This window comes from Paraburkholderia sediminicola (assembly GCF_046026675.1).
GTDB classification, from domain to species: Bacteria; Pseudomonadota; Gammaproteobacteria; order Burkholderiales; family Burkholderiaceae; genus Paraburkholderia; species Paraburkholderia sediminicola_F.
This window is the reverse complement of the sequence record NZ_JAQQEY010000001.1, coordinates 2,699,163-2,814,505: the sequence shown is the minus strand read 5'-3', so window position 1 is coordinate 2,814,505 and position 115,343 is coordinate 2,699,163. Positions and strand designations below refer to the sequence as shown.

Below are 115,343 nucleotides of genomic sequence, written 5' to 3'. Positions count from 1 at the left end.
GAGCATTGTGGATGGCGGGTGTCGTTGCGCTCGCGTTTATCAGTGGGCGCAACGTTGCTCGATCGATGGTGCTGGCGTGGGCGCTGGGGTTGGTGCTGCTGATCGATCCTTGGGCGGTCGTGTCGGCGGGATTCTGGCTGTCGTTCTGCGCGGTGGCGGCGATTCTTTTCTCGATGTCGGGCCGGCCCCGTGTGCAGGATCATGAGCAGCGCCGTGACGAAGAGGGTGAAGGCGCTGTGACGCCGACAAGGCTCTCGCGCCTGTGGTCCGGCTTAAACCGCCGCGCTCGCACTTTCGGTGAACGCCTGCGCAGCGCCGCGCACGTGCAGTTCGCTGTGACGGTCGCGCTTGCGCCGCTCACCGTTTACTGGTTCACGCAGATTCCACTGATCGGCCCGCTCGCGAATGCCTTCGCGATTCCGTGGGTGAGTCTGCTGGTGACGCCGGCGGTATTGGCGGGCGTCGCGTTGCCCGCCCCATTCGATGCCCACGCGTTTCGCGCCGCGCACACCTTGCTCGACCTGCTCGCCGCAGGCCTGCAGATGCTGGCCGGTCCGGCATGGACGCTCTGGCGGTTGCCGCAGCCGGACACGTGGACCCTTGCCGCGGCGGCGGTCGGCGTTCTCTGGTGTCTGGCGCCGCGCGGCTGGCCGCTGCGCTGGGCTGCACCGCTGACGTGGCTGCCATTACTGCTGCCGGCGCCGCCCGGACCGCCACACGGCAGCTTCCGTCTGACGGCGCTCGACGTCGGTCAAGGCACCTCGGTGCTGGTCGAAACGGCGCACCATGCGCTGCTGTTCGACGCCGGGCCGGGGCCGGAATCGACGCATGCGGGAGAACGGGTTGTCGTGCCGTTTTTGCAGGCGCATGGCGTCACGACGCTCGATACGCTGCTCATCAGCCACGCCGACTCCGACCACTCGGGCGGCGCGCCGGCTGTGCTGAACGCGATCGAGGTGCGCCAAATGGTGGCGGCATTGGCGCCGGCAAATCCGCTGTGGTCGAACGCGAAGCAACGCGGCTCGGATACATTGCCCTGTGCGGCGGGGCAGCGCTGGCAGTGGGACGGCGTCGAGTTCGCGATGCTCTGGCCCGATGCCGGACCGCTGCAAGGCAAGCCGAATGCACATTGCTGCGTGTTGCGGGTGAGTACGGCGGCTGCTGAGACGAGGCCGCCTGCCACGGTGAGCATGACGCTTGCGCAGGGCCGAGCGGCCACCGGGAGCACGTCGTCAGGAAATGTTAAACCGACGCCATTACGCATGACAGCCTTGCTGACGGCCGACATCGAAGCGCAAGTCGAACGCATCCTGCTCGCGCGCGATCGCGATGCGTTGCGCGCCCAGGTGCTAGTCGTGCCGCATCACGGGAGCAAGACCTCGTCGACCGAGCCGTTCCTCGACTCTATCGACCCGCTCGTCGCGCTATTTCAGGTAGGCTATCGCAACCGATTTCATCATCCCAATGCAGGTGTGTTCGAGCGTTACAAGGCACGGCACATCGAGCTTGCGCGTAGTGATGCAGACGGCGCGGTGCGGGTTGATGTCAGCCCGGATTTCAATCCGGACTTCGGTCCAGGTCCGAATCCGAACGTCGGGCCCGAGGGAAGCCCGGGAGCCCACACCGGAACCGGCCCGGACCTGAACGGCGCCGCACTGACGCTCGAACGCTATCGCGACACGCAACGCCGCTACTGGATGGATCGCTGACCGTACAGATAGAACAAACGCGTCGCTGGGCCTGGAACCTGGATGAAAAACCAGGAGCCAATCCGGCGTGCCAAAACAGAACGGAGATAGTCGCAGTTGAAAAACATCATCCACTTCTCGCACGCGAACGGTTTTCCGGCGTCGACCTACCGGACGATCTTTGCCGAACTCGCCGACGACTATGAACTGCGCTCCATCGAGCGCATCGGTCACGACGCGCGTTATCCCGTCACGCAGGACTGGCCGCATCTGGTCGAGCAACTGCTCGACGACGTCGGCCGGTCGTACGAGCAACCGGTGTGGCTGGTCGGCCATTCGCTGGGCGGCTATCTGTCGCTGATGGCCGCGCTGAAAAAGCCACAGTGGGTGAGGGGCGTGGTGATGCTTGATTCGCCGGTAATCGCGGGCTGGCGCAGCAGCATGCTGCGCGTATCGCAATGGACCGGACTCGACGAGCGCCTGTCGCCCGCGGCCGCCACCCGCACACGCCGCACGCAGTGGGCGAGCCGTGACGAAGCATGGCGGCATTTCCATTCAAAGCCGGCGTTTGCGCGCTGGGACGAGCGCATGCTGTCCGACTACATCGACTTCGGCATCCCGCAGAGCTCGCTCGACGGCGGCCGTTCGCTTGCTTTCGACCGGCGCACCGAGTATCAGATATACAAGACCTTGCCGCATACGCTCGGTCCCCGCCTTGCGCGCGGCGCCCCGGTGCCGGTGGGATTCATCGCCGGCACGCGTTCAAAGGAGGTGCGCCAGGCGGGTCTGGACGCCACGCGCCGTGCGACGGGCGGTCATGTGGAATGGATCGAAGGCAGCCATCTGTATCCGATGGAAAAACCGCTCGAAACCGCGCGCGCGGTGCAGCGGATGCTGCGCGAACTGGAGCGGGGCGCCTGACCGCACACCTCGCCGGGGCAAAAAAACGGTGCATGATCGGCGCATGGCAATTGCCGCCGCCGTAGCATCGGCGCGTACAGATGTCGCTCGGATTTTGCTGGGTTGAGACCCTGCTTTACGGTATAATCCGTTTTTCCCGCGAGCATCCAGCGATGACCAAATATGTTTTCGTCACCGGCGGCGTAGTATCTTCCCTCGGCAAGGGTATTGCCGCCGCTTCCCTCGCCGCGATCCTCGAATCGCGCGGTCTTAAAGTCACCCTCCTCAAGCTCGATCCCTACATCAACGTCGACCCCGGCACGATGAGTCCGTTTCAACACGGCGAAGTGTTCGTGACGGAAGATGGAGCGGAGACTGACCTCGACCTTGGCCACTATGAGCGCTTCATCAGCACGAAGATGCGCAAGGCCAACAACTTCACCACCGGCCAGATTTACGAATCGGTGATCCGCAAGGAACGCCGCGGCGACTATCTTGGCAAGACGGTGCAGGTCATTCCGCATATCACGAACGAAATCCAGGCGTTTATCGAACGCGGCGCGGCTTCCGCGACGTGCGGTGAGCCGGACGTCGCCATCGTCGAAGTGGGCGGCACCGTGGGTGACATCGAATCGCTGCCGTTCCTCGAGGCCGCACGTCAGATGAGCCTGCGCATGGGCCGCAACAGCGCGTGCTTCGTGCACCTCACGCTGGTGCCTTGGGTCGCCACCGCAGGCGAGCTGAAAACCAAGCCTACCCAACACAGCGTGCAGAAGCTGCGCGAAATCGGTATTTCCCCGCACGTGCTGCTGTGCCGCGCCGACCGCCCCATTCCGGACGACGAGCGTGCGAAGATTTCGATGTTCTCGAACGTACCGGAAGACGCGGTGATTTCCGTGTGGGACGCCGACAGCATCTACAAGATCCCGCAGATGCTGCACGATCAGGGTCTGGACGCGATCATCTGCGAAGAGCTCAAGCTCACGCCGAAGCCGGCCGATCTGTCGATGTGGTCCGATCTCGTCGAAAAGCTCGAGCATCCGCAGCACGAAGTTACGATCGGCATGGTCGGCAAGTATGTCGATCTGACCGAATCGTACAAGTCGCTGATCGAAGCATTGCGCCATGCGTCGATGCATACGTCGACCAAGGTCAACATCGAGTACATCGATTCGGAAGAGATCGAGACGCAAGGCGTCGAGAGCCTCAAGCATCTGGATGCGGTGCTCGTGCCGGGTGGCTTCGGCCGTCGCGGCACCGAAGGCAAGATCGCCGCGATCCGCTATGCACGCGAAGCGAAGGTGCCGTATCTCGGCATCTGCCTCGGCATGCAACTGGCCGTGATCGAATTCGCCCGCGACGTGGTCGGCCTGAAAAATGCGAACAGCACCGAGTTCGATCAGGAAACCGAAAACCGCGTGGTCGCACTGATCACCGAGTGGTACGACCGTGAAGGGAAGGTCGAGAAGCGCACCGAAGAATCGGATCTGGGCGGCACGATGCGCCTCGGTTCGCAGCGTTGCCCGATCAAACCCGGCACGATGGCCGAAGAGATTTATGGCAAGGATGTGAACGAACGCCATCGTCACCGTTATGAAGTCAATAACCGCTTCGTGCCCCAGCTCGAAGCCGGTGGCCTTATCATCAGCGCCCGTACCCCGAGTGAAGATCTGCCGGAAATGATGGAATTGCCGCGCAGTATGCACCCGTGGTTCGTCGGCGTGCAGTTCCACCCGGAATTCACGTCCACGCCGCGTGACGGCCATCCGCTGTTCAAGTCGTTCGTCGAAGCGGCGCTCGCGCATCAGCAGCCGCGCGTGGCGACGGAAGTTGGGGAGAAAGCATGAAACTGGGTGATTTCGAAATCGGGCTCGACAAGCCGTTTTTCCTGATCGCGGGCACCTGTGTCGTCGAATCCGAACAGATGACGATCGACACGGCTGGCCGGCTGAAGGAAATCTGCGCGAAGCTGAACATTCCGTTCATCTACAAATCGTCGTACGACAAGGCTAACCGCAGCAGCGGCAAGTCGTTCCGCGGTCTGGGCATGGACGAAGGTTTGCGTATTCTGTCGGAAGTGAAGCGTCAACTCGGTTTGCCGGTGCTGACCGATGTGCACGCCGAGCACGAGATCGAGCAGGTCGCGTCGGTGGTCGACGTCCTGCAAACGCCTGCTTTCCTGTGCCGTCAAACAGATTTCATTCACGCTTGCGCGCGTTCGGGCAAACCGGTCAACATCAAGAAAGGCCAGTTTCTCGCACCGCACGACATGAAGAACGTGATCGACAAGGCGCGTGATGCGGCGCGTGAAGCCGGTCTCTCGGAAGACCGCTTCATGGCGTGCGAACGCGGCGTGTCGTTCGGCTATAACAACCTCGTGTCGGACATGCGATCGCTTGCGATCATGCGCGAAACCAACGCGCCGGTCGTGTTCGACGCCACCCACTCGGTGCAGTTGCCAGGCGGGCAGGGCACGAGCTCGGGCGGTCAGCGCGAATTCGTGCCGGTGCTGGCGCGAGCTGCCGTGGCGACGGGCGTGGCGGGTCTCTTCATGGAAACCCATCCGAAGCCTTCGGAAGCCAAGTCGGACGGCCCGAACGCGGTGCCGTTGCACCGCATGGCCGATCTGCTCGAAACGCTGGTTACGCTCGATCAGGCCGTCAAGCGCGCGCCGTTCCTCGAAAGCGATTTCAACTGATTCAGGCGTTCGCGGGGTGTCGCGATCTGCCGGGCCGCGATCGGCGCGCATAATCGGCCCGGTCGGTTCAGTCGGCACGCGGCGAATGCACACAATGGTCGTCGAAAGCATCGGGGCGCGTAGTGTGCTGGGGAGACCAGCTGTGCCCGGTGCAGTTTCACAGTAAAGAATTCAACGTCATTTCTTGAGGAAACCATGAGTGCTATCGTAGATATCATCGGTCGAGAGATTCTCGATTCGCGAGGCAACCCCACCGTCGAATGCGACGTGCTGCTCGAATCGGGCACGATGGGCCGCGCTGCGGTGCCGTCGGGTGCATCGACGGGCTCGCGCGAAGCGATCGAACTGCGCGACGGCGAAGCCGGCCGTTACGGCGGCAAGGGCGTGCTGAAGGCTGTCGAGCACATCAACACCGAAATCTCCGAAGCGATCATGGGCCTCGACGCTTCCGAGCAGGCCTTTCTCGACAAGACCCTGCTGGAACTCGACGGCACGGACAACAAGTCGCGTCTCGGCGCGAATGCGATGCTGGCTGTGTCGATGGCAGTCGCGAAGGCCGCTGCTGAAGAGGCCGGCCTGCCGCTGTACCGCTACTTCGGTGGCTCGGGTGCGATGCAACTGCCGGTGCCGATGATGAACATCGTCAACGGCGGCGCGCACGCGAACAACAGCCTGGATATCCAGGAATTCATGATCGTGCCGGTCAGCCAGCCGACTTTCCGCGAAGCACTGCGCTGCGGCGCTGAAGTGTTCCACGCGCTGAAGAAGATCCTGAGCGACCGCGGCATGAGCACGGCCGTGGGTGACGAAGGCGGTTTCGCGCCGAACTTCGGCAGCAACGACGAATGCCTGTCGACCATCCTGCAAGCCATCGAAAAGGCTGGCTACCGCGCCGGTGAAGACGTGCTGCTGGCGCTCGATTGCGCAGCGAGCGAGTTCTACCACGACGGCAAGTACCAGTTGGCGGGCGAAGGCCTGCAACTGTCGTCGACGGAATTTGCCGATTACCTCGCGAACCTCGCCGACAAGTTCCCGATCGTTTCGATCGAAGACGGCATGCACGAAAGCGACTGGGCCGGCTGGAAGATCCTGACCGACAAGCTCGGCAAGAAGATCCAACTGGTGGGCGACGATCTGTTCGTTACCAACACGCGCATCCTGAAAGAGGGCATCGAGAAGGGCATCGCCAACTCGATCCTGATCAAGATCAACCAGATCGGTACGCTGACGGAAACCTTCGCGGCTATCGAAATGGCGAAGCGCGCCGGCTACACGGCCGTGATCTCGCACCGCTCGGGTGAAACCGAAGATTCGACGATTGCGGACATCGCGGTCGGCCTGAACGCTGGTCAGATCAAGACGGGTTCGCTGTCGCGTTCGGACCGCATCTCGAAGTACAACCAGTTGCTGCGCATCGAAGAAGACCTCGGTGATATCGCCAGCTACCCGGGCAAGTCGGCGTTCTACAATCTGCGCTAAATGGATTGTTCGCTAGCGCTGACCGATGAACCGGTTATCTTTCGTTTCTGATTGACCCCGCCGCCCTGCGTATAGCGCAGGGCGGCGTGTATTTATTGTGCTTACTTCATGCGGCTTGTCACTGCTGTCCTGATCGTTCTGCTGGCGCTCATCCAGTATCCGCTCTGGTGGGGGCATGGCGGCTGGTTGCGCGTGCACGAGTTGCAGCAGCAACTGGCGCAGCAACTGCAGAAGAACGCCGACTCGAAGCTGCGCAACGAGCGTATCGAGGGCGAAGTCCAGGATTTGCAGAACGGCACCGCGGCGGTGGAAGAGCGGGCGCGTTATGAAATGGGTATGGTGAAGGACAGCGAAGTGTTCGTGCAGTTCGTTGCGCCGAACGCACCGTTGCCGGCTGCAAACACGCCTTCGGTCACCACGTCTACGCGTGGTGTGGTGTCGGCGGCACCGCTGCATATGGTGCCGAATCCGGAGTCGCGTGCGAAGCCGGATCGCAAGCATGGCGGGAAGGTGGCGACAGAGAAGAAGCCCACGCACTGAGTGTATTCGGGCTGGTTGAGCTCACAGACTAACGCGAAAACTGAGCGCAGAAACGAACGAAAATGCGAGCGTAAAAGCGAACGCAAAAGCCGTAGAAAGACGAAAAAAAGCCGCCCGTGAGGCGGCTTTTTTATCGGCGCTGCAATACCGGCATCCCTCTCCATCGCCGTATCGTTGGGCGTGCCCGTTTCGGCTTACCAGCCCCAATACGGTGAGTAGCCTACGCCGACACCCGTACCCCAGCCGTGCCCCCAACCTCCGCCGTAATAACTGCCGTACACGCTGACAGGCGGCGAGTAATAACGTGAGTACGCCTGAGCCGCGTTCTCGGCGGCAATGGCCTGATTCTGATCGGAGAGCACCTGACGGTCGATCGCATCATAGCGCTCGCGTTCTTCCGGCGTGAGCGGCCGGGCGGTGCTGACCATGCCCGACTGGTCGGCCGGCAGACGGCTATAAATCGGCGATGGTCCCGGTGGGTCCATCACGCAGCCCGTAAGTGCAGCGCTGCCGGCGATGACTGCCAGCACGGTGAACGAGCGCATGCAATGCTTTAGCGAAGTAGAGATGTTCATTTTTGATCTCCATCGGTCGGATGCCTAAGCAAAACATGCGCAACGCGCACCGCTCGGGATCCAACACAACGATCGACGATAATGCGCCGCCCAAGCCCCAAAAAAAAGCAGCTGGCGACGCATCATTTTACTGCCGTAACGCAGCCTGTAACGCGCCGCCGCTGGCCGCTTCAGTGCCGCTGGTCGGCCGCCGGGGTCACGCCTTGTGAGAGCGCATTCGCGACAAAAAGTTGCGCCACATCGACCGGATCGAATTCGTACCGTTGATTACAGAATTCGCAATGAATCTCGACGTGACCGCGCTCTTCGATCACGCCGTCCACTTCCTCGCGGCCCAGCATCTTCAGCATGGCGCCGACTTTTTCGCGCGAACAGCTGCATTCGAAGCGCGTCGTGGCCGGTTCGAAATGCTGCACGTTCTCCTGCCAGAACAGACGGCGGAAAATCGTTGCCGGTTCTTCTTTCAGCAGCTCGTCTTGCGACATCGTGCCGCCGAGCGTGCAGACGCGCTCCCACGTGTCCGCATCCAGATCGCCCGGATGCGGGACGATGCCCCCGTCGCCCGGCAGCTTTTGCAGCAGCATGCCAACGGCGCGCTCGGTGTTCGCCGCGAGCCACAGGCGCGTGTCGAGCTGCTCCGAGTGATGCATGTAGTGCTCGAGCACTTCGGACATCGACTTGAGCGGGCCGTCCACACCCGAAAGCGGCACGATACTTTGATACGGTTGCTGGCCGGGCTGCTTGTCGCGCGGGTCGAGCGTGATCACGCACCGGCCGTGGCCGCTTGCGTTGACCAGTTCGATCATCGAGGTGCTGTCGTCGATCGTATTGCCCGCTTCGCCGGAGAGCTTGGCGGTGGCGCGCATCGACAGGTCGGAGCTGCACTGCACCACCAGCATCTTGGCCGGTCCGTCGCCGAAAATCTGCATGACGAGCGTGCCGTCGAACTTGAGGTTCGCCGAAAGCAGCGCGCACGCGGCCATCATTTCGCCCAGAATCGTCCGGACGGGCGCCGGATAGTCCCGGCGCGTCAGCACTTCCTGCCACGTATTGCGTAGCGAAACGATCTCGCCGCGCACCGGCGCCGCGCTGAACATGAATTTTTGCAACTGGTCGCTCACAACTTTTCCTCGGTCGAATGACGCAGCCTGATGCTGCGCCGTGCGCGCCGCGCGCCCGGCTGACTAGCCGATGCGCACGAGCTGCGCCTTGAAATATTCGCGCCGCTCGGCATAACTTGCCGTGCCGCGCTGCATATTGGCGATATCCGTCTCGGTCAGTTCGCGCACCACTTTGGCGGGCGCGCCGAGAATCAGTGAATTATCGGGAAACACTTTGCCTTCAGTGACGATGGCGCCCGCTCCGACCAGACAGTTGCGGCCGATTACCGCTCCATTCAAGACGACGGCCTGAATTCCGATCAAAGAGCCTTCCTTGATCGTGCAGCCGTGCAGCATGACCTGGTGGCCGATCGTCACATTCGGCTCGATCGTTAGCGGGAAGCCCGGGTCGGTGTGCAATACCGCGTTTTCCTGGACGTTGCTGCCGGCACCAAGGGTGATCGGCTCGTTGTCGCCGCGAAGCGTCGCGCCGAACCAGACGCTTGAATTTTCCCCGAGCGTCACGTTGCCGATAATGTTCGCCGAATCCGCGACGAACACGCTTTCATGGATGGTCGGGGCTGCTTCGCCAAGCTTGTAAATTGTCACGCTGTCTCCTCTTGATCGGTCGCTACACGCTGTGCGGGCGGCCCGGGGCTGCGAAACCGGTTACGAAATGGGGCAGCTAAATGGGGCAGCTAAAGCCAAAACGCCAGAAAAGCGCCCGAAAAAGCCCTGATGAACCGGGTTGTCCTGCCGGCCCCGCGCCATAGGCGCGCGAGATGGTCGAATCGAGTATTGTAAACGGTTGTGTGCTTGGGCCGCTCGGGCGGTGTCGTAAGCCGTCCGGCGCCCAGCTTCGGCGACCGTCGCGCCTTCGGTCCCGCCTGCTGTCGTTCCCTTTGCCAACCTGGTTGCCATGATTTCCGCTGCTCCGTCTGTTCCGCCAGCTCTGCCGATGTCGACGAATCCTGAGCATTGCCCAAATCGCGCAAACTGCGCTCGCAGTGCGGCGTTGGCCGCATTGCGCGAAGTCGACCCGGCAACCAAGGCAGCCGCGGCTCGCGCGTTATACGCAGCGGTGCTCGAAGGCAGCCTCGCATGCTTCGCTGATCTGGAACTCACCGAGCCGACCGACCTGCCGGGCCGTCCTGCACGTCCCGAACTGGTCGATCCGCGCAAACTGAAGCGCCGCAGCATGCAATCGCCTGAAGGGCGAGCCGTCTTGCTGCACGCGCTCGCGCACATCGAATTCAACGCCATCAACCTCGCGCTCGACGCCGTCTGGCGCTTTGCTGGCATGCCCGCCGCGTTCTACACCGACTGGCTCAAAGTCGCCGCCGAAGAGGCCCATCACTTCTCGCTGCTGGTCGCGCGGCTTGCGGAATTCGGCCACGCCTACGGCGATTTTCCCGCACACGACGGCCTCTGGGACATGTGCGAGCGCACCCGTGCCGACGTGCTGGCGCGCATGGCGCTGGTGCCGCGCACCCTTGAAGCGCGCGGCCTCGACGCTTCGCCGCCGATCCGCGCCCGTCTGCAGCAGGCGGGAGACCATGCGTCCGCAGCGATTCTCGACGTGATCCTGCGCGATGAAATCGGTCATGTGCTGATCGGCAACCGCTGGTTCCGCCATCTGTGCGACGAGGGCGGCCTCGATCCGCACGCCACCTACACGCGCCTTGCCGACCAGTATCACGCACCGAAATTACGCGGTCCGTTCAATTTCGAAGCGCGTCGCGACGCCGGTTTCGACGAGGCCGAACTGGCCGCACTGGTCGCCCTGGCTGGCCTCGACGCTGAGCAGTCGGCCCCGCCGGCCACCCAGGCATCGGGTAACTGAAGCCTTTTTCCATAGCCTGACGCCACGCATCGTCCGGCTATCTCGTTATAATCGAACGACCATTCTTTTTTCGGGCGCGCCGTTCATGAATACATCCAGGTCTGAATTCGTCGCCGTGCGCGGCATCCGTCTGCACGTGCGGCGCTGGGGCAATCCGGATGCGCCGATGCTCTTCATGCTGCACGGCTGGATGGACGTGGCGGCGTCGTTCCAGTTCGTCGTTGACGCGCTGGGCGGCGACTGGCAGGTGATTGCTCCCGATATGCGCGGCTTCGGGCTGTCGGACTGGCCGGTCGCCGAACGCGGCGGCGGCAACTACTGGATCCAGGATTACCTCGGCGACCTGGACGCGTTGCTTGACCACTATGCGCCGACCGGCGAAGTCAATCTGGTCGGCCACAGCATGGGCGCGAATATCGTCTGCCTCTATGCGGGCGTGCGGCCGGAGCGGGTGCGGCGCGTGGTCGATCTGGAAGGCTTCGGTCTCGCGCCGTCGCACTCGGCGCAAGCGCCCAAGCGCCTGCGCAACTGGCTCGACGAGTTGCGCGATCCGCCCCAGTTGAAGCGCTACGCGTCGCTGGATGACGTCGCCGGCCGTCTGATCAAGACCAACCCGCGCCTCATTCCGCCGCGCGCGGAGTTCCTCGCGCAGCATTGGTCCAGGCCGGACGGAGAAGGGCGCTTCATGCTGCTCGCCGATCCGGCGCACAAACTGCGTGGGCCGACGCTGTACCGCCTCGACGAAGTGATGGCCGTCTGGCGCAAGGTCACGGCGAAAGTGCTGCACGTCGAGGCCGCCAACTCGCCCACGCTCGCACAGATTGCCGGTGAGATTCCGCTCGACGAGTTCAAGGCGCGCTTCCAGGCTTTTCCGAACTGGCGCGAGAAGATCATCGACGAAGCGGGGCATATGGTGCATCACGACCAGCCCGAGCAGGTAGCCGCGCTGATCGAGGGCTTCTGCGCCTGAACCTTGCAAAAGGGTTTCGGCGCGCGGGCCACTATCGCGAGATAGCGCTGCGGCCATTTACTGCGTTGCAGTAAAATGAGTGCGGAACCTTCTCAAGACAAAGATGAACGCCGACCTCCACTGTCACTCCACCGTTTCCGACGGCCAATTCGCGCCGGCCGATGTTGCGCGCCGCGCACACGCGGGCGGCGTGACCCTGTGGGCGCTGACCGACCACGACGAACTGGGTGGCCAGCACGAAGCGCGCAGCGCCGCTGAGGCGCTCGGCATGGGCTACCTGAGCGGCGTCGAAATTTCGGTCACGTGGGCGTCGCGTACGGTGCACATCGTCGGGCTCGGCATCGATCCGACCAGTTCGATCCTGATCGACGGCCTCGCGCGAACCCGCAACGGCCGCGCCGCGCGCGCCGAAGCGATTGGCGAGCAGTTGGCCACGCTCGGCATCCCCGACGCCTACCAAGGCGCGCTCAAATACGTTTCGAACCCGGACATGATTTCGCGCACGCACTTCGCGCGCTTCATGGTCGAAAACGGCTACGCCAGCTCGACCCAGGACGTGTTTACCCGCTATCTCGGCGACGGTAAGCCGGGCTACGTGTCGCATCGCTGGGCGAAACTGGCGGACGCGGTTGGCTGGATTCAGGCCGCCGGCGGCGAGGCGATCATCGCGCACCCGGGGCGCTATGCCTACTCGCCGGTCGAATTCGACGCATTCTTCGCCGAATTCATCGACCTCGGCGGTAAAGCGATCGAAGTGGTGACTGGCAGCCACACGCCGGATCAGTACCGCGAATATGCGGACGTCGCGCGCCGCTTCGGCTTCGAAGCCTCACGCGGTTCCGACTTCCATGCACCCGGCGAAGGCCGTGTCGATCTCGGCACGCTGCCGCCGCTGCCTTCCGATCTCAAGCCCGTCTGGGAACGCTGGCTGTGATCGCGCGCCGTGCCGCGGCGGCACGATATGCGCGACTGTCTTCGTCCGAGGGGCCTGCTTTCGCCCGATCTTCCGCCTGGCTTTCCGTCTGCTTTTTCGTCCGTAGCCACGTCGTCACCCGCAGCCATCGTTAGTCAAAATGTCCCAATACTTTCGGCTTCATCCGGATAACCCGCAGCCGCGCCTCGTCAAACAGGCCGTACAGATCATCAATGACGGCGGCGTCGTCGCGTTGCCGACGGATTCGAGCTACGCGCTCGCCTGCCACCTCGACGACAAGGACGCGGTTGAGCGCCTGCGGCGCATTCGCGGACTCGACGAGAAGGCCTTGTTGTCGCTGCTGGTGCGCGATCTTTCGGAGTTGTCGAACTTCGCGATGGTCGACAACCGCCAGTACCGCCTGATCAAATCGGTCACGCCGGGCCCCTACGTCTTTGTGTTGCAGGCCACCAAAGAAGTGCCGCGCCGCCTGTCGCACCCGTCGCGCAAGACCATCGGTCTGCGGGTGCCGGAGCACGCGATCACGCTCGCCATACTTGAAGAACTCGGCCAGCCGCTGCTCGGCTCCACACTAATCATGCCGGGCGAAACCCAGCCGCTGAACGACCCGGAAGAAATCCGCGAACGGCTCGAGAAACAGCTGGACCTGGTGATCGACGGCGGCCCGTGTGTGTGTGAACCGTCCACCGTGATCGATCTGACCGGCGCCGAGCCGGTGCTGGTGCGGCCAGGGCGCGGTTCTCTCGCGCCCTTCGGTCTCGAAGAGACGGCATGAGTGAAAGCGGACAGACGCACGCAATCGCGTTGTTACAATAGCGAGTTATGGATTCTTCCCTGATACAGACCATTGCGGTTTACGCGTTGCCGGTGATTTTCGCGATCACGCTGCATGAAGCCGCGCATGGCTACGTCGCGCGCTGGCTCGGCGACAACACCGCGTATGTGCTCGGCCGCGTCTCCGTCAATCCGATGCGGCACATCGATCCGCTCGGCACGATCGCGATTCCCTTGCTGTTGTACTTCGCTACCAGCGGCGCGTTCATGTTCGGTTACGCCAAGCCTGTGCCGGTCGCCTTCGGCAATCTGCGCAATCCGCGGTGGGGCAGCCTGTGGGTGGCGGCCGCCGGGCCGGCCTGCAATTTCGTGCAGGCGCTGGTGTGGGGCCTGGTCGGCGTCGCACTTGCTGTGGGCGGGATTGACGAGCCTTTCTTCACGCGCATGGCGGCAGCCGGCGTCGGCGTGAATCTCGTGCTCGGCGTGCTCAACCTGTTTCCGCTGCCCCCGCTCGACGGCGGCCGCGTGCTGATGGCGCTGTTGCCTCCGCGGCAATCGATCGCGCTGTCGCGCCTCGAGCCGTACGGATTTTTCATCGTGATGGCGCTCGTCATGACGGGTACGCTCACGCGTTATTGGCTGAGCCCGCTCGTGACGCTCGGCTACGGTGCGATTACCGCAATTCTGACTCCACTTGTTTCGCTTTTCTAAATAACCATGTTCCCAGACCGTATCTTCTCCGGCATGCGGCCCACCGGGTCGCTGCACCTCGGCCACTATCACGGCGTGCTGAAAAACTGGGTGCGGCTGCAGTCCGAATACCCGTGTTTCTTCTGTGTAGTCGACTGGCACGCGCTGACGACGCACTACGAAACGCCCGAAGTGATCGAAAAGAACGTGTGGGACGTGCTGATCGACTGGCTCGCGTCGGGCATCGATCCGGCGCAGGCTACGCTCTTCATCCAGAGCAAGGTGCCCGAACATGCGGAACTGGCGCTGCTGCTCGGCATGAGCACGCCGCTTGGCTGGCTCGAACGTGTGCCGACCTACAAGGAGCAGCAGGAAAAGCTGAAGGACAAGGACCTGTCCACTTACGGTTTCCTCGGTTATCCGGTGCTGATGGCGGCGGACATTCTGCTGTACCGAGGCTCGCTCGTGCCGGTCGGCGAAGACCAGGTGCCGCACGTTGAAATGACGCGTGAAATCGCGCGCCGCTTCAACTATCTGTATGGCCGCGAACCGGGCTTCGAAGAGAAGGCGAATGAAGCGGCGAAGAAGCTGGGCGGCAAGCGCGCCAAGCTTTACCACGAGCTGCGCAACGCCTATCAGCAGGAAGGCGACGACGAAGCGCTCGAGCAGGCGCGGGCAATGTTGCAGGAATCGCAGAGCCTGTCGATGAGTGACCGCGAGCGTCTGTTCGGCTACCTCGAAGGCTCGCGCAAGATCATTCTGGTCGAACCGCAGGCCATGCTGACCGAAGCGTCGCGCATGCCGGGTCTGGACGGCCAGAAGATGTCGAAGTCGTACGGCAACACGATCGGTCTGCGCGAAGACGCGGAAACGATTACGAAGAAAGTCCGCACCATGCCGACCGATCCGGCACGCGTGCGCCGCACCGACCCGGGTGATCCGGACAAGTGCCCGGTGTGGCAACTGCATCAGGTCTACACGGACGAAGCTACGCACGAGTGGGCGCAGAAGGGCTGCCGAAGCGCGGGTATCGGTTGCCTCGAGTGCAAGCAGCCGGTGATCGAAGGCATTCTGCGCGAGCAACAGCCGATGCTCGAGCGCGCGCAGAAGTACATGGACGATCCGTCGCTGTTGCGCGCGATCGTCGCCGACGGCTGCGACAAGGCCCGCAAGTTCGCCACGGAAACGATGCGCGACGTGCGCGAGGCGATGGGCCTGTCGTACAACTGATCGCGGCACTGAAGTGATGAGCACGGCCGTTGTCATGTCGGACGGTTCCTCGCACGGAAACGGCGAACCGTCGCGCTGGGTGCGTCACTGGGCGCATCTGGTCGCGGCGGGCGGCACGGTGCTCGACGTGGCGTCGGGGGCCGGGCGGCATGCGCGGTTCTTTGCATCGCTGGGCCATCCGGTGACCGCGCTCGACCGCGATGCGGCTGCGCTGGATCTGATGCGCGACGATCCGCGCATTACCACGCTTGCGGCCGACATCGAAGGCGCTGCATGGCCCTTGCCTGCCGACGCCAGATTCGCCGCGATCGTGGTCACGAACTACCTGCACCGGCCGCTGTTTCCGCAGCTTTTGCGCTCGCTCGCGCCTGGCGGCGTACTGGTTTACGAGACCTTCGCGCAAGGCAACGAAAGGATCGGCAAACCATCTAACCCGGCGTTTTTGCTTGCACCCGGCGAGCTGCTCGAGGTGGTGCGCGGCCACCTCCGCGTGGTCGCATTTCAAGACGGATTTCTCGCGCAGCCGCGCCCGGCTTACGTCCAGCGGATATGCGCAATTAAGGAGGCGGATCGCTCAGCCGAGCCTGCAGATGCGGCACCCCCGCGTTGTTACGAGCTGGCTGGCTAATCCGCTACAATCGCGGTTTACCTGATCAAATTCATGGCGTTTCATGACTAACGGCAATCAAAGCAGCACTGGCGGCGTTCAGATTCGCGGCAGCATCCCTGCCATCATTACTCCGATGCTCGAAGACGGCGGCCTCGATCTGCCGGCGTTTCGCAAACTGATCGACTGGCATATCGCAGAGGGCACGAACGCGCTGGTCGTGGTCGGCACGAGCGGCGAGTCGGCCACGCTGTCGGTCGAAGAGCACGTGCTGATGGTCAAAACCGCAGTCGAGCACACGGCGGGCCGGATTCCGGTGATCGCGGGCTCGGGCGGCAACTCCACCACTGAAGCTATCGAGCTCACGCAGCAGGCGAAAGACGTCGGCGCGGACGCCACGCTGCAGGTCGTGCCGTACTACAACAAGCCGACCCAGGAAGGCATCTATCGCCACTTCGCGAAGATCGCCGAAACCGTCGATCTGCCGGTGATCCTGTACAACGTGCCGGGCCGCACGGTCGCGGACATGAGCAACGAAACGATTCTGCGTTGCGCGCAGGTGCCGGGCATCATCGGTGTGAAGGAAGCGACCGGCAATATCGTTCGCGCCGCGCACCTGATCAAGTCGGCGCCGGCACATTTCGGCATCTACAGCGGTGACGATCCCACGGCGATCGCGCTGATGCTGCTTGGCGGCCACGGTAATATTTCGGTTACCGCGAACGTCGCGCCGCGCGCAATGAGCGATCTGTGCAAAGCTGCGCTTGCCGCGGACGCTAAGACTGCCCGCGAGATTCATCTGAAGCTCCTGTCGTTGCATAAGAACCTGTTCATCGAGTCGAATCCGATTCCGGCGAAATGGGCGTTGCAGCAACTGGGTCGTGTGCAGGGCGGAATCCGCCTGCCGCTCACGCCGCTCGACGCGCAATACCACGAAGTGGTGCGCGGCGCACTGCGCGAAGCGGGTCTGCTGGGCTAAGCGGGCTCGAACCCGTACTCCCAGCACTGAAGAAAGCCTGCCACCGGCATTCCCTTAACCGACGTCGATCCAGCCCACGTTCCCGGCACACAGAACCAGGCACCGCGTTCCAGCATCACGAAGGACCTCATGAAACGTTCCGCACTTTCCCTCCACGCAACCCGCATGGCGGCGCTGGCGCTTGCCCTGGTAACGCTCGCCGGCTGTGACACGCTGAACGACTGGTTCGCCTCCGACCGCGTCAACTACAAGGGCGCGGGCAGCGCGCCGCCGCTCGCCGTTCCGGGCGATCTGAGCACCGCCCCGACCGACGGGCGCTATGTTGCGCCGCCGGCCAACCTGGCGCTGGGCGGCGCGCAGCAACGCGCGGTCACGGCAGCGGGTAATCCCACCGAAGGCCAGCCGAGTGCGCAGGATCCGCTGGGCATGCACATCGAGCGTGACGGCGATCGTCGCTGGCTGGTTGTCGACGGCCGCACGCCGGAACAACTGTGGCCGCAGCTGCAGGAGTTCTGGCAGGAAAACGGCTTCGCGCTGAAAACCGATGCGCCGGCCACCGGCATCATGACTACCGACTGGGCTGAAAACCGCGCCAATATTCCGGACGACTGGTTCCGTCGCACGGTCGGCAAGGTGATCGACTTCGCTTATTCGTCGGGTACTCGTGACAGCTTCCGCACGCTCGTGTCGCGCGGGCCGGCTGAGACGACGGACATCTCGATCACGCATAGCGCGATGGAAGAAATGCTGACGGGCCAGGACAAGACGTCCTCGCGCTGGGAAGAGCGTCCGCGCGATCCTGCGCTGGAAGCGCTGTTCCTGACCAAGCTGATGCAGAAATTCGGCCTGACCGAAGCACAATCGAAGCAACTCCTGACCGATGCGCGTTCGGCAGCTGCGCCGGCCACGATCGACCAGAGCGCGGGCGCATCGACGCTCGACCTGCAGGAATCGTTCGACCGCGCATGGTTGCGCGTAGGTCTCGCGCTCGACCGCACCAACTTCACCGTCGACAACCGCGACCGCGCGAAAGGCATCTACTACGTGCGTTACGCAGACTCGATGCAGGAGCTGAAGAAGGAAGGGCTCTTCGGCAAGCTGTTCTACAGCGGCAATTCGTCGAAGAAGCCGGGTCAGGAATTCCTCGTCAATGTGCGCTCGAAGGGCGACACCGTGACGCAGGTGGCGGTGCTGGACGCGAACGGGCAGGTGGATAACTCGTCCGACGCACAGCGCATCGTGACGTTGCTGCACGCGCAACTGAACTAAGCGGGCTGTGCGCTTCGCCAGTCTCGGCAGCGGCAGTGAAGGCAATGCCTTGCTGGTGGAAGCGCAAAGCGGCGCGACCACCACGTGCGTTCTGCTCGATTGCGGTTTTTCGGCCAAGGAAGTCGAGCGGCGTCTGACGCGGCTCGGTGCAGGCGTCGAGTGTCTCGACGCCATTCTGATTACCCATGAACACAGCGACCACATTGGCAGCGCGCTGACGCTGGCGCGCAAGTGGTCGATTCCGTTATACATGAGCTGGGGCACCGCCCGCGCGGTGGGCGCCGACGAAGCCGACGTCGACCTGCAGGTGCTGTGGGGCGACGAAGCGGTGGCGATCGGCGACCTCAGCATCCTCCCTTACACCGTTCCTCACGACGCCCGCGAGCCGCTGCAATACGTGCTCTCCAATGGTGCAAGCCGGCTTGGCGTGCTGACCGACGTTGGTACCTCCACGCCGCACATCAGCGCGGTGCTGAGCGGCTGTGACGCGCTGGTGCTCGAATGCAATCACGATGTGCGGATGCTGGCGGGTAGCCGGTATCCCCAATCGCTGAAGGCGCGTATCGGCGGCAATCACGGGCATCTAAACAACGAGGCGGCGGCTGAAATCCTGGCGTCGCTCGATCGCTCGCGCTTGCGCCACCTGGTGGCCGCCCATCTGAGTCAGCAGAACAACACGCCGGAACTGGCGCAGGCCGCCATGGCGGGTGTGCTGGGTGCCGCGCCGACCGAAGTGGTAGTCGCTTCTCAGGATGAAGGCTTCGCCTGGCTGAACTTGTGATCCGGCTCTGATTGCCTGGCATCTGACATAGCCATGGCCCGGCGATTCAACGCTGATATGCCGGCAGTGCAATGAAAAAAGCCCATGACGATTGCTCGCCATGGGCTTTTTTCTTCAAGGCCGGCGTTTCAGGCGCCCGCGCCTTGCGTCAGACTCAGTTGCGGTTGCCGCCGAAGATGCCGAGCAGCGCGAGCAGGTTGACGAACACGTTGTACAGATCCAGGTAGATCGCGAGGGTAGCGGTGATGTAGTTCGTTTCACCGCCGTTCACGACGCGCTGGACGTCGAACAGCATGTAGGCCGAGAAGATCACGATGGCCAGCACCGACACCGTCAGCATTAACGCCGGCAGGTGCAGGAATACGTTAGCGACCGAAGCCAGCAGCAGCACGATGACGCCCATGAACAGCCACTTGCCGAGACCTGAGAAGTCACGCTTGCTGACCGTGGCGATCGTTGCCATGGAGGCGAAGATCACACCAGTGCCACCGAAGGCCAGCATGATCAACGACGGGCCGTTCGAAAACCCGAGCACGAAGCTCAGGATGCGCGACAGCATCAGGCCCATGAAGAACGTGAAGCCCAGCAGCACGAACACGCCGATGGCGCTGTCTTTGGTTTTCTGGATGGCGAACATGAAGCCGAAGGCGATCGCGAAGAACGCCAGCATGCTCATGCCGGGGCTGGTGGCGGCGAACAGCGAGAAACCGGTTGCCACGCCTACCCAGGCGCCGAGCACGGTCGGAATCATGGACAGCGCGAGCAGCCAGTAGGTGTTCCGTAGTACGCGGTTGCGCGTTTCGACCGTGCTGACTGCGCCATTGCGGCCAAAGCTATACGGATGATCGTTCATGGTCTCTCCTTACCTCAGAAGCATGTTGCGTAATGGTTGTGCCGCGGGTTGCGCAGCAGGTGGTGCGTCAGGTAGTGCAGCGCCGGCCGGAATTCTTGCCGCCAGTCGCAGGGTGTCCATCCCTAAGATTGGCGCGGTGGCAGGGAGTTTCAATACCCAGAAAATGTCCACACGACCTACGCTACCAGTATTCAGAAACTCCTGCTTGGAGTCTTTCAATTCTGTAAGGGTTCAATCGCAATCATACACGGGAACATGCTACAATAGCGGATTCATTTGAATCTGTAACCTCTTAATTTTTTGGAGTTTTTATGGCGATCGAGCGCACCCTGTCGATTATCAAGCCGGACGCAGTGGCTAAGAACGTGATCGGTCAGATCTACAGCCGTTTCGAAAACGCTGGCCTGAAGATCGTGGCTTCGCGCATGGTCCACCTGTCGCGCGCTGACGCAGAGAAGTTCTACGCTGTGCACGCTGCACGCCCGTTCTTCAAGGACCTGGTCGACTTCATGATCTCGGGCCCGGTGGTCGTGCAAGCGCTGGAAGGCGAAAACGCGATCCTGAAGCACCGCGACCTGATGGGCGCAACGGACCCGAAGAAGGCAGAAAAGGGCACGATCCGCGCCGACTTCGCTGACAGCATCGACGCTAACGCGGTGCACGGTTCGGACGCCGCTGAAACGGCTGCAGTTGAAATCGCGTTCTTCTTCCCGCAAGTGAACGTCTACTCGCGTTAAGCGGGTTTGGGCAGGCTTGAGCGCGCCTGATCGCGCTTGACCTGTAAGGCGCTATCCGCGCGATTCGTGCGCTGCCGTTGGATTTGTCGCACGAATCCGCACGAACAGCCCGGCAAAGTAGTAAGGTAAAGCAGCAGGAATGGGCGCGAACGGCATTGCGTTCATGCAGCTTGTTGCATGAACGTAGTCTCGCACTGAAATGGCAGGATTCGATATGACGAGCAGTCCCACCGTCAACCTTCTCGACCTCGACGCCCAAGGGCTTGTCGCCTACTGCGACAGTCTGGGCGAGAAGCCGTTTCGCGCCAAGCAATTGCAGCGCTGGATCCACCAGTACAACGCTGCCGACTTCGACGGCATGACCGATCTGGCGAAGTCCTTGCGCGAAAAGCTCAAAGGGCGCGCAACGATCACAATGCCCGGCATCGTCAGCGACAATATTTCGACCGACGGCACACGCAAGTGGCTGATCGACGTCGGCAACAGCAACGCGGTTGAAACCGTATACATTCCCGAAGAAACGCGTGGCACGCTGTGCGTGTCGTCGCAGGCCGGGTGCGCGGTCAACTGCCGTTTCTGTTCGACCGGCAAACAGGGTTTCTCCCGCAATCTCACCACCGGCGAAATCATCGGCCAGCTGCGTATGGCCGAGTTCGCGCTGCGTGCGACGCGCGGCACGGACGGCGGGCGCGCCACGGGCGGTGATGGCAAAGGCGAGCGCGTTGTCACGAACGTGGTGATGATGGGTATGGGCGAGCCGCTGCTCAATTACGACGCGGTGGTGCCCGCCATGCGCCTGATGCTGGACGATAACGCGTACGGCCTGTCGCGCCGCCGCGTCACGCTGTCCACCTCGGGCGTCGTGCCCATGATGGACCGGCTTGGCGCCGATCTGCCGGTGGCGCTCGCGGTATCGCTACATGCACCGAGCGACCCGCTGCGCGACATGCTGGTGCCGCTGAACAAGAAGTATCCGCTGCGCGACTTGATGGCCGCTTGCCAGCGCTATCTGAAAGTCGCGCCGCGCGATTTCATTACGTTCGAATATTGCATGCTCGACGGCGTGAACGACAGCGAAGCGCAAGCGCGCGAATTGCTGGCGGTTACGCGCGACGTGCCGTGCAAGTTCAACCTGATTCCGTTCAATCCGTTCCCTGAGTCGGGCCTCATCCGCTCGAAGCCGGAACAGATCAAGCGGTTTGCACAAGTGTTGATGGACGCGGGCGTCGTCACCACAGTGCGTAAAACACGCGGCGATGATATCGACGCTGCCTGCGGTCAGTTGGCCGGTGCGGTGAAAGACCGCACGCGCCTCGCTGAGCGCACCGGGAAGGCGGCGAAGATTATTGAGGTGCGCGCCGTGTAATCGCGCGAGATAGTGGGGCACGAGCGTTCGGAGGAAAGGGATCCGGGCGCGAAAACCCTCCACGCCATCCGCGATTGAAAAAGAAAGTTTGCAGAAGCGATCGGAAGCGGCACACGAGGCCGCGCATTTTGTTATAAACGGTCTGCGATTCGGACGTGAGGCTTTGGCCCGTTCGGGTTGCACGAGTGAAAAAGAATCGACGCGAAAGGATTTGGGATGAGTGAGCCGCAGCACCCGCAGCCGCAGCCGCAGGACACAGACACAAACAAAGGCCATCCGGCGCCAGTCGCCCGGGCGGTGGTGCAGCCTGTTGTGCAGCCGGGCGCGGCGAGTTTTGATTCCCTGGCGGCAGTTGGCGCGCGCTTGACCCAATTGCGTGAATTGAAGGGCTGGACGATCGAAGACGTGTCGGCGCGCCTGAAGGTCTCCGTCACCAAGCTGCGTGCGCTCGAATCGGGCGACATCAGCCATTTGCCGGACACGACTTTTGCGCTCGGCGTGGTGCGCAGTTACGCGAAGATGCTCGGTGCCGATCCCACGCCGTTCACGCAGGCTTTGCGCCGCGAGAAGGGTGTGCCCGCGCCGGATCTGTCGATGCCGGCTTCGTCGGGCAAGGATTTGCCGCGCGGCCGCGTATCGCTGTCGCTCGGCGGCAGTGGGCAAAAGAGCCGCTCGTGGCTGTGGGGCATTGCAGCGGTGATCGTCGCGGTAATCGCGCTCGGCATGTGGCATACCAATGGCGGTGATTCGTCGGCATGGCTCGCACGATTGAAGGCGAGCGCTAACGGTGCCACGGGTGGCGCGACCGGCGCATCGGGCGCGGTGGCGCAAGGTCAGGCGGCAGGTTCCGAGGCAACCGCGGAAGACGCTGCTTCGGCCCCGGAAACGCAGGCAGCGGTGGATAACGCAGCGTCGGGTACGCCGATGCCCGCGCCGCTGGCGACCGGTGAGGCGCCGTCTCCCGCTCCGGCGGTCACTGCAGCAGCAGTCGCGCCGAAGGCCGGTTCGCAGGTCCAGGCGGTGGCGCAAGGCGCAAGCGCGCCGGTGGTCGCTGCGATAGGCGCATCGGCCGCAGCGGATACGGCGGCGCCGGCTGCGGGTGAGGCGATCATCGCGTTGCGCGTGACGCAGGACAGCTGGTTCAGCGTGCGTGGCAAGGACGGCAAGGAAGTGTTCTCCGGCCTCGTGCACGCAGGCGATACGAAGGAAGTAACGGGCGCGGCCCCTTTCAAGGTCACGGTCGGCAACAGGGCGGGTCTCGAGTCGCTTACGCTCGATGGTCAGCCAGTCGATCCGTCGAAATATTCGGCAGCCAAGGGTAACGTGGCGCGTTTCGCGTTGCCTTGATAGATACGGTATGCGTCGCGGCCAACCGGTTCGCGGCGCTTTTTCAATTCAGGCGCTACGTCTTTTGTGTGGCGCATGCGGCGTAAATGGGTTTTTCGATGCAATCCGAAGCTCAATCCCAATCCAGTAGCAAGATCGTTTCAAACGAGCCGGTGTTCGGTGGCCACGCCGCGCGGCGCAAGTCGCACGCAGTCGATGTGCGTTGGGGCGGTCAGCTTGTCACCATTGGCGGCGATGCGCCCGTGCGCGTCCAGTCGATGACCAACACCGACACCGCGGACGCGATCGGCACGGCGATCCAGATCAAGGACCTGGCGCAAGCCGGTTCGGAGCTGGTGCGTATCACGGTCAACACGCCGGAAGCGGCGGCGGCCGTGCCGGCTGTTCGCGAGCAGCTCGACCGCATGGGCGTGTCGGTGCCGCTGGTCGGCGATTTTCATTACAACGGCCATTTGCTGCTGCGCGATTACCCCGCGTGCGCGGAGTCGTTGTCGAAGTACCGGATCAACCCGGGCAATGTCGGCCACGGCGCGAAGCGCGACACGCAGTTCGCGCAAATGATCGAAGCAGCGGTGAAGTACGACAAGCCGGTGCGGATCGGCGTCAACTGGGGCAGCCTCGATCAGGACCTGCTCGCGAAGATGATGGACGAAAACGCCGCGCGTTCCACGCCGTGGGAAGCGCAGAGCGTGATGTACGAAGCGCTGATCCAGTCGGCGATTGGCTCGGCGGAGCGCGCGGTCGAAATCGGCCTGCCGCGCAACAAGATCATTCTGTCGTGCAAGGTCAGTGGCGTGCAGGATCTGATCGCGGTGTATCGTGAACTTGCGCGCCGTTGCGACTTCGCACTGCATCTCGGTCTGACCGAAGCGGGCATGGGGTCGAAGGGCATTGTGGCGTCGACCGCTGCGTTGTCGGTGTTGCTGCAGCAAGGTATCGGCGACACGATCCGTATCTCGCTGACGCCGGAGCCGGGTGGCCCGCGCACGGGTGAAGTGATCGTCGGTCAGGAAATTCTGCAGACCATGGGCCTGCGTTCGTTCACGCCAATGGTGATCGCGTGCCCGGGTTGCGGCCGCACCACCAGCACGCTGTTCCAGGAACTGGCGTCGCAAATCCAGACCTATCTGCGCACACAGATGCCAGTATGGCGCGATCAGTATCCTGGCGTCGAGAAGATGCACGTCGCGGTAATGGGCTGCATCGTCAACGGTCCGGGCGAATCGAAACAGGCGAATATCGGCATCAGCTTGCCGGGTTCGGGTGAAAATCCGGCTGCGCCGGTGTTCATCGACGGCGAGAAGGTCAAGACGCTGCGCGGCGACAACATCGCGCAAGAATTCCAGCAAATCGTGAGTGACTACGTCGAGCGCCGCTATGGCCGCGCCGAAGCACTCAACTAAATACCGCCGATCGAAGACAGATGACTGAACAGAAGAAAAAGCTCGAAAAGTTGTCCGGTGTGAAGGGCATGAATGACATCCTTCCGCAGGAAGCCGGGCTGTGGGAATTTTTTGAAGCGACCGTCAAGTCGCTGCTGCGCTCGTACGGATACCAGAATATTCGTACGCCGATCATCGAGCATACGCAGTTGTTCAAACGCGGTATCGGTGAGGTGACCGACATCGTCGAGAAAGAGATGTACAGCTTTACCGACGCATTGAACGGCGAAAATCTGACGATGCGCCCGGAAAATACGGCGGCTGTGGTGCGCGCGACGATCGAGCACAACATGCTGTACGACGGTCCGAAGCGTCTGTGGTACATCGGCCCGATGTTCCGTCACGAGCGTCCGCAGCGCGGCCGTTATCGCCAGTTCCATCAGGTCGGTGTGGAAGCGCTGGGCTTTGCCGGTCCGGACGCCGACGCTGAAATCATCATGATGTGCCAGCGTCTGTGGGACGACCTCGGCTTGATGGGCATCAAGCTCGAGCTCAATTCGCTGGGTCTCGTGGAAGAGCGCGCGGCGCATCGCGTCGAGTTGATCGCGTACCTCGAAAAGCACATGGACGTGCTCGACGAAGAGGCGAAGCGCCGTCTGTACACGAACCCGCTGCGCGTGCTCGACACGAAAAATCCGGCCATGCAGGAAGTCGCGCAGAACGCACCCAAGCTGATCGATTTTCTTGGTGAGGAATCGCGCGCGCACTTCGAAGGCCTGCAGCGCATTCTGAAGGCGAACAACATTCCGTTCACGATCAATCCGCGTCTCGTGCGCGGTCTCGATTATTACAATCTGACCGTGTTCGAGTGGGTGACCGACAAGCTTGGCGCGCAAGGCACGGTCGCGGCCGGCGGCCGCTACGATCCGCTGATCGAACAGCTTGGCGGTAAGCCGACGGGCGCATGTGGCTGGGCCATGGGTGTCGAGCGTATCCTCGAGTTGCTGAAAGAAGAGCAGCTCGTGCCGGAAGACGAGGGCTGCGACGTGTACGTGGTCCATCAGGGCGACGCGGCGCGCGAACAGGCCTTTATCATCGCCGAGCGTTTGCGCGATACCGGTCTCGACGTGATTCTGCATTGCAGCGCGGACGGTCAGACGGCGAGCTTCAAGTCGCAGATGAAGCGTGCTGACGCGAGCGGCGCTGCATTCGCGGTGATCCTCGGCGAAGACGAGATCGCCAACGGTACGGTCGGCGTCAAGCCGCTCCGTGATACAAGTTCTAACGGCGGTAAAAACGAGCAACATAACGTGCCCGCCGAAGACTTGACCGAATTTCTAATCAATGCGATGGTTGCAACCGCCGAAGACGGCGACGACTGATCGCGATGTCGTCGAGCCCCTTGGCTCGACACGCACACGTATCAAGAAAGAGGAAATCGCCGGGCGATGAGTTACCACGACGAACAAGAATCGATTGAAAGTCTGAAGGCATGGTGGACGCAGTGGGGCAATGCAACCACGTGGATTGTGCTAGTGGCCCTGGTTGCCGCCGCCAGCTGGAACGGCTGGAATTTCTGGCAACGGCGTCAGGCTGCGGAAGCTGCGGTGCTGTACGACCAGGTGCAGCAGGCCGTGGCATCGGGCGACAAGGCGAAGATCACGCGCGTTGCCACCGATATGGAAGACAAGTTCAGCCGCACCGCGTATGCGCAGATGACCGCGCTGGGCGCCGCCAAGGCGCTGTACGCCGCGGGTGACGAAGCTGCCGCGAAGGCCCAGTTGCAATGGACCATCGATCACGCAAAAGACGACGAGTTCAAGCAGATCGCCAAGCTCCGTCTGGCTTCGCTGCTGCTCGACGACAAGGCTTACGACCAGGGGCTCGCACTGCTCGCCGAACCGCAGTCCGATGCGTTCAAGGGCATTGTGGCGGATGGCCGCGGTGATCTGCTCGCCGCCCAAGGCAAGCGTGACGATGCGCGCGCGGCCTACAAGCTCGCCCTCGACTCGCTGTCGAAAAACGATAGCTCGGCTCGCCAGTTGATTCAGTTCAAGCTGGACGCGCTGGGCGGCTAATCGCCGCGTGCAGCGCGCCGCATGACACGACCAACCGGTCTCCTTTAACTCATTTCCTGAATGCTTCGTCCACCGATGAATCTGCTGAAACGTTACGCTGTGCCCGTTGCCTGTGCGATGACCGTCCTCACCATGGCGGCTTGCTCATCCACGAAAGACGAGCGCCGCGAGCCCACGCCGCTCACCGAGTTCAAACCCGTGCTCGACGTGCAGCAAGCGTGGAAGACGAGTGTCGGCAAGGCGGGTCGTTACCTGTTCTCGCCGGTCGCGGTCGGCAACGCGGTGTACGCGGCGGGCGCGAACGGCTCGGTTGCGAAGATCGACGCGCAAACCGGCAAGGACATCTGGCGCGTCAAGCTGCATGACGATCTGTCGGCCGGTGTCGGCAGCGACGGCACGCTCACGGCGGTCGGCGGCCTGAAGGGCGATGTCTACGTGCTCGGCGCGGACGGCAAACAATTGTGGACCGCCAAGGCGCCCGGCGAAATCATCTCTCCGCCGCTGGTCGGCAACGGCCTCGTGGTGGTGCGCACGGTTGACGGTCAGATCGTCGCGTTCAATGCGCAAACTGGCGAGCAGAAGTGGAATTATCGCAACCGCGCGGTGCCGCTCAACCTGCGCGTTTCCTCGGGCATGACGTTCGCGGGCGACGCGGCGGTGCTGGCTGGCTTCCCGGGCGGCGCGTTCGCCGCGATCAACCTGCAGACCGGCGACAACTACTGGCAGACCCCGGTGTCGTATCCGAAGGGCGTGACGGAAGTGGAGCGCATCAATGATGTGACAGGCCCGCCCACGCTGCTTGGTTCGGAAACTTGCGCGGTGACATTCCAGGGTCAGATTGGCTGCTTCGATGCGAACTCGGGCCGCGCGGTGTGGGAAAAGGCGTTCTCGAGCACGAGCGGTCTCGCGCAGGATGACCGTGCTGTGGTGGCGGCCGACGACTGGTCGGTGGTGTCGGCATTCGACGTCAGCAACGGCGCGACCCTCTGGAAGAACGACAAGCTGAAGAATCGCGAACTCAGCGTCCCGTTCATTCTGGGTCATGCCGCCGTGCTGGGCGACTATCAGGGTTACGTGCACTTCCTGTCGCGCGACGACGGCACGCTCGTGGCCCGTGTGAAGACCGACGGCAGCCCGATTACCGCGGCGCCGGTGCTGGCTGGCGAAACGCTGGTCGTGCTGACGCACGACGGCGACCTGTACGGCTACCGCCCGCGCTGATCGCGCAGGCTATTGGCAGTCAGGCGTCGTCAAGCGTGCAGGCCGGCTTCGCCGGCCGCACGTGTTTTTGTTGTATAGGTGGGCAATTAGAAATATTCCGCCGGACTGGCTGGTCCGGCAAGTCGGATCAGAAACGGCCCATGTGGCCATCGGTGGCTGCTTGCGGCGCCACCTTCGACGGCATCCCGGTCGATACCGCAGAGAATCGTATCGAACCGGCGTGTGAGCCGTTGAGCAAGAAAGACTGAAGCTGGCGGCCCATTGGCGTCGCCCCATACAGCCAAACCCCCGTCCGCCCGGGTGCGCATATTGACAGCACATCCGGGGTTGGCCGAATTCGTGATAATTTTCGTCAAAGGCTGCCGTGTAGCGGCCGCATGGCGTCGCTACGCGGGCCGTCGATTTCGATCCCGCGTTTCACCGTGAACAACATCTGATGAAACCCGTTATTGCCCTGGTTGGGCGCCCCAATGTGGGGAAATCCACGCTATTCAACCGTCTCACGCGTACACGTGATGCGCTGGTTGCCGACCTGCCCGGTCTCACCCGCGATCGCCATTACGGCGAGGGGCGCGCTGGCGACCGGCCCTATCTGGTCGTCGATACCGGCGGCTTCGAGCCGGTCGCGAAAGACGGCATCCTGCACGAGATGGCGCGTCAAACCCGCCAGGCGGTCGAGGAATCGGATGTCGTCGTGTTTATCGTCGACGGTCGCAACGGTCTCGCGCCGCAGGACAAGACGATTGCCGACTACCTGCGCAAGACTGGCCGGCCGATCTTCCTCGTCGTCAACAAGGCGGAGGGGATGAAGTACACCAACGTGGCCGCCGATTTCTACGAACTCGGTCTCGGCGACCCGCGCGCGATTTCCGCCGCGCACGGTGACGGCGTCACCGAAATGATCAATGAGGCGCTGGGTGTCGCGTACGCCGGGCAGCCGGAAGAAAGCGACGAGGAAAAACAGGCGCACGGCGTGAAGATTGCGATCGTCGGCCGGCCGAACGTCGGCAAGTCGACCTTGATCAATGCGCTGGTGGGCGAAGAGCGCGTGATCGCGTTCGACATGCCGGGCACCACGCGCGATTCGATCTACGTCGACTTCGAGCGTCAGGGCAAGCCGTACACGCTGATCGACACGGCTGGTTTGCGCCGCCGCGGCAAGGTGTTCGAAGCGATCGAGAAGTTCTCGGTGGTGAAAACGCTGCAGTCGATTTCGGACGCGAACGTCGTGATCCTGCTGCTTGATGCACAGCAGGATATTTCCGAACAGGACGCGCACATTGCTGGTTTCGTGGTGGAGCAGGGCCGCGCGCTGGTGGTGGGTGTGAACAAATGGGACGGGCTCGATTCGCATGTGCGCGAACGCACTAAGGCAGACATCGAGCGCAAACTAAAATTTCTCGACTTCGCCAAATTCCACTTCATTTCCGCCGCGGAAAAAACCGGAATCGGCCCGCTGATGCGTTCGGTCGACGACGCCTACGCCGCCGCCATGGCCAAGCTGCCGACGCCGAAGTTGACGCGCGCGCTGATCGAGGCAGTGGAATTCCAGCAGCCGCGCCGACGCGGTCCGGTGCGCCCGAAACTGCGTTACGCGCACCAGGGCGGACAGAATCCGCCGATCATCGTGATTCACGGCAATGCGCTCGATGCGATCACCGAAACGTACAAACGCTACCTCGAAAACCGCTTCAGGGAAACTTTCAAGCTGACTGGGACTCCATTGCGCATAGAGTTCAGATCGTCGACGAACCCTTACGCGGATAAAGGCTAAATCCAGGCTGAAACCCGCGTGTGTGTTGGGTTTGGCCGCGAGGCCGGCCCGCTCGCGCAAAAATGAAAATCGGCTATAGTGTAGCGGTTGACGGCGGATCTCTTTTTCTTCGTCGTCAATTCAGTCAACCTGCAAAAAAATACGGAGTTTGCTATGAGCAACAAAGGGCAATTGTTACAAGACCCGTTTTTGAACGCACTGCGTAAAGAGCACGTGCCGGTGTCGATCTACTTGGTCAACGGCATCAAGCTTCAAGGGAACATCGAATCGTTCGACCAGTACGTCGTGTTGCTCCGGAATACGGTCACTCAGATGGTTTACAAGCACGCAATTTCTACGGTCGTGCCTGCCCGTCCAGTGAATTTCCACCCGGATTCCGAACAGTCCTAATCCCCGTCCGCGGCCGGCGTAGCGTCGCCCGTTGGCGATTACTCCCGGCCGCCTTATTTTGATACCCTCTAATTTGATCAATGCAGCGCTTGTCGGCATCGACTTCGGTAAGATCGATTTCGAAGCCAGTCTGGAAGAACTCAGCCTGCTCGCGCAAAGCGCGGGCGCGAATCCCTTAGTCACCCTCACGGGGCGCCGGTCCAGTCCCGATGCCAAGATGTTTGTCGGCAGCGGCAAGGCCGAAGAATTGCGTCTTGCCTGTGAGGCGAACGACATCGAACTCGTCATTTTCAATCACGCTCTGGCACCTGCGCAGCAGCGCAATCTGGAGCAGGCGCTTAACCGCCGCGTGATCGATCGCACCAGCCTCATTCTCGATATTTTTGCGCAACGCGCCCGCAGCCATGAAGGCAAGCTGCAGGTGGAGCTCGCGCAGTTGCAGTATCTATCGACGCGGCTAATCCGCGCATGGACCCACCTTGAGCGCCAGAAAGGCGGTATTGGTTTGCGCGGCCCTGGTGAAACGCAGCTCGAAACCGACCGCCGTTTGATCGGCGAGCGCATCAAGGCGCTGAAGACCAAGCTCGAAAAACTGCGCCGTCAGCACGGCACGCAGCGGCGCGCGCGCAGCCGCAATCAGACGATGTCTGTGTCGCTCGTCGGCTACACGAACGCGGGCAAATCCACGCTCTTCAATGCGCTGACAAAGGCCCAGGCGTACGCCGCCGACCAGCTGTTCGCCACGCTGGATACCACGTCCCGCCGTGTCTATCTCGGCGACGAAGCCGGCCAGGTGGTGGTATCCGACACGGTTGGTTTCATTCGTGAATTGCCTCACCAACTGGTGGCGGCTTTCCGCGCCACGCTCGAGGAAACCATCCACGCCGACCTGCTGCTGCATGTGGTCGACGCGTCGAGCGCCGTGCGCCTCGATCAGATCGATCAGGTGAACGAGGTGTTGCACGCAATTGGTGCGGATACGATCCGTCAGGTGCTGGTGTTCAACAAGATCGACGCCGTGCCAGAGTTGGCGGCCCGTGGCGACGCGGTCGAGCGGGATGAGTATGGTAATATTTCGCGCGTCTTTTTGAGCGCGCGCACGGGACAAGGGCTGGATACATTGCGCGCTGCCATCGCTGAAATCGCTACTGCCGAACCTCTCTCCGATCCGCTGGTCGATCTGTCGGAAGAAGACCGGTCGGCAGCACCGCGCGAGGACCGTAAGGTCTCAGAACTCGGGCACTGACCCGCTCCAATTGCACTGACCCGCTGTCTACTCTGGTGAACGAACACAGGTGAACGATTACAACGAGCGGAGTATCTGGCTGCGCATGCGCGCCATGCTTTCACTGAACGATCCGCGCTGGGGCCGGGGCGACGGCAATGGTAATGGCGAGCGCCAACGACCCAACGAACCCAAGCGGCCGCCGGCCAAGGACGGTGAAGGCCCGCCCGATCTCGACGAGATGTGGCGCGATTTCAACCGCCGTTTGAGCCGGGTGTTCGGCCGCAAGGGCGGCGGTGCGGGTGGTGGCCGTCCGGATAACGGTCGCGGCGCGCGCATTGGCGTGGGCATCGTAATCGGCGTGTTGATTGCGATCTATCTCGGCAGCGGCGTGTTCGTTGTGCAGGATGGCCAGGCCGGCGTCGTGATGCAGTTCGGCAAGTATCGCTACACCGCGGGGCAGGGTGTGCATTGGCGCCTGCCGTATCCGTTCGAAGCGCACGAACTCGTCAACATCGGCCAGATCCGCCAGGTGGAGATCGGCCGTAACAACGTGGTACGTCTCGCTAACGTGAAGGACGCGTCGATGCTCACGCACGACGCCGATATCGTCGACGTGCGCTTTGCCGTGCAGTACCAGGTGAGCAAGCCGACCGATTATCTCTTCCGCAGCGTCGATCCCGATCAGAGCGTGATGCAGGCCGCGCAGGCGGCAGTGCGCAGCATCGTTGGTGCGCGCAGCACCAACGACATCCTCTATCAGGATCGCGAAACAATTCGCCAGCAACTGATGGCGTCGATTCAGCAATCCCTGGATGAATACCAGTCCGGTCTCGCCGTGACCGGTGTGACGATTCAGGGCGTGCAGGTGCCCGACCAGGTGCAGGCCGCTTTCGACGATGCCGCCAAAGTGCGTCAGGACAACGAACGCGCCAAACGCGACGCGCAGGCCTATGCCGCGGAGCTGCTGCCGCGCGCGCAAGCGGATGTGGCGCATCAGGTCGACGAAGCGAAAACGTATAGCGACAAGACGGTGACCCAGGCGCAAGGCGATGCCGAGCGCTTCAAGCAGGTCTACGCGCAGTACTCGAAAGCGCCCGCTGTGATTCGCGAGCGCATGTACCTGGAAACCATGCAGCAGATCTATTCGAATACGACCAAGGTGTTTGTGGACAGCAAGAGCGGCAACAACGTGTTGTATCTGCCGCTCGACAAGCTGGTCGAGCAGACTCGCCAGCGCGTTGCGGACGCTGCTGCAGCCGCTTCCGGCGCTGCCGTTACGTCGGGCGCCGCCGCGCCGCAAGCCGCGAGCAGCGCCACCACACCGGCCGCTGCTGCTTCCGCTCCCGCCGCGGTTGCGACGCCAGCCAGCCAGGCCGCCGCCAGCAGCGACGCACTGCGTTCACGCGACTCCTTCCGCAGCCGTATGCGCGAAGACGACGTTCAATAAGGAGCGCACAACATGAACAAGATCATCGCGCTCGTCGTTGCCGTTGTCATCGTGCTGTTTGCCGCGTCGTCGATGGTATTCGTGGTCGACCAACGGCATATGGCTGTGCTGTCCTCGCATGGCGACACCGCGCCCGAACTGCTCGGCCCGGGCCTGCACGTGAAATTGCCGCCGCCGTTGCAAACGGTCACGGTGGTCGATAACCGCATCCAGTCGCTCGACGCGCCGGATGAAGACCGCTATGTCACGTCGGACAAAACCGACCTGCTGGCCAACCCGGTCATCAAATACCGCGTAACCGATCCGCTAAAGCTGCTCGCCGAAACCCGCGGCGATGTGCAAAGCCTGGCGGATCGCCTCGCGCTGCTGTCGCGCAGCGCGCTCGGCGACGCGTTCGCCAAGGTCACGCTGACCGATGCGCTGGCGAAGCAACAAGCCGTCGCGGACGAAGCGCGCGGCACGATGAGCAAAGCCGCGGCATCGCTGGGCGTTTCGGTGCTCGACGTGCAACTGACGCGCGTCGATTTCCCGGCCACGATGGCCGACTCGGTCTACAAGCGGATGATCGCCGCACGCGAGCAGGCGGCGGCCGACGAACGTGCGAAGGGCACGGCCGAGGCCGACCAGATCAAGGCGGATGCCGTCAGCCAGCAGCAGGCGATTCTTGCGGACGGCTATCGGCAGGCGCAGACCATCAAGGGCGAGGGCGATGCCAAGGCAGCGGAAATCGCGGCCGAGGCATACGGCAGCGATCCGCAGTTCTACCAGTTTTATCAAAGCATGCAGGCGTACAAGAATACCTTCAAGCCAGGCGACGTGATCGTGGTCGACCCGAGCAGCGAGTTCTTCCGCTTCATGCGTAGCCCGACCGGTGGCGCCGCCCCGGACGCTCCCGCGGCACCGCGCAAACACTGATAACCGGAAGGCCGCGGCATCCGCATCGCGGCCCCTTCATTCGCATGGACATAGCCGGCTCGTTACTGCTCGCGATCGCATTGATGCTGATTATCGAAGGGATGTTTCCCTTCGTTTTTCCGAGCGCCTGGCGCGACACGTTCCGTAAAATAGCGGAACGGCCCCCGCATCAGATTCGCGTCGGCGGGCTGGTCGTGATGGTGCTCGGGTTGATCCTGCTGTTTATCGTGACCTGAAGGCGCTGTATAGCGCCACCGCTGCGTGCCGCGTTGCGTTGGCCCCCGTCTGCGCGGCATCAGCGGCGTGGCAACAGCGAGCGTTCAGCGGCGCGGGCCAGGAAGCTGGCTCAAGGGATGCGAAGGGCCGCGAAGGCCGTTCCGATACCCGCGACAGCCGCCAGAATAGAGCCGTCGCCCGCCATTCACACACACTTACCGGCGCACCCAGCCGCCGTGTTCAACGTCGTAGGACTGTATCGATGTCGACCTGGTTACTTCCCGAGAATATCGCCGACGTGCTGCCGTCGGAAGCCCGCAAGATCGAAGAGTTGCGGCGCCATTTACTGGACCGTTTCCGCTCGTACGGCTATGAGATGGTGATGCCGCCGCTGCTCGAGTACATCGAGTCGCTGCTCACCGGCGGCGGGCAGGATCTGAATCTGCGCACGTTCAAGCTCGTCGATCAGATGTCCGGCCGCACGCTCGGTCTGCGCGCCGACATTACGCCGCAGGTTGCGCGTATCGACGCGCACCTGCTGAATCGCCAGGGCGTGACGCGTCTTTGCTATGCCGGCAACGTGGCGCATACGCGTCCGCGCGGCCTGCACGCCACGCGTGAGCAGATCCAGATCGGCGCGGAAATCTACGGTCACGCCGGTCTTGAAGCGGATCTGGAAATCCAGCAGTTGATGCTCGACGCGCTGCGTCTGGCGGGCCTCGCGAAAGTGCGGCTCGATTTGTGTCATGCCGGCGTGCTCGCCGCGCTGATCGAAGCGGAGCCCGCAGCTGCAGAGCTGGGGCAATCTCTCTACGACGCGTTGGCCGGCAAGGACGTGCCGCGCCTCGTCGAGCTGACGGCCAATCTGACACCGGTCACGCGCGACGCATTGCGCTCGCTCCCCACGCTCTACGGCGACGCGTCGGTACTCGACGAAGCCCGTGCACGCTTGCCGAACGCACCGGCTATCGCCCGCGCGCTCGACGATCTCGCATTCCTCGCGAGCCAGGTGGACGGCGCCGAAGTGATGATCGACCTGGCCGATCTGCGCGGCTACGCGTACCACAGTGGTGTGATGTTCTCGGCTTATGTGGACGGCGTGCCGAATGCGGTTGCGCGCGGCGGCCGTTACGACCACGTTGGCCAGGCCTACGGCCGTGCGCGTGCGGCAACCGGCTTCTCGCTCGATCTGCGCGAAGTTGCTCGCATTTCGCCCGTCGAAGCCCGCAGCAGCGCGATTCTCGCGCCGTGGCAGCATGACGACGCGTTGCGCGTGAGCGTCGCCGCACTGCGCGATGCCGGTGAAGTCGTGATCCAGGCGCTACCCGGCCACGAGCACGATCTGGACGAATTCGCCTGCGACCGCGTGTTGGTCGAGCGCAACGGCGCGTGGGTCGTCGAACCCCGTTCCTGAGCGCGAATCGATAGACCGCCTGAGGGGCTCCCAAGGGCATTTCAGAAGGCGTCCAAAGCGTCGCCGGACCCGGCGCGGCCACCCGCCGCGCTATTTTCCCTATACCCAACATAACGTGCATACCGTTGAGCGGAAACGGAAAAATTCGGAAGGTTCCGCGAACATAGGTAGAATACGTTTTTAACCAGCTTACGAAACAACATGTCTGCCAGCGCAGTGAATGTGAACCCCGGGCGCAACGTCGTCGTCGTGGGGACCCAGTGGGGTGATGAAGGCAAGGGCAAGATCGTCGACTGGCTGACGGACCACGCTCAAGGCGTCGTTCGCTTCCAGGGCGGTCACAATGCCGGTCACACGCTTATCATCGGCGGCAAGAAAACCATCTTGCGTCTGATTCCGTCGGGCATCATGCATCCCGGTGTCGCGTGCTACATCGGCAATGGCGTCGTGTTGTCGCCGGAAGCGCTGTTCAAGGAAATTGGCGAGCTCGAAGCCGCCGGGGTCGATGTTCAGAATCGCCTCTTCATTTCCGAAGCCACCACCCTGATCCTGCCGTACCACATTGCCATCGACCAGGGCCGCGAAGCGCGCCGTGGCGCGAGCAAGATCGGCACCACCGGCCGCGGCATCGGCCCGGCCTACGAAGACAAGGTGGCGCGCCGCGGTTTGCGTGTGCAGGACCTGTTCGAGCCGGAAAGTTTCGCCGAACGTCTGCGTGAAAATCTCGACTATCACAACTTCGTGCTGACGCAATACCTGGGCGTCGCAGCAGTCGACTTCCAGCAAACGCTCGACACGATGCTGAGCTATGCAGATCGTCTGAAACCGATGGTGACCGACGTGTCGCGCCGTCTGTACGACGAAAACGCCGCCGGCAACAACCTGCTGTTCGAAGGTGCACAAGGCACGCTGCTCGACATCGACCACGGCACCTATCCGTACGTCACGTCGAGCAACTGCGTGGCCGGTGCGGCTACTGCGGGCGCAGGCGTCGGTCCTCAAAAGCTGAACTACATTCTCGGCATCACCAAGGCGTATTGCACGCGTGTCGGTTCGGGTCCGTTCCCGAGCGAACTGTACGACGCGGATAACGCCGCGCGTCAGGAACCGATCGGCCTGGAACTCGCCAAGGTCGGCAAGGAATTCGGCTCGGTCACCGGTCGTCCGCGCCGCACCGGCTGGCTCGACGCCGCCGCGCTGCGCCGCTCGATCCAGATCAACGGCGTGTCGGGTCTGTGCATGACCAAGCTTGACGTGCTCGACGGCCTCGACGAAGTGAAGCTGTGCGTCGGCTACACGGTCGACGGCAAGAACATCGACCTGCTGCCGCGTGGCGCATCGGAAGTCGCGCGTTGCGTGCCGGTGTACGAAACCTTCGCGGGCTGGAAGGAAAGCACCGTCGGCATCACGGAATGGGACAAGCTGCCGGCCACCGCGCGTGCGTATCTGACGCGTGTGCAGGAAGTCGCGGGCATTCCGATCGACATGGTGTCGACCGGTCCGGATCGCGACGAAACGATTCTGCTTCGTCATCCGTTCAAGGTTTAAGCCATGGTGCAAGGTGTACCCATGATTGCGATGAAAGATCCGCGCAATGACGACAAGAACCTGTGGGTCGGCTGGGACGAGTATCACCGGCTGATCGAACTGCTGGCGTTGCAGGTGCATGAATCGGGCTGGAAGTTCGACAAGATTCTGTGCCTCGCGCGCGGCGGTTTGCGCGTCGGCGACCAGCTCTCGCGTATTTACGATCTGCCGCTGGCGATTCTCGCCACCAGTTCGTATCGTGAGGCGGCAGGCACGGAGCAGGGCGAGCTCGACATCGCGCAATACATCACGATGACGCGCGGCGAGTTGCACGGCAATGTGCTGCTGGTCGACGATCTGGTTGATTCGGGTGTGACGCTGGCACGCGTGCAGCAGCATCTGAAGGAACGCTATCCGGCGATCACCGCGGTGCGCTCGGCGGTGCTCTGGTACAAGGGCTGCTCGAAAGTGAAGCCTGACTACCATGTGCAGTATCTGCCGACCAACCCGTGGATTCACCAGCCGTTCGAGGAATGGGACACGGTTCGTCCGCATAATCTCGGCGCGTGGATCAAACGCGGCATGCAGCAGGACCAGGAGTCGTCGGGCACGTGATGCGCGCTACGACGTCGTGTGTATCGCGTCGTATCCCGTGCAGTGTCTGCAAGACGGAGCCCGATTGGGCTCCGTTTTTTTATGTGCGTTATATGTCCGCCGTATGTCCCGCGAAGGGCACCTCGCAAAACGCGCATGCCGCGCCGACGAAACGTCTGACGCAGCAGACGCGCCTAAATCGCAGTGCTACACTGCGCGGACCATCCACGTGGTGTATCCACAACAAGCCGGGCGGCGCTAGGCGGGCAGTTTAGAATAGCGGTCGTTTTTTCCGCTCAGGGAACGGATTTCCTCGCGTCTATGACAGATAACAATCACGTGCACAAACAGCCTCTGCCTTCCCTCGCGATTGCTGCGATCGGAGTGGTGTTCGGCGATATCGGCACGAGCCCGCTGTACTCGCTGAAGGAAGCTTTCAGCCCGTCACATGGCATTCCGCTGACTGATCAATCAATTCTGGGTGTGATCTCGCTGCTGTTCTGGGCGATCGTGATCGTGGTCGGCATCAAGTACGTCTTGTTCGTGATGCGCGCCGACAACAACGGCGAAGGCGGCGTCCTCGCGCTGATGGCGCTGGCGCTGCGCTCTCTCGACCAGAAGTCGAAAATGGCCGGCCTGTTGATGATGCTCGGCATTTTCGGCGCCTGCATGTTCTATGGTGACGCGGTAATTACGCCCGCCATTTCGGTGATCTCGGCGGTGGAAGGGCTTGAGATCGCGGCGCCCAATCTGTCTCATCTGGTGTTGCCGCTCACGATGGTGATCCTCGTGCTGCTGTTCTGGATTCAGCGGCACGGAACGGCCACGGTCGGCCGCCTGTTCGGCCCGATCATGGTGCTGTGGTTCGTGGTGCTCGCCGCGCTCGGTCTGTGGCACATCCTGCAGTCGCCGAACGTGATCCGCGCACTGAACCCGTACTACGCCTACACCTTTATGGCGGCGCACGTGTTGCAGGCTTACGTGGTGCTTGGTTCGGTCGTGCTGGTGCTGACGGGCGCCGAAGCGCTCTACGCGGACATGGGCCACTTCGGTGCGAAGCCGATCCGCATGGCCTGGTACTTCCTCGTGATGCCTTCGCTGGTGCTGAACTATTTCGGCCAGGGCGCGCTGCTGATGCACGACCCGAAGGCGATCGAAAACCCGTTCTTCCTGCTCGCGCCGGATTGGGCGCTGCTGCCGCTCGTGGTGCTGTCGACGGTGGCGACGGTGATCGCGTCGCAGGCGGTGATTTCCGGCGCGTATTCGTTGACGAGCCAGGCGATCCAGCTCGGCTACGTGCCGCGTATGAAGATCCTGCACACGTCGGAACTGGCGATCGGCCAGATCTATGTGCCGGTGGTGAACTGGATGCTGCTGTTCATCATTCTGTGCATCGTGATCGCGTTCAAGAGCTCGGATAATCTCGCCGCCGCGTACGGTATCGCGGTGACGGCCACCATGGTCATCACTACGGTCCTGGCCTGCGTCGTCATGGTGAATGTGTGGAACTGGAACAAGTTCCTCGTGGCGATGATCATCGGCGTATTCATGGCGGTCGACTTAGGCTTTTTCGGCGCCAATCTGCTCAAGGTCGCGGAAGGTGGCTGGCTGCCGCTCGGCATTGGCGCGCTCCTGTTCTTCCTGTTGATGACCTGGTTCAAGGGCAGGATGATCGTCAAGGAGCGTACGGCGGCTGACGGCATTCCGCTTATGCCGTTCCTGCAAGGCCTGCTCGCACATCCTCCGCATCGTGTGTCGGGTACCGCGATCTATTTGACGGGTAGCGATTCGCTCGTGCCGGTGAGTTTGCTGCACAACCTGAAGCACAACAAGGTGCTGCACGAGCGCACGATTTTCCTGACTTTCGTGACGCTGGATATTCCGTATGTGAATGATGCGGAGCGCGTGACGGTAAAGGATCTCGACGGCGGCTTGTTCCTCGTCAAGGCGGCGTACGGTTTCAACGAAACGCCTGACGTGAAGGCTGTGTTGCTCGAAGTCGGCCGCACGCACGACATGACCTTCGAGTTGATGGATACGTCGTTCTTCCTCGCCCGTGAAACGGTGGTGCCAACGCAATTGCCTGGCATGTCGGTGTGGCGCGAACGTGTGTTCGCGTGGATGCATCAGAACGCCGCCAAGCCGACCGACTTCTTCAGCATTCCGGCCAACCGGGTGGTGGAGTTAGGGACGAAGATCGAGATCTGACGCGACGGATCGAGGTCCGGACGCGCCTTGCATACGAAGGCGCGGCAAGCGATAAGAGATAAAAAGCCCACACAATTGCGTGGGCTTTTTTTCTGCTCAGTCATCGTGGATGTCAGTGCGTGAGCGAATCACACGCTGACAAACCCGCTTACTTCTGTTTGAGCTTGGCGAATGCCGCGGCCATTGCGCCGCCTGTTTCAGGCTCACGCGAGCGCTGTTGCTGCGCGCCGCGGCCACTGCCGCCACCCGAGCGGCTGGAACCGCCACGGTCCTGCTGGGCGTTGCCACCGCTGCGCTGCGCGGCTGCCGCGCCGAACTCGTCGTCCAGACGCATGGTCAGCGCGATACGCTGGCGCTTCACGTCGACTTCCAGCACCTTTACCTTGACAATCTGGCCGGCCTTGACCACTTCGTGCGGGTCTTTGATGAACTTCGTCGACATGGCCGACACGTGCACCAGACCGTCCTGATGCACGCCGATGTCGACGAACGCACCGAAGGCCGCCACGTTCGTCACGACGCCTTCAAGCACCATGCCCGGCATCAGATCGCTGACCTTCTCGACGCCTTCACGGAAGGTGGCGGTCTTGAACTCGGGGCGCGGGTCGCGGCCCGGCTTTTCGAGTTCCAGCAGAATGTCACGCACGGTCGGCAGGCCGAAACGTTCGTCGACGAATTCCGCCGGCGAGAGTCCACGCAGCGCGTCGCGATTGCCGAGCACTTCGCCGACATGCTTGCTGATCTTCGCGAGCATGCGTTCCACAACGGGATACGCTTCCGGGTGAACCGATGAACGGTCGAGCGGGTTCTCGCCGTTGTTGATGCGCAGGAAACCGGCGGCCTGTTCGAAGGTCTTGTCGCCCAGACGCGGCACCTTGCGCAGATGTTCGCGCGACGGGAACGGGCCGTTTGCATCGCGATAGTCGACGATGTTGCGAGCCAGCGTCGCGTTCAGACCCGATACGCGCGCGAGCAACGCGACCGACGCCGTATTGGCATCCACGCCGACCGCGTTCACGCAATCCTCGACCACCGCGTCGAGCGAACGGGCTAGTTCGCGCTGATTCACGTCATGCTGGTATTGGCCGACGCCGATTGCCTTCGGTTCGATCTTCACCAACTCCGCAAGCGGATCCTGCAGACGGCGCGCGATCGACACGGCGCCGCGCAACGACACGTCCATGTCCGGGAATTCCTTCGCCGCGAGTTCGGAGGCCGAGTACACCGACGCACCGGCTTCTGAGACGACGATCTTCTGCAGCTTGAACTCTGGATGACGCGCGATCAGCTCGCTCGCAAGCTTGTCCGTTTCCCGCGACGCCGTGCCGTTGCCAATACTGATCAACTCAGCCTGCGTCTGTGCGCAGATGCGCGCCAGTTTCGCAATCGAGCCATCCCAGTCGCGGCGCGGCTCGTGGGGATAAATCACGTCGGTGGCGAGCACCTTGCCAGTCCGGTCGACCACCGCGACTTTCACGCCGGTGCGCATGCCCGGATCGAGGCCGATCACGGCCTTCGGTCCGGCGGGCGCGGCGAGCAGCAAGTCTTTCAGGTTGCGCGCGAACACGCGAATCGCTTCGTGTTCGGCTTCGTCGCGCAGATTGGTCAGCAGTTCGTTTTCGATATGCGGCTGCACCTTCACGCGCCAGCACCAGCGGCACACGTCGGCGAGCCACTTGTCGCCCGGGCGGTTCTGATTGGCGATGCCGAAGTGGCGAGCGATCAACGCTTCGCCCGGATGCGGCACCTGCGCGTCGAGTTCTTCGCCGAGACCCAGCTTGACCATCAGCACGCCCGCATTGCGGCCGCGGAACAGGGCCAGCGCGCGATGCGACGGGACGGTCCGGATGGTTTCCGCATAATCGTAGTAATCGCGGAATTTTTCTTCTTCCGCGTTTTCCTTGCCCTCGACCACTTTCGACGACACCACGCCCTGGTTGAACAGGTAGTCACGCAGCTTGCCGAGCAGATCCGCGGTTTCGCCGAACTGTTCGGACAGGATGTCGCGCGCGCCGTCGAGCGCTGCCTTGATGTCGGCGACGCCTTTCTCGGCGTCCACGTAGGCGGCGGCTTCGGTTTGCGGGTCGAGCAGGGGATTGGCCAGCAGAGCGTCCGCAAGCGGCTGCAGACCGGCTTCGCGGGCGATCTGCGCGCGCGTGCGGCGCTTCGGCTTATACGGGAGATACAGGTCTTCCAGCACCTGTTTGCTGTCGGCGCCTTCGATCGCGGCGCGCAGTTCGTCGGTGAGCTTGCCCTGTTCGTCGATGCTCGCGATGATCGTGGCGCGCCGGTCTTCCAGCTCGCGCAGGTATAGCAGGCGTTCCTCGAGATTGCGCAGTTGCGTGTCGTCGAGATTGTCGGTCACTTCCTTCCGGTAGCGGGCGATGAACGGAACAGTCGCTCCTTCGTCGAGAAGTTGCACCGCGGCCGCGACCTGGCGCGGCTGGACGGACAGTTCGGCGGCGATGCGCTGTACGATCTTGAGTGCTACGGTTTCCGTCATAAGGTCTTGGTGTTCCTGCTGCTCAATCAAAGGTCGCGCGGTGGCGGCACATGCCAGGCACACGCCGGGCCCACGTCGGGCACGCCGGTGCACGCTGGGCGTGCGCGCTGCGACCAGGTTGCTGGAGCGGGGCATTTTGCCATAAATGCAAAAGGGCTCAACCGCAGGGTGATAGAATTTCGGGCATGTTCCGTTGACCATTTACGACGTTGCCAACCTCCTTGTCCCTCAACCGCCTGGACTCCCGCTTGGTCTCTCGCTTGTCACAATTGCCGCTTTTTCTGACGCCGCGTTTGTCGCGCTCGCCGCTTACATCGCTCACGTCGGCGTTGCGGTTCCTGTTCAGGTCAGCGCTTCCGTCCAGTGGGATGTTTTTCGCTTCGTGCGCGTCGTGCGTCATGGCAGCTTCGCTGGCGGTGTCCGCGCCGGCCGTAGCGCAGTCCGCAGCGCCGCTCGTGGCCGCCAGCAGCCTGGCGCCGGCAGCCTCTTCGGGCGTGCGGGCAGCGAGTGCGGCGGACACAACGAGCACCCTGAACGCCACTGGCGCGGACAATGCCGATAACGCTGTATCGCAGGACAGCGCATTCGACGCGCGGCAGAAAGTCCTCGATCAGCGCACGGAGGAAAACAACTACCGTTACGCGGTCGCCGAACACGATTGCTACAGTAAGTTCTTTGTCAACCACTGCCTGAACGAGGCGCGCGACAGCATGCGTTCGGTGCAGGCCGACATTCGCAAGGAACAGCTCGCGCTCGACGGCGAACAGCGTGTCCAGCACGCCCGCCAGCGTGACGAGCAGGCAGCGCTCAAACGCGCCCAGGACGAAGCCAGCGCACCGCAGCGCGCCGCTGACGACGCGCGTAACGCCCAGGCCTACGAAGACAAGCAGCGCCAGCACCAGCTTGACCAGGCGCAGCGCGCGGCCGAGGCGCCGCAACGCAGCGCCAACGCGCAAGCCTATCAGCAGAAGCAACAACAGCACGCGCTGGATCAGGCGCAGCGCGGCATCAGTCCGTCGCAGGCCGCAGCCAACAGTCAGGCATACGATCAGAAGCAGAGCGACTTCCAGCGCAAGCTCGACGAAGCGCGTCAGCAGGGTGCGCAAAAGGCGCAGGAGCGGGTGGAGAAGCAGCAGACCTTCGAGAAGAAGCAGGCCGATGCGGCGCAGCACAAAGCCGACGTCGAAGCTCGTCAGAAGCAGGCGGCCGAGAAAGCCGAGCAGAAACGTCAGGACCAGTTGAAAGAGCAACAGCAACTTGAAGAACAGCAAAAGCAGCAGCAGGAACAACAGTAGGTGTGCTGTAGCGGGTTCTGGTAGGGTAGTACCAGGCAGTAGTCGCCGTAACGCGTTTTAAGCCGGACAGCAACCTCAGGCATCGGGCTGCATACGCAGCCCGTGCCGCTTACGAGCGGAGGCGAGCATGCGCGATCAACATCACGTCATCACCGCGGACACATTGCGCGACCGTATTCTGCAATTGGAATCGGAGCATAGTGGGCTCGATCGCTTGATTGACCGAATGTCGGAAGAGCCCGGCATCGACGACTTCGAGTTGCAGCGCCTGAAAAAGCGCAAACTCAAAGTCAAGGACACCATCATCTTGCTGCAATTGCAGCTCGAACCGGACGCACGCGCCTGAGTTCGCGCCCTGGCAGGTGCCGGGTCGCGCCGCGCGCGCCGGACTTTGCAGGAAACGCTTGCCTTGAATTCACCGCTTGAAACTTCACCACGCGCCACGGCGGACGACGACGCTCCGGTGGCCGGCACGCCGGAGCCGCGTCCTCCCGCGTCTGCGCTCTCCGCGTCGTTGAATCCACGCCGCGTCGCTGAACTGGACGATATCTTCGCCGACAATGGCCTGCTCGCCCGTCAGATCGACGGCTATCGTTCGCGCGCGTCGCAGATCGAGATGTCGCGCGCCGTCGCGGCGGCTATGGAAGCGTCGGGCCGCGCGATGCCCGAGCCCGCGATGTTCGAGGCGCAAAAGCGTCCGGCGCGGCGTTTGCAATCGCCAGGCGCGGATGCTGCCGCTGTTGCCTCTGAAAACGACGAATCGAATGGTCTCGACGGCAGCGAAAACACGCTGATCGTGGAAGCGGGCACCGGCACCGGCAAGACCTATGCGTATCTCGTGCCGGCCATGTTGTGGGGCGGCAAGGTGATCGTCTCCACCGGCACCAAGCATTTGCAGGATCAGCTCTTTCAGCGCGACATTCCGACCGTGCGCGACGCGCTTGCCGTGCCGGTATCGGTGGCAATGCTCAAGGGCCGCGCGAACTACCTGTGCCATTACTACTTGCAGCGCACTGCGGATAACGGCCGTCTGCCGTCGCGCCAGGAAACCTCGTATCTGCAGGACATCATTCGCTTCGCCAAGATCACGCGCACTGGCGACAAGGCCGAACTCGCGAGCGTGCCGGAAACGGCGGCAGTGTGGTCCATGGTCACGTCCACGCGTGAGAACTGTCTTGGCCAGGAGTGCCCGCATTACAAGGAGTGCTTTGTGATGCAGGCGCGCCGCGAGGCACAGCAGGCCGACATCGTGGTGGTCAATCACCATCTGTTTTTCGCGGACATCATGTTGCGCGATACCGGCATGGCCGAATTGCTGCCTACGGCGAACACCGTCATCTTCGACGAAGCGCATCAACTGCCGGAAACCGCGACGCTGTTTTTCGGCGAGACGCTTTCCACCACGCAATTTCTCGAACTCGCGCGCGATTCCGTGGCGGAGGGCTTGGGTCATGCGCGTGAGTCTGTCGACTGGGTGAAGCTCGGCTCGACACTCGAACGCGCGGCGCGTGACGTGCGGCTCGCTTTCAAGGAAGACTCGGTGCGCTTGTCGATCGGTCAGTTGCCCGACGATCATCCGTTATTCCCCGCGCTCGAAACGCTGGAAGCCGAGCTCGACGCACTGACGTCCGCGTTGTCCGGTCAGGCCGAGCGAGCCGAATCGATCGGGGCATGCCTGCGCCGCGCACGCGAGCTGCAAGGCGTGCTCGCAGGCTGGACCACGCCACCCACCGAGACCGAACGCGCAGCAGCTGACCCCGCCGCGGCGGACGCCAAGGCCGAACGCACCGATCCAAACGAAAAGGTGCGCTGGATCGAAGTCTTCGCGCATACGGTGCAGTTGCACGAAACGCCGCTGTCGGTCGCGCCGATCTTCGCGAAGCAGCGCGCCGGCGTACCGCGCGCGTGGATCTTCACGTCGGCGACATTGTCGGTGCGGGGCGACTTCACGCACTACGCGGCGCAGATGGGCCTGAACGCAAAACGCTCGATGACACTGCCGAGCCCCTTCGACTATCCGACGCAAGGGCTTCTGTACGTGCCGCGCAATTTGCCGCAGCCTTCATCGCCGATGTTCACCGACGCCGTGTTCGACGCGGCATTGCCCGCGATCGAAGCATCGGGCGGTGGCGTATTCATGTTGTGCACGACGTTGCGCGCGGTGGACCGCATCTCGGCCAAATTGCGCGACACCATTGAAGCACGTGGCTGGGACTATCCGCTGCTCGTGCAGGGTGACGCGAGCCGCACCGAGTTGCTCGACCGCTTCCGTGCGTACGGCAATGCGATTCTGGTGGGCAGCCAGAGCTTCTGGGAAGGCGTGGATGTGCGTGGCGATGCGCTCTCGCTGGTCGTGATCGACAAGCTGCCGTTTGCACCACCTGATGACCCGGTGCTGTCGGCACGTCTCGATGCGCTAACGAAGAAGGGATTGAGCCCGTTCGCGGTCCATCAGCTGCCGCAGGCCGTGATTACCCTCAAGCAGGGCGCAGGCCGTCTGATTCGCGCTGAGACCGATCGCGGCGTGCTGATGATCTGCGACACCCGTCTCGTCGACAAACCGTATGGGCGCCGTATATGGCAGAGCCTGCCGCCATTTAAACGCACACGTGAGATCGAAGTCGTGCGCGAATTCTTCGAAGAGAACGCGCCGCCGGCTGAATAGCAGGTGATTAAGTGAATACCGTTGTAAAAAACGGCGCTTAAATGACAAAACGCCACGGATTTGAATCCGTGGCGTTTTGCTTTACTGCTTCAGGAAATCACCTCGATTTCCTGAAGCAGTTTTCGCCCAGAGGCGAACCCTATGCGACAGCTTACTGGCTTGCGCCCGAAGCCGGAGCAGCAGCCGAAGCAGCAGCGCCTGCGTCCGAAGCAGCGGTCGTAGCCGAAGCAGCAGCGTCGCTCGCAGCAGCAGCCGCACCCGATGCAGCAGCAGCCGAATCCGAAGCTGCAGCAGCCGGTGCCGAAGCAGCAGCTGCGTCGCTAGCCGGGGCAGCGGCTTGATCGTTGCTCTTGTTGCATGCAGCCAGTGCCACAGCTGCCAACAGGGATGCTACGAGGAGGGATTTCTTCATGATCACGTCCTTTTATGGTTAAAGGTAAGCAACAGCGCAAAATAATACCGGTAATGTGCTCCAACATCGACCTGGGCCGTTGGTGGAGACGCTCTTTTGACGAGCTAGAATCTTCCCTACGGCTTGGGCGGAAATTATATGCACTTTCGTACTGACAATCCATAAATCCGGGGTCAATACGTTGTCTTTCTCATACAAAATTTCACAGTACGGTATAACAGGCGGGCAGAGTTACGCAAGCTCGCCCACTTGTATCCAGCCCGCACAATACCACTCGTGAAGCAGTGCTGTCACCGACGAATCGTCTGAGAGTGTTACAAAGCGTTTCGCACTCAGACACCGACGGTCAGCGAGGTCAATCAACCACTTTTTGGCCCCATTAAACGGCGTTTCCTCTCCATTTAGGAAGAAAAAACGGCGGTTGTACAACAAATTAGTCTTGCGGTCCAGTCGAATGCCAGCCTTGGATGCCTGACTGATGAAACGGGCTTCATTAAGCGGTCGTTGCGGCGGATCAAACACGACGCTCGGCTTCGGTTCGCTGAGGTACGTGCCAAGGAACGACGCAATGTCCTGCTCACTCCACTTAACGCCAGCAAGGATCGAACCAACCCGTTCTATCAATGCAGCGGGCAGCTCTGCCGGACGGTCTACCGCGGCTTGTTGCGGGTCGCGATAAAGCGCATCGGGCCGCGCGGCGGAGTCGCCGCGTTCAGCCAGATGATAGAGGAACTGCGCGGTCAACTCGCCCGCGGACGGGGCGCGAAAACCGATCGAGCAGGTCATGCATTCGCCTTCGGCGACACCGTCATGCGCGATATGCGGCGGCAGGTACAGCATGTCACCCGGCTCAAGCAGCCATTCCTCTTCCGCCTCGAAATGCTGTAAAACTTTCAACGGCAAACCCGGCTGGAGTGTCAGATTTTTCTGCGCACTGATCCGCCACCGCCGCTTGCCTTTTACTTGCAAAAGAAACACATCGTAGGAATCGAAGTGGGGGCCGACGCCGCCGCCATCGCTCGCATAGGAAATCATCAGGTCGTCCAGACGCGCGTCCGGCACGAAGCGGAAGCGGTCGAGCAAGGCCCGCGCGCGATCGTCGTAAAGATCCACGCCTTGCACGAGCAAGGTCCAGGCGCGCTGCTTGAGCGACGGCAGTTCATCCGGTGCGAACGGGCCGTGCTCCAGTTGCCATTTGTTGCGAAAGTGCGTGATCAGACGCGCTTCGACTTCGTCCTGATCGGCCAGCTCGAAAAACTCCTCGCGCGACAGCGGCGCCTCTACGTTCGGGATCGCCTGGCGGATCAACAGCGGCTTCTTCTGCCAGTACCGGCGCATGAATTGCGACGGTGTCAGATTGCCGAGCAAGGGCGTGGGCGTGTTGGGCGAGGGCGGGAGAATAGGGCGAGCCGGCTTTGAAGCCGGTGAAGAATTCCGTGCCGAAGCTGCATCGGCCGGGTGGTCAGTGGGCCGCTTGGGCATCGTATAATGTGAGTTGTATTCTGGAGAATCGAATGAAAATCGCAAAGAACACCGTCGTGTCGGTCGCTTATAAGCTATCGGATGCGCAGGGCAATCTGATTGAAGAAAGCGACGAGCCGATGGTCTATCTGCACGGCGGCTATGATGGCACGTTCCCCAAGATCGAGGAAGAGCTCGACGGCCACGAGGCCGGCTTCGAGACCCAGATCCAGCTCGAGCCGCAAGACGCGTTCGGCGAGTACGACCCCGATCTCGTGAAGATCGAGCCGCGCGATCGCTTCCCGGAACCGCTCGAAGTCGGCATGCAATTCGAAGGCACGCCGGAAGAAGGCGATGAGGATCTCGATTCGCTCGTCTACGTGGTGACCGACGTGGCGGAAGACAAAGTCGTGCTCGACGGCAACCATCCGCTCGCCGGCATGGCGCTGCGTTTTGCGCTCACCGTCAAGGACGTGCGTCCGGCTACGGAAGACGAAATCCAGCACGAACACGCGCACGGTGCCGACGGCCTCGAAGTCCTCGATGACGATGACGACGAAGCCGAAGACGACAAGTCAGGGCCCACGCTGCACTGAGCTTGCGGGCGTGCCGGGAGCGCCTGAAGGCGCACCCGGTGCGTGCGGCAAAACGGTCGAGGCGGGCGGGCCAGACATGGCGGGCCCATATTCGCCGTTGCCGTCATCTGCCGGTTCGTGTTGCTGTGAGTCGGGTTGCTGCTGCCCAGGTGTCTGCAACAACGGCGGCAACTCGGAAGCGGGGCCTAACGCCGGCACGGCCGGCATCGAAGCGGCCGGCTCTTCGCGCTGCGGCGCTGGCGACGCTGTCGGCATCGGCATTTGCTTCGGCACGTCGCGCACACTCACGCGGAACGGCGGTTTCTTGCCGAGATCCGCTTCAATCTGAATCCACTGGTTAAGACGATCATGCGGCGCAAGCGCGACACGCGTGAGGTTCGTCACCAGCATCCCCTTGTCATTGCGTAGCGGCTGATCGATCACGAAGCCGGCGCTCGCGCGTTCGTCGTCGCAATGAATCACCAGCACCGGTCCGCGAAAAATCTGTGCGAGTTTGACGAGGCTGCGTTTGAATTCCAGAAAGCCGTCGCGACGCGTGTTCCGCGCAAAGCGCAGCCATGCGAAACGGTCGGGCCGTTCGTAGCGCTCCGGATCGGGGTCGCCCTGAATGAACACGACAATCGCGTGCGCGTCGCGGCGTTTCGCATATTCGCCGGCGTGTTCGAGCCAGAACGCATTGGCGATCACGCGATCTTCGAACTCGCCATTGCGGCCGCCCGCGGTCAGATAGTGATTGTTCGGGCTCGGAGCATTCAGACCAACAAACACGGTATCGCCGACTTGCCAGCGCACGTTCTCCCGGAATGGACGAAAACGCGACACTTCGCTCTCGCGCGTCAATGCGATCGGGTTCTGACCCATCGAAGTGGAGTCGGTGAAGAGGGTCTGGCGGAGTTGATCGAGCCGCTCGACCGGATCGAAGCCGCCGGCCTCAGCCGTGCCGCAGTCGGCCCAGTCGTGCTGGCCTGGAATGAAGAAGAGGGCGGGCCGCGACGTTTCGAGCAGCGCGTGGCGCCGTTCGTATAGCGCATCGCGGCAGGCTTCTTTCGCGCCCTTCAGATTACCGTCGTAGACGACGAACGATACGTCGCGGTCGTGGCCGATTGCATCGATCAGACGTTGTGTGGGGGCTTCGTCGGCGGGGCTTTGCATCGTGCTGGCGATGACCGCGAAGGCAAAGCGCGGCGCTTCGGCGTGCGCGAGCGGGGCAGTCACCACGAGCACTACAAGCGACATTAAAGACGCAAGGCTGCCCGTCAGCGTGAGGGCGTTGGTCAGCGCCGCGCAAATTTTGCGCGGGCGCTGCGAGGGCCTGTGTGCGTCAATGATCTGCATCCGGCGCGGCGGCCAGGTCGTGCAGTTCATACAGCAGATCGAGCGCTTCGCGTGGCCGCAGATCGTTGGGATCGATTGCGCGCAGACGCTCGACGAGTGCCTGCATGGCCGGCGACGCCGCTGCTGCTTTCTGCTTGTCACTGGGTTCGTCGTCGGCGTCTTCGACCAGCATGGGCATGGGCGCGGCGAACAGATCGAGTTGCGGAGCGGGTTGCGCCGCCGATTGCTGTTCGAGATGCGCGAGATGCTTGCGGGCCGCGCGAATCACCGCGTTCGGCACACCCGCCAGTTGCGCGACCTGCAAACCATAGCTCTGATTCGCCGGCCCTTCGCTGACCGCATGCAGAAACACGATGCCGTGCCCATGCTCGACAGCCGACAAGTGCACATTGGCCGCGTGTGGAAACTCGGCGGGCAACTGCGTCAACTCGAAGTAGTGGGTGGCGAACAGCGTATGACAGCCGTTGTGCGAGAGCAGGTGCCGCGCGATGGCCCACGCCAGCGCGAGGCCGTCGAACGTCGACGTGCCGCGCCCGATCTCGTCCATCAGCACGAGACTTTGCGGCGTTGCGTCGTTCAGGATCGCTGCAGCTTCGGTCATCTCCACCATGAAGGTCGAGCGGCCGCCGGCCAGATCGTCCGCTGCACCGATTCGCGTGAAAATGCGATCAATCGGACCGAATGCCGCGCGGCGTGCGGGCACATAGCTACCGACGTATGCCAGCAACGCGATCAGCGCGGTCTGCCGCATGAAGGTCGATTTACCGCCCATGTTCGGGCCGGTGATCAGCAACAGTTTGCGCTCGGGTGTGAGCGTGCAGTCGTTAGCGATGAATTGCTCGACCTGCGCCTCGACAACCGGATGCCGGCCCTGTTCGATTTCGATGCCGGTATCCGGCGAAAACGTCGGCGCGACCCAATCGAGCGCGCGGGCGCGTTCAGCGAAGGCAGCCAGCAGATCGAGTTCGGCGAGTGCCGCCGCGACCCGCTGGCAGTCCGGGATAAAAGGCAACAGCGCTTGCAGCAACGCGTCGTAAAGCGAGCGTTCGCGGGCCAGCGCGCGTTCCTGCGCGGACAGCGCCTTGTCTTCGAACGTCTTCAGCTCCGGCGTGATGTAACGTTCGGCGTTTTTCAGCGTCTGACGGCGGCGGTAGTCGTCCGGCACCTTGTCAGTCTGGCCGCGCGTGACTTCGATATAAAAGCCATGCACCTTGTTGTACTCGACACGCAGATTGCCGATGCCGGTGCGCGCGCGTTCGCGCGTTTCGAGGTCGATCAGGAACTGCCCGCAGTTCTCCGAAATATCTCGTAACTCGTCGAGTTCCGCATCGTAACCGCGGGCGATCACGCCGCCGTCGCGCACCATCGCGGCTGGCTCCTGCGCGACCGCACGCCTGAGCAGTTCGACGCACGCTTGCGGCGGTTCCAGCGACGCGTCGATGCGCGCCAGCGAATCCGCATTGGACGAAACCGCCGCGAGTTGCGTGCGCAACTCGGGCAAGGCGATAAACGTATCGCGCAGGCTCGACAGATCGCGGGGCCGTGCCGACAGCAACGCGAGACGCCCGGTGATCCGCTCGATGTCGGAGATCTGCCGCAACGCGCCTCGTAACGAATCGACGCCTGCACCCAGCGGCGCGTCGAGCAATGCGCCGATGGCCTGCTGACGCGCTTGCGCCACAGCGGCCTCGCGCGGCGGATGATGCAGCCAATGACGCAGCAGACGGCTGCCCATCGTCGTGCAGCAGGTGTCGAGCAGTGAACACAGCGTGGGCGATTCGGTGCCGCGCAGTGTTTCCGTGAGTTCAAGATTGCGGCGTGTGGCGGGGTCGAGCCCGATATATTCGGACTCGTACTCGACCTTCAGGCTGCGCACGTGACGCAATTGCTGGCCTTGCGTGGCCGCGGCATACAGCAGCAACGCACCGGCCGCGCCGCATGCCGCGCTCAGCGAATGCGCGCCGAAGCCGTCGAGGCCGGCCACTTCCAGCTGATCGCACAGACGCTGCGTGCCCGAGGTGATATCGAAGTGCCAGACCGGCACGCGGGTGAGGGCGCCGGCGTTGACGGGCGGGGTCCAGCTCGCGGAGTCGGCGGGCGCATCGGCCACCAGAATTTCCGCGGGACGAATCCGTTCGAGCGCGGCAGCCACCTGATCGGGCGCCACTTCGGCGAGGCGCAGTGCGCCGCTCGCCAGATTCAACCACGCGAGCCCGACACTCGTTGCAACGCCGCGGCGGTTATGCCCGACGCACAGCGCCATCAGGTAGACGTCGCTCTTGTCGGACAGGAGGGCGGCGTCCGTCAAGGTGCCCGGCGTGACCACGCGCATCACTTTGCGCTCGACGGGCCCTTTCGACGTAGCCGGGTCGCCGATCTGTTCGCAAATCGCGACGGATTCGCCGAGCTTTACCAGCTTGGCCAGATACTGTTCGACGGCGTGATGCGGCACGCCCGCCATCTTGATCGGATTGCCCGCCGAGGCGCCGCGCTGCGTAAGTGTTAAATCGAGCAGACGCGCGGCCTTTTCCGCGTCTTCGAAAAAGAGCTCGTAGAAGTCGCCCATCCGGTAGAACACCAGCGTGCCCGGATGATCCGCCTTGATGCGGAGATACTGCTGCATCATTGGCGTGTGTTGTGCGACTTCCACGTCGCTCACTCCCTTTCTGGTTGGGGCTGTATCGGGTGTAAGGCTAGTCCTGACAGGGGTTTCAGACAATTCAAAAGCTCGCGATCAGTGTACGTTTTTGTCCAATTTGTGCGGTAAAAAGCTGGACCTTCGGTATAGGTCTCGGTATCGTTTCACTATTGCGGAGCGAAAACGATGACCAAACCTACACCGAAGCGTGCCGGCCCCGGCGCACTTACTCCGGCGATTATCGCCGCTATGACGCCGGGCGTCGAATTGAGCGACCCGGACCACCCCGGTTTGCGGGTGCGCTGCAACGCGTCGTCGCGCGTTTTCTTTTATCGATACCGCGCATCGGACGGTGCGTTGCGGCAAATCAAGCTCGGTGAGTTCGGTGCTATGACCTTGGCTGCAGCGAGAAGTGCGTTGCAAAAGAAAAAATTGGACCGCGAGCAGGGTGTCGACCCGCAGATCGAGAAACGCAAAACGCGGGCTGAAAGCAGGCGGGCTCGGGAAGCGGTGCGGGTATCAAGTTACACCGTGGCCGATCTCGTCGAGCACTACATTGCCGAGGATCTTGGCAAACAAAAGCGGGGCAGCGAGGGCGAACGGATCTTGCGGCGTGAACTGCTGCCGAAACTCGGCGCACGTTCGGCCGCAGCGCTCACGCGGCGCGAGCTGCAGGACGAAGTGATCCGCCCGACGATGGCGCGCGCGCCGCGCGTGGCTACCCAGCTCCTAAGTCGAATCCGTTGTGCCTACGCGCATGGGCTTGAGCAGGGGCGCTTACCTGACGATCATGTCTCGCCGACAATTGGTATCAAGGGCGCCGCCCAGGTGCGTCGTAAGCGCGCGCTGCCGGACGGCGAACTGGCGACGTTTCTGCGCTGGTTGCCGCATAGCCCTTATTCGCAAGCCGTGCGCGACGTGCTGCAATTGTCTCTACTGACGGCCACGCGCAGCGGCGAAATTGTGGCGGCGCGTTGGCGCGACATCGACTTCGAGCGCGCGACATGGCAACAGCATGACAGCAAGACGGGCGAGCCACACCTTGTGATGCTGTCACGTCAGGCGCTCGAACTGTTGCAATACCGGCGCGAGCTGGACAAAGACTTCGTCTTTGCAAGTCCGAAGCGGAAAGGGCACCACATCGCGCAAAAGGCTGTTGGCCTCGCGCAATACACCGCGCGCCAGGCAACAGGCGACACAGCGGCTGCAGATCCGCTCGCAGCAGGATGGACGACACACGACCTACGTCGGAGCGCTGCAACGGGACTAGCCCGTCTGGGGTGCCCGCGCGTTGTACAGGATCGCATCCTGAACCACACAGACGGCTCCATTGCGGCGATCTATGACCGCCACGCGTACGACGGCGAGGCCCGCGAGTGGCTTCAAAAGTGGGCTGATCACCTCGCTGCGTTGACCGTGTCTAGCGTGGCCGCCGCAGTGCAAGCTGCAGTCTGAAGATCGCACGCCAGCGTTAAGGGGTACGCATACTTCTGTATTAAGCGTCGAAACTTGGGCATGTTTTAACCAAACGTGGACAAGCCCATGAAGCGTGATACTAAGCCCCCCGTTGAGCCTGAGTTGATTGGCCTGGCCGATCTGCGCGTCTTGCTCGGTAACTGCTCGCGGCAGTGGATCTATGACCAGCTGCGACGGGACCCTGCATTTCCCCGGCCGCTCAAGCTCAACGCCTTTACGAACGCCTGGCGTGTTCGCGAAATTCATGCGTACCTCGACGCACTGCCGCGCCATGAGCTAACCGGGTTGTCTGGCCCAGATAGCCGCGCTTTCGCAGCGCGAGGCGGTGTCGCATGAGTCCGACCGCCAGCATCCAATCGCTACTCATCAAGACCGAAGCTGCCGCGATTGACGCAGCTCTCGACGACGGCCTGCCCGAAGACGTGCTCGATACGCCGCGAGCGCTTCTGGTGCGCACGATCAAGGCTGTTGATAACTTCCGACTCGGACCATATCCCAGCGGCATTGCGCTGATAGGCGATCTGCAGATGCGCCTCGCTGCGTTGCTCGCACGCGTCGACAAATGCCTGCCCAAGATGTCCGTTGAAACATCTATGACACAGGCGCGGCCGGTTCTCGCTGAGATCGTAGGCGCGGTGCCGCAACTGCTCGAAGACGTGAAGCGGCTTGAGCGCTTTGTTTCACCGCTTGCAATGTGGGATTAAAAGACAATGAACAACGACGACTTCATTCGCGCCGCCCGCACCATGAACGCCGACCATTCTGCAAAGCTCGCGATCGACAAGGCCAAAAAGCCGGCGCCGCGCATCGTGTTCGATATTGTCGAAGACGGGCCTCCCGAAGCGAAGCTTGAGACGCAGGGGGCTATCGTCTGGCTTGAATGCCACGATCTCGATGCGCCGAGTACCTTGCTGGCCGAAGCCGAGCCGGATCTGGTTTGCGAGCCGCTGATCGGATGGCAGTTGCAGCGCATGAAGAAAACAGAGATCGCGACCGGGCGCGTTGAATACTACTTCGACGTTATTGCGATCGGTGCGACGGCCGAGATTCCACACTGGTTCGCGATCGAATACCCGAGCGGCGTCATCGCGTACGGCGATGGCCGGCTGCAATCGGCGCAGGAACGGCTGCGGCTTCTGGCTGCGAAGAAGAGATTCTTCGACGGGATTTAAGAAAAGAAAAAGCCCCGATCCGAACGAACGGAACAGGGCCGAAGCAAAGCTAAAGGATGAGAGAATGCTAAATCAAATAAGTAGTCCTGTCAATCTATGTCTAACGATTGACGCTTCCGCTTACGTGGAATGGATTGCGCCGTTGCGCCAACGCCTGCGCGCGGATATCCACGCCGCGAAAACAGCAGATGGGCCGAAGTGCAGGCGCAAACCGCTCACCGACGCCGCGTTGCTTGCGCACTTTCATGGGGGTGAACCTGTCGGTTTGTACCCGATGGCGGAAGGCAGCGAAACCACGCGGGTTGCGGTGCTCGATTTCGACAGCCACGGGGGCGCAACGCCATGGGTTGCGATGTTCGATACCGCGCAACGCGTCGCGCTCACAGCGGCATCGCGCGGCCTGGTCGCGCACGGGTTCCGGTCGTCGGGCGGTCGTGGCGTCCACCTGATTTTTGTGTGGGATACCCCCCAGCACGCGTACAGCGTGCGCCAGCTCATGTTCGAAGTGCTTGAGTCGAACGACCTGAAGAACGGTGCCAGCGGCGGCATTGCCGCTGGCTTTGTTGAGGTTTTCCCCAAGAACGATTTCTGCGCCGATTGCGGAAATATGTTCGTGCTCCCGCTAGGGGGCAAGTCCCTGCCGCTTGATCTCGACGACCTGGATACGGAGCCGATGCCGCGCGAATGGGCACTGCGTCGCGATTGGGTAGCGTCGGCGCCCGTGCCCGTCCTGGAGCGCCCGGCGCCACGTCCAGTATCAGTCGACGGCCTGACGATGGATCTCGCGCGGGTCAAGGCATATTGCGATCTGATCCCGAACAGCGGCGACGATGAACTGACGTATGAGGACGGGCCGGAGGGTCGAAGCTATTTTGAGTTGATGACGGCAGTGCATCGCGCGACCGATGGGAGCGACGAGGGTTTGGCGATTGCCGCTGATATGTTTGGCCGCGCTGCTATTTTCAAGATGGATAATCTTGAGTACAAATGGGCGTCAATCACCCCGCGCGAAGGCGGCATAAGCGTGCGGACTTTGATCGCGGCCGCTCGGCACTATGCGCCCGAAGCGGTGGCAGCGCTTGAGCTTGTCGAGATCGAGAATGATTTCGACAAGCTGCCGGCAGAGCCGAACCCAAGACCGGTCTACCAGCGGGATAGCAACGGCAAGGTTCTCGCGCTTGTCGGCAACGTGGTGAAGGCTTTGCGGTTCCCTTTTGAGTGCGGCGCGCACATCGCCCGCGACGAGTTCCGCGCTCAGAACATGATCGACGGGCGCGTCGCGACCGACGAAGACATCACCGAACTGCAGATGCGACTCGAAGCGCGCGATTTCCTCAAGCTCGGCAAGGATCTCGTGCGCGACGCTTTCTATAAAGTCGCTTTTGAAAACCAGTACGACTCGGCAATCGAATGGATCGGTGCTCTGCGCTGGGATGGCGTGCCGCGTACCGAGTGCTTCCTGATGGACCGCTTCGGCGCGGACGACACGCCGTATACACGGGCCGTGTCGCGCTATATGTGGACGGCGCTCGCCGGCCGCGCACTCAGCCCCGGCATTCAGGCCGACATGGTGCCCACGCTGGTCGGGCCGCAGGGCATCGGCAAGACCCAAGGTGTGAAGGCGATTGCGCCCGCACCTGAACTGTTCTGTGAGCTTGGCTTTGCCGAGCGCGACGTCGAGGCATCCCGCAAGATGCGTGGCCGGCTGGTGATCGAACTGGGCGAGCTGCGCGGCATGTCGGCGCGTGACGTTGAAGGCGTGAAGGCGTTCATTACCCGGCAGACGGAGCTTTTCCGCGATCTGTACCGCAACAACATGGTCGAGTTTCATCGGCGGCATCTGTTCATCGGCACCACGAACAAGGACCAGTTCTTAAGCGACGACACGGGTGAACGACGTTGGCTCCCTGTGCGAGTCACGAAGTGCGACCCGTCGGCTATCGAACGGGACCGCGATCAGCTTTGGGCTGAAGCGGCCGTTGCTTTCCAACAACACGGCATTGCGTGGCGCGACGCTCAACGTCTCGCCGCAGCCGAGCACGACGAGTTCAAGCTGCAGGACGAGTGGGAACCGACGGTGCTTGCCTGGATGCACGAAGACGAGGGCTTCGGTAGTGGCATGCCATCTGCGCGTGATTTTTTGCGGACTGACGAGGTGCTTATTGGTGCGCTGCGTTTCGAAGCGAAGACCATCCGGCCCGGCGATTCCATGCGAATTGCGGCAATTCTCAAAAAGTACGGATATGAGCGCGCACAAATTCGCATAAATGGGCGCAAGGCGTGGGTGTACGGGCGCTCGCAAGGCGGCGATTTGACTTAATGCCCCCACCGCCCCCACCTTGCCTCCACCTGAAAACTGCGAGGTGGTTCCAGCGGAATCCAGTATGGGCTTGGGTTTCCGAGAGTTGCCCCCACCGCCCCCACCTTTTTTACTTGCTTTAACGCGCGCCATATATAGGGTGTTCCGGGGAAGTTTCCGAAACAGGGGTGCAAGGTGGGGGCGGTGGGTCCAGGCAGTCCTAAACGAACGCGGTTGTTTTTGCGCAACTCAGACACAAAACCGCGAACAACGCTGAAAATCGCAAAAGCGTTTCGCGTGCTTCACGTACACGCGCGGGGGCACGCGAAACGAATCGAAAGGCGGGCGACGACAAGCCGCTTCACGTCAGGCAACGGCTAACACTCATATGCAATCGGCGTTACACCCAATCGCGGCCTAGCCCGCGGCACGTAGTAAGGCGAAACCTACACTGAGGGCTACACCATGCATCTGTTGAACTTCGACGGCGTCGCGGTGCCCGACACAAGCGCCAACCGCGCGTTGTGGCGGATCTGGAACCAACCGGGGATATGGATACATACGCTCAGTCATCTCGAACGCAGCGCGCGGATCAAACGACTGAAGCGCGCGGCGGAAGCCATACGCGAAATTAACCCCCTGCTCGGCGCCACGCTGTCGGATATCGAGTTTCGCGGCGAGTGGTGCAGGCTTGTCAGGTAACACCTGGCTTCAAATGTCACTAGGGGTTACGCCTCGCGGATTCGCCGATGACAATGGGCTCCATGAACACAGGAGTCCAAACCGTGAAGCGAACTACCATCCTCAAGTCACGCATCGGCGAACTGAACGGCGAACTTGATCGCGCGACTGCAGAGCGTACTGCGGCGCTCACCGCGGTGGGCAAAGCACCGAAGGACGAAGCCGCACACGCACGCTTGTCAGCCGCCATCGACGCATGTAAGCAGATCGCGGGCGTAATCGCTTCGATGGAAGAAGCACTCGGCGATGCGGGCGACGCTGACGCGGCCGAAGTTCTAGCATCCCATCGCACCGAGATGATCGCAGCGCGCGACCGCATGCAGAGCGCTGTTGTTGCCCGCGTGCAGTCAGGTGCGAAGGTCGACAAGGCCCTCGAAACACTACGCGCCGCGCTCACGGAGTGGCATCAGTACACCGAAACCGCACGACGAGAACTTAGCCTCGCGAGCGTCGGCGCGGTTGACGCGGATCAGATGCCAGCGAACGTGTACGACAACCGCCTGCTGCAACTGAGCGCGGTCGCTGGACAGCTTGATTCAGCGTGCGATGTGCCGGCCGCGTTCGCGCAGGCGCTTCGACGCGCAGGCGTGTGTGGGCCGCTCGACTCCTACGCAATCGGCCCAGCCGAAGGGCCGATCCCGCTGAACGCTTTTATCGACTTCCACACACAAGCCGCGGGCAGCATGTTGCTCCACCACCCAGGCACGGTTCGCGAAGCCGCGCAACGCGCTGCCGACAGCGTCGTGTGCACGTTGGATAACTGGCACCGAAGCTGCAACGTGATCGACACGCAAGGCGGCAGCGGTGAGTGACATCGACATGCAGGGTATCGCCGACCGCCTGTTCGGTGGCGCCAGCACTCCCGCCGCCTCGACAACCAGCGAGACGCCAGCCGCGGCTACTGACCCCGCTGAAGCCGCACGCGCGACACAGCTTGAACGTGGCGCAGCGATCAACGAGCGCACCGCGGCTGACAAGGCCGACGCCGCACGCAAAGAATCGTTCGAACAGCACGGGCTGTGGAAGGCGCCCGGCGAACTGCCCAAAGCCGAAGTGCCCGACAACATCAAGGCGATGCGTGAAGCTGACGCCGAACGACGTCTGTACACACCTGAAAAAACCTATAGCGGCGTGCAGATCGAAACCGCGATGGAAAACGCGGAAGGCGACCCGGCTCTTAAGGCAGTAGTTGCGCGCGAGACGCGCGAATGGCTTGCAGATATCGGCGCCTCGACAGACGACGCACAGCAGCTCGTCGACGCCGCCAGCCAATTCTCCACCGAACCCGTGTCACCGGAACGCGACGCGGCTAACACCAACGACGCGATCGGCGCATTGAATCGCGAGTTCGGCCAGGACGCCACGCAAGCGTTGAAAGCTGCGCAACAGATGGTGCTGCGCGACCCGCGTCTAGCTCGGTTTCTCGATGAATCTCGTCTCGGCAACGATCCAGCGATCGTCGTCAAGCTCGCCCATCTCGCCCGCTCGCAACGCGCGCGCGGAAAACTGTAAAGGACGCGCGCCCCATGACTGTTTCCAGTACAACGCGCAAAGCGGGACCGTTCGCGGGCAATGGAATCGTCACCGCGTTTCCTTTCGCTTTCAAGATTTTCACGAAGTCGGACATCAAGCTGATTCTCGTCAGCCCGACAGGCGCTTCGACGACGCTCACGCTCGACTCTGACTATTCCGTTGTGCTCAACGTCAATCAGACAAGCACACCGGGGGGCACGATCACGTATCCGATCACCGGGGTGACCCTGCAGACAGGCTATGCGCTAGTCGTACTGGGTGATCTTCCACTCGATCAGGAAACCAACATTACGAACGGCGGCGGCTTTTACCCGCAGACGATCGAGGATATGGTCGACCGCGCGACCATCCAGATCCAGCAGGTTGCCGAAATCGCCGGGCGCGCGATCGTAGTCACCGAAGCCGAAAACACCGCGCCGGTTTTGCCGCCAGCGGCAGCACGTGCCGGCACGATCCTGGGCTTCGACTCGTCTGGAAATGTCACGACACTACCGATTACGTCGTCGATCGGCGCTGGCGATATGCACGTCGACCTGTTCGAAGTCGGCACCGACTTTGCGGCCAACGGTTCGACGTCCGTGTTGAATCTGAGTCGCGCGCCTGGCTCGCTCACGAACATGTGGGTTTTCTTCGACGGCACGTACCAGAGCCGTTCACAGGTGCAGACGCTGAACGGGACGGTGCTGACGTTCAAGTCGGGCATCCCGGCTGGCACACAGGAAGTGGCCGTACACATCGGCACCGTGCTGTCGCTGAACGTGCCGGCCAACGGTTCGGTCGGTCCCGCGCAAATGAATCCGCAGTTTGGGCCGACAAGTGCGCGACCAACGCCGACCTATCCGGGGCAGCACTGGCTCGACACCACGCTTGGCTACGGGGTCGAGGCCAACGCCGCATTGAATGGCTGGCTCAATGCGGCCGGACAAGCACCGACCGGTTCGGCGTTCGACCTTCAGGACGCGATTGTCCACGGCAAGTTGACGCTCAGCGCCCCGCCTATCCTTCCGTACGCCGTGTTCAACCTCACGTCTTACGGCGGTGTCGGCGATGGCGTTACCGCGAACGATGCGGCGCTGACCGCACTGCTCGCCGCGGCTGCGTTGACGTCCGCGACAAGGATCGCAATCAAGATTGGCCCAGGTAAGTGGAAGTTCACGGCGGGCGCCACACTCACAGTGGCGAACACCGTCGGTGCGTCGATCAGCATCGTGGGCGAAGGGCAGGACATCACCGAACTGTATTGGCCGAACGGTGCGGGCGGTCTGATCATCAATTGCCCAACGCCGTACCAGTCGTTCCACATTCGCGACCTGTCGATGACCACCGGGAACATCGGGCTGTCGCAGGCGCTGTCGATCTTCCAGAATTCGACGTTGGTGTCGGGACCGGCGAATACCGCGCCGAGCGACGTGACCCGCGTCACGTTCCGCGGCTCGGACGGCTACGCGGTCAACAGCGGGAATCTCTGGTCGTTTGCTATTCACACGACCCGGCTCTCAAACCTGAATGTCGACTCGTGTCTCTTCACAGGCGCCGCGCCAACGTCTGGCGGTTACTCCACGGCGGGAACCGGTGTTGAGATCGACGGCGCAGCTACCGCGAATTCGTGCGTCTTCAACTTCATCAATTGCACGTTCAACTACCTTGGCACTGGCATCACGGCGCAAGGCGGCGTGCAAGGTGTCACCCTCAATAGCTGCAATTTCACGGGCTGCAACTACGGTTTTACAACACCGGTCGGCACCGCGGGCGGCGATCAGCTGTGCGTGTGGGGCTGCCAGTTCAACTGCGGCACCTACGATATTGTCACCGGTACCCACTTCGATAACACGCTCATTTCGGGATGCCTGTTCATTGCCGACTCGGCGGGCAAAACCTGCGTGTTCCTGCAGAGCTACAACTCGTTCAGCCTGGTCGGCAACGCGTTTGACGGCACATACATGAGCAACCAGATCGGGGTTGTCTGTCAGAACCCCGATGGCGGTATCGGCGGCGTCATCAGCGGGAACGTCTTCACCGGACTGACCATCGCGATTCAACTTACCGCAGCGTCGGTGCGCGTCAACATCCAATCCAACCAGTACACAACCAACACCACGAACGTGCTTAACCAGGGCACTGGGACAGGCACGTTGGCAAACACACTAGGCGGTGGCTCACTATGAAAAAACTACTTCTCTCCCTATCGCTGGCGCTGTACGCGCTGGCTTCTTTTGGCACGACGCTCAACCCTGTCCAGTTGCTGAATCCGCTAGGCTCGACGAGCGGGCAGGCGGTCGTCTCAACCGGGCCGACGACCGCGCCGGCATGGGGCAATGTCACCGCAACGTCGCTCGCCGCGCAGGCCGCGAATACGGTACTGGCGAACGTCACTGGTTCGGCAGCATCACCCACTGCCGTCGCGATGCCGAGCTGCAGCACCGCAAATAGCGCGCTTCAGTACACGAGCGGGACCGGGTTTAACTGCGTCACGAATTCGGCGATTACAACCGGCACGCTCGCGCAGTTCGCCGCAACGACATCGGCGCAGTTGGCTGGAGTGCTATCGGATGAAACGGGTACAGGTAGCGCGGTCTTCGGTACAAACCCGACAATCAGCACACCGACAATCAACGGCATTACCAGCGGCGCCAACGCTGCGGCCGGAGTGGTTGGGCAGTGCATTCAAGGCATTGTCACAGCCGGGTCGCCTGTTTCGCTTACTTCTGGAACAGCGGCGAACGTCATCAGTATTCCGCTTACTGCGGGGGACTGGTTCGTCTACGGATTTACCGGGTTTACAGGAACCGCCACAACGACGGTTCTTTATTACGGCGGCGGGGCTTCGCCTACCAGCGCCACGTTGGCGAATAGCGTTGTAACCCCAGCAGGTAACGCCACTATTTTTGCCACTGCGGGCGGCTTTGGAGTGTCCGTTCCTATGCAGCTTATCAATATCTCCGCAAGCGCTACTTATTACCTGGTGGCGCAAGCATCGTTCGGCGCAAGCACGATGGGCGCTTTCGGAACGATCACCGCTTGCCGCTGGCACTAGGTCAAGATCCGATGACCCAAAGAAACACAAGCGGACGCTTCCTGCCTGGCGTATCGGGCAACCCAGGCGGACGCGCGTCAGGCGTGGCTCGCCGCATCCGCGAGTTGCTGGAAGCTGACGTCGAGCAGTTCGTCGAGACACTCAAGAATCTCGCAATCGCAGGTGACCCGGTTGCGCTCAAGCTCATTTTCGATCGCCTGTATCCGGCGCCGAAAGCAGCCAGCGAAGCAGTTCAACTGCCGGCGCTGTTTCATGCGGACAGTTTCGACGGGAAAGCAAATGCGTTGCTTGACGCGATCGCGCGGGGCGAACTGGTGCCCGATGCGGGCGCACAGCTGCTGTCAGCGTTGGCGGGTGTCCTGCGCGTGCATGAAGTCGACGAACTCGCCCGACGCATCGCCGCGCTCGAAAATCCGATCAACGGTGAGGATCTGCTATGAGCGAACTGATTAAGCGTCTCGAAGTGCTAGAGCGGGCAAAGGCCGCCACCACGATCCACCGACCAACAACCGACGGCGAACGCGTCGCAGCTTTCGGCGTGTATTTCTCGCGTTGCCGTAGTCGCTATCCGCAACTCTTACCAGCGAATGACGAGGGCTGGTGGCCTTTCGAAACAGGTAAGCCGAACACGATTCGCGACGATGCGATCGAAGCACTGGCACGGACCGGCGATCCCGTCGTGCAACTCCTGCTTAATGCTCTTGCACGGAAGAATGCCGCCGAAGGCCGCGATCTGCTGTGACGTCGTGCGCGAACGTAAGCGTAGGTCACACAAACTACTCAAGGAAACATCATGCCCGTAGTTCCGTCACTCGATCCCTCGCAGTCAGTCACGCCGAGCCAGGCGTCGGACTTTCAGGGCTCAACAACCGTTACTGCTGGCTTGCTCGACCAGGGCTCGCAGCAAATCAGCCAGGCCGGCGACGCGCTCGGTCAGACTTCGGATGCGATGTCGCAGATCGCGATAGATGCACAAAGCCGGATCACCCAGACTCGGGTCGACGACGCGAACAATCAGGTGCAGGCTGCAGCGTATGCGCTGAAATACGACCCTCAGAATGGGTACGTCAACAAAACAGGCCTAGCGGCTATGTCTCCGGACGCCAACGGCGTAATGCCAGCTGATGCAGCAGTTGCCAAACTGAACGACACAGCTCAATCGATTCGCGCGACGCTTCAACCCGAGCAGCAACGAATGTTCGACATGAACTACGGTGAGTTCGCGACGCGGTTTGCGGGCGAGGCGCTTGCGCACGAAGGCCAGCAGACGAGGCAGTATTCGCTGGACACAAACAACAGCACCATAAAGCTCGCCCAGGACGCAGCAGCGCAGGATTTCGCCAACGCAGATCTGTTGAACGCACATATCGCGGCAGCTGGCAGCGCGGCATACAAGAATGCCCAAGTGCAGGGGCTCGGCGGCCCCACACTAGACCAGACGGTGAAAGCCGCTGAATCAGACACGATCATCGCGGCGTATCAAGCCGCGGTTGCAAAGGGCGATTTCACCAACGCAACTGCGATCCAGTCGAAATACGGCGCGTTCCTCACCGCCGACCACGCAGTCGCAGTCGACAAGACCCAGGCCGTGATCAACGATCAGACTATCGGCGCCGCCGTTGCGCGCTCGGCGTTGTTGCCGACGGCAGTTGCGGCCACGCCGGCTGGGCAGGCTTTCGGCGCAAACGTGCGGGTCGAGTCAGGCGGCAAACAGTTGAACGCTGACGGCACGCCGGTCACGTCGTCGAAAGGTGCAATCGGTGTCGCGCAAGTGACGCCCGACACCGGCCCTGAGGCTGCGGTCGCTGCGGGCGTACCGTGGGATCCGGTTGCGTTCCGCACGAACGCCGCTTACAACCGCCTGCTCGGACAAGCCTACTGGGCGAAGCAGCTGGCAGCAAACAACGGTGATATGCAGAAGGCCGACGCCGCGTACAACGGTGGCCCCGGCGCGCTCGATGCGGCAATCGCAAAGGCGCAGGCCGCAGGCGCTCCGAACACCTGGCTGCAGTACATGTCGCCTGAAACGCAAGCCTATGTACAAAAGGTCGCCGCGGCGCGGCAGTCGGGCGCGGTATCGACCCCGACGAAAGCTGACGTTTATGCCGCGATCGACACCGATCCCCGCATCGTTACGCCTGGACAGCGCGCGGTCGCGTACGCAGCCGCCGACAGGCAATTCGATGCTCAGCAGGAAGCGATCAAGCAACGGTACACCCAAGCACTGGCGAGCGCGCAGGCGTCGATTCTGCAAGCCAAGGGCGACCTAACGCAGGTGCCCGCGACGATGCTGGCGTCGGTGAATCCAAAGGACGTGCCCGATTTGCTCAGCTATGCGGGCAAGATCCGCGAAGGCGGCACGACCACGAACCCGGCGCTGTATCAGGATGTCGTTACGAACCTGCCGAAATACGCGGCGATGTCGGATGCGCAGTGGTATTCGACAGCTCAGCCGAATCTCTCAGCTGACGACTTCAAGACGCTTACGAAGCAGCGGGCGGATGTGATCAACGATACCGGTTCGAATGCGCCGGGTAGCTTGAACCTCAGCGCCATCAATGACGTGGTGTCGCAGCGGCTTACTTCGATGGGGATCAACCCTAGTCCGAAGATGGCAGGCTATAAGCTTGGCGACATAGCCCACACGGCAGGCTACGACGTTGACCTTGGAACGCGCGTTGCCGCGATCCGGCAGTTCATTAATGACGGCATCCTCGATGCGCAGAAACAGGCCGGTCGGAAGTTCACTGAAGGAGAGATTGCAACCTTCGTTGACGGGCAGTTCGCGCGCTCGGTGACGCTGCACAATAGCCTAAGTTTTGGGCTTTTCTCGATCGATCGTGGAACGCAAACCTACAACATGCTGACCACAGACAATCGTGAAGTTCCCGACGATGTTTGGAAAAAGTTGCGGGACGATTTTTGGGCGAATGGTGTGTCAGATCCGACGTACGGGCAAATGATGGGAGCGTTCTGGCACTACAAAAACGCCCAGGAACGAGCTGCGGGTAAGCCGTAATCGTCTAGCGCGACCGCTCGAAGGCGGTGCCTGACAAAGTTAGGAATCGCCTAACATATTGATTTAAAAGAAAAATATCTTGTTATGCGCTGCATTGTCGGCTATGCTTCAAGCCATCGATGACACAACATCGATCGGGTTTAGCAGCCCGAACACATGCGGCGGACTACCGCCGATGGCGGTATTTTTTCGTCTGTGTCTGTGCGCCTTCAATGGGCGGCGATGGTGGGGAGGCTTCGGCCTGCTGGGTTCCGTATGTCCCAGTCTGCTAACCCCATCGTCTGCCGCTCACCCCGTTTAGCAGCGGGCGCGGCGCTAACTACATACGGAGTTCGTCATGCAAGATCAATTCGTGTTTCCGCTCACGGCCGCTAGAGTCGGGGCCCTCTCTCCGGCAGATCTGTTCGTGCTAAGCGAAACCAATCCCGCGGTACGAGACGGCGATTGCGTAGTGTATGTCCCGGCCGCCAACGTAGCTGCCGATCAGTTTTGTGTCGCCCGCGTCGACGGTGTCGTCGGAGTACACCGCGGCGCCCCATCGAGCGGCGAGCTGATTGGTCGTGTCACGGCGTGGGGCAGGGCACATTGACGAGCACGGGCAGCGGCATGCGACGAGCGTGTCGTGTACCGAGGTAAAGGAGCGGTATGGAACCCCGACTTATGTCCGATGACGATCTCGCGACCGTGACCGGAAAGAAGCGCTACTCGAAACAGGTTGCCTGGTTCAAGCAGGCGTTTGGTATTGATGTTGTCTGCAACGCGCGTGGTCGGCCGGTCGTCACGTGGCAGCTTTATGAGGCGCTGCTCGCGAAGAGGGCAGGGTTGGCGGTCGACGGAAAGCCCCCACAACGCGACGTCGAGTTGTGCTTCGATTGAAGCAGTTAAGGCACCCAATCGGGCGCCGTTTCGCTTTATCGCGGGTAGAGCGAATCGATGTAGTTCTGTACGGGCTCACGTAGCAGGCTTTCGGGCGACGTGCTGGTGAATGACATTATCCGGCTGCGACCGCTCAGTTCGATATTGCTGACGGTCGTGCCGCTGGGGACGTCGACCATCGACAGTGTGATTGCCATTCGGCTCGGGCGACCTGACCACTCGGTTGCTCGCGGCTCCCAGTGCGAGATGACGGGGATCGCGGCGTACCGGGCGCCGGCCGCTTGAGCTGCCGTGATCGTCTGATCGCGCCCTGCTTGCACGTCTGCGATCGTCACCGCGGAACCGTGCTTTGCGAACGCAGCCGCGATAGCCTGGGCCGCCGTGCGACCGGAACCCGGATACGTTTTGTCTTCGTATGCGCCGTCGGCGGGTAGTGCAACATAGACCCGTGAAGAGGGTGACAGCTGCGTCGGGATGGCGCCAGAACCGGCGAGATCCTGCTTTTGATATGAAGCCGTGCACCCAGCAAGGGCGATACACGCCGCGGCGATCCAGATTTTCATGTGCTTCCCCGTGTCTCGTTCTAGTTGGTGGGCTGACTTTATCGCAACCCGCGAGTATGATCCAACGAAAAGAGCCCACGCTAAGCGCAGGGTGTCAGATCGTGCAGACTCACGCGAGAGTGACCGCGCCGCAGTGCGCTTAGCCAACCCGAAACCAGTTGGTAATGCGACCGCATTGCTCCTTCCAGAAGTGCACCTCGCCGGTTTTGCTGAATGCGTGGCTGCAGATGTAGGCGGCGATGTCAGCCAGTTGCAACAGCGGCAAGGCGTTGGCGGCGACAATATTGGCGTTCAGTTGGCCGAATGCGTCTCCCATCTCAAAAAACCCCGCGTAGTGCGAGTCCGCGCGAGTGCGCTTTTCGCCGATAAAACTGACCTTGGTTTTATCTTCGGAAACGTAAATCTCACACTGGGAGGCAGTCGGCCCGTACCGTCCGTTCTGGTCGAGCGGAAAGCACGAGAAAGCCATCATGCCAAGAAGTCCTTTGGGATCTGGGGTCACCGGAAGCTTGACCCCGGGACTGCCATCCTGATTGAAGAGTTGCAGTTCGTTCCCGAGGCCCGCAAAGAAAGTACTGGCATCCTGGACGGCAAAATGAACACGGGCATTCACGTCGTTGATGATCGTGATGGCTTGCGCGGTAATCGATTGGACGTCGCTAGGAGAAAGATGTCCCAAGGCCGCCTTTTCACGCTGCTGCCCGCTGAACAGCGTTCGGCAATGAAGAGTTATCTCTTGCGGGATTTTGAATCGCTTTTTCAGTCGCTCCAGTTTTCGCTCGGCAAATCGCACGCGCGTGCGTGGCACCAATACGAAAGCGAAAGAGAGTGAGTCCCCGTACTGACTGTCGTCGCCGAACGCAACGAAGGGTGCTTCGCGGGCGCGGCCGACCTGAATGGTTTGCGAGGAACTCATAGCGCGGCGGTGGGTTTATTTTTGTCGGGTATGTATAGCTCCCGGTATAGGTCATCGCACCGCGTACTGGGTCAGCGTTGTATGACGGCCACAAAACGCCTATGCATCATTGGCGTGTGTTGTGCGACGTCATTGGCCGCTGCGGTTTGAATGCCCATCCTCGGTGTCTTTTTGCGTTAGCTGTTCAGGGCGTGAGTTTAACCTGCCAGCGCGGCGAGCGGACCCTGGCCGGATGGCTAATCCACAAAGCAGCTCACGTGTCGCAACGCAGATTCTCGCGCCCGCCGGGCGATTCTCGCCATGTCGTCATTCTTCAACGAGCGCTCGCATATCCATCGTGCGCTCATTCACGGCGCTGCGCCGCTTTGCGAGCCACATCATGAACGTGATGAAACTGCCGAACACAACAATGATCCATTGCGCTGGCATCCTGGCTGTCAGCAGTATCGCGTAGGCCCCGAGCATCAGCAGAACGGCCAGATTCTGGTTGAAATTCTGCACCGCGATCGAATGGCCCGCGGAGAGCAAGGTCGCGCCGCGATGCTGGAGTATGGCGTTCATCGGCACGATAAAGAAACCGGACAGCGCGCCGAGCAGGATCATCAGTGGATAGGCGAGCAGGATATAGATCGGCAGCACGTACGAGCCGATACGAATGCCGGCGCCCGCCGGAAACAGGTCCTTGTTATAGAACGCCACGGCGATCGCTACCGCGCCGGTCAGGATGCCGACAGGCAGCACGCGCAGCGAACTGCGCAACGGAATCAGCGCGGCCGCAGCAGCTGCGCCGACGGCGATGCCGAGCCCCGTTACGCCTTGCATCACTGCCGCCTTCGAGAGCGACAAGCCGAGGTTCACGTTCGCCCATTTGAGCACCAGCAATTGCAGCGTGACCGCGCCACCCCACATCAGCGTCGTGACCCACAACGCGATCTGCGCGAGCTTGTCGGCCCACAGCACGTTGAAGCAATGATAGAAGTCGCCGACCAGTTTCTTCGGCTCTGTCAAACGGTTCGGATAACGCGCGCCGGTGTCGGGAATGAAGATGTTGATCGCCGCCGCGATGGCATACGTGACCATCACCGCGAACATCGCCAGATCGGCGGAAGAGCGGATCAGCGGCAGATGCGCGTGCGCGACGAATTTATCGGCGAGGGTGCTGATCAGCGCGCCGCCGACCATCGTGCCGACAATGGTCGACAGGACGGTGGCCGACTCGAGCCACGCGTTCGCCTTGACGAGTTTTTCCGCGGGCAGGAGCTCGGTGAGAATGCCGTATTTGGCTGGCGAATACGCGGCCGCGCCAAAGCCGACCACGCCATACGCAATCATCGGATGGACGCCGGCGATCATCATCAGGCAACCGCTCGCCTTGAGCGCGTTGGAGATGAACATGACGTGCCGCTTTTGCAGCGCGTCGGCGAATGCGCCGACGAACGGGGCGAGCAACACGTAGGAGACCGTGAAGAAAATCTGCAGCAGCGGCGTGACCCAGGCGGCCGAACGGATCACCGATAGCAGGGCGATGGCGGCGATCAGCAGGGCATTGTCCGCGAGCGACGAAATGAACTGCGCCGCGATGATTGTGTAGAAGCCTTTTCTCATGAAGCGGATCGGAAGCTGCGCGGAAATCTGACGGGAAGCAGGGCGCTGCAAGAAGCGCGCAAAACGCAGCCGGCGATGGAGCGTGCCGGCGCGGCCTTCCGCTTTGTAGCACGAACGCCCGGCGGATGCTGGCGGGTCAACGAAAAAGCGGCCGAAGCCGCTTTACGTATTACCGATGCCGGCGCCAAGCCGGCCAGTCGAGACCTGAGACCTGAACCTTAAGCCGATTGCTGGCGCGTGCGGCTGTAGCGCGACAGGATCGGGATCATCTGCGCGTAGACCTTCGGATTGCCAGCGACGATTTCGCCGACGTGCAGGAAGTCCGAGTCGCCCGTGTAATTACCAACCAGACCGCCGGCTTCCGTGATCAGCAGGCTGCCCGCGGCGACGTCCCACGGATTCAGGCCTTGCTCGAAGAAGCCGTCCATGCGGCCCGCGGCGACGTTGGCCAGATCGAGCGCGGCGGCGCCCGGACGGCGCAGGCCGGCGCAGGCTTCGGTCATTTCAGCGAACTGGCGGCCGTACGCTTCGAGGCCGTCCTTTTCACGGAACGGGAAGCCGGTACCGATCAGGCCGTCAGCCAGGCGGTCGCGCTTGGCGACGCGGATGCGTCGGTCGTTCAGGAACGCCCCGCGGCCGCGCGAGGCGGTAAACAGGTCGTTGCGGGTCGGATCGTAGACCACGGACTGCGTCACGATGCCCTTGTGGGCGAGCGCGATCGACACGCAGTAGTACGGGAAACCGTGGATGAAATTGGTGGTGCCGTCGAGCGGATCGATGATCCACTGATATTCGGACTCGTTGTCCGACTTGCCGGATTCTTCGGCGAGGATGGCGTGATCGGGGTAGGCTGTCTTGAGCGTATCGATGATCGCCGCTTCAGACGCTTTGTCGACCTCCGTGACGAAATCGTTGTGCTGTTTCTTGCTGACCTGGAGCAGATCGAGGTCGAGCGACGCGCGGTTGATGATCTGGGCTGCGCGGCGCGCGGCCTTCACAGCGATGTTGAGCATGGGATGCATGAGACTGGATCCTTGTGCCGGGGCAGCACGGCTGCTTACCGGTAAATGAGCGCGGGATGAGCGCTAATTGAGCGCCATCAAAGGGCGCGGAAACAGCACGGAACGCACGTCCGGTAAAGCACCGGGTGCGCATTCCGCCGACGGAGACGAATTGGATAAGAACGAGGCGCCGGAGCTTTCACAGGAGAAAACCGGGCGCGAATATTGGTATTTTACCTGAGTCCGGGCGCCGGGGCAGCGCTTGCTGTCCGGTATGGCGTGCAACGGTCCGACGGCATGGTTCTGGCGCGGCGCACACGCGTATTTCGGAGCCGATGCGGCGTTGGCGCTACCATACGCGTTCTTTAGCTTGCCGAGTTTCATCGTGGACCACACCCACCATTCTTCCGATCCCGCCGTGGCGGACCTGCGCGGCGGTTTTACGTCGACGCGCTTCGTGCTCGTCGAGCCCAGCCATCCCGGCAACGTCGGCGCCGCGGCGCGCGCGCTGAAAACCATGGGGTTTTCGCGCCTCGTGCTGGTGTCGCCACGTGTGCCGCACGTGCAAAGCGATCCGGAAGCCATCGCCATGGCGAGCAGCGCCGATGACGTGCTGGCGTCCGCGCACGTCGTCCCGACGCTTGCCGATGCGTTGAATGGCGTGCATTGGTCGATTGCGCTGACTGCGCGGCTGCGTGAATACGGGCCGCCGCAATGGACGCCGCGTGCCGCGGCCGGCGCCGCGCGTGAGCAGGCTCTACATGGTGAGATCGCACTGGTGTTCGGCAACGAGCGCACGGGCCTGTCGAACGAGGACGTCGAGCGTTGCAGCGCGCTCGCGCATATTCCGGCCAATCCCGCCTACAGTTCGCTCAATCTTGCGCAGGCCGTGCAGGTGTTGGCGTATGAATTGCGCACCGCGTACCTGTCCTCGGGCGAGGCGACGGCTGCGGCATCCGCGGTGGCTCAGACGGCCGCCGGGCAGGGCGAGCCGGTCGGCGCGCGTGCAGCGAGCGACGAAATCGAAAGCATGTACGCGCATCTGGAGAGCGCGCTGGTCGCGCTCGAGTTTCTCGATCCGGCCAATCCGAAGAAATTGATGTCCCGCTTGCGGCGCCTGTTCGCCCGTTCCGGTCTGGAGCGCGAGGAAGTGAATATCGTGCGCGGCATCGCCAAACATATTCTGCTGAAGACCAGGCCGCCCGGCGGCGACGCGTCTTAAGGGCTGCTTGCCCATCAATCTACGACCTTGCCGGCAGCGTGGGCTTCCGGCAGGTTTCGCGCAATCGCCCTACAATCGCTCGAAACGTTCTAAGCAAAGCTGCCGATCTGCTATGCGGCAAGCATCCGCCGTGCGTGGCGTTTCACGCAGGTGGTCTTTTCCCCCACAACATAGTCCCTGCCATGTTCACGAGACTCCGCGAAGACATCGCCACGATCCGCGAGCGCGATCCCGCCGCCCGCAGCGCCTGGGAAGTCCTCACGTGTTATCCGGGTCTGCACGCACTCGTGCTGCACCGGCTCGCGCACGCCTGCTGGCAGGCTAAACGCCGCTGGCTCGCGCGTTTCATCTCGCAGATGGCGCGTTTCATGACCGGCATCGAAATCCATCCTGGCGCCACGTTGGGCCGCCGTGTGTTCATCGATCACGGCATGGGCGTCGTGATTGGCGAGACGGCGCAAGTCGGCGACGACTGCACGATCTACCAGGGCGTGACGCTTGGCGGCACGTCGCTCACGCGGGGCGCGAAACGGCATCCCACGCTTGAACGCGGGGTGATCGTCGGCGCGGGGGCGAAGGTGCTCGGCGGCTTTACGATCGGCGCGGACGCGAAGATCGGTTCGAATGCGGTGGTCACGAAGCCGGTGCCGGCACGCGGCACGGCGGTCGGGAATCCCGCACGGATCATCGTCCCAGCAGCGGCCGCTATGGCTGCAGCGGCGGCGGGTTCGGCGAGCGCATCGGCAAATGGCGCAGCGCGTGAGTCAAAGGCAGTGTCGGAAAAAAGCGCATTCTGCGCCTACGGCATCACGCCAAATGCGGATGATCCTGTATCGCTGGCGATTCACGGTCTGATCGACCACGCAGCGACGCAATCGAAGCGTATCGACGAAATCGTCGACGCGCTGGAGCGGCTGGGAACCAGTCTGGAAGGCTTGCAAGGCGCCGATGCGGCGCTGCTCGATCTGCGGCGCCTGTCGGCCGCGATTGCAGGAAAGGTGGACGGGGCAGTGGCGGAGCGCTAGTCAATTCAGCGGCAACGCCCGAATCCCTTCCGCATCGATCCGCAGATAACCGCCACGGCGCTCGCCGTGGTCGACATCCCAATCCGGCAACACCCAGCGCGTGCCGCCCGGCTCGCGATGCCGCGCCGGACGATGCGTGTGCCCATGAATGATCGTGGCCGTTTTCGAAACCTTGAATAACGCAGCGACGGCCTTGGGCGTCACGTCATACTTCGGCGAAACCGGACGCGAACGGCCTTGCTGGCTTTTCGAGCGCATGTTTTCCGCCAGCGCCTGACGCCAGCGAAACGGCCACGCGAGAAACAGCATCTGCGCGAAACGGCTGCGCGCAAAGCGCCGGAAAAATTGATAGCCGCGATCCGCGGTGCAGAGGCCGTCACCATGCGCGAGCACGATCCGCGTGCCGAATGCGGTGATCACGAACGGATCGGGCAGCCAGATCGCGCCGGCCGCTTTCATGAAGCGCTTGCCGAGCAGAAAATCGCGATTGCCGTGCATGATGTAGAGCGCGATACCGCGTTCCGAGAGCGTATGCAGCAACGCCGCCATCCGCGCGACGAACGGCTCGACGAGCATGTCGTCGCCGATCCAGTACTCGAACAGATCGCCGAGAATGAAAACCGAATCCGCCTGCTCGGCCGTGACGCGCACGAAGTGTTCGAACGCGGCGACCGTGTGCGGAATCGCCTCGCTCAGATGAATATCGGAGAGGAAAAAAAACGGGCGTGCGGCGTGCGGGCGTTTGCCCTCGCCAGGCACGCCCGCGGCGACGCTTCGCAGCGGCGTTTCTTGCAGCATTGAAGGTGCCTGATGTCAGTTCAAACGGGTTGGCCCTTGTCGGGACGCTTAGTCGACGATCACTGCTTTTTCGATCACGACGTCGTCGGCCGGCACGTCCTGATGGAAGCCCTTCGAACCCGTCTTGACCTTCTTGATCTTCTCGACGATGTCGAGGCCGTCGACCACCTTGCCGAACACCGCGTAGCCCCAGCCCTGCGGCGTCGGCGACGAGTGGTTCAGGAAGTCGTTGTCGTTCACGTTGATGAAGAATTGCGCGGTTGCCGAGTGCGGGTCGTTCGTGCGAGCCATCGCGACCGAGCCGTTGACGTTCTTCAGACCGTTGTTCGCTTCGTTCGTGATCGGCTCAGCCGTCGGCTTCTGCTTCATGCCGGGTTCGAAGCCGCCGCCCTGGATCATGAAGCCGTCGATCACGCGGTGGAACACCGTGTTGTCGTAGTGACCGGCCTTCACGTAGTTGAGGAAGTTCTCAACCGACTTCGGCGCCTTTTCAGCGTCCAGTTCGAGTTTGATGACGCCGTGGTTTGTATGCAGTTCAACCATGATGGAATCCTTTGATGAACGGGGTGGGTAAAAGGCGCGGCCGTTCGTCATGAAGTGAGATGACGACGGGCCGCGCCGGGGGCGTAGATTTAGTTGACTTCCTGTGCAGCGTGCCTGGTGCTGCTTCCTGCTCTGTTACTTGCTTACTTGCCGACCACCGTGGCCGATTCGATCACGATCGGTTTTTGCGGCACGTCGCTCATCGGGCCGCGTGTGGTGGTGGCCGTGCCTTCGATCTTCTTCACGACGTCCATGCCGCTCGTGACCTTGCCGAACACCGCGTAGCCGTTGCCGTCCGGATTCGGATAGTCGAGGCCGGCGTTATCCACCGTGTTGATGAAGAACTGCGCAGTGGCCGAATTCGGATCGCTGGTGCGCGCCATGGCGAGCGTGCCGGCCGCGTTCTTCAGACCGTTGCGGCTTTCCAGCGGAATCGGCGCGCGCGTGGGCTTCTCAGCGAAGCTCTGCGTATAACCGCCCCCCTGAATCATGAAGCCGCGAATCACGCGATGGAAAATCGTGCCGCTGTACTGGCCGGACTTCACATAGTCGAGGAAGTTGGCGACCGTTTTCGGTGCCTTCTCAGGATACAACTCGACGCGGATGTCGCCTTCCGTGGTCTTGAAGAGGACGGACGGATGCGCGGCCTGCGAACCGGACTGGGCAAAGGCGGGGGCGTTTGCGATCAGGGCGGCGCTGCCGAGCGCCAACATCAACCATTTCATGAAGATCCTCAGGGTTGGAAAAAACGTGTTGCCGAAAACGGTGACGGTGTTACTGCGACGGCGCCATGTAGGGCGGCATGGCGAGCGAGCCATTTGCGCCGCCGTACTGGAAGCTCGGCGTTTGTGTCATGTCCGCGGAGGAGCGCGCGGCGCTGGCCTCGGCAGGCGCCGCGGCTTTTTTCGCCGGCCCGGTGCTCTTGGGCGGCGAAACGATCTTCTGGATGTCGGCGATGCGCTGCGTGGTGGTGGCGCTCGCTTTGCCGAGGCCTTGCGCGCGACGGTAAGCCGCGTCGGCCATGCGCAGATACAGATCGCCGAGATTCTCGTACGCGAGACCGTAGGCCGGATTCACCTTGGTCGCGGTTTCGAGCGCGGCCCGTGCCTCGGCATAACGGCCGTGCTTCGCATAGAGCGCGGCCAGGTTGTTATACGGTTCGGGCAGTTCCGGATACAACTGCGTGAGTTCGGTGAACGCGGTGATGGCTTCGTCGTCGCGGTTCAGGTGGGCCAGCACTGTGGCGCGCTTGAACTTTGCTTGCGCGTCGTGCGGATTCGAGGCGATGCGCGCGTCGAGCTGGGTGAGGGAGGCTTCCCAGTTCTTCTGCGCAATCGACGCGTCGATTTCCGGCGTGTTGTCACGCACGGCGGGGCCCTGCGGCATGGTCGCGGCGCCTTTCTGCGCGTACGCGGCAGCACCCGGCAAGACCGTGAGGGCGACGGCGCAGAATGCCGTCGCGGCGAGGGTCGCAGCGCTGCGCGCGCGGCCGCTGGAAGGTTTCATAGGCTCGGGTCTGGATGTTATACTCCGACCCATTCTAACAAAAGGTCTGCGCGTTCCGTCGAACCGCAAACTGTCTTTTCGCCACTCGTGGTCGTCTCCGCCTTGAACGCAGCCTGACCGCCGCACCAGATGCACCGGTTTGCTGCTGTGCGTGTTTTAGTGCAAAGGTAGTGCAAAGCGGCAGTACAGAACGCGCCCGCCGTCTTTTCGCGGGGCGTCTCATGCACGAAACAGCACGAAACACATTGCGGATTTCTTTCGGCCCACGCACCGTTCTCTATGGAATCACTGCGCATCTACAACACGCTCGCGCGTGACAAGCAAACTTTCGTGCCGCTGCAAGATGGCGTCGTGCGGATGTACGTCTGCGGGATGACCGTGTACGACTATTGTCACGTCGGTCATGCACGGGTGATGGTCGTGTTCGACATCGTGCAGCGGTGGTTGCGCACGCTCGGTTACGACGTCACCTACGTGCGCAACATCACGGATATCGACGACAAGATCATCCGGCGCGCAGTGGAGAACGGCGAAACGATCAAATCGTTGACCGATCGCTTCATCAAGGCCTTGCATGAAGATGCGGATGCGCTCGGCATCGAGCGGCCCGATCTGGAACCGCGCGCCACCGATTTCATCCCGCAGATGCTCGGCATGATCGAGAAGCTCGAGGCGAACGGTTACGCCTATCAGGCGGTCGACGGCGACGTGAACTACGCGGTGCGCAAGTTCGTGGGCTACGGCAAGCTGTCGGGCAAGTCGCTCGAAGATCTGCGCGCCGGCGAACGCGTCGCCGCGAACGACGCGAAGCAGGACCCGCTCGACTTCGTGCTGTGGAAGCAGGCGAAGCCTGACGAACCGGCCGACACCGGCTGGGCGTCGAAGTACGGGCGCGGCCGCCCCGGCTGGCATATCGAATGCTCGGCGATGGGCTGCACGTTGCTCGGCGAGCATTTCGACATTCACGGCGGCGGTCAGGACCTGCAGTTTCCGCACCACGAGAACGAGATTGCGCAGAGCGAAGCCGCGACCGGACAAACCTTCGTCAATTACTGGATGCACAACGGCTACGTGCAGATCGACAATGAGAAGATGTCGAAGTCGTTGAACAATTTCTTTACGATCCGCGAAGTATTGGCGCAGTACGATGCCGAAGTCGTGCGCTTTTTCATCGCGCGCGCGCACTACCGGTCGCCGTTGAATTACAGCGACGTGCATATCGACGACGCCCGCAGTGCGCTGACGCGTTTGTACACGGCGCTGAAAGACGTCACGCCGGACGGCGCGGAGCTCGACTGGAACGAAGCGCATGCGCAGCGTTTCCAGGCAGCAATGAATGACGACTTCAACACGCCGGTTGCAGTGTCGGTGTTGTTCGAGTTGGCAACTGAAGTGAACCGCACGCGCGCCCCTGCGCTGGCCCGTCAATTGCGCTCGCTGGGCGCTGTGATTGGCTTGCTCGGCCGGGAGCCGCGTGCATACCTGCAGCAGGCTGCGGGCGCCGCCGCGCAAGGCGCGCTCGACGCCGCCGCGATCGAAGCGAAGATCGCCGCGCGCGTGGCCGCCAAGCAGGCGAAAGACTATGCAGCAGCAGACCGGATCCGGGCCGAATTGCTCGAGGCCGGCGTTGCACTTGAAGACAAACCCGGCGGGTTGACCGAGTGGCGGCGCGTGTGAGCGCACCTCGTACTTCCCTCTGATCGACTCGCCAGGCAGGAGGCAGGATGGCAACGGCCACGAAGACGCCGGCTAAACGAGCCACGTCTCAAACAAACGCTGCAACCGCGGTAAAGTCGACACGAACGTCGGCTCGTGCGGGCGGTAGCGCGGTAAAGAATGCATCGTCGAAAAAGGCTGGCATGCGTGCAGCGGCAACGACCGGGGCCGCGAAGAAGGCCACCGTCAAGCGCGCGCTGAACGGCGCATCGGCGCATGCGCCTGTTTCGACACGCGCCAAAACCTCGCGTGCAAAAAGCAATGGCGCGTTGCCTGCCGAACTCGCCGGCAACGTGCAAGAACTCGCTCGCATTACGCACGAAGGACACGAAGGCGAGGTCGTACGCAAGACGCGCGCGTCATCGAGTGCGGGCGGCGAAGCAGCGGATGTTGCTGAACTCGCGGTGCCGGTGCAGATCGGCGGTCTCACGCCTGAAGTCACCCGCCCGGCGTATTGGGACAAGGCGTGCGCGGACCTCGTCAAGCGCGACCGTATCCTGAAGAAATTGATTCCGAAGTTCGGCCCGGTGCATCTGCTAAGCCGTGGCGATCCGTTCGTCACGCTCGCGCGTTCGGTGGTGGGGCAGCAGATTTCGGTCGCTTCCGCGCAGGCGGTCTGGGCGAAAGTCGAGGCGGCGTGCCCGAAGCTCGTGCCGCAGCAGTTCATCAAGCTCGGTCAGGACAAGCTGACCGCGTGCGGGTTGTCCAGGCGCAAGGCCGAATACGTGCTCGATCTCGCGCAGCACTTTGTGTCGGGCGCGTTGCACGTCGGCAAGTGGACCTCGATGGACGACGAGGCGGTGATCGCCGAACTCACGCAGATCCGCGGCATTGGCCGCTGGACCGCGGAAATGTTCCTGATCTTCAATCTGTCGCGCCCGGACGTACTGCCGCTAGACGATCTCGGCCTGATCCGCGCGATCAGCGTCAATTACTTCAGCGGCGAACCGGTTACGCGCAGTGAAGCGCGTGAGGTCGCGGCAAACTGGGAGCCGTGGCGCACTGTCGCCACCTGGTATATGTGGCGTAGTCTCGATCCGTTGCCGGTCGACTACTAAAGCAAAAAGAAGCGATGCCGTTTAAAAAGCTATCAATTGTTAAAAATCGATAGTTGAGAAATGGTTTTGACATCGGCGAGCGCGGTTAGAATACGCGCTGCCGGTAAGTCCAAGGATTACAACCAATGAAGACCACCTTTCTGGATTTCGAACAGCCGATCGCTGAACTCGAAGCGAAGATCGAAGAATTGCGCTTCGTGCAGGACGATTCGGCCGTCGATATTTCGGAAGAGATCGAGCGGCTGTCCAAGAAGAGTCAACAGCTCACCAAAGATCTGTACGCGAACCTCACCCCATGGCAGGTTTCGCAAATCGCCCGTCACCCCCAACGCCCGTACACGTTCGATTACGTGAGCGAGTTGTTCACCGATTTCCACGAACTGCACGGCGACCGCAACTATGCGGATGACCTGTCGATCGTCGGCGGCCTCGCGCGTTTCAACGGCCAGGCGTGCATGGTGATCGGCCATCAGAAGGGGCGTGACACGAAGGAGCGCGCGCTGCGCAACTTCGGCATGCCGCGTCCGGAAGGCTATCGCAAGGCCGAACGCCTGATGCGTCTCGCCGAGAAGTTCAGCCTGCCGATTTTCACGTTCATCGATACGCCGGGCGCGTACCCGGGTATCGGCGCGGAAGAGCGTGGCCAGTCGGAAGCGATCGGCCGCAATCTGTACGTGATGGCTGAACTCAAGACGCCGCTGATCGCCACGATCATTGGTGAAGGCGGTTCGGGTGGCGCGCTCGCGATTGCCGTCGGCGACAGCGTGCTGATGCTGCAGTTCTCGACCTATTCGGTGATTTCGCCGGAAGGGTGCGCGTCGATCCTGTGGAAGAGCGCAGCGAAAGCGCCGGAAGCCGCGGAAGCGCTCGGCCTGACCGCGCATCGTCTCAAGGCGCTTGGCCTGATCGACAAGATCGTCAACGAGCCGCTCGGTGGCGCGCATCGCGATCCGAAGGGCATGGCCGCAATGCTGCGCCGTGCACTCGCCGACTCGCTGCGCCAGTTCCAGGGCATGAGCATCAACGACCTGCGTCAACGCCGTTTCGAACGGTTGATGTCGTACGGCAAGTTCAAGGAAACGACGCCGGGTGCGTAAGCCCGCGCGCGTTCTCCTTCGTCCTTCAGCGCGTAACGCGCTAGCGACGTGACTCCCACCGCAGATTCGCACGCCGACCGCCTCGTTCTCGAGGCGGTCGGCGTTGCGCTTTCCGCGTTGCCTGCGAATGCGCGCATTGCGGTGGCGTTCAGTGGTGGCGTCGATTCGAGTGTGCTGCTCGATGCGGTGGTGCGTGTCGCGGGGGCGTCGCGTTGTGTTGCGCTGCATGTGCATCATGGGCTCAGCGCGCATGCCGATGAGTGGCTCGCGCGTTGCGAAGCCTTTGCGCGGGAACGTGGCATTGAATTCGCGGCGCAGCGTGTCGAGGTGCCGCGTGACGCGGGTGTGAGTGTCGAGGCCGCGGCGCGCGATGCGCGTTACCGTGCGCTGGACGCCATGTGCGCAACACGCGCCATTCGCACGCTATGGCTTGCACAACATGCGGACGACCAGGCGGAGACGGTGCTGTTGCAACTGCTGCGCGGCACAGGCCTCGCGGGACTTGCGGCGATGGCGCCCGAGTACTTGCCGGCAGGCGCATCCGCGGTGCGCGTGAGGCCTTTGCTGCATTTGCTGCGAGCGCAACTCGAGCAGTATGCGAGCGCCCGGGATCTGCGCTGGATCGACGACGAATCGAACGCGGACACACGTTACGCGCGCAACGCATTGCGTCACGAGGTGACGCCGGCGCTGGCCGTTCACTTTCCTGGTTTTCGCGACGCACTCGCGCGCACGGCAGCGCATGCGGCATCGGCGCAGCGTCTGCTCGACGATCTCGCGCGCATCGATCTGAACGAAGCCGTACGCGATGACGGCCGTGCGTTATCCCATGATGCGCTGCTCGCTCTTGACGACAATCGCGCGCTCAACCTGCTGCGCTACTGGATGCGCACGCTGGGTCTCGTTGCGGCATCGACTGCGCGTCTTACCGACGCTTTGCGCCAGTTGCGCGAAGTCGGGGGAGCGGGCGAGGGCCATAGCCTGCGTATCGATCATGCAGGGCAGGCGTTGCGCAGTTATCGCGGCCTGATCTACTGGGAAGCGGGCGATAGCAGCGAGCCCGCCGACGAAACCGCGCTCGCTAAGCGCGCAGTGAGCGAACTCGCGTGGCAGGGTGAAGCGATCTGGCGGTTGCCGCAATGGCGGGGCACTTTTGTGTTTGTCGCCGTCGCTGGCGCCGCCGCTTCTGATGTCGATTCCGCTGCCGATGGCGATGCCTCCCGCAACGTTGATGCCGCTTCAAACGATCCCGATACGCTTCCCGTCAGCGTGCTACGCCGGGCATTGCTAAGCGCGCGTTCGCGCAGCGGCGGCGAACGGATGCGCATGAGCGCCGCACCGGGCAGCCCGAGCCGCACGCTGAAAAACCTGTTCCAGGAGCGCGGCATTCCCGCATGGAAGCGCGACGTGCCGCTGCTTTATGTAGGCGGCGATTTGCTGTTCGTGCCCTTGCTCGGCCTGAATCGCGCAGCGTTGTCCGAACAGGTCGATGCGGCCGGTCAGCGCGTCCGGATCATCTGGCGCGACGATCTGCTGATCGCCTGACCGTCCGGTCGGACACACGGCTTACCTATTCGGTGAATCCTCAAAAAAGGGCACAAAACCGCACCGGGCAAGCCTTTTCAGCCGCGAATAGGGACCATTCGACGGCCATTTCGGCTTGTCTTTTTGCGCTCGATCGGGTAATTTAACTTGTTTGCCCGACCCGATTTCGCCGTCGCTTTTGTCAATTTTGTCGTATTTTCCGGTCTGCGCGCGTGATCCGTCGTTTCCGGTAAGCCACTAGCGATCATTCCCGGGCAAATCCGCGCGTGTTACACGCGCGCTGCATCTACGCCGCCACACACTTTGCCGTCGTTCACAAGACGTTGCGCTCCTGTGCTTTTGTGCGGTCGTCTCCAGCGCGCCAGCGCGTTTTCTCCTCCAGTTCAGAACGACAATGGCACTCATCGTACATAAATACGGCGGCACCTCGATGGGCTCGGTCGAGCGCATCAAGAACGTCGCCAAGCGCGTCGCGAAATGGCACAAGGCCGGCCACAAGATGGTCGTCGTGCCGTCGGCAATGTCCGGCGAAACCAACCGCTTGCTCGGTCTCGCGAAAGAAATCACGAGCCAGCCGAGCCCGCGCGAACTCGACATGATTGCCGCTACCGGCGAGCAGGTCAGCTCGGGGCTGCTCGCCATCGCGCTGCAGGAAGCCGGTGTCGACGCGGTCAGCTATGCCGGCTGGCAAGTGCCGGTCAAAACGGATAGCGCATTCACGAAAGCGCGCATCAGCGAAATCGACGGCGAGCGCGTGCTGCGCGATCTCGAAGCGGGCAAAGTGGTGGTGATCACGGGCTTCCAGGGTATCGACCCTGATGGCCACATCACCACCCTCGGCCGCGGCGGTTCGGATACGTCGGCTGTTGCAGTCGCTGCCGCATTGAAAGCCGACGAGTGCCTGATTTACACGGACGTCGACGGTGTCTACACGACAGACCCGCGCGTGGTGGAAGAAGCACGCCGCCTCGATCGCGTGACGTTTGAAGAAATGCTGGAAATGGCAAGCCTGGGTTCCAAGGTGCTGCAGATCCGCTCGGTGGAATTCGCCGGCAAATATCAGGTGAAGACGCGCGTGTTGTCGAGCCTGACCGATCCGCTGATCCCGCTCGACACTGAAATGAAGTCGGGCACCCTGATTACTTTTGAAGAAGATGAGACCATGGAAAAAGCAGTCATCTCGGGTATCGCGTTCCAGCGCGATGAAGCTCGTATCGCCGTGATGGGTGTGCCCGACAAGCCGGGCATCGCATACCAGATTCTCGGCCCGGTGGCGGACGCGAATATCGACGTCGACATGATCATCCAGAACCAGAGCGTCGAAGGCAAAACGGCCTTTACATTCACGGTCGGCCGCGGCGATTATCAGCGCGCCATGGACATCCTCACCGGCCAGGTGAAGGGCCACGTGCAGGCTGAGCAGGTGCTGGGCGATCCGAAAGTGTCGAAGGTCTCGGTGGTCGGCGTCGGCATGCGTTCGCACGTGGGTATCGCGAGCACGATGTTCCGCACGCTGTCGGAAGAGGGCATCAACATCCAGATGATCTCGACGTCCGAAATCAAGATTTCGGTGCTGATCGACGAGAAGTATATGGAGCTCGCTGTGCGCGCGCTGCATAAGGCGTTCGAACTGGATCAGGCGTAATTTGCTGCACGGGGTGGGGCGTACAAGAGCGCCTCATCCCTTATTGCGTGGCCAATGTGAATAAATTGCGTCGTCGATGACAAAACTGGCACAAGAAATGTGTGTCAGACATTGACCTTCGCGGTTCGGCCCGCTATTATCTTGGCTTCGTTGCGCTGACTCCCTGCGCAACCGAAAGTTTGGGAGACGTGGCCGAGAGGTCGAAGGCACTCCCCTGCTAAGGGAGCATCTGGGCCAAAACCTGGATCGAGGGTTCGAATCCCTCCGTCTCCGCCAGGAGTTTGAGTAAAGAAAGCCCCGTAAGTCTAGCGACTTACGGGGCTTTTCTCATTCCGGTCCTTCTCTTTTCTTTCCTCTCTTGCCGCACCTCATTTCTGTCCCTTCGACTACTCCCTGCAGTGCGAATGCGTTTGCGCACTAGGCTTTGCACAGGCCGGGGTCGGAGGCCATATCGGTGCGCGCCGCCTTCCGTTGCGCCCCTGCCGTACGTCGACTGAATACGAGCAATGGCCGCTATCTTCGCCCCGTCAGTGCGCGATCCTGCGTGATATGTCAGCTACGTTAAGGATGCCGAATCGCCTTGATGCCTTGTCTATCGGGCGATTGATGCGAATTGCATGTCAAAGCGTTCTGCATTGCTCACAGTTTTCCCACGCCTTCTCTTGCTGAAGTTAAGGAAATGAAAAATTCATTTGCACGTCGTACGAAAAATATTGAATAATAATGATTCGCATTTGCAAACGGAGAACGGAATGAGCTGGGGCGATGAGAACACCACCTTCAACGTTGTAATCAATCACGAAGAGCAGTATTCGATCTGGCCGGATTACAAGGACGTGCCCGCAGGCTGGCGGCTCGGCGGTAAACAGGGAAAGAAGGAGGAGTGCCTCGCCTGGATCGATCAGGTGTGGACCGATATGCGTCCGCTGAGCTTGCGCCAGGCGATGGACGCCGACGTCGCCGGCGCGACCGCCCAGTCCTGACGCGACAGGCGTGAGCGACCCATGTCCACACCGATCACGCTGGTCTGTCTGCCGTATGCCGGCGGCAATTGCGCGATGTACCGCAGTTGGGCCGCGCGGATGCCGTCATGGATCACGCTATGCCCGATCGATCCGCCTGGGCACGGCAATCGACGTTCGACACCCGCAGCCCAATCGTGGCCGGCGCTTGTCGATGCACTTGTCGAGGCGCTGCCGCGCACGGCCGCGTCCGCCGATATCGCGATCTTCGGCCACAGCATGGGCGCGCTGGCCGGCTACGAGCTGGCGCATCGGTTGCGCGAGAGAGGCGGGCGTTCGCCGGTGTGGCTTGGCGTGTCAGCCTGCACCGCACCGTCGCAGCGGGAAATCGATACGCGCTGGCGCGACTGTACCGCCGATGCAATAGTCGACGAGTTGCGCCGGCTGGGCGGCACGCCCGCCGGACTGCTCGAAGACCGCGATTTCATGGAGTTCGCGCTGCCCACGTTGCGTACCGATTTCGACCTCTGCGGCACCTATGTCGCGAACCCGCATCGCGCACCGCTCGATTGCAGCGTGAGCGCGTTTGGCGGCCAGGGCGATGTGGTTTCGCAAAATCCGAATGCGCTTGACGCATGGGCCGACGTCACGCGCGCGGCTTTCAGCCGCCGGATGTTTCCAGGCGGCCATTTCTACATTGAGCAATCTGCCCGTGCGGTGATCGACGCCGTGCTCGGCGAGCTATCCGCCGCACGCATGCGATTGCGCGCACCCGTCGAAGGTGAGCCATGGACGCTTTGATGAATCGTGACGTGTTGCATGCAAGCGGTGAACTGATCGAGCAGAACGGGTCACGCCTGCGTGTGATTCAGGCGCGCTCAGGTAAGTCGATCGAGGCGCTGATTCCTTCGCTGACACCTGCGCTGCTGGACACCGGCGGCGTGTTGCTGCGCGGCTTCGATGCGTTGGGGGCGGACGGGTTGCAGCGGGTCGCCGCGTTGCTTGGCGAGCCGCTCGAGGCCTACGAATTCGGCTCCTCGCCGCGTACCCATGTCGACAAGGCCGTGTTCTCATCGACCGAGTATCCGGCGAGCCAGTGGATCGAGCAGCACAACGAACAGTCGTACACGACACGGTGGCCGGCACGCATTCTGTTTTACTGCGAGACCCCCGCCACGCGTCGCGGCCAGACACCTGTCGCGGATAGCCGCGAAGTTTACCGGCGGCTCGATGCGTCGCTGCGGCGGCGCTTCGACGACCGGAAAATCATGTACGTGCGCAACTTCGGCAATGGTCTCGATGTGCCCTGGCAGCAGGTATTCGGCACCGACGATCACGCCGCTGTCGAGCGTTTCTGCCGCGTACGCGACATCGGCTTCGAATGGCTCGACGACGGCGAAGCGCTGCGCACGCGTCAGATCTGCCAGTCGGAATGGCGTCATCCCGTCACGGGCGAAACTGTCTGGTTCAACCAGGCGCATCTTTTCCACGTGACGAATCTGCCCGAAGACACACGCGAGGCGCTGCTCGACCTCGTCGATGAGGCTTCGCTGCCGCGCAATACCTATTTCGGCGATGGGTCGCCGATCGACCCGCTCATGCTCGACGAGATTCGCGCCGTCTATCGCGATACCACCTTGTCGTTCGACTGGCATGCCGCCGACCTGCTGATTCTCGACAACGTATTGATGTCGCACGGACGCGCGCCGTTCGAAGGCAAGCGCCGCGTGCTGGTCGCGATGGCCGCATGACGGGCGCCCACACTTCATCTTGCAAACGCCAACGTTTGCCCATTGCCGTTGCCGTTTTCTTCAAACCCGGTTCCAGCAACTGACAGGATTTTCCGATCATGACGCAAGCTTTGCCACCCCTGTTTGACTTCACTCCATTCGCCGGCCAGAGCGCGCACTATGTCTCGCTGATCAAGCAGTTCGCGCAGGCTCACGCGTTCCGTAGCGCCAGCGTCGAAGAACTCGTATTGAACGACGACTTCCATCGGCGGCCGTTGCGGCCGGAAGATTTCGAGTTCCTCAAATTCATGAAGCCGGTGCGCGCCGATAACGTGAGCCGCCTGCCGGCGCTCGCGTCGAACCGCACGCTGCTGTCGATCTACGAACTCGACGTGCTGCGCGCGCCGCAAGGCCGCCAGCCCGAAGACTGGCAGCGCTTCGCGGATTTCTACCGTGACGACGTTCGAACGCTCGGCGCGCAGATCGCGCCGTTTCTCGAGGCTTATGCGTTTTCGTATCTGAGCACCGACGCCGATCCGTCGCGCGGTCTCGCGGCGGCCGGCGAGCAGTTGGGGCGCATCGTCGATGCCGAGCTGTCGTTCTGGAGCGGGGTGTTCGAGCGGCTGATGCGCAACGACTACCTCGAAGAGGGCTTGCGCTTCATCATGGTTCAGCGCTGGGCGCTCGCGCCGACCAAGCGTCGCACGCTTGCACAGGCGAAAGCGAGCGGCTTCTTCGCCACGCTGCCGCACGACGCGCAACCCGTTCTGCATGGCGGCTTCCCGGACGACGGCCTGCTTGAACGTGTCGCGGCGGCTTGCGGCGTGACCGGCCAGCAACATGCGTACTGGCAGTTCTATCTGCCGACCAGCACCGCGAAATGCAATCTGCTGAGCGCGCTGGGCCGCCGCCCGTCCAGCGCGTTTGCGTTCACCGGCGCGGCCTTCGCCGCGCAGGCCGAATGGCTCGCGTTCGGGCTCGCGCTCGAACGTGCATGTGTGCATCTGCAGCCCGCAGGCAAACGGCCGGCCGATGCTGGGGCGCTCAAGGCCGAACTGGTGTCGCGTGCCGAGCGCGCGCTTGCCCATGTCGCCGAGCATCACGGGCCGCTGGCCTACGCGCAGGCCTTGCAGGGACTCGATGCCGGCGACAGGCTCGCCGAGCGTGGCCGCTGGGATCTCGGTGAGCAATTGCTCTGGCTGTCCGCGATCGACCGCTATTGCGGCTTTGCGCGGCAGATCAGTACGCGTATCGACGCCGAATGTCCCAACATCGACCGCGAGACGTTCGTCGAGCCGCACGAAATGTGTTCGACGACACACGTGCATAACGACCACCGTCTCGTCACGATCGAAGAGGGCGAGATGCTGTTCTGGGGCAACGTCGGCATGCAGCTCAAGATGAATCGCGGCGACATGGTGCTGATTCCCGACGGGCGTCTGCATGGCTCGACCGTCGTATCGGGCGAGTGCACGTACCACCAGCCCATCATTCCCGACGATTGGGTTCAGGCCCTGACGGCCGAACTCGATTCGGCTCCTGCGCGCTGATATATCGCGCAGTTCACGGCGCTGCGGTTCGCAACGCCGCTGCGACAACACCGCAGTGACGACGCAGTAAGTAGCGCAGCTCACGCATTTCAGGCATCCCACAGAAGGACGCCGAGTCTCCCCACTCGAATATTCCCGCCGTACGCATGCGGACAGCAGTCGTTCGCCTGCGCAACGGCATCGGTACGTCCTGACGCACTCCTTGTGCGGCCCTTGGGGCCGCGCGGGCGCGTCGGCGTTTTCGGAACACGAGGAAGGAAATGCAAGTAGACAAATCGGTAGCAGGTGACAACACCGAACGCGGTATCGACGCGGGCTTCGTCGCCGGCGACTGGACAAGCCGCGTGATCGAAGGCAGGAAGACAGGCTCAAGCGTGACGCTGCCCGCGTGGCTCGATGCGTCGTACGAGACGATGCGCACGCAGGTGATGGATCCCGGTTATCCGTGCTTTTTCGGCACCATGGCCGAACGGCGCGGCGAGATGTTCTATGCGTTCGTCAACGGCAAGGACATCTCGGAACTGCCGGCGACGATGCAGACTTTCGCTGAGCTGGCCTCGCGCCCCGAGTATCGCAAGAACAACATCGCGGTGTTCTTCGAGCCGGATGCCGAGTCGCTTTCGCACGATACCTACCAAACGCTGTTCTGGAACGCGCTGCAAACGCTGCATAACGTCGACCCCGATCCGAACGCCGACGCACAGCCCGAACCCTCGCACGAAGACTGGGAGTTCTCGTTCGCGGGCGTGGAAATGTTCGTCGTCTGTGCGTGCCCGTCGTTCCATACGCGCCATAGCCGCAATCTCGGCCCCGGGATGGTCTTGCTGTTCCAGCCGCGCAGCGTCTTCGTCGATACGATCACGAACAAGGTGATCGGCCGTGAAGCGCGCAATCAGGTGCGCAAACGGCTCGAAACGTGGGATGACGTGTCCGCACATCCGGATCTCGGCTTTTACGGCGACCCGGGCAACCTGGAGTGGAAGCAGTATTTCCTCACCGACGAGAACACGCCCGCGGGCGACCGCTGCCCATTCCTCAAGCGCAGCAGGCGCGCACTGGCCGATGCACCCAAACCGGTATCTGTATCCGCACCTGCCGAGGCCGCGCAGGATCTCGTCAGCACGATGCTGCGCCACGTCGCCGCGCAGCCGGACCGCATTGCCGTGCGCTTTCTCGCGGACGGAGAGCGTGACGAACAGTTGCTCACCTACGGCCAGTTGCATCGCCGCGCGCTGGCCTGCGCCGAGCGTTTGTCGCGCGACGCGCAGCGCGGCGACCGCGCTATTCTGCTTCTGCCCACCGGTCTCGATTACGTCGCTGGTTTTCTCGGTTGTCTGTACGCCGGTGTGATCGCGGTGCCCGCCTATCCGCCGGAGTCGTCGAATCCGCAGCATTTGCAGCGGGTGCGCGCGATGTTCGACGACTGCGAGCCGCGTGTGATCCTCACCGATTGCGCGCATGACGCGCTGCTGTCGAATCTCGCCGATAGCGTGGAATCGCTGGCGACGCGTTGCACGACGTTGCTGGTGGACACGGTACAGCAGGGCGCTGCCGCTGGTTTTACCGTCCAGCCGCCCGCCGCTGGCGATCTCGCGTTCCTGCAGTACACCTCGGGTTCGACGGCCGCGCCGAAGGGCGTGATGGTGAGCCACGGCAACGTGAGCGCCAATGAAATCGCCATACGCGCGGCAATGGCCTTCAGCGCGGACGACATCATGGTGAGCTGGCTGCCGCTCTATCACGACATGGGTCTGATCGGCGGCCTGCTGGCGCCGCTCTTCGTCGGCTTTCCGGTGGTGCTGATGTCGCCCGCTCATTTTCTCGAGCGGCCAGCGCGCTGGCTGCAGGCCGTGTCGCGTTATCGCGCAACTGTGAGCGGCGGTCCGAACTTCGCGTATCAACTGTGTGCCGAGCGTGTGCGCGCCGACCAGTTGGACGATGTAGACCTGTCATCGTGGCGTGTCGCATTCTGCGGTGCGGAGCCGATTCGCGCCGCGACGCTCGATGCGTTTGCGCGCACTGGCGCTGAAGCGAAGCTCGCCGCGGCCGCGCTGTATCCCTGCTATGGGCTCGCGGAAGCGACGCTGTTGGTGAGCGGCGTCGATGCTGGGCAAGGTTATGCGTTGTTCGACGCTGAACGCAGCTCGCTGGCAGCGGGACATGCCGCGCGGGCCGATGCCACCGATGCAGTGTCGCTTGCCGCGGCTACGCGTCTTGTCGAAGGCGGGCGAGTGCAGGCGCATCACGCGGTGCGTATCGTCGATCCGCAAACGGGCGCGGACCTCGAGAGCGGCGGCATCGGCGAAATCTGGTTTGGCGGCCCGAGCGTCGCGCAAGGCTACTGGAACAATCCGCAGGCAAGCACGGAGACGTTCGTCAGCGATGCGAACGGCGTGCGCTGGCTGCGTACCGGCGACCTCGGCTTCATGTCCGGCGAGCGCCTGTATGTGAACGGCCGGGTGAAAGATCTGATCATCGTGCGTGGGCAGAATCTCTACCCGCAGGATATCGAGGCGACGCTGGCCGCCCGCGTCGCCGCGCTGCGCCCCGGGCGCATCGCTGCGTTCGCGGTCGGGCAAGGCAAGGACGGCGAGGGGATCGGCGTCGCCGCGGAAATTTCACGCGTCACCGCGCGCGATCTCGACGAAGCCGCACTGTTTGCTCAGATCGAAGCGGCCATCGTCGACGCGCATCGCGAACCCGTCGCCGCCATCGCGATCCTGAAACCCGGCACGCTGCCGCGCACGTCGAGCGGCAAGCTGAGGCGCAGCGCCTGCGCACAAGGCTGGCGCGAACAGACGCTCGAGCTCTTCGCACGCTACTCCCGTGACGAGACCGGCGCGCTTGTGCAGAGCGGTGTGCGCCGGGAGGCGGCGACGCCGACCGAAGCGGCATTGCTGTCGATCTGGCAAACCGTGTTCGACGACGCCACCCTGTCCTGCGATGCCGACTTCTTCGCGCTCGGAGGCCAGTCGATTACGGCGACCGCGCTGGTCGCGCGCATCCGTGTCGCCTTTGAACGCGACGTGCCGCTCGATTTCGTTTTTATGCAGCGTTCGATCGCCTCGCAGGCTGCCTGGCTCGATCAGACCTCGCATGAAGTAACTGCCGCCGAACGCGCGTCGCGGGTCGGCCTCGCGGCTGCCATCGATGCCTCGGCACTGTCCGCTGGCCAGCGTGCGCTGTGGTACCTGTGGCGCGAAGCGCCCAGCAGTTCGGCGTACAACGTGTCGGGCGCGTTCCGGATCGACGGCGCGCTCGACGTGGCGCGGTTGAGCGACGCCGTGTCGGCACTGGTGCGGCGTCATCCGCAATTGACGATGCGCGTGCGGCTGGACGGCGCGAACCCGCGGGCCGCCTTCGACGCCCACGCGGCACAACTCGAGATCGTCGACACAGACGCGGACGACCACATCCAGGCACTGATCGATGCGCCATTCGATCTGGAGCACGGCCCGCTGTTCCGCGCGCATCTTGTACGCGGCGCAGAGGGCTCGCATGCACTCGTGCTATCGCTTCATCACATCATCGCGGATGCGCATTCGTGCACGGTGATCATGCGCGACCTGATGCGTTTGTACACGTCAGACGTCGAGCTTGAAACGCTGACGGCGACCTATGCCGACTACTGCGCGCTGCAAAACGCATTCGCCGCATCGGACGCCGAACGTCAGCAACTCGACTTCTGGCGCGAAGCGCTAGGCGATGCGAGTCCCGCCGCGCGCTTGCCCGCCGATCGCTCGCAGCACGCATTACCGCAGCAGGGCTATGCAAAGGGCGGCCGTCTGCGCGTCGATCTGCCGGCGCAACTGGGCGTAGCGCTGCGCGAATTTGCAAACGATGAGGGCACGACGCTTTTCACCGTGCTGCTCAGCGCATTCGCGGTTGCGATCGAGCGTTATTCGAATCAGTCCGATATCCGGATCGGCGTGCCCGTGTCGAACCGCCGCGAACTGGCGTACGAGAACGTGGTCGGCTACTTCGTCAATACCACGGTGGTGCGTGCGCAAGTCGAGCGTGCGAAGCCGTTCGCGTCGCTGGTCGATGCGGTGCAGGACATCCTGCTCGCGGCGCGCCGACACGCCGACGTGCCGTTCCCTCGAGTCAGCGACGCATTGCGCGACCGTGGCCCGCTGTTCGAGATCATGTTCAACCTCGAGGAAGCGGTGCTGCAGGATGCCGTTGCGCCGGCTGGCCTCGCCTTGAGCGATCTCGATCTGCGTGCGCGTGACGTGGCGTTCGAATTGTCGCTCGACGTGACGGCCGCGCGCAACGGTGTGTCGTTGTCGTTCAGCTATCTCGCGAGCCGCTTCGATGCGGCCACGATCGATGCTTTTGCGCGCCGTTATGTCGGGCTGCTCGAACAGATCACGGCGAACCCGGCGATGGCGATCGCACAGTGGCAGGTCGACGGTGTGGCCGCATCGTTGGACGAACAGCGTGAACGCGCGACGGCCTTTCTGCCGCTGACCGCGCGTATCGAACGTCAGGTGCGCGAAACGCCGCACGCCACCGCGCTGCGCTGCGACGGCGAATCGGTCAGCTATGCGCAACTGGCGGTGCGCGCCGGGCAACTCGCGGGTGCGCTGCGCGCGGCCGGTGCCCATGCCGACGAATCGGTCGCCATTCTGTTGGGCCGCACACCGGCGCTGGTCGCCGCGATGCTCGGCACGATGCAAAGCGGTGCGTGCTACGTGCCGCTCGACGGCACATATCCTGCCGAGCGGATCGCGCACATGCTCGACGATGCCCGTGTGCGTATCGTGATTACCGATCAGGCCCATGCACAACGGCATGCCGCCGAGCTGGCCGGCTGCATGCTGATTCTGGTGAGCGACGCCGCAACCGCCTCCGCTATGGACGTTGATGTCAACGCTAGCGCACGCGTGCATCCGGATCAACTTGCCTACATCGTGTTCACGTCGGGTTCGACCGGCCGGCCGAAGGGCGTCGCGATTTCGCACCGCGCGCTGGCAAGCCATATCGACGACTTCATCGCAATGCACGCGGTCGGCCGCGACGATGTCGTGTTGCAGTTCTCGACACTGAGCTTCGATGCGTCGATCGAACAGCTGTGGCCGGCGCTCGCAGTCGGCGCGGCCGTGGCGATGCGCGGCGATGCGTCGTGGGACCCCGAGACGCTCGAAGCGTATCTGCGCGACGAATGCGTCACGCTCGCCGATCTGCCGACCTCGTACTGGCGCGAATGGACAGCGTCGCTGGCCGGCCGAACGCGCGCAGACGACCTCGCGTTGCTGCGCACGATCACCGTGGGCGGCGAAGCGGTGTCGGCGGATCTGCTGGGCCGCTGGCAGGGCGGGCCGCTCGGGCACGTGCGTTTCGTGAACACCTATGGGCCGACCGAGACGACCGTCGTCGCGTTGGCGCACACCACCACCGCCGGCGACGCGGCATCCGGCGTGGTGCCGGTTGGCCGCGCGCTTGCGCATCGCAAGGCGGTGTTGCTGGATCGCCATGGCGAGGCAGTTCCTATTGGCGGCGTCGGCGAACTATGCATTGGTGGGTCCACGCTGGCACGCGGATATATTGGCCGGCCCGGTATCAGCGCGGCCGTCTTCGTGCCCGATCGATCGGGCGCGCGTCTCTATCGAACCGGCGACCTGTGCCGGCAGCGCGCCGACGGCAGCTTCGATTTTCTCGGACGCGTCGATCAGCAACTGAAGATTCGTGGCGTGCGCGTCGAGCCGGGCGAAATCGAGGCTGCACTGCGCGAGTCTCCGGGCATCGCCGATGCATGGGTCGTCGCGCATAGTCCGGCCGCTCATCCCGATGCCGAAGCCGCAACGCAACTGGTCGCTTACGTGGTCACGGCGCACGCTGCGGCGTTCGATGCCGCGGCGGTGCGGCGCGTGCTGGCTGAGGTGCTGCCGCCCGTGATGATCCCCAGTGTGTTCATCCCGCTCGACGCGTTGCCGCTGACGGCCAATGGCAAGCTCGATCGCCGCGCCTTGCCGAAGCCGCCGGAAACTGCGCCTGCAGATGCATCGACGGCTGACGCGATGAGCACGCGCGAGGCGCAACTGCTGACGCTCTATCGCGAGGTGCTGCATCGCCCCGACTGTGCCCTCGACGACGACTTCTTCGCGTTGGGCGGCGATTCGATCCTGTCGCTGCAACTCGTGGCGCGTGCGAAAGAAGCCGGCCTGACTGTGACCTCGCGGCAAGTCTTCGCAGCACCCGATGTGCGCAGTCTTGCCCAACTGCTGGCGAGCGAAAGTGCCGGAGCCGCGTCGCACGGCGATGCGCTCTTCAACGAGCCGCGTGCCGGGACCATGCCATTGACGCCGATTCAGGCGTGGTTCTTCGAGCACTATCCAGATGCACCGGCGCGCTGGAACCAGGCGGCCGTGCTGCGGTTGTCCGAGCCGCTCGATATGGTGCGCCTTGAAGCTGCGCTGCATGCCCTCGTCGTTCGGCACGACGCGTTGCGACTGCGCTTCACGCAGACACCTTCGGGTGAATGGCAGCAGCGCATCGAATCCACCGACGCGTGGCGTACGCGCGCAGCACCGCTGCTGCTCGACAGTGGCGCGGACGATCCGTCGCAGACGATCGACCAGGTGCACGGCAGTCTTTCGCTGCAGGACGGTCCGCTGCTGCGCGCAGCATTGCTGCGCGGCGAGGGCCACGACCGTCTGCTGATCGCGATTCATCACCTCGCCGTCGATGCGGTCTCGTGGCACGTTCTGCTGCGGGATCTTGAACAGCTTTATCGAAACTGTGAGGCACGTTTGCGGGCGACATCGTTCGGCGCCTGGGCGCTGATGCAGGCGCGCGCCACAGAGCAACCTGCAGCCGCGGCGGTTCTGGCAGACGAACTTGATGTCTGGCGCCGTCAGCTGACGCAAGCCGCGAAATCGTCAGCGCGTTTCGCCGTCAAGAACACGGCCGTCGCGGCCGTTGGAACGGACACCGCGCGCACCGAACAGGACCATCGTCGTGAGCGGATGGCCGCCGCGCGGATTGTCAGCCCGGCATGGCGCGACGCACGCCGTCGCCCCGACGTGCTGCTGGCCGCACTGGTCGACGCGCTGTGCGAAGGCGACGACACGCACAGCAAAGCGCATTGCGAAGGGATCGTTGTCGAGATCGAAGGACATGGCCGGCAGGTCGAATTGCCGGGTGCAGCATCGGTCGACTTGTCGACAACGGTGGGTTGGTTCACCAGCCGCTTCCCGCTCTGGATCGCGCGCGGCGCGCGTGCCGCGGATATTGCGGCGGCGCTTGCCACCGCACCGGCGAGCGGCGTGCGCTGGGGCATGCTCGAATACAGCGCCGACGCGACACTGCGCAACGCGGCGCGCGCGCTGCCGCGTGCCGAAGTGGTATTCAACTATCTCGGCGACGTCTCGGCTGCCGGCATGGCATCGCAGCGCCCGCTCTGGTCGGTCACGGCAGACCCGGTCGGCATGACGGGCCAGGCGCGCCGGCCGGACGCCGCAAGCATTCGGTTGACGCTTGACGCGATGCTCGTCGATGGCGATCTGGTGTTCGACTGGCACGCCGATCCGGCCTATATCGATGCCGCCGAGCTGGACGCATTGACGCAACGCTTCGCCACGTACTTGCAAGGCGACGAGCGCAAGCATGCCGCAAACGATGATGCGGCGCCGGCTGCCGTGGCACTCGCGCTGCGCAGTCCGATGGCCGCACTGAACGCGGCACAAATTGAAGCCTGTTTCAGCGATTCCGACGCGATAGAAAGTCTGCATCCGCTCTCGCCGATGCAGCGCGGCATGCTCTCTCATGCGCTGCATGCAGAGGTCGATCCGTACTATGTGCAGCACGTGTTCACGCTCGACGGGATCAGCGATCCCCATCTGTTTGAACAGGCATGGCAGAACGCCGTTGAACGGCATCCGATGCTGCGTACGGATTTTCATTGGGACGGCTTACCCGTGCCCGTGCAGGCCGTGCGCAAGTCAGCCGCGCTCGCCATGGATCATCGCGACTGGCGCGGGCTGGATGGACAGACGCTGCGCGATACGCTCGTGGCGCAATGGCGAACCGAACACGCACAGGGGTTCGACTTTGCGAAGGCCGCCGAATTGCGGATCGCGCTGATTCGCGCCGATGCCGAGCGCTACCTGCTTGCGTGGCGCTTCCATCATATTCAGCTGGACGGCTGGAGTCTGGCCGCCTTGTTCAACGAAGTCGCGGAGGATTACGCACGACTCGCCGCACCGGACGATGCGAAACCCGCGTTGAGTCAGCAGCATGTGGCGGCGCCAGGATTTGGCCGCTACGCCGACTGGCTGGCGGAGCAGTCGTTCGAGGCATCGAAGCAGTGGTGGCGCGATGCGCTGGCCGGCTTCGACGAACGCACGCCAGCGCCTTACGCAAGCCGCGCGCAAGCGCAGGCTGAACGCGCATGCGAGACGTCGGACGCGGGCCGGAGTCGCTATGCCGAACAGCACGCCGATCTTGACGACGCGCTGACGCAAGCGTTGCGCGATTTCACCCGCGCACACGGCGTCACGCTGAATACGCTGATGCAGGGCGCGTGGGCATGGCTGCTGTCGCGTCACAGCGGCAAGCGCGATGTCGTGTTCGGCATGACGACGGCCGGACGCAGCGCGCCGCTCGACGGCATCGAACAGTCGATCGGGCTGTTCATCAATACCGTGCCGCTGCGTGTCGAGCTTCGTCCAGAGCGTACGGTGGCCGATTGGCTGCGCGCGTTGCAGCGTCACAGCGGCAGCCTGCGCGAGCACGAACTGCTGCCACTCGATGCAATCCAGGCCGCGAGCGAAGCCGGCGCCGAGCAGGCGCTGTTCGATACGGTGGTGGTGTTCGAAAACTATCCGATCGATCCGCGGATGACGCAGTACCCGCATGGCCTGCGCGGAGCGGCACATCTCGAGTTGCCGCTCGTGCAGAACGCGCAGGGTGCGGAGACGTTCGGCCGCAATCATTTTGCGTTGAGCCTTGTGGTGTCGCCGGGTCCGCAGCCGCGGGTGGTGCTGGCCTACGACCGCAATGTGATTGGTGATGAGTTGGTCTTCGCGCTGTTGCAGCAGTTCGAGGCCGCACTCGCGCAACTGGCCGGCTCGCCCGCGACTCGGCTCGGCGCGCTCGGCTGGCATGAGCAGGCAGACACGTCGACGTTAGCGGCCGCTCGACCGCTCGCGCTTTCCGTACCTTGCGTGCCCGAGCCCACTTTGCTGCAAACAATCGCCACGCGCGCGTTGAACGATCGCACGCGCGAGGCGGACGCGCTGGTGTTCAACGGCGAACGCATCAGCTGGTCGTCGCTATGGGCGTGGTCCGGCCAGATCGCACGACGGCTGGCGGCCGCGCATGACGCGCAGGCGTCGGCGCCCGGCTTGCGCGATATCGCGGAGCCTCACATCGCGATCCTGCTGCCGCGTGGGCTGGCACTTGTGGCCGGCATTCTCGCGGCATGGCGTCTCGGCGCCGCGTATGTGCCGCTAGACCCGGGTCATCCCGCGCAGCGTCTTGCCTGGCAGATCGGGGATTGCGGTGCGTCGCTTTGCGTGTGCGACGAACGCCCATCGTGGATGCCGGCACACGTCGAGACCGTGCCGCCGTCGCGCTATTTCGCGGATGGCGCCGGTTTCGCCGATCGGGTCGAACCCGGCCGCGCGGTTCATCCCGCCCAGACAGCGTACGTGATCTACACGTCCGGTTCGACGGGACGGCCGAAGGGCGTCGCGGTCAGTCACGGCGCATTGCTCAATTACACGCGCTCGCTGGTGGCGCGCGTTCCCGTCGCCGTCAGAAGCGCGGCCTACGTTTCGACACCCGCCGCCGATCTCGGGCACACGGTGCTGTTCGGCGCGCTCTGGGCGGGCTGGACGCTTCATCCGCTCGACGAAGACTGTGCCTTCGATCCGGACCGGTTCGCCGCCTACATCGGCCAGTACGAAATCGATCTGCTGAAGATCGTGCCGAGTCATCTCGCGTCGCTGCTGCAGGCGAGCCATCCAGCACGCGTGTTGCCGCGGCAGTGTTTGATCGTCGGCGGCGAAGCGACTCCGGTTTCACTGGCCAGCCGCATTCAGGAACTGGCGCCGCGCTGCCTGCTGCTGAATCACTACGGGCCGAGTGAGACGACTGTTGGCGCCATCACCGGTGTCGCGTCCAACGAGGCGCAAGCCGCTTCGCTGACGCTCGATGAGCCGATCGACGCGATGCGTCTCGTCATTGTCGATCACGACGGCCACGCGGTGGCACATGGCGTGGCGGGCGAACTATGCATCGGCGGAGCGGGGCTGGCGCGCGGCTATCTGAACCAGCCCGGCCGCACGGCCGAGCGGTTCGTGCCGGACCCGATGACGGCGGGCGAGCGTGTGTACCGGACCGGCGACCGGGCGCGCCGTCTGGCGTCGGGGCGCATCGAATGGCTTGGACGTATCGACGATCAGGTGAAGATCCGCGGTTTTCGCATCGAACCCGGCGAAATCGCGGCGGTTCTGCGCGGCTTGCCCGGCGTGCGCGATGCGGCGGTACTGGCAAGAAGTGAAGATGTCGCCGGAGAGAACGCGCGTATCCGTCTGACCGGCTACGTATGCGGCAATGCGCTGGATGGTGCAACGCTGCGGCAGACCCTCGCGACGTTGCTGCCCGATGCGCTCGTGCCCGCGCGCATCGTCACGCTTGCGCAATTGCCGCTGACGAAGAACGGCAAGCTGGACCGCGCCGCGCTTGAAGCGCTGGCGGATGAAGCGCCGCAGCAGCGAACCATCGAAGCGCCGGCGAACGCCGTCGAAGAACAGTTGCTGGTGATCTGGCACGAGGTGCTGGGGCGCGACGACATCGGCGTGCTCGACAACTTCTTCGAAACCGGTGGTGATTCGATCCTGAGCCTGAAGCTGATCGCGAAAGCGCGCCGCGCGGGCCTGTCGCTCTCGCCGAAGCTCGTCCTGACCCATCCGACGGTGCGCTCGCTGGCCTCGCAACTGGCGGGCGCAAGCGCTTCGCCTGAGCGCCAGGGCGTGGTGGCAACGAGTGGTGCGGTCGGCAAACAAACCTTGAAGTCGTGGTTGGAAGAACTCGAATGAATGCGTTGATCAAGTCTTTGGCAGTGAATGAAATGGTGTCTTCCGGCACGACAGCTTCGGCTGCGGCCGCTCCCGCACATGATGCCGGTGAGCTTATCGACATCTCGCGCCGCTATGCGAGCTTGCCCCCCGAGCGCCGCCGTGCATTTCGCGAGCGCCTGCGAGCACATGGTTTCGACGTCGCGCAGTTGCCGGTGGTGGCGTTGCCGGATGACGACGATGCATCAGCCGACGCGCCGCTTTCGCCGGCGCAGGAGCGTTTGTGGTTTCTGTGGCGTTTGAATCCGGCCAGCGCCGCGTACAACATGTCGGGCGTGTTGCGCCTGAAAGGCGCGATCGATGTGTCGGCGTTGCGCACCACGTTTGCCGCGCTGGTGACGCGTCACGCGTCGTTGCGCACGCGTTTCGTCGAGGTTGATGGCGAGCCGCGTCAACGCGTGGACAGCGAGACCATATTCGGTTGGGCGGAGCAGCAACTCGCGGATCAGGGCGACTCAGCCGTGCAAACCGTGCTGGACCAGCTTGCATGGCGGCCCTTCGATCTCGAACACGGACCGTTGCTGCGTGTCGATCTGGTGCGAACGGAAAGCGACGAACAGCGTCTGCTGATTTCGATGCATCACATCGTGTCCGATGGCTGGTCGATCGGTGTGCTGTTTGCTGAGTTCCTGGCACTCTACGAAGCCGCGGTGACGTCGGCTGATCGCGAGCCACGTGCGCTAGAAGCGCGTGCGGAGCTGGAGCCGTTGCGCGTTCAGTACGCCGATTACGCGCGCTGGCAGCGCGAATGGTTCGACGACGAAGCCTTGGCTGAACAGATCGACTACTGGCGCACACAGCTCGCGCCTGTCGACGTGGAAGCGCTTGCGTTGCCGTTCGACCGCAGCCGCACCGGCGCGCGCGATACAACGGCCAGTACGCGAGCCGGTACGGTGTCGGCCTGCGTGCCGGCCGCGACGGCGAATGCACTGAAACATTTCGCGGGCACGCGTGGCACCACGCTCTTCGCCGCGTTGCTGGCCGCCTTCGACGTGCTGCTGCATCGCTATACCGGTTCGCGCGACGTGCGTGTAGGCGTGCCGGTGGCGGGCCGGCATGGCGCTGACACGACCGGCCTGATCGGTTTCTTTGTCAACACGATTGTGATGCGCGCATCGCTGCGTGCGAGCGATACCTACGCCGGGCTGCTCGACCAGGTGTCGGCACGCCTCGCCGAAGGGCAGTGTAACCAGGACCTGCCGTTTGCCCGACTGGTCGAGGCGTTGCAGCCGGTGCGCGAACCCGGCCGTACGCCGCTTTTCGACGTGATGTTCAACTTGCGGCAACATCCATCGCATCGTGCATCGTTGTCCGGACTCGACGTCGAAAGCGTGGCGCTGAATGTGGATGCCGCGCAGTTCGATTTGAGTCTGAATGCGGCGGAGAGCGAGCGCGGCATCGATCTGTCATTCGATTTTGCGAGCGATGTGTTCGATGCATTGACGGTGGAGCGTCTGCTTGCGCACTATGTGTCGATACTCGATGAGGCGGCGCGTGTGCCGGATACGCGTATTGGTGCGTTTGCGCTTGTGCCTGACGATGGTGATGGCGTGGCGTTGTCTGAGACGGCACGGCACGCTGCACTGCCGTTCGAACCTGTGACGGTATCGATCGAGGCCCAGGCACGCATGCGTCCCGACGCGATTGCCGTGTGCTGCGACGGCGGGTCGCTGACCTACGCGCAACTCGACGCCTGGTCGAACCGTATCGCGCATCGGCTGGTTGCACTCGGCGTGCAGCGCGACGAACGCGTTGGCGTGAGCCTCGACCGCTCGTGCGCGCTGGTGGCGGCGCTGCTCGGTGTGCTGAAGGCCGGCGGCGCCTACGTGCCGCTCGATCCTTCCTATCCGGCAGGACGTCTGTCGGCCATGATCGCCGATGCCGGCGTGCAGCGTGTCGTGCTGCAGGAACTCAATCCGGTGTTCGACGGCTGTGAACTGGTGCAGGTCGATGACGTGGGCAATGAACCGTCACATGCCTGCAACGTCGCCATCGACGCGCAGCAACTCGCCTACGTGATCTTCACCTCCGGTTCGACCGGCCGTCCGAAGGGCGTGGGCATCACGCATGCGAACGTGTCGCGCCTGCTGTCGGCCACACGCGCGCAGTTCGCCTTCGACGAGCGCGACGTGTGGACGCTGTTCCATTCGTATGCGTTCGACTTCTCGGTGTGGGAGCTGTTCGGCGCACTCGTACACGGTGCACGACTGGTGGTGGTGCCGTACTGGAGCGCGCGCGATACACGCGCCTTTCATACGCTGCTGCGCGAAGAACGGGTGACGGTGCTGAACCAGACGCCGTCGGCGTTCGTGCCGCTGATGCAGCACGATCTGGAATGCCGGCGCGCGGGCGACGCATCGATCGACGCATTGCGTGTGGTGGTGTTCGGCGGCGAGAAGCTCGAACCGTCGCTGCTGGGCGCATGGATCGACGCGTGCGGCGCGCAGGCGCCGGCGATGGTGAACATGTACGGCATCACGGAAACGACGGTGCACGTGACGTACCGCCTGCTGCAAAGACAGGAGATGGGAGCGGGTGCGCGCAGCGTGATCGGCGAGGCGCTAGCCGATCTGCAACTGCACGTGCTGGACGACGACATGAACCCGGTTCCGCGCGGGGCGGTGGGCGAACTGTACGTGGGCGGAGCGGGTCTGGCGCGTGGCTATCTGGGCCGGGCGGGGCTGAGTGCGGAGCGGTTCGTGCCGGACCCGTGGGGAGCAGACGGTGCGCGGCTATACCGTTCAGGCGACGTGGCACGGCGTGAAGCCGATGGCGCGATCGTCTATATCGGCCGTAACGATGCGCAGGTGAAGATTCGTGGCTTCCGGATCGAACTGGGGGAAATCGAGGCGGCGCTGGCGGCACTGCCGGCGGTGCGTGAGGCACGGGTGCTGGCGCAGGAAGGGCGGCGGCTGATCGCCTATGTGGTGCCGCAAGGGCAGACTGCATGCGATGCATCGCAACTGGAGCAGGCGCTTACGCAGGCGCTGCCGGCGCATATGGTGCCGGGCGCATACGTGCTGCTTGACGCATTGCCGCTGACACACAACGGCAAGCTGGACCGTGCCGCGTTGCCGGCACCGGATGCAGCCACTGCCGATGAACACGTGGAGCCCGCCACACCGACCGAGGCGTTACTCGCGCAGATCTGGTGTGACGTGCTGGGCGTCGAACGTGTCGGTGTACATGATGACTTCTTCGGGCTCGGCGGCCATTCGCTGCTCGCTGTGCGCGTGCTGTCGCGTGTGCGTCGGGAGGTGGGCCGCGACGTGCCGCTGCAGGCCGTCTTCGATCATCCCGGGTTGCAGCGCTTCGCTCGCTATCTCGACGAACTGACGCACGCCGGCGAGTCGCCTGTCGCGACGCAGGATGTGTCGATTCCTCGTGTAACGAAAGCGGGCGAGGCTGTGCCGCTGTCGCACGCGCAGGAGCGCCTGTGGGTGCTGTGGCGGCTCGAACCTGATAGCGCCGCCTACAACGTGGTCGGCGCGCTGCGTCTGGAAGGCGAACTGTCCTTGCCCGCATTGCGCAGCGCGCTCGATGCATTGGCCGAGCGGCATGACGCATTGCGTTTGCGCTTCACGGAGGCGGGTGGCCTCGTGCGTCAGCTGGTTGCCGACGCGACTGCCGGCAGGCAGGTCGAGTGGCGCGAATACGATTTGCAGGGCCGCTCGAGCGAACTCGATAGCCAGCTTCGCACCTTCGCGCAGGAGCCATTCGATCTGTTGGGTGGGCGGTCGTCACGCTTCGGCCTGTTCAGGCTCGATGCAACGACCCATGTGCTGGCGTTGTCGATGCATCACATCATCGCCGATGGCTGGTCGATCCGCGTATTGATCGAAGATTTCAGCGCGCTCTATGCGGCAGCGCTGGATGCATCGAAAGCTACGCCGCTGCCTTCGCTGCCGATCCAGTACACCGACTTCGCTTCCTGGCAACGTCGGCGTATTGGCGAAGCCGCCCTGGACGCACAACTCGATTTCTGGCGCACGACACTGGGTACCTCGCATCCGGTGCTGGAGTTGCCCGTCGATCGCGAACGGCGTCACGCACGTTCGGACGCCGGAGGGTGTGTGTCGCACACCGTGCCGCACGGCGTCGCGCAACGTTTGCGTGCCGGTCATGCCGGCGAGGGCGTGACGCTCTTTATGGCCTTGCTCGCTGCCTTCGACGTGCTGCTGCATCGCTACACGGGCGCGCCGGATATTCGCGTCGGCATTCCGGCCGCGGGGCGTGAGCAGATCGAGACCGAGGGCGTTGTCGGGTTCTTCGTCAACACGCTGGTGATCCGCAGCGATCTGCGCGCGCGCGAGACTTTTGCGCAGCTTGCGAAGCAGGTGCGGGATCGGGTGCTGGCCGCGCATGCGCATCAGGACGTGCCGTTCGGCCGCATCGTCGATGCATTGCAGCCGGAGCGCAATCTGCTGCAAACGCCGTTGTTTCAGGTGATGTTCGATCTGCGTGTCGACGACGGCATCGATGCGCTGCGGCTGCCGGGTCTGTCCGCGACGCGCATCGACGCTGGTACGGGCAGCACGCAATACGATCTGATGCTGCACGCCGAGGAACGCGACGGCGCACTCGATCTGTCGTTCAGTTTCGCGAACGATGTGTTCGATGCGTCGACAGTGGAGCGTCTGCTTGCGCACTATGTGTCGATACTCGATGAGGCGGCGCGTGTGCCGGATACGCGTATTGGTGCGTTTGCGCTTGTGCCTGACGATGGTGATGGCGTGGCGTTGTCTGAGACGGCACGGCACGCTGCACTGCCGTTCGAACCTGTGACGGTATCGATCGAGGCCCAGGCACGCATGCGTCCCGACGCGATTGCCGTGTGCTGCGACGGCGGGTCGCTGACCTACGCGCAACTCGACGCCTGGTCGAACCGTATCGCGCATCGGCTGGTTGCACTCGGCGTGCAGCGCGACGAACGCGTTGGCGTGAGCCTCGACCGCTCGTGCGCGCTGGTGGCGGCGCTGCTCGGTGTGCTGAAGGCCGGCGGCGCCTACGTGCCGCTCGATCCTTCCTATCCGGCAGGACGTCTGTCGGCCATGATCGCCGATGCCGGCGTGCAGCGTGTCGTGCTGCAGGAACTCAATCCGGTGTTCGACGGCTGTGAACTGGTGCAGGTCGATGACGTGGGCAATGAACCGTCACATGCCTGCAACGTCGCCATCGACGCGCAGCAACTCGCCTACGTGATCTTCACCTCCGGTTCGACCGGCCGTCCGAAGGGCGTGGGCATCACGCATGCGAACGTGTCGCGCCTGCTGTCGGCCACACGCGCGCAGTTCGCCTTCGACGAGCGCGACGTGTGGACGCTGTTCCATTCGTATGCGTTCGACTTCTCGGTGTGGGAGCTGTTCGGCGCACTCGTACACGGTGCACGACTGGTGGTGGTGCCGTACTGGAGCGCGCGCGATACACGCGCCTTTCATACGCTGCTGCGCGAAGAACGGGTGACGGTGCTGAACCAGACGCCGTCGGCGTTCGTGCCGCTGATGCAGCACGATCTGGAATGCCGGCGCGCGGGCGACGCATCGATCGACGCATTGCGTGTGGTGGTGTTCGGCGGCGAGAAGCTCGAACCGTCGCTGCTGGGCGCATGGATCGACGCGTGCGGCGCGCAGGCGCCGGCGATGGTGAACATGTACGGCATCACGGAAACGACGGTGCACGTGACGTACCGCCTGCTGCAAAGACAGGAGATGGGAGCGGGTGCGCGCAGCGTGATCGGCGAGGCGCTAGCCGATCTGCAACTGCACGTGCTGGACGACGACATGAACCCGGTTCCGCGCGGGGCGGTGGGCGAACTGTACGTGGGCGGAGCGGGTCTGGCGCGTGGCTATCTGGGCCGGGCGGGGCTGAGTGCGGAGCGGTTCGTGCCGGACCCGTGGGGAGCAGACGGTGCGCGGCTATACCGTTCAGGCGACGTGGCACGGCGTGAAGCCGATGGCGCGATCGTCTATATCGGCCGTAACGATGCGCAGGTGAAGATTCGTGGCTTCCGGATCGAACTGGGGGAAATCGAGGCGGCGCTGGCGGCACTGCCGGCGGTGCGTGAGGCACGGGTGCTGGCGCAGGAAGGGCGGCGGCTGATCGCCTATGTGGTGCCGCAAGGGCAGACTGCATGCGATGCATCGCAACTGGAGCAGGCGCTTACGCAGGCGCTGCCGGCGCATATGGTGCCGGGCGCATACGTGCTGCTTGACGCATTGCCGCTGACACACAACGGCAAGCTGGACCGTGCCGCGTTGCCGGCACCGGATGCAGCCACTGCCGATGAACACGTGGAGCCCGCCACACCGACCGAGGCGTTACTCGCGCAGATCTGGTGTGACGTGCTGGGCGTCGAACGTGTCGGTGTACATGATGACTTCTTCGGGCTCGGCGGCGATTCGATCCTCAGCTTGCAGGTCATTGCGCGAGCGCAGGAAGCGCATCTGGATATCACGCCGCGTCAGTTGTTCGAACATCCGACTGTCGCGGGACTCGCAGCCGTTGCCGAAGCGCAGCGCAATCAACCGCGCTCGCGTACCGCAATCGAGCGTAACGACACGATGCCCTTGACGCCGATCCAGTCGTGGTTTTTCGAGCTTCATCCGCGCGGGGAATCGCACTGGAATCAATCGGTGCTGCTGACTTCAGGCGTGCCGCTCGACGTGGGTGCGCTGCAACTTGCATGGCGCCACCTGCAGAAGCGGCATGACGCGTTGCGCCTGCGGTTTGCACGCCATGCCGTCAACCGCATCGATTCGTCCGACGCACACAGTAGCGAGGAGGCGGGTGGATGGCAACAACGTGTGCTGCCATTCGACGGTGGCGCACCAATCGAGAGCCTCGATCTGCGCGCATTGCCGGACGCGGTCGCCCGTCTCGACGAGGCGTGCGACGCAGCACAACGCAGTCTCGACATCGAGCACGGCCCGGTGTGCTGCCTGCTGCACGCGAAAATGGACGATGGCGAACGTGTGCTGATCGTCGTGCATCACCTGTGCGTCGATGGGGTGTCGTGGCGCATCCTGTTGCGCGAACTGGAGCGCGACTACGCCGCAGCCGTTGCCAATGAAAATGAAGCAGACGATGCCATCGCCACTGCATCGACACCGTGGAGCGCATGGGTTGCGGCGCAACGCGAGCATGCCGCGTCGGATGCGGTCATATCGGACGCGTCCGCCTGGCGCGCCGCGCTTGCGGATGCAGACGCGTGGCTGCCCGTGTCCAACGGCGCTTGCACCACCGCCACGTTTGGTGCGAGCCGTACCCGTGAAGTGGGCTTCGACGCCGGCGTCACGCGCAGGCTGTCGAACCACGCCACGCGCGTTTATCGCCTGCGGGTGGACGAACTGCTGCTGACGGCGCTGGCGCAGACGCTGAGCGCCTGGCGTGCGCGGCGCGGCGTGTTGATCGACGTCGAGAGTCATGGCCGCACGCATCCGGTCGGCGAACTCGATCTGAGCGGGACGATCGGCTGGTTCACGACGCGCTATCCGTTGTGGATCGATGCGCCGGACAACCCGGCCGATGCGCTGCTGCATGTGAAAGATCGCGTGCGCGATGTCCGCTTCGACGGCATTCACTGGATGTGGCTCACGCAGGCCGATGCCACGCGCGCGCCGCATGGCGCGGAGACGCTTGCTGACCTGCCGCGCGCGCAGGTGAGCTTCAATTACCTGGGCCGCTTCGATACGTCGCTCGAACAGGACGGCCAGTTCCGCTTTGCGGCCGAAGCGGGGGGCGCGCCGCTTGCGGCCCACTCGCCGCTGCCGTATGTGATCGACGTCAACGGTCTGATCGCGAATGAAGGGCTGTCGCTCACATGGCGTTACAGCCCCGATGTAGTCGACGACGCGACGATTGCACGCCTCGCGAGCGATTTCGAGGCGCGCGTGCTGCGTCTGATCGGGCATTGCGAGACCATGCAGGCGGTGCCGACCCGTCACGATTTCGACCTTGCGCCGCTCACGCGCGCGCAGTTCGATGCAGTCGCCGCGCATCTGCCCGACGACGTGACCGATCTCTATCCGGCCACGCCGCTGCAACAGGGCATCCTCTATCACAGCCTCATCGACGAGGCGCAGCAGAGCTATACGAACCAGCTGCATCTGACGCTGATCGGCACGCTCGACGTCGCCGCGCTGCAGAACGCGTGGCAGCAGGCCGTCGTGCGCCATGACATTCTGCGTACGCAGTTTTTCTGGCAATACGAGGGCGTGCCGCTGCAGGTCGTCAGACGCGTTTTGCAGTTGCCGTTCGAGCGCATCGCCTTGCGCGCGCAGGACCTCGATACGCATGCGTTGCGACTGTCGCAGTGGCGGGCCGCCGATCTGCAGAAGGGCTTCAGCTTCGAGGCCGCGCCGTTGATGCGCGTCTCGTTATTCGAGCGGCCGGATGGCGCGCACGATCTGATCTGGACGCATCATCACCTGTTGATGGACGGTTGGAGCAGCGCGCAACTGCTGTCCGAAATCGCCCAGACGTATCGCGCATTGACGAATGTCGAAGGCGAGGCAGGCAAGCTTCCGGCAAGCGCGCCGCGTTTTCGCGATTACGTGCGCTGGTTGCAGGCGCAGCCGGGCAGCGCAGCCTGGTGGTGCGAGCAACTCGCGCGCCGCGACGAGCCCGCGACGCTGCAATCCGGCCTCGGACGCACGGCGGCGCCGCAACCCGGTGTCGCACAACGACGTGTCGCACTCGACGCACGACAGTCGACTCTTTTGCAGCAGGCTAGCCGTACGCTCGGCGTGACGCTGAACACGATTACGCAGGGCGCCTGGGCTTTGCTGCTCGCGCGCTACGGCAACCGGCAACAGGCGGCGTTCGGCGTGACCGTGTCGGGCCGGCCGGCCGGCTTGTGTGGCGCGCAGCAGATGCTTGGGCTCTTCATTCACAGCCTGCCGCTTTGCATCGACGCGCGGCCGGACGAGCAGGTGTCCACCTGGCTGCGTGCGATCCAGGCGCATAACGTTGCGTTGCGTCAGCACGAACACACGCCGCTTGCGCACATCCAGCAATGGGCCGGACAAGGTGGCGAATCGCTGTTCGACTCGCTGCTCGTGTTCGAAAACTATCCGATCGACGAGGCCGCGCGCGACCAGCGTGGTGCGCTGGAAATCGTCGCGACGGAATCGGTGGACCCGACGCATTACCCGCTGACGCTGTCGATCCTGCCGCGCGAGGGCATTGAGATCGAATGGTCTTGGAATACGGCGCTGTTCGACGCATCGACGATAGAACGGGTGAGCGGGCACTACGTGGCGCTGCTGGAACAGATGTGCGCCTCGGGCGAGCAGCGCCTGTGCGAGCTGTCGATGGGGGCGGGCGCGGGTGCCGCGAGCGCGGCGCAACGTGCGTCGTATGCGTATGTGCCGACGGTCGCGCGCTTCGAGTCGCGTGCGCGGGTGTGTGGCGACCGGCAGGCCGTGATATGCGGCGACGAGCGGCTCAGCTATGCGCAGCTCGACGCGTGGGCGGACCGCCTGGGCGTGGCGCTGATGCGCGCGGGTGTGGCGCACGAGGACCGGGTGGGGGTGTGCCTGGAGCGCTCGGCGGGACTGGCCGCGGCGCTGCTGGGGATCTGGAAGGCGGGTGCGGCGCAGGTGCCGCTGGACCCGTCGTATCCGGAGGCACGGCTGCGCGAGATGATCGAGGATGCGGGGGTGCGTTGTGTGATTGTTGATGTGGCGAGCGCGGCGCAGCTGTCGGGGGTGCTTGAGGGCTGCGTGCAGGTACGGATTGGGGAGGAGGCTGGGCAGTTTGATGAACCGGTCGATGGGCAGGCCAATGAGCAGGCGGATTCGCAGCTTGAGAGGCAGTTCGATGAACCTGCCAGTCCAGTTGCCGGCGAACGTGCCCGGCCGGATGCATCGCGTGCCCGGCGCGCGCTGCGCAAACGCACCGCATCGATCCACCCGGAGCAGCTCGCCTACGTGATCTACACGTCAGGCTCGACCGGCCGGCCCAAGGGCGTGGCGGTGAGCCAGCGCGCGCTGTCGCTGCACCTGGAGGACTTCATCGGCACCTACGGGATCTCCGCGCAGGACACGCTGCTGCAGTCGTCGACGATCAACTTCGACGTGGCGCTGCACGAACTGCTGCCGGCGCTGCTGATGGGCGGCCGGGTGTGCATGCGTGGCGCCGCTGCGTGGGACCTGCAGGCGCTCAGCAGCGCACTGGCGACCCACCAGGTGACGTTCGCGCGGATCCCGACGGCGCTGTGGCAGCAGTGGCTCGGCGAGGCGCCGTCGCGCGCGGCGCTGCCGGCCTTGAGGCAGATCACGGTGGGCGGCGAAGGTCTGCCGGGGGACGCGCTGGCGCGCTGGCAGCGTAGTGCACTGGCGGGCGTGCGGCTGGACAACCTGTACGGGCCGACCGAGACGACGGTGGCGGCGCTGTACCGCCGTACGCAGCCGGAGGACACGCGGCACGTGAGCGCGCCGATCGGGATGGCGTATCCGGGGCGCAGCGTGTGCGTGCTCGACGGGGACGGCAACGAGGTTCCGGTGGGCGGGCTGGGCGAGCTGTGCATCGGCGGGGTGTCGCTGGCGCGCGGCTACCTGGGGCGGCCGGGGCTGACGGCGGAGCGCTTCGTGCCGTCGCCGTACAACGACGGAGAACGGCTGTACCGCAGCGGGGACCTGTGCCGGCTGCGCGCGGACGGCTGCATCGAGTACCTGGGACGGCTGGACCAGCAGGTGAAGCTGCGCGGTTACCGGATCGAGCTGGGGGAGATCGAGGTGCAGCTGCGCGGGTGTGCCGGGGTGGAGCAGGCGGTGGTGGCGCTGCGCGGGGAGGGCGAGCGCCGGCGGCTGGTGGCGTACTGGGTGGGCGAGGCGCAGGCGCCGCAGTTGCAGGCGGCGCTGCGGTCGACGCTGCCGGGGTACATGGTGCCGGGCGGGTGGATGAAGCTCGCGCGGCTGCCGGTGATGGCCAACGGCAAGCTGGACCGTGGGGCACTGCCGGCGCCGCAGGAGGACGAGGCGTGGCAGGCGGTGGCGCCGCGCACGGCGCGCGAGACGCAGATGCGGGCGATCTGGGCGTCGGTGCTGGGACGCGAGACGCAGCAGCTGGGGGTAACGCAGAACTTCTTCGAGGCGGGGGGCGATTCGATCGTGAGCCTGCAGCTGATCGCGAAGGCGCGCCAGGCGGGACTGAGGCTCACGCCGAAGCAGGTGTTCGATCATCCGACGATCGAGGCGCAGGCGCGCATGGCGGTGGAGCTGGGCGGGGCGGAGCAGGTGGAGCAGGCCGAATTGCACGAAGCGCTCCCGCTGACGCCGATCCAGGCGGGTTTCTTCGACCGGTTTGAGGCGGCGCCGTCGCACTGGAACCAGGCGGTGCTGCTGCGGGTGCGCGGGGGGCTGGAGGTGGCGGTGCTGGAGCGCGCGTTGCAGGCGCTGGTGGCGCGGCACGATGCGCTGCGGCTGCGGTTCGTGCGGGTGGGGGAAGCGGAACATGTTCGCGCGGGAGAACGAGATGCAGCAGAAGGACAGGATGTAGAAGGACATGACGCAGCAGAGAAGCGTGATGCAGCGGAAGCATCGACGCGTAGCTGGACACAGCAGGTAGCGCCGGTACAGACCCAGCCGCAGGAATCGCTGGTCGAACAGATCACAATCGGCGACCGCGGCGACTGGGAGCAGGCGCTGCACGATGCGTGCACACGGGTGCAGCAGCAACTGGACCTGCGGCGCGGTCCGCTGCTGAAGGCGGCGTATCTGGATGTGGGGCGACACGGCCAGCGTGTGCTGCTGGCGATCCACCATCTGGCGGTGGACGGGGTGTCGTGGCGCATCCTGCTGGAGGAGCTGCAGCAGGCGTATGCGCAGGCGGAGCGTGGCGAGGCGATTGCACTGGGCGCGCGCAGCACGCCGTTCAGCGTGTGGAGCCTGCGTCAGCATGCGTACGGGATGCAGGCGGAGCGGCTCGCGGAGCTGGGCTGGTGGCAGCAGCGGCTCACGGACGTGGTGGCGTGGCCGGCCGCGGAAGCGACATCAACAAACGCAGCAGGCACATCGACAAACACAGCGACAGGCACAGCGACAGGCACATCAACAGACGCACCCACCGCGACCCACACAATCCGCCTCGACCCGCAGACGACTTCGGCACTGCTCTACGACGGCGCACACGGCGCAGGGCGCCCCGGCCTCACACCCGAAGTCCTGCTGCTGGCCGCGCTTACCCGCACGCTGGCGCAGCGCAGCGCGCAGCCACGGGTGCTGGTGGAACTCGAGGGCCATGGCCGCGAGGACATCCTCGATGACATCGACCTGACGCGCACGGTGGGGTGGTTCACGACACGCTATCCGGTCGTGCTGGAAGCGGATGACGACGCCAGTCACACCCTGCACACCGTGCGCGCCGCACTGGGCGAAGTACCGCAGCGCGGTCTGCACTGGGGCCTGCTGCAGACACGCGCGTCGCGGGATGCGACGGTACGCGAGGCACTGGCCGGACTGCCGCAGGCGACGGTGGGCTTCAACTATCTGGGCCAGTTCGATGCAAGCCTGCCGGAGACTGCACGCTTCGCGTTCGCAGAGGAGCGGGGCGGTGAGTCGGTACAGGCGGGACTCCACGATGCGCAGGCAAAGGTGCTGCAGCTCGATGCCCTGGTAGCGGACGGTGAACTGCAGGTGAGCTGGCGCTACCGCACGGACCGGCTCACGCAGCAGGAAGTCGAAGCATGTGCAGCAGGTTTCGCGCAGCAACTGCAAAACATGATCGATGCAACACAACGTCCGGCGACACGGCTCTACGCATCGGACTTCCCACTTGCGCGACTCTCACAGTCAGCGCTCGACGTACTGAAGCTAGACCCGGAGTCCATCGTCGACATCTATCCGGCGACGCAGGCGCAGCAGGGCCTGCTGCTGCACACGCAGCTCGGTGCGAGCTCGGGCATCTACGTGAATCAGCTGCGGCTGACGTTGCGTGGCCCGCTCGATGTCGCCGCATTGCGCGACGCCTGGCGGGTCGCCGCAGCGCGGCACGAAATCCTGCGTACAGCCTTCGTCGTTTCGCCGGAAGCGGACATGCTGCAGGTCGTGCATCGCGAAGTCGAGGTGCCGTTCGCCGAACACGACTGGTCCTCGCTCGACCCTGTTACGTACGACAACAAACTCGCCGCATGGCGCGAGGCGGACGTGGCGCGTGGTTTCGATATCGAAGCGCCGCCGTTGATGCGCATTGCGCTGATTCGTCGCCCGGACGGCGCGCATGATCTGATCCGCACGCATCATCATGCGTTGGTCGATGGATGGAGCGGTGCGCGCCTGTTGGGTGAGATCGTCGACGAATATCGTGCACGTCTGCAGGATTCGCCGTCGGCACGTCCCGCGCCCGCGCGCTATCGCAACTACCTCGAGTGGCTCGCATCGACAAACCGCGAGAGCGAGTCTCACGCATGGTGGCAGGAGCGGATCGCGTTGCTCGACGAACCTGCGCTGCTCACCGCGAGTCTTGGTACGCCCGTGTTTTCAACCGGCGAACAACCGTCCGCGGATGCAATCAGTACCCGCGAAATGGCATTCGACGCAGACCTGAGCGAGCGGCTGCGTGCCGCCGCGCAGCGCTACCACGTGACCTTGAACACGTTGATGCAGGGGGCGTGGGCGCTGCTTCTGTCGCGTTACGGCAATCGCGAGCAAGCGGCGTTTGGCGTGACGGTCGCCGGGCGGCCAGGCGATCTCGTCGGCGCGCAGGAGATGCTCGGTCTTTTCATCAATACGCTGCCGGTGTGGACGGACGTTCCCGACGGCGCGCGGCTGTCCGGATGGCTCGCCGCTTTGCAGCAGGTCAACAGCGCAATGCGCGAGCACGAACAGACGCCGCTCGCGCAGGTTCAGCGCTGGTCCGCGCGCACCGGCGATGCGCTGTTCGACAGCCTGCTGGTATTCGAAAACTATCCGGCCGACGAGGCACTGTCGTCGAGCGACGATCTATTCACCGTTGACGCGCTCGATTCGATCGAACGCACGCACTATCCGTTGACGCTGACCATCGTGCCGCGCGGCGCGATCACGTTGCATTGGGCATGGCGCGCGGTGCGCTTCGCGCCGGCAAACGTCGAAGCAGTGGGCCGTCATTTCGTCGAACTGCTGACGCGCTTCGCAGAGCCGGAGGACCCGCTACTTGCGTCGATTGCGCTTGCTCCTGTTCACGCAGTGGCTGCGTCACCCGTGCAAGAGGCATTGGACACGGTCTCATTCATGCCGGTGCAGCGTCGCATTGCGGATCACGCGAACGGTGCCGCTGCGGCTCGCACCGCCGTGACCTGCGGCGACGCGACGCTGAGCTTCGGACAACTCGAAGCGTGGTCGAACCGCATCGCGCAACGCTTGCGGCGGCTCGGCGTGAAAGACGACACCTGTGTGGCCGTTTGTGTCGATCGATCGGTGGGACTCGCGGCTGCCTTGCTCGGCACGCTGAAGAGCGGCGCCGCTTACGTGCCGCTCGATGCGTCATATCCGGCTGCACGGCTTGCCGCGATGCTCGACGACGCGCAGGTTGGCGTCGTCGTCGCGGACGAAGCCTGCGCGCAGATGCACGCGGCGCTTTTCGCCGATCGCGTGCTGGTTCGCATCGACGAGGTGGACGACGAGCGCGATGTGCCGTTACCTGATTCCGCTTCGTCGTTCGACGAAAACCGGCTGGCCTATGTGATTCATACGTCGGGTTCGACCGGCCGTCCGAAAGGCGTGGCGGTCACGCACGGCGCACTGGCGCGGTTGCTGTCGTCTATCGGCGGACGTCCCGGCCTGTCGGCCGCGGATACGCTCGTCAGCGTGACGACGGTCTCGTTCGACATCTTCGCGCTGGAGTTGTATGCGCCGCTGATCGCCGGCGCAACGGTCGTCATCGCGCCTCGCGCGGTCGTGACGGATGGGCGGCGCCTTGCCGCGCTGCTCGACGACAGCGGCGCGACGATGATGCAGGCCACGCCGATGGGTTGGCGCGTGCTGCTCGAAGGAGGCTGGCGCGGCGCGCAAGGCCGGCGGTTTGTCGCACTGTGCGGCGGCGAAGCGCTTGCACCGGACCTCGCCGCGCAATTGCTGGCGCGTGGCGTCGAACTCTGGAACATGTACGGCCCAACCGAGACGACGATCTGGTCGAGCGTCGCGCGGATCGTCTCCGCCGCTTTGCCGATCACGCTCGGTGACGCGGTGGGACATACGGTGTTGCGCGTGGTAGACCGCGCCGGCCGTCACGTGCCGGTGGGCGGGGTGGGTGAGCTGTGCATCGGCGGCGCCAATCTGGCGCGCGGCTACGTGGGGCAGGCCGGCTTGAGCGCCGAGCGCTTCGTGCCCGATGCACTTGGCGAACCGGGTGCGCGTCTGTATCGCACCGGCGATCTGGCTAGAGTGCGCGTCGATGGCGGGATCGACTATCTCGGCCGGCTCGATCATCAGATCAAGTTCCGTGGCTATCGGATCGAGATCGGCGAGATCGAGGCGCAGCTTGCGCGCAGCGCCGGTGTCCGGCATGCGGCAGTTGCGCTGGCGGGCGAGGGCGCGGCACAGCGCCTCGTCGCGTTCGCGGTGAGCGACAACACGCTCGATGCCGCGCGCGTGCGTCACGAACTCGGGCGGGTGTTGCCCGTCCATATGACGCCGTCCTCAATCGAACAGATCGACGCGATGCCGCTCACGTCGAACGGCAAGCTCGATCGCAAAGTACTGCGCAGCATGGCGAACGGAATCGATGCGCAGGCTGCATCGACACACCGTACGCCGCCATCCACCGGCACCGAAAAGACCTTGTGTGGGTTGTGGGCCCGCGCGCTCAACGTTGCCGACGTTGCCAACGTTGGTATCGACGACGACTTTTTCGAGCTTGGCGGTCACTCGTTGCTTGCGGTGCGGCTGGCGAGTCAGATGGCGGCTGAGTTCGGCCGTCCCGTGGATGTCGCGCAACTGTTCCGGCTGGCAACGATCCGGCGCATTGCGCTTGCACTCGACGAAGCGATCGGTCAAGCCGCGCGCGATGAAGAAGACGATTCGACCGATCAGTTCAAGGATCTGCTGTCGACGCTCGATGACTGAACGGATCAGGAAAAAAGGGATATTCAATGAGTGTGAGTTCAGGACGTCAGGACGAATTGCTGGGCCTGTCGAAACAATATGCGGCGTTGCCGGCGGACAAGCGCGCGGTGTTCCGTCTGCGCGCGGCCGAGAAGGGTTTGCCCATCGACCGTTTGCCGATCGTCGCGTTGTCGCCGCGGCCGACGCGCGCGCCGCTGTCGCATGCGCAGGAGCGGCTGTGGTTTCTGTGGCGGTTGGAGCCGTTGAGTTCGGCATATAACGTGTCGCGCGCGGTGCGCATGGTCGGCGCGCTGCGTGCGGGTGCGGTTCGCGGTGTGTTTGAACAACTGACCGCGCGTCACGAAAGTCTGCGTTCGCGTTTCGGCGAGGAAAACGGCGTACCGTATCAAACGGGGCTGGCGGTGCTGGCGTCCGGTGCAATCGAAGCGATGTTTGCGTGGCATTTCGAGGATATTTCGGGTGGCGAAATAATCGCGAGCGACGCTACCCAACAACACGCACAACTTCAGGAGCGCCTCGGCGACCAGGCGCGCGAGCCGTTCGATCTGGAGCGCGGTCCGGTGATGCGAGTCGTGTTGACACGCATTGCCGCGGACGTGCACGTGCTGCAGTTCACCGCGCACCATATCGTCACTGACGCGTGGTCGATGGATCTGCTCGGCCGCGAATTTGCGCAGCTTTACGAAGCCGGTGTGCATGGCGCGGATGCCACGGTCGAAGCGCTGTCGTTGCCGCAGTTACATTACGCGGACTTCGCGCAGTGGCAGCGCGACTGGGCCGGCGACCGCCGCGCCGATGCCGAACTGGATTTCTGGCGCGGCCGGCTTGGCGGCGAACGGAGCCTGCTCGCATTGCCACTCGATCGTCCTCGCACGGTGGAGCGCAGCATGGAGGGTGCGCGTTGCGTTGTCGCGGTTCCGCGCGC

General features: G+C 63.1%; 82 protein-coding genes and 1 tRNA gene (2 of these 83 cut by a window edge). 66 read left to right on the top strand and 17 right to left on the bottom strand.

From position 1 onward, the window contains the following. The 6 genes from PQQ86_RS12085 to ftsB form a co-directional block, all read left to right on the top strand. On the top strand, nucleotides 1-1,709 hold the 3' portion of the coding sequence (locus PQQ86_RS12085; RefSeq protein ID WP_408266855.1) for a DNA internalization-related competence protein ComEC/Rec2. 1,174 nt of this gene lie to the left of the window's left edge; 1,709 of the gene's 2,883 nt are visible here — the last part of the coding sequence; the start codon falls outside the window, past its left edge; it ends in the stop codon at nucleotides 1,707-1,709. Between the two features lie 96 nt (nucleotides 1,710-1,805). Continuing rightward, entirely contained in the window at nucleotides 1,806-2,609 is an 804-nt protein-coding gene (locus tag PQQ86_RS12080) for an alpha/beta fold hydrolase (protein WP_408266853.1), read from the top strand. A gap of 152 nt (nucleotides 2,610-2,761) precedes the next feature. Next, nucleotides 2,762-4,435 (top strand): CTP synthase, encoded by a 1,674-nt coding sequence (pyrG, locus tag PQQ86_RS12075; RefSeq protein WP_408266851.1) that lies wholly within the window; start codon nucleotides 2,762-2,764, stop codon nucleotides 4,433-4,435. Next, nucleotides 4,432-5,286, top strand: coding sequence for a 3-deoxy-8-phosphooctulonate synthase (gene kdsA / locus PQQ86_RS12070; protein WP_097389693.1), 855 nt, complete (start codon nucleotides 4,432-4,434; stop codon nucleotides 5,284-5,286). Before pyrG ends, kdsA begins: the two co-directional genes overlap by 4 nt. Before the next feature lie 195 nt (nucleotides 5,287-5,481). Beyond that, nucleotides 5,482-6,765 (top strand): phosphopyruvate hydratase, encoded by a 1,284-nt coding sequence (gene eno, locus PQQ86_RS12065; protein ID WP_097389692.1) that lies wholly within the window; start codon nucleotides 5,482-5,484, stop codon nucleotides 6,763-6,765. Between the two features lie 108 nt (nucleotides 6,766-6,873). After that, nucleotides 6,874-7,305: a cell division protein FtsB gene (ftsB, locus tag PQQ86_RS12060; protein WP_408266848.1), complete on the top strand. Its 432-nt coding sequence runs from the start codon at nucleotides 6,874-6,876 to the stop codon at nucleotides 7,303-7,305. A gap of 194 nt (nucleotides 7,306-7,499) precedes the next feature. Here ftsB and PQQ86_RS12055 read toward each other — a convergent pair whose 3' ends face one another. From PQQ86_RS12055 to PQQ86_RS12045, 3 genes are all read right to left on the bottom strand, one after another. Beyond that, on the bottom strand, nucleotides 7,500-7,880 hold the full coding sequence (locus PQQ86_RS12055) for a hypothetical protein (RefSeq protein WP_408266846.1): 381 nt from the start codon (nucleotides 7,878-7,880) through the stop codon (nucleotides 7,500-7,502). Nucleotides 7,881-8,050: 170 nt separating this feature from the next. Next, nucleotides 8,051-9,001 (bottom strand): Hsp33 family molecular chaperone HslO, encoded by a 951-nt coding sequence (gene hslO, locus PQQ86_RS12050; RefSeq protein WP_408266844.1) that lies wholly within the window; start codon nucleotides 8,999-9,001, stop codon nucleotides 8,051-8,053. A gap of 63 nt (nucleotides 9,002-9,064) precedes the next feature. After that, a complete protein-coding gene (locus PQQ86_RS12045; RefSeq protein WP_200565520.1) occupies nucleotides 9,065-9,589 on the bottom strand; it encodes a gamma carbonic anhydrase family protein in 525 nt (174 codons plus the stop codon). A gap of 310 nt (nucleotides 9,590-9,899) precedes the next feature. Here PQQ86_RS12045 and PQQ86_RS12040 point away from each other — a divergent pair, with 310 nt between their 5' ends. From PQQ86_RS12040 to PQQ86_RS11995, 10 genes are all read left to right on the top strand, one after another. Next, on the top strand, nucleotides 9,900-10,823 hold the full coding sequence (locus tag PQQ86_RS12040) for a ferritin-like domain-containing protein (RefSeq protein ID WP_408266841.1): 924 nt from the start codon (nucleotides 9,900-9,902) through the stop codon (nucleotides 10,821-10,823). Nucleotides 10,824-10,908: 85 nt separating this feature from the next. After that, complete coding sequence (locus PQQ86_RS12035) at nucleotides 10,909-11,793, top strand: alpha/beta fold hydrolase (protein ID WP_408266839.1); 885 nt, start codon at nucleotides 10,909-10,911, stop codon at nucleotides 11,791-11,793. A gap of 103 nt (nucleotides 11,794-11,896) precedes the next feature. Beyond that, complete coding sequence (locus PQQ86_RS12030) at nucleotides 11,897-12,727, top strand: 3',5'-nucleoside bisphosphate phosphatase (protein WP_408266837.1); 831 nt, start codon at nucleotides 11,897-11,899, stop codon at nucleotides 12,725-12,727. Between the two features lie 139 nt (nucleotides 12,728-12,866). Then, on the top strand, nucleotides 12,867-13,502 hold the full coding sequence (locus PQQ86_RS12025) for an L-threonylcarbamoyladenylate synthase (protein WP_097389684.1): 636 nt from the start codon (nucleotides 12,867-12,869) through the stop codon (nucleotides 13,500-13,502). A 47-nt stretch (nucleotides 13,503-13,549) separates the two neighbouring features. Beyond that, nucleotides 13,550-14,212 (top strand): site-2 protease family protein, encoded by a 663-nt coding sequence (locus tag PQQ86_RS12020; protein ID WP_097389683.1) that lies wholly within the window; start codon nucleotides 13,550-13,552, stop codon nucleotides 14,210-14,212. Between the two features lie 6 nt (nucleotides 14,213-14,218). Continuing rightward, nucleotides 14,219-15,421, top strand: coding sequence for a tryptophan--tRNA ligase (locus PQQ86_RS12015; protein WP_408266835.1), 1,203 nt, complete (start codon nucleotides 14,219-14,221; stop codon nucleotides 15,419-15,421). 16 nt (nucleotides 15,422-15,437) lie between these two features. Further along, a complete protein-coding gene (locus tag PQQ86_RS12010) occupies nucleotides 15,438-16,049 on the top strand; it encodes a class I SAM-dependent methyltransferase (protein ID WP_408266833.1) in 612 nt (203 codons plus the stop codon). A 43-nt stretch (nucleotides 16,050-16,092) separates the two neighbouring features. Beyond that, nucleotides 16,093-17,007 carry a 4-hydroxy-tetrahydrodipicolinate synthase gene (gene dapA / locus PQQ86_RS12005; RefSeq protein ID WP_408266831.1) on the top strand — a complete coding sequence of 305 codons (915 nt, stop codon included), beginning with the start codon at nucleotides 16,093-16,095 and terminating at the stop codon, nucleotides 17,005-17,007. Between the two features lie 129 nt (nucleotides 17,008-17,136). After that, a complete protein-coding gene (gene bamC / locus PQQ86_RS12000; RefSeq protein WP_408266829.1) occupies nucleotides 17,137-18,276 on the top strand; it encodes an NlpB/DapX family lipoprotein in 1,140 nt (379 codons plus the stop codon). A 7-nt stretch (nucleotides 18,277-18,283) separates the two neighbouring features. Then, nucleotides 18,284-19,057 carry an MBL fold metallo-hydrolase gene (locus PQQ86_RS11995; RefSeq protein ID WP_408266827.1) on the top strand — a complete coding sequence of 258 codons (774 nt, stop codon included), beginning with the start codon at nucleotides 18,284-18,286 and terminating at the stop codon, nucleotides 19,055-19,057. A gap of 154 nt (nucleotides 19,058-19,211) precedes the next feature. Here PQQ86_RS11995 and PQQ86_RS11990 read toward each other — a convergent pair whose 3' ends face one another. Beyond that, nucleotides 19,212-19,910 carry a Bax inhibitor-1/YccA family protein gene (locus PQQ86_RS11990; RefSeq protein ID WP_054038214.1) on the bottom strand — a complete coding sequence of 233 codons (699 nt, stop codon included), beginning with the start codon at nucleotides 19,908-19,910 and terminating at the stop codon, nucleotides 19,212-19,214. A 311-nt stretch (nucleotides 19,911-20,221) separates the two neighbouring features. Between PQQ86_RS11990 and ndk the strand changes: the two genes are divergently transcribed. From ndk to PQQ86_RS11905, 17 genes are all read left to right on the top strand, one after another. Then, complete coding sequence (gene ndk, locus PQQ86_RS11985; protein WP_012433533.1) at nucleotides 20,222-20,647, top strand: nucleoside-diphosphate kinase; 426 nt, start codon at nucleotides 20,222-20,224, stop codon at nucleotides 20,645-20,647. A gap of 214 nt (nucleotides 20,648-20,861) precedes the next feature. After that, nucleotides 20,862-22,013 carry a dual-specificity RNA methyltransferase RlmN gene (gene rlmN / locus PQQ86_RS11980; RefSeq protein WP_408266824.1) on the top strand — a complete coding sequence of 384 codons (1,152 nt, stop codon included), beginning with the start codon at nucleotides 20,862-20,864 and terminating at the stop codon, nucleotides 22,011-22,013. A 216-nt stretch (nucleotides 22,014-22,229) separates the two neighbouring features. Next, nucleotides 22,230-23,360 (top strand): helix-turn-helix domain-containing protein, encoded by a 1,131-nt coding sequence (locus PQQ86_RS11975; protein WP_408266822.1) that lies wholly within the window; start codon nucleotides 22,230-22,232, stop codon nucleotides 23,358-23,360. Nucleotides 23,361-23,446: 86 nt separating this feature from the next. Further along, a complete protein-coding gene (ispG, locus tag PQQ86_RS11970; RefSeq protein ID WP_408266820.1) occupies nucleotides 23,447-24,763 on the top strand; it encodes a flavodoxin-dependent (E)-4-hydroxy-3-methylbut-2-enyl-diphosphate synthase in 1,317 nt (438 codons plus the stop codon). Nucleotides 24,764-24,783: 20 nt separating this feature from the next. Further along, entirely contained in the window at nucleotides 24,784-26,124 is a 1,341-nt protein-coding gene (gene hisS, locus PQQ86_RS11965) for a histidine--tRNA ligase (protein WP_408266819.1), read from the top strand. A 66-nt stretch (nucleotides 26,125-26,190) separates the two neighbouring features. After that, nucleotides 26,191-26,820, top strand: coding sequence for a YfgM family protein (locus PQQ86_RS11960; RefSeq protein WP_154565141.1), 630 nt, complete (start codon nucleotides 26,191-26,193; stop codon nucleotides 26,818-26,820). Between the two features lie 75 nt (nucleotides 26,821-26,895). Continuing rightward, complete coding sequence (gene bamB / locus PQQ86_RS11955; RefSeq protein ID WP_408266816.1) at nucleotides 26,896-28,041, top strand: outer membrane protein assembly factor BamB; 1,146 nt, start codon at nucleotides 26,896-26,898, stop codon at nucleotides 28,039-28,041. Between the two features lie 436 nt (nucleotides 28,042-28,477). Next, on the top strand, nucleotides 28,478-29,815 hold the full coding sequence (gene der, locus PQQ86_RS11950) for a ribosome biogenesis GTPase Der (protein WP_408266814.1): 1,338 nt from the start codon (nucleotides 28,478-28,480) through the stop codon (nucleotides 29,813-29,815). Between the two features lie 153 nt (nucleotides 29,816-29,968). Beyond that, nucleotides 29,969-30,205 (top strand): RNA chaperone Hfq, encoded by a 237-nt coding sequence (gene hfq / locus PQQ86_RS11945; RefSeq protein ID WP_006051315.1) that lies wholly within the window; start codon nucleotides 29,969-29,971, stop codon nucleotides 30,203-30,205. 73 nt (nucleotides 30,206-30,278) lie between these two features. Beyond that, a complete protein-coding gene (gene hflX / locus PQQ86_RS11940; RefSeq protein WP_408266811.1) occupies nucleotides 30,279-31,451 on the top strand; it encodes a GTPase HflX in 1,173 nt (390 codons plus the stop codon). 49 nt (nucleotides 31,452-31,500) lie between these two features. Beyond that, nucleotides 31,501-32,880 (top strand): FtsH protease activity modulator HflK, encoded by a 1,380-nt coding sequence (gene hflK, locus PQQ86_RS11935; protein ID WP_408266809.1) that lies wholly within the window; start codon nucleotides 31,501-31,503, stop codon nucleotides 32,878-32,880. A gap of 12 nt (nucleotides 32,881-32,892) precedes the next feature. Next, the gene (gene hflC, locus PQQ86_RS11930) at nucleotides 32,893-33,795 is read left to right on the top strand and encodes a protease modulator HflC (protein ID WP_408266807.1); all 903 of its coding nucleotides are present in this window, start codon (nucleotides 32,893-32,895) and stop codon (nucleotides 33,793-33,795) included. A 44-nt stretch (nucleotides 33,796-33,839) separates the two neighbouring features. After that, complete coding sequence (locus tag PQQ86_RS11925; protein ID WP_054041860.1) at nucleotides 33,840-34,031, top strand: DUF2065 domain-containing protein; 192 nt, start codon at nucleotides 33,840-33,842, stop codon at nucleotides 34,029-34,031. 242 nt (nucleotides 34,032-34,273) lie between these two features. Beyond that, a complete protein-coding gene (locus PQQ86_RS11920) occupies nucleotides 34,274-35,425 on the top strand; it encodes an ATP phosphoribosyltransferase regulatory subunit (protein WP_093633521.1) in 1,152 nt (383 codons plus the stop codon). A 201-nt stretch (nucleotides 35,426-35,626) separates the two neighbouring features. Continuing rightward, the gene (locus PQQ86_RS11915; protein ID WP_093633520.1) at nucleotides 35,627-36,973 is read left to right on the top strand and encodes an adenylosuccinate synthase; all 1,347 of its coding nucleotides are present in this window, start codon (nucleotides 35,627-35,629) and stop codon (nucleotides 36,971-36,973) included. A gap of 3 nt (nucleotides 36,974-36,976) precedes the next feature. Beyond that, a complete protein-coding gene (locus tag PQQ86_RS11910; RefSeq protein ID WP_054041857.1) occupies nucleotides 36,977-37,567 on the top strand; it encodes a phosphoribosyltransferase in 591 nt (196 codons plus the stop codon). Between the two features lie 300 nt (nucleotides 37,568-37,867). After that, nucleotides 37,868-39,754 (top strand): potassium transporter Kup, encoded by a 1,887-nt coding sequence (locus PQQ86_RS11905; RefSeq protein ID WP_408266804.1) that lies wholly within the window; start codon nucleotides 37,868-37,870, stop codon nucleotides 39,752-39,754. 148 nt (nucleotides 39,755-39,902) lie between these two features. On the opposite strand, the gene PQQ86_RS11900 is transcribed toward PQQ86_RS11905, so the two are convergent. Beyond that, complete coding sequence (locus PQQ86_RS11900) at nucleotides 39,903-42,257, bottom strand: Tex family protein (protein WP_408266802.1); 2,355 nt, start codon at nucleotides 42,255-42,257, stop codon at nucleotides 39,903-39,905. A gap of 368 nt (nucleotides 42,258-42,625) precedes the next feature. Here PQQ86_RS11900 and PQQ86_RS11895 point away from each other — a divergent pair, with 368 nt between their 5' ends. The 3 genes from PQQ86_RS11895 (at nucleotide 42,626) to yoaA (ending at nucleotide 46,217) form a co-directional block, all read left to right on the top strand. After that, nucleotides 42,626-43,552, top strand: a complete 927-nt coding sequence (locus PQQ86_RS11895; RefSeq protein ID WP_408266800.1) for a hypothetical protein — start codon at nucleotides 42,626-42,628, stop codon at nucleotides 43,550-43,552. 127 nt (nucleotides 43,553-43,679) lie between these two features. Beyond that, the gene (locus PQQ86_RS11890) at nucleotides 43,680-43,898 is read left to right on the top strand and encodes a DUF465 domain-containing protein (RefSeq protein ID WP_093633515.1); all 219 of its coding nucleotides are present in this window, start codon (nucleotides 43,680-43,682) and stop codon (nucleotides 43,896-43,898) included. A gap of 63 nt (nucleotides 43,899-43,961) precedes the next feature. After that, complete coding sequence (gene yoaA, locus PQQ86_RS11885) at nucleotides 43,962-46,217, top strand: DNA repair helicase YoaA (RefSeq protein ID WP_408266797.1); 2,256 nt, start codon at nucleotides 43,962-43,964, stop codon at nucleotides 46,215-46,217. Nucleotides 46,218-46,368: 151 nt separating this feature from the next. On the opposite strand, the gene PQQ86_RS11880 is transcribed toward yoaA, so the two are convergent. Together PQQ86_RS11880 and PQQ86_RS11875 are read right to left on the bottom strand one after the other, a co-directional pair. Continuing rightward, nucleotides 46,369-46,629, bottom strand: coding sequence for a hypothetical protein (locus PQQ86_RS11880; protein WP_093633513.1), 261 nt, complete (start codon nucleotides 46,627-46,629; stop codon nucleotides 46,369-46,371). Nucleotides 46,630-46,860: 231 nt separating this feature from the next. Next, nucleotides 46,861-48,111 carry a JmjC domain-containing protein gene (locus PQQ86_RS11875; protein ID WP_408270243.1) on the bottom strand — a complete coding sequence of 417 codons (1,251 nt, stop codon included), beginning with the start codon at nucleotides 48,109-48,111 and terminating at the stop codon, nucleotides 46,861-46,863. Between the two features lie 32 nt (nucleotides 48,112-48,143). Between PQQ86_RS11875 and PQQ86_RS11870 the strand changes: the two genes are divergently transcribed. Then, nucleotides 48,144-48,686 carry an FKBP-type peptidyl-prolyl cis-trans isomerase gene (locus PQQ86_RS11870; RefSeq protein WP_093633511.1) on the top strand — a complete coding sequence of 181 codons (543 nt, stop codon included), beginning with the start codon at nucleotides 48,144-48,146 and terminating at the stop codon, nucleotides 48,684-48,686. Here the strand turns inward: PQQ86_RS11870 and PQQ86_RS11865 are convergent. Beyond that, nucleotides 48,666-50,021 (bottom strand): hypothetical protein, encoded by a 1,356-nt coding sequence (locus tag PQQ86_RS11865; protein WP_408270240.1) that lies wholly within the window; start codon nucleotides 50,019-50,021, stop codon nucleotides 48,666-48,668. The two genes, PQQ86_RS11870 and PQQ86_RS11865, sit on opposite strands and share 21 nt — an antisense overlap. Beyond that, complete coding sequence (mutS, locus tag PQQ86_RS11860; RefSeq protein ID WP_408270238.1) at nucleotides 50,008-52,647, bottom strand: DNA mismatch repair protein MutS; 2,640 nt, start codon at nucleotides 52,645-52,647, stop codon at nucleotides 50,008-50,010. Before mutS ends, PQQ86_RS11865 begins: the two co-directional genes overlap by 14 nt. 198 nt (nucleotides 52,648-52,845) lie before the next feature. Between mutS and PQQ86_RS11855 the strand changes: the two genes are divergently transcribed. The 13 genes from PQQ86_RS11855 to PQQ86_RS11795 all read left to right on the top strand — a co-directional run bounded on the left by PQQ86_RS11855 (nucleotide 52,846) and on the right by PQQ86_RS11795 (nucleotide 66,809). After that, entirely contained in the window at nucleotides 52,846-54,114 is a 1,269-nt protein-coding gene (locus PQQ86_RS11855; protein ID WP_408266795.1) for a tyrosine-type recombinase/integrase, read from the top strand. Between the two features lie 353 nt (nucleotides 54,115-54,467). Further along, the gene (locus PQQ86_RS11850) at nucleotides 54,468-54,839 is read left to right on the top strand and encodes a hypothetical protein (RefSeq protein WP_408266793.1); all 372 of its coding nucleotides are present in this window, start codon (nucleotides 54,468-54,470) and stop codon (nucleotides 54,837-54,839) included. Between the two features lie 6 nt (nucleotides 54,840-54,845). Then, nucleotides 54,846-55,307 carry a hypothetical protein gene (locus PQQ86_RS11845; protein ID WP_408266791.1) on the top strand — a complete coding sequence of 154 codons (462 nt, stop codon included), beginning with the start codon at nucleotides 54,846-54,848 and terminating at the stop codon, nucleotides 55,305-55,307. 64 nt (nucleotides 55,308-55,371) lie between these two features. Next, nucleotides 55,372-57,627: a VapE domain-containing protein gene (locus tag PQQ86_RS11840; RefSeq protein ID WP_408266789.1), complete on the top strand. Its 2,256-nt coding sequence runs from the start codon at nucleotides 55,372-55,374 to the stop codon at nucleotides 57,625-57,627. Between the two features lie 453 nt (nucleotides 57,628-58,080). After that, nucleotides 58,081-58,308 (top strand): PDZ domain-containing protein, encoded by a 228-nt coding sequence (locus PQQ86_RS11835; RefSeq protein ID WP_408266787.1) that lies wholly within the window; start codon nucleotides 58,081-58,083, stop codon nucleotides 58,306-58,308. 83 nt (nucleotides 58,309-58,391) lie between these two features. Then, the gene (locus tag PQQ86_RS11830; protein WP_408266785.1) at nucleotides 58,392-59,159 is read left to right on the top strand and encodes a hypothetical protein; all 768 of its coding nucleotides are present in this window, start codon (nucleotides 58,392-58,394) and stop codon (nucleotides 59,157-59,159) included. Beyond that, a complete protein-coding gene (locus tag PQQ86_RS11825; protein WP_408266783.1) occupies nucleotides 59,152-59,859 on the top strand; it encodes a hypothetical protein in 708 nt (235 codons plus the stop codon). The genes PQQ86_RS11830 and PQQ86_RS11825 overlap by 8 nt, the downstream gene beginning before the upstream one ends. Nucleotides 59,860-59,873: 14 nt before the next feature. After that, the gene (locus tag PQQ86_RS11820) at nucleotides 59,874-62,045 is read left to right on the top strand and encodes a hypothetical protein (protein ID WP_408266781.1); all 2,172 of its coding nucleotides are present in this window, start codon (nucleotides 59,874-59,876) and stop codon (nucleotides 62,043-62,045) included. After that, nucleotides 62,042-62,914, top strand: coding sequence for a hypothetical protein (locus PQQ86_RS11815; RefSeq protein ID WP_408266779.1), 873 nt, complete (start codon nucleotides 62,042-62,044; stop codon nucleotides 62,912-62,914). Before PQQ86_RS11820 ends, PQQ86_RS11815 begins: the two co-directional genes overlap by 4 nt. 11 nt (nucleotides 62,915-62,925) lie before the next feature. Next, complete coding sequence (locus tag PQQ86_RS11810; protein WP_408266778.1) at nucleotides 62,926-63,354, top strand: DUF5681 domain-containing protein; 429 nt, start codon at nucleotides 62,926-62,928, stop codon at nucleotides 63,352-63,354. Continuing rightward, nucleotides 63,351-63,656: a hypothetical protein gene (locus PQQ86_RS11805; protein ID WP_408266776.1), complete on the top strand. Its 306-nt coding sequence runs from the start codon at nucleotides 63,351-63,353 to the stop codon at nucleotides 63,654-63,656. The genes PQQ86_RS11810 and PQQ86_RS11805 overlap by 4 nt, the downstream gene beginning before the upstream one ends. A gap of 51 nt (nucleotides 63,657-63,707) precedes the next feature. Further along, the gene (locus PQQ86_RS11800) at nucleotides 63,708-65,933 is read left to right on the top strand and encodes a transglycosylase SLT domain-containing protein (protein WP_408266774.1); all 2,226 of its coding nucleotides are present in this window, start codon (nucleotides 63,708-63,710) and stop codon (nucleotides 65,931-65,933) included. A gap of 645 nt (nucleotides 65,934-66,578) precedes the next feature. Then, entirely contained in the window at nucleotides 66,579-66,809 is a 231-nt protein-coding gene (locus tag PQQ86_RS11795) for a DUF4224 domain-containing protein (RefSeq protein ID WP_408266772.1), read from the top strand. A 35-nt stretch (nucleotides 66,810-66,844) separates the two neighbouring features. On the opposite strand, the gene PQQ86_RS11790 is transcribed toward PQQ86_RS11795, so the two are convergent. From PQQ86_RS11790 to PQQ86_RS11775, 4 genes are all read right to left on the bottom strand, one after another. Further along, the gene (locus PQQ86_RS11790; protein ID WP_408266770.1) at nucleotides 66,845-67,372 is read right to left on the bottom strand and encodes a DUF4823 domain-containing protein; all 528 of its coding nucleotides are present in this window, start codon (nucleotides 67,370-67,372) and stop codon (nucleotides 66,845-66,847) included. Between the two features lie 139 nt (nucleotides 67,373-67,511). Next, entirely contained in the window at nucleotides 67,512-68,288 is a 777-nt protein-coding gene (locus PQQ86_RS11785; protein WP_408266768.1) for a hypothetical protein, read from the bottom strand. Nucleotides 68,289-68,594: 306 nt separating this feature from the next. Then, nucleotides 68,595-69,893: a lysophospholipid transporter LplT gene (gene lplT / locus PQQ86_RS11780; protein WP_408266766.1), complete on the bottom strand. Its 1,299-nt coding sequence runs from the start codon at nucleotides 69,891-69,893 to the stop codon at nucleotides 68,595-68,597. 218 nt (nucleotides 69,894-70,111) lie between these two features. After that, nucleotides 70,112-70,915, bottom strand: a complete 804-nt coding sequence (locus PQQ86_RS11775) for an inositol monophosphatase family protein (RefSeq protein ID WP_408266764.1) — start codon at nucleotides 70,913-70,915, stop codon at nucleotides 70,112-70,114. A 67-nt stretch (nucleotides 70,916-70,982) separates the two neighbouring features. On the opposite strand from PQQ86_RS11775, the gene PQQ86_RS11770 reads away from it, so the two are divergent. The 3 genes from PQQ86_RS11770 (at nucleotide 70,983) to cysE (ending at nucleotide 73,141) form a co-directional block, all read left to right on the top strand. Further along, nucleotides 70,983-71,135 carry a hypothetical protein gene (locus PQQ86_RS11770; RefSeq protein WP_408266762.1) on the top strand — a complete coding sequence of 51 codons (153 nt, stop codon included), beginning with the start codon at nucleotides 70,983-70,985 and terminating at the stop codon, nucleotides 71,133-71,135. Between the two features lie 144 nt (nucleotides 71,136-71,279). Beyond that, the gene (locus PQQ86_RS11765; protein WP_408266760.1) at nucleotides 71,280-72,116 is read left to right on the top strand and encodes an RNA methyltransferase; all 837 of its coding nucleotides are present in this window, start codon (nucleotides 71,280-71,282) and stop codon (nucleotides 72,114-72,116) included. Nucleotides 72,117-72,298: 182 nt separating this feature from the next. Next, entirely contained in the window at nucleotides 72,299-73,141 is an 843-nt protein-coding gene (gene cysE, locus PQQ86_RS11760) for a serine O-acetyltransferase (RefSeq protein WP_408266759.1), read from the top strand. Here the strand turns inward: cysE and PQQ86_RS11755 are convergent, their stop codons facing one another. From PQQ86_RS11755 to PQQ86_RS11740, 4 genes are all read right to left on the bottom strand, one after another. Then, entirely contained in the window at nucleotides 73,142-73,939 is a 798-nt protein-coding gene (locus PQQ86_RS11755) for a UDP-2,3-diacylglucosamine diphosphatase (protein ID WP_408266757.1), read from the bottom strand. A gap of 48 nt (nucleotides 73,940-73,987) precedes the next feature. Next, entirely contained in the window at nucleotides 73,988-74,482 is a 495-nt protein-coding gene (locus PQQ86_RS11750) for a peptidylprolyl isomerase (protein WP_408194193.1), read from the bottom strand. A gap of 143 nt (nucleotides 74,483-74,625) precedes the next feature. Continuing rightward, the gene (locus PQQ86_RS11745; RefSeq protein WP_097389655.1) at nucleotides 74,626-75,207 is read right to left on the bottom strand and encodes a peptidylprolyl isomerase; all 582 of its coding nucleotides are present in this window, start codon (nucleotides 75,205-75,207) and stop codon (nucleotides 74,626-74,628) included. 49 nt (nucleotides 75,208-75,256) lie between these two features. Next, the gene (locus PQQ86_RS11740; protein WP_408266754.1) at nucleotides 75,257-75,988 is read right to left on the bottom strand and encodes a tetratricopeptide repeat protein; all 732 of its coding nucleotides are present in this window, start codon (nucleotides 75,986-75,988) and stop codon (nucleotides 75,257-75,259) included. A 279-nt stretch (nucleotides 75,989-76,267) separates the two neighbouring features. Here PQQ86_RS11740 and cysS point away from each other — a divergent pair, with 279 nt between their 5' ends. The 13 genes from cysS to PQQ86_RS11675 all read left to right on the top strand — a co-directional run. Further along, on the top strand, nucleotides 76,268-77,665 hold the full coding sequence (gene cysS, locus PQQ86_RS11735) for a cysteine--tRNA ligase (protein WP_408266752.1): 1,398 nt from the start codon (nucleotides 76,268-76,270) through the stop codon (nucleotides 77,663-77,665). Nucleotides 77,666-77,712: 47 nt separating this feature from the next. Continuing rightward, nucleotides 77,713-78,762 (top strand): DNA-3-methyladenine glycosylase family protein, encoded by a 1,050-nt coding sequence (locus PQQ86_RS11730; protein WP_408266750.1) that lies wholly within the window; start codon nucleotides 77,713-77,715, stop codon nucleotides 78,760-78,762. Nucleotides 78,763-78,887: 125 nt separating this feature from the next. After that, nucleotides 78,888-79,859, top strand: a complete 972-nt coding sequence (locus PQQ86_RS11725) for an acetyl-CoA carboxylase carboxyltransferase subunit alpha (RefSeq protein WP_128589679.1) — start codon at nucleotides 78,888-78,890, stop codon at nucleotides 79,857-79,859. A gap of 48 nt (nucleotides 79,860-79,907) precedes the next feature. After that, complete coding sequence (gene tilS, locus PQQ86_RS11720; RefSeq protein WP_408266748.1) at nucleotides 79,908-81,404, top strand: tRNA lysidine(34) synthetase TilS; 1,497 nt, start codon at nucleotides 79,908-79,910, stop codon at nucleotides 81,402-81,404. 394 nt (nucleotides 81,405-81,798) lie between these two features. After that, the gene (locus PQQ86_RS11715) at nucleotides 81,799-83,049 is read left to right on the top strand and encodes an aspartate kinase (RefSeq protein ID WP_154565101.1); all 1,251 of its coding nucleotides are present in this window, start codon (nucleotides 81,799-81,801) and stop codon (nucleotides 83,047-83,049) included. A 182-nt stretch (nucleotides 83,050-83,231) separates the two neighbouring features. Beyond that, nucleotides 83,232-83,325, top strand: a tRNA-Ser gene (locus tag PQQ86_RS11710). A gap of 476 nt (nucleotides 83,326-83,801) precedes the next feature. After that, the gene (locus tag PQQ86_RS11705) at nucleotides 83,802-84,032 is read left to right on the top strand and encodes an MbtH family protein (RefSeq protein WP_408266746.1); all 231 of its coding nucleotides are present in this window, start codon (nucleotides 83,802-83,804) and stop codon (nucleotides 84,030-84,032) included. A 21-nt stretch (nucleotides 84,033-84,053) separates the two neighbouring features. Next, complete coding sequence (locus PQQ86_RS11700) at nucleotides 84,054-84,812, top strand: thioesterase II family protein (RefSeq protein ID WP_408266744.1); 759 nt, start codon at nucleotides 84,054-84,056, stop codon at nucleotides 84,810-84,812. Further along, a complete protein-coding gene (locus PQQ86_RS11695; RefSeq protein ID WP_408266742.1) occupies nucleotides 84,800-85,762 on the top strand; it encodes a TauD/TfdA family dioxygenase in 963 nt (320 codons plus the stop codon). Before PQQ86_RS11700 ends, PQQ86_RS11695 begins: the two co-directional genes overlap by 13 nt. A 98-nt stretch (nucleotides 85,763-85,860) precedes the next feature. Further along, nucleotides 85,861-87,291, top strand: coding sequence for a cupin domain-containing protein (locus PQQ86_RS11690; RefSeq protein ID WP_408266740.1), 1,431 nt, complete (start codon nucleotides 85,861-85,863; stop codon nucleotides 87,289-87,291). 260 nt (nucleotides 87,292-87,551) lie between these two features. After that, nucleotides 87,552-98,336 carry a non-ribosomal peptide synthetase gene (locus PQQ86_RS11685; protein ID WP_408266738.1) on the top strand — a complete coding sequence of 3,595 codons (10,785 nt, stop codon included), beginning with the start codon at nucleotides 87,552-87,554 and terminating at the stop codon, nucleotides 98,334-98,336. Further along, the gene (locus tag PQQ86_RS11680; protein ID WP_408266737.1) at nucleotides 98,333-114,418 is read left to right on the top strand and encodes a non-ribosomal peptide synthase/polyketide synthase; all 16,086 of its coding nucleotides are present in this window, start codon (nucleotides 98,333-98,335) and stop codon (nucleotides 114,416-114,418) included. Before PQQ86_RS11685 ends, PQQ86_RS11680 begins: the two co-directional genes overlap by 4 nt. Nucleotides 114,419-114,444: 26 nt before the next feature. Further along, nucleotides 114,445-115,343, top strand: the start of a protein-coding gene (locus tag PQQ86_RS11675; RefSeq protein ID WP_408266735.1) for a non-ribosomal peptide synthetase. It continues 4,999 nt past the right edge of the window; the window shows 899 of its 5,898 coding nt (coding positions 1-899); its start codon is at nucleotides 114,445-114,447; its stop codon lies off the right edge, out of view.

Bases quoted from the DNA above. Each gene is read 5' to 3' on its own strand.
- PQQ86_RS11925 (WP_054041860.1), top strand. From the start codon at position 33,840: ATGGACATAGCCGGCTCGTTACTGCTCGCGATCGCATTGATGCTGATT.
- PQQ86_RS11740 (WP_408266754.1), bottom strand. From the start codon at position 75,988: ATGAAACCTTCCAGCGGCCGCGCGCGCAGCGCTGCGACCCTCGCCGCG.
- PQQ86_RS11730 (WP_408266750.1), top strand. From the start codon at position 77,713: ATGGCAACGGCCACGAAGACGCCGGCTAAACGAGCCACGTCTCAAACA.
- ftsB (WP_408266848.1), top strand. From the start codon at position 6,874: ATGCGGCTTGTCACTGCTGTCCTGATCGTTCTGCTGGCGCTCATCCAG.
- PQQ86_RS11795 (WP_408266772.1), top strand. From the start codon at position 66,579: ATGGAACCCCGACTTATGTCCGATGACGATCTCGCGACCGTGACCGGA.
- kdsA (WP_097389693.1), top strand. From the start codon at position 4,432: ATGAAACTGGGTGATTTCGAAATCGGGCTCGACAAGCCGTTTTTCCTG.
- PQQ86_RS11975 (WP_408266822.1), top strand. From the start codon at position 22,230: ATGAGTGAGCCGCAGCACCCGCAGCCGCAGCCGCAGGACACAGACACA.
- PQQ86_RS11870 (WP_093633511.1), top strand. From the start codon at position 48,144: ATGAAAATCGCAAAGAACACCGTCGTGTCGGTCGCTTATAAGCTATCG.
- mutS (WP_408270238.1), bottom strand. From the start codon at position 52,647: ATGATGCAGCAGTATCTCCGCATCAAGGCGGATCATCCGGGCACGCTG.
- PQQ86_RS11895 (WP_408266800.1), top strand. From the start codon at position 42,626: ATGTTTTTCGCTTCGTGCGCGTCGTGCGTCATGGCAGCTTCGCTGGCG.
- PQQ86_RS11800 (WP_408266774.1), top strand. From the start codon at position 63,708: ATGCCCGTAGTTCCGTCACTCGATCCCTCGCAGTCAGTCACGCCGAGC.
- dapA (WP_408266831.1), top strand. From the start codon at position 16,093: ATGACTAACGGCAATCAAAGCAGCACTGGCGGCGTTCAGATTCGCGGC.
- PQQ86_RS11690 (WP_408266740.1), top strand. From the start codon at position 85,861: ATGACGCAAGCTTTGCCACCCCTGTTTGACTTCACTCCATTCGCCGGC.
- PQQ86_RS11880 (WP_093633513.1), bottom strand. From the start codon at position 46,629: ATGAAGAAATCCCTCCTCGTAGCATCCCTGTTGGCAGCTGTGGCACTG.
- rlmN (WP_408266824.1), top strand. From the start codon at position 20,862: ATGACGAGCAGTCCCACCGTCAACCTTCTCGACCTCGACGCCCAAGGG.
- bamB (WP_408266816.1), top strand. From the start codon at position 26,896: ATGAATCTGCTGAAACGTTACGCTGTGCCCGTTGCCTGTGCGATGACC.
- PQQ86_RS11700 (WP_408266744.1), top strand. From the start codon at position 84,054: ATGTCCACACCGATCACGCTGGTCTGTCTGCCGTATGCCGGCGGCAAT.
- PQQ86_RS11810 (WP_408266778.1), top strand. From the start codon at position 62,926: ATGACCCAAAGAAACACAAGCGGACGCTTCCTGCCTGGCGTATCGGGC.
- PQQ86_RS11745 (WP_097389655.1), bottom strand. From the start codon at position 75,207: ATGAAATGGTTGATGTTGGCGCTCGGCAGCGCCGCCCTGATCGCAAAC.
- PQQ86_RS12040 (WP_408266841.1), top strand. From the start codon at position 9,900: ATGATTTCCGCTGCTCCGTCTGTTCCGCCAGCTCTGCCGATGTCGACG.
- PQQ86_RS11805 (WP_408266776.1), top strand. From the start codon at position 63,351: ATGAGCGAACTGATTAAGCGTCTCGAAGTGCTAGAGCGGGCAAAGGCC.
- PQQ86_RS11840 (WP_408266789.1), top strand. From the start codon at position 55,372: ATGCTAAATCAAATAAGTAGTCCTGTCAATCTATGTCTAACGATTGAC.
- PQQ86_RS12020 (WP_097389683.1), top strand. From the start codon at position 13,550: ATGGATTCTTCCCTGATACAGACCATTGCGGTTTACGCGTTGCCGGTG.
- hfq (WP_006051315.1), top strand. From the start codon at position 29,969: ATGAGCAACAAAGGGCAATTGTTACAAGACCCGTTTTTGAACGCACTG.
- PQQ86_RS11855 (WP_408266795.1), top strand. From the start codon at position 52,846: ATGACCAAACCTACACCGAAGCGTGCCGGCCCCGGCGCACTTACTCCG.
- PQQ86_RS11680 (WP_408266737.1), top strand. From the start codon at position 98,333: ATGAATGCGTTGATCAAGTCTTTGGCAGTGAATGAAATGGTGTCTTCC.
- PQQ86_RS11960 (WP_154565141.1), top strand. From the start codon at position 26,191: ATGAGTTACCACGACGAACAAGAATCGATTGAAAGTCTGAAGGCATGG.
- PQQ86_RS11695 (WP_408266742.1), top strand. From the start codon at position 84,800: ATGGACGCTTTGATGAATCGTGACGTGTTGCATGCAAGCGGTGAACTG.
- PQQ86_RS11900 (WP_408266802.1), bottom strand. From the start codon at position 42,257: ATGACGGAAACCGTAGCACTCAAGATCGTACAGCGCATCGCCGCCGAA.
- PQQ86_RS11785 (WP_408266768.1), bottom strand. From the start codon at position 68,288: ATGAGTTCCTCGCAAACCATTCAGGTCGGCCGCGCCCGCGAAGCACCC.
- PQQ86_RS11815 (WP_408266779.1), top strand. From the start codon at position 62,042: ATGAAAAAACTACTTCTCTCCCTATCGCTGGCGCTGTACGCGCTGGCT.
- der (WP_408266814.1), top strand. From the start codon at position 28,478: ATGAAACCCGTTATTGCCCTGGTTGGGCGCCCCAATGTGGGGAAATCC.
- PQQ86_RS11850 (WP_408266793.1), top strand. From the start codon at position 54,468: ATGAGTCCGACCGCCAGCATCCAATCGCTACTCATCAAGACCGAAGCT.
- hisS (WP_408266819.1), top strand. From the start codon at position 24,784: ATGACTGAACAGAAGAAAAAGCTCGAAAAGTTGTCCGGTGTGAAGGGC.
- eno (WP_097389692.1), top strand. From the start codon at position 5,482: ATGAGTGCTATCGTAGATATCATCGGTCGAGAGATTCTCGATTCGCGA.
- PQQ86_RS11990 (WP_054038214.1), bottom strand. From the start codon at position 19,910: ATGAACGATCATCCGTATAGCTTTGGCCGCAATGGCGCAGTCAGCACG.
- PQQ86_RS11725 (WP_128589679.1), top strand. From the start codon at position 78,888: ATGAAGACCACCTTTCTGGATTTCGAACAGCCGATCGCTGAACTCGAA.
- PQQ86_RS11685 (WP_408266738.1), top strand. From the start codon at position 87,552: ATGCAAGTAGACAAATCGGTAGCAGGTGACAACACCGAACGCGGTATC.
- PQQ86_RS12055 (WP_408266846.1), bottom strand. From the start codon at position 7,880: ATGAACATCTCTACTTCGCTAAAGCATTGCATGCGCTCGTTCACCGTG.
- PQQ86_RS11775 (WP_408266764.1), bottom strand. From the start codon at position 70,915: ATGCATCCCATGCTCAACATCGCTGTGAAGGCCGCGCGCCGCGCAGCC.
- PQQ86_RS12015 (WP_408266835.1), top strand. From the start codon at position 14,219: ATGTTCCCAGACCGTATCTTCTCCGGCATGCGGCCCACCGGGTCGCTG.
- PQQ86_RS11705 (WP_408266746.1), top strand. From the start codon at position 83,802: ATGAGCTGGGGCGATGAGAACACCACCTTCAACGTTGTAATCAATCAC.
- lplT (WP_408266766.1), bottom strand. From the start codon at position 69,893: ATGAGAAAAGGCTTCTACACAATCATCGCGGCGCAGTTCATTTCGTCG.
- cysE (WP_408266759.1), top strand. From the start codon at position 72,299: ATGTTCACGAGACTCCGCGAAGACATCGCCACGATCCGCGAGCGCGAT.
- PQQ86_RS11755 (WP_408266757.1), bottom strand. From the start codon at position 73,939: ATGCTGCAAGAAACGCCGCTGCGAAGCGTCGCCGCGGGCGTGCCTGGC.
- PQQ86_RS11820 (WP_408266781.1), top strand. From the start codon at position 59,874: ATGACTGTTTCCAGTACAACGCGCAAAGCGGGACCGTTCGCGGGCAAT.
- PQQ86_RS11920 (WP_093633521.1), top strand. From the start codon at position 34,274: ATGTCGACCTGGTTACTTCCCGAGAATATCGCCGACGTGCTGCCGTCG.
- PQQ86_RS12025 (WP_097389684.1), top strand. From the start codon at position 12,867: ATGTCCCAATACTTTCGGCTTCATCCGGATAACCCGCAGCCGCGCCTC.
- PQQ86_RS11715 (WP_154565101.1), top strand. From the start codon at position 81,799: ATGGCACTCATCGTACATAAATACGGCGGCACCTCGATGGGCTCGGTC.
- PQQ86_RS11905 (WP_408266804.1), top strand. From the start codon at position 37,868: ATGACAGATAACAATCACGTGCACAAACAGCCTCTGCCTTCCCTCGCG.
- PQQ86_RS11865 (WP_408270240.1), bottom strand. From the start codon at position 50,021: ATGCAGATCATTGACGCACACAGGCCCTCGCAGCGCCCGCGCAAAATT.
- ndk (WP_012433533.1), top strand. From the start codon at position 20,222: ATGGCGATCGAGCGCACCCTGTCGATTATCAAGCCGGACGCAGTGGCT.
- hflC (WP_408266807.1), top strand. From the start codon at position 32,893: ATGAACAAGATCATCGCGCTCGTCGTTGCCGTTGTCATCGTGCTGTTT.
- PQQ86_RS11915 (WP_093633520.1), top strand. From the start codon at position 35,627: ATGTCTGCCAGCGCAGTGAATGTGAACCCCGGGCGCAACGTCGTCGTC.
- cysS (WP_408266752.1), top strand. From the start codon at position 76,268: ATGGAATCACTGCGCATCTACAACACGCTCGCGCGTGACAAGCAAACT.
- pyrG (WP_408266851.1), top strand. From the start codon at position 2,762: ATGACCAAATATGTTTTCGTCACCGGCGGCGTAGTATCTTCCCTCGGC.
- PQQ86_RS12010 (WP_408266833.1), top strand. From the start codon at position 15,438: ATGAGCACGGCCGTTGTCATGTCGGACGGTTCCTCGCACGGAAACGGC.
- PQQ86_RS11750 (WP_408194193.1), bottom strand. From the start codon at position 74,482: ATGGTTGAACTGCATACAAACCACGGCGTCATCAAACTCGAACTGGAC.
- bamC (WP_408266829.1), top strand. From the start codon at position 17,137: ATGAAACGTTCCGCACTTTCCCTCCACGCAACCCGCATGGCGGCGCTG.
- PQQ86_RS12035 (WP_408266839.1), top strand. From the start codon at position 10,909: ATGAATACATCCAGGTCTGAATTCGTCGCCGTGCGCGGCATCCGTCTG.
- PQQ86_RS11910 (WP_054041857.1), top strand. From the start codon at position 36,977: ATGGTGCAAGGTGTACCCATGATTGCGATGAAAGATCCGCGCAATGAC.
- PQQ86_RS12030 (WP_408266837.1), top strand. From the start codon at position 11,897: ATGAACGCCGACCTCCACTGTCACTCCACCGTTTCCGACGGCCAATTC.
- PQQ86_RS11845 (WP_408266791.1), top strand. From the start codon at position 54,846: ATGAACAACGACGACTTCATTCGCGCCGCCCGCACCATGAACGCCGAC.
- PQQ86_RS11875 (WP_408270243.1), bottom strand. From the start codon at position 48,111: ATGCCCAAGCGGCCCACTGACCACCCGGCCGATGCAGCTTCGGCACGG.
- PQQ86_RS11790 (WP_408266770.1), bottom strand. From the start codon at position 67,372: ATGAAAATCTGGATCGCCGCGGCGTGTATCGCCCTTGCTGGGTGCACG.
- PQQ86_RS11890 (WP_093633515.1), top strand. From the start codon at position 43,680: ATGCGCGATCAACATCACGTCATCACCGCGGACACATTGCGCGACCGT.
- ispG (WP_408266820.1), top strand. From the start codon at position 23,447: ATGGGTTTTTCGATGCAATCCGAAGCTCAATCCCAATCCAGTAGCAAG.